At 71.5% G+C, this 110,114-nt stretch carries 90 protein-coding genes and 1 rRNA gene (1 of these 91 only partly in view); 40 read left to right on the top strand and 51 right to left on the bottom strand.

The features are described from left to right. The 4 genes from ACZ46W_RS10970 to thyX all read right to left on the bottom strand — a co-directional run. A 16S ribosomal RNA gene (locus tag ACZ46W_RS10970) occupies positions 1–75 on the bottom strand; the annotation flags it as partial. A 492-nt stretch (positions 76–567) separates the two neighbouring features. Further along, positions 568–2,253: a ribonuclease J gene (locus ACZ46W_RS10965; protein ID WP_468334646.1), complete on the bottom strand. Its 1,686-nt coding sequence runs from the start codon at positions 2,251–2,253 to the stop codon at positions 568–570. Positions 2,254–2,365: 112 nt separating this feature from the next. Continuing rightward, positions 2,366–3,265, bottom strand: coding sequence for a 4-hydroxy-tetrahydrodipicolinate synthase (dapA, locus tag ACZ46W_RS10960; protein WP_366131834.1), 900 nt, complete (start codon positions 3,263–3,265; stop codon positions 2,366–2,368). A gap of 199 nt (positions 3,266–3,464) precedes the next feature. Further along, positions 3,465–4,205: an FAD-dependent thymidylate synthase gene (thyX, locus tag ACZ46W_RS10955; RefSeq protein ID WP_468334642.1), complete on the bottom strand. Its 741-nt coding sequence runs from the start codon at positions 4,203–4,205 to the stop codon at positions 3,465–3,467. A 168-nt stretch (positions 4,206–4,373) separates the two neighbouring features. Here thyX and ACZ46W_RS10950 point away from each other — a divergent pair, with 168 nt between their 5' ends. Together ACZ46W_RS10950 and ACZ46W_RS10945 are read left to right on the top strand one after the other, a co-directional pair. After that, the gene (locus ACZ46W_RS10950) at positions 4,374–4,616 is read left to right on the top strand and encodes a hypothetical protein (RefSeq protein WP_468334639.1); all 243 of its coding nucleotides are present in this window, start codon (positions 4,374–4,376) and stop codon (positions 4,614–4,616) included. Between the two features lie 107 nt (positions 4,617–4,723). Beyond that, on the top strand, positions 4,724–5,275 hold the full coding sequence (locus ACZ46W_RS10945; RefSeq protein WP_468334636.1) for a hypothetical protein: 552 nt from the start codon (positions 4,724–4,726) through the stop codon (positions 5,273–5,275). Here the strand turns inward: ACZ46W_RS10945 and ACZ46W_RS10940 are convergent. The 6 genes from ACZ46W_RS10940 to eccD all read right to left on the bottom strand — a co-directional run bounded on the left by ACZ46W_RS10940 (position 5,265) and on the right by eccD (position 12,380). Further along, complete coding sequence (locus tag ACZ46W_RS10940; RefSeq protein WP_468334633.1) at positions 5,265–5,720, bottom strand: hypothetical protein; 456 nt, start codon at positions 5,718–5,720, stop codon at positions 5,265–5,267. The genes ACZ46W_RS10945 and ACZ46W_RS10940 overlap by 11 nt on opposite strands. 7 nt (positions 5,721–5,727) lie before the next feature. Further along, positions 5,728–6,483 carry a 4-hydroxy-tetrahydrodipicolinate reductase gene (gene dapB, locus ACZ46W_RS10935; RefSeq protein ID WP_468334630.1) on the bottom strand — a complete coding sequence of 252 codons (756 nt, stop codon included), beginning with the start codon at positions 6,481–6,483 and terminating at the stop codon, positions 5,728–5,730. Positions 6,484–6,522: 39 nt separating this feature from the next. Further along, the gene (locus tag ACZ46W_RS10930) at positions 6,523–7,902 is read right to left on the bottom strand and encodes a M16 family metallopeptidase (protein WP_468334627.1); all 1,380 of its coding nucleotides are present in this window, start codon (positions 7,900–7,902) and stop codon (positions 6,523–6,525) included. Next, positions 7,899–10,121 (bottom strand): polyribonucleotide nucleotidyltransferase, encoded by a 2,223-nt coding sequence (locus ACZ46W_RS10925; protein WP_468334765.1) that lies wholly within the window; start codon positions 10,119–10,121, stop codon positions 7,899–7,901. Before ACZ46W_RS10925 ends, ACZ46W_RS10930 begins: the two co-directional genes overlap by 4 nt. Before the next feature lie 295 nt (positions 10,122–10,416). Continuing rightward, positions 10,417–10,707, bottom strand: a complete 291-nt coding sequence (rpsO, locus tag ACZ46W_RS10920; protein ID WP_023586232.1) for a 30S ribosomal protein S15 — start codon at positions 10,705–10,707, stop codon at positions 10,417–10,419. 188 nt (positions 10,708–10,895) lie between these two features. After that, positions 10,896–12,380: a type VII secretion integral membrane protein EccD gene (eccD, locus tag ACZ46W_RS10915; protein WP_468334622.1), complete on the bottom strand. Its 1,485-nt coding sequence runs from the start codon at positions 12,378–12,380 to the stop codon at positions 10,896–10,898. Positions 12,381–12,696: 316 nt separating this feature from the next. Here eccD and eccCa point away from each other — a divergent pair, with 316 nt between their 5' ends. From eccCa to ACZ46W_RS10875, 8 genes are all read left to right on the top strand, one after another. Continuing rightward, positions 12,697–16,665, top strand: a complete 3,969-nt coding sequence (gene eccCa, locus ACZ46W_RS10910) for a type VII secretion protein EccCa (RefSeq protein WP_468334619.1) — start codon at positions 12,697–12,699, stop codon at positions 16,663–16,665. Then, positions 16,662–17,306, top strand: coding sequence for a hypothetical protein (locus ACZ46W_RS10905; protein WP_468334616.1), 645 nt, complete (start codon positions 16,662–16,664; stop codon positions 17,304–17,306). The genes eccCa and ACZ46W_RS10905 overlap by 4 nt, the downstream gene beginning before the upstream one ends. Positions 17,307–17,375: 69 nt before the next feature. Continuing rightward, entirely contained in the window at positions 17,376–17,873 is a 498-nt protein-coding gene (locus ACZ46W_RS10900) for a hypothetical protein (RefSeq protein WP_468334613.1), read from the top strand. Between the two features lie 5 nt (positions 17,874–17,878). After that, complete coding sequence (locus ACZ46W_RS10895; protein ID WP_468334610.1) at positions 17,879–20,182, top strand: hypothetical protein; 2,304 nt, start codon at positions 17,879–17,881, stop codon at positions 20,180–20,182. Between the two features lie 13 nt (positions 20,183–20,195). Next, positions 20,196–20,759 (top strand): hypothetical protein, encoded by a 564-nt coding sequence (locus ACZ46W_RS10890; RefSeq protein WP_468334607.1) that lies wholly within the window; start codon positions 20,196–20,198, stop codon positions 20,757–20,759. A 202-nt stretch (positions 20,760–20,961) separates the two neighbouring features. Then, the gene (locus ACZ46W_RS10885; RefSeq protein ID WP_468334604.1) at positions 20,962–21,885 is read left to right on the top strand and encodes a protein kinase family protein; all 924 of its coding nucleotides are present in this window, start codon (positions 20,962–20,964) and stop codon (positions 21,883–21,885) included. A 17-nt stretch (positions 21,886–21,902) separates the two neighbouring features. Continuing rightward, complete coding sequence (locus ACZ46W_RS10880) at positions 21,903–24,107, top strand: protein kinase domain-containing protein (RefSeq protein WP_468334601.1); 2,205 nt, start codon at positions 21,903–21,905, stop codon at positions 24,105–24,107. A 14-nt stretch (positions 24,108–24,121) separates the two neighbouring features. Next, the gene (locus ACZ46W_RS10875) at positions 24,122–26,164 is read left to right on the top strand and encodes a serine/threonine-protein kinase (RefSeq protein WP_468334598.1); all 2,043 of its coding nucleotides are present in this window, start codon (positions 24,122–24,124) and stop codon (positions 26,162–26,164) included. 134 nt (positions 26,165–26,298) lie between these two features. Here ACZ46W_RS10875 and ACZ46W_RS10870 read toward each other — a convergent pair whose 3' ends face one another. The 7 genes from ACZ46W_RS10870 to eccB form a co-directional block, all read right to left on the bottom strand. Then, entirely contained in the window at positions 26,299–26,598 is a 300-nt protein-coding gene (locus ACZ46W_RS10870; RefSeq protein WP_468334594.1) for a WXG100 family type VII secretion target, read from the bottom strand. A 64-nt stretch (positions 26,599–26,662) separates the two neighbouring features. Further along, positions 26,663–27,010, bottom strand: coding sequence for a WXG100 family type VII secretion target (locus ACZ46W_RS10865; RefSeq protein ID WP_468334591.1), 348 nt, complete (start codon positions 27,008–27,010; stop codon positions 26,663–26,665). A gap of 91 nt (positions 27,011–27,101) precedes the next feature. Then, the gene (locus ACZ46W_RS10860) at positions 27,102–28,379 is read right to left on the bottom strand and encodes a S8 family serine peptidase (protein WP_468334588.1); all 1,278 of its coding nucleotides are present in this window, start codon (positions 28,377–28,379) and stop codon (positions 27,102–27,104) included. Between the two features lie 25 nt (positions 28,380–28,404). After that, positions 28,405–30,162, bottom strand: a complete 1,758-nt coding sequence (locus tag ACZ46W_RS10855; protein ID WP_468334585.1) for a hypothetical protein — start codon at positions 30,160–30,162, stop codon at positions 28,405–28,407. Positions 30,163–30,173: 11 nt separating this feature from the next. Beyond that, entirely contained in the window at positions 30,174–30,632 is a 459-nt protein-coding gene (locus tag ACZ46W_RS10850) for a hypothetical protein (RefSeq protein ID WP_468334582.1), read from the bottom strand. Between the two features lie 145 nt (positions 30,633–30,777). After that, positions 30,778–32,019: a type VII secretion-associated serine protease mycosin gene (mycP, locus tag ACZ46W_RS10845; protein WP_468334579.1), complete on the bottom strand. Its 1,242-nt coding sequence runs from the start codon at positions 32,017–32,019 to the stop codon at positions 30,778–30,780. 14 nt (positions 32,020–32,033) lie between these two features. Next, complete coding sequence (eccB, locus tag ACZ46W_RS10840; RefSeq protein ID WP_468334576.1) at positions 32,034–33,560, bottom strand: type VII secretion protein EccB; 1,527 nt, start codon at positions 33,558–33,560, stop codon at positions 32,034–32,036. A gap of 180 nt (positions 33,561–33,740) precedes the next feature. Between eccB and eccE the strand changes: the two genes are divergently transcribed. The 9 genes from eccE (at position 33,741) to ACZ46W_RS10795 (ending at position 45,092) form a co-directional block, all read left to right on the top strand. Next, entirely contained in the window at positions 33,741–35,075 is a 1,335-nt protein-coding gene (gene eccE / locus ACZ46W_RS10835) for a type VII secretion protein EccE (protein ID WP_468334573.1), read from the top strand. After that, the gene (locus tag ACZ46W_RS10830) at positions 35,075–35,791 is read left to right on the top strand and encodes a hypothetical protein (protein ID WP_468334570.1); all 717 of its coding nucleotides are present in this window, start codon (positions 35,075–35,077) and stop codon (positions 35,789–35,791) included. Before eccE ends, ACZ46W_RS10830 begins: the two co-directional genes overlap by 1 nt. Positions 35,792–36,004: 213 nt before the next feature. Continuing rightward, on the top strand, positions 36,005–36,238 hold the full coding sequence (locus ACZ46W_RS10825; RefSeq protein WP_468334567.1) for a DUF397 domain-containing protein: 234 nt from the start codon (positions 36,005–36,007) through the stop codon (positions 36,236–36,238). A 341-nt stretch (positions 36,239–36,579) separates the two neighbouring features. Further along, a complete protein-coding gene (locus ACZ46W_RS10820) occupies positions 36,580–39,237 on the top strand; it encodes an SCO5717 family growth-regulating ATPase (RefSeq protein WP_468334564.1) in 2,658 nt (885 codons plus the stop codon). Positions 39,238–39,419: 182 nt separating this feature from the next. Next, entirely contained in the window at positions 39,420–41,240 is a 1,821-nt protein-coding gene (locus ACZ46W_RS10815) for an ABC transporter substrate-binding protein (protein WP_468334561.1), read from the top strand. Positions 41,241–41,243: 3 nt separating this feature from the next. Next, positions 41,244–42,275 carry an ABC transporter permease gene (locus ACZ46W_RS10810; protein ID WP_468334558.1) on the top strand — a complete coding sequence of 344 codons (1,032 nt, stop codon included), beginning with the start codon at positions 41,244–41,246 and terminating at the stop codon, positions 42,273–42,275. After that, positions 42,272–43,159: an ABC transporter permease gene (locus tag ACZ46W_RS10805; protein WP_468334555.1), complete on the top strand. Its 888-nt coding sequence runs from the start codon at positions 42,272–42,274 to the stop codon at positions 43,157–43,159. Before ACZ46W_RS10810 ends, ACZ46W_RS10805 begins: the two co-directional genes overlap by 4 nt. Further along, on the top strand, positions 43,156–44,124 hold the full coding sequence (locus ACZ46W_RS10800) for an ABC transporter ATP-binding protein (RefSeq protein ID WP_468334552.1): 969 nt from the start codon (positions 43,156–43,158) through the stop codon (positions 44,122–44,124). The genes ACZ46W_RS10805 and ACZ46W_RS10800 overlap by 4 nt, the downstream gene beginning before the upstream one ends. After that, positions 44,121–45,092 carry an ABC transporter ATP-binding protein gene (locus ACZ46W_RS10795; RefSeq protein ID WP_468334549.1) on the top strand — a complete coding sequence of 324 codons (972 nt, stop codon included), beginning with the start codon at positions 44,121–44,123 and terminating at the stop codon, positions 45,090–45,092. Before ACZ46W_RS10800 ends, ACZ46W_RS10795 begins: the two co-directional genes overlap by 4 nt. A 389-nt stretch (positions 45,093–45,481) precedes the next feature. Here the strand turns inward: ACZ46W_RS10795 and ACZ46W_RS10790 are convergent, their stop codons facing one another. The 9 genes from ACZ46W_RS10790 to rimP form a co-directional block, all read right to left on the bottom strand. Then, complete coding sequence (locus tag ACZ46W_RS10790; protein WP_468334546.1) at positions 45,482–46,426, bottom strand: bifunctional riboflavin kinase/FAD synthetase; 945 nt, start codon at positions 46,424–46,426, stop codon at positions 45,482–45,484. A 42-nt stretch (positions 46,427–46,468) separates the two neighbouring features. After that, positions 46,469–50,017 (bottom strand): trypsin-like peptidase domain-containing protein, encoded by a 3,549-nt coding sequence (locus ACZ46W_RS10785; RefSeq protein ID WP_468334543.1) that lies wholly within the window; start codon positions 50,015–50,017, stop codon positions 46,469–46,471. A gap of 188 nt (positions 50,018–50,205) precedes the next feature. Continuing rightward, complete coding sequence (gene truB, locus ACZ46W_RS10780; RefSeq protein ID WP_468334540.1) at positions 50,206–51,105, bottom strand: tRNA pseudouridine(55) synthase TruB; 900 nt, start codon at positions 51,103–51,105, stop codon at positions 50,206–50,208. Continuing rightward, entirely contained in the window at positions 51,102–51,548 is a 447-nt protein-coding gene (gene rbfA / locus ACZ46W_RS10775; RefSeq protein WP_366131801.1) for a 30S ribosome-binding factor RbfA, read from the bottom strand. Before rbfA ends, truB begins: the two co-directional genes overlap by 4 nt. Positions 51,549–51,607: 59 nt before the next feature. Beyond that, complete coding sequence (locus ACZ46W_RS10770) at positions 51,608–51,901, bottom strand: DUF503 domain-containing protein (protein ID WP_468334537.1); 294 nt, start codon at positions 51,899–51,901, stop codon at positions 51,608–51,610. Positions 51,902–52,039: 138 nt separating this feature from the next. Next, complete coding sequence (infB, locus tag ACZ46W_RS10765) at positions 52,040–55,096, bottom strand: translation initiation factor IF-2 (RefSeq protein WP_468334534.1); 3,057 nt, start codon at positions 55,094–55,096, stop codon at positions 52,040–52,042. Positions 55,097–55,244: 148 nt separating this feature from the next. Beyond that, positions 55,245–55,523, bottom strand: coding sequence for a YlxR family protein (locus ACZ46W_RS10760; protein WP_468334531.1), 279 nt, complete (start codon positions 55,521–55,523; stop codon positions 55,245–55,247). Between the two features lie 117 nt (positions 55,524–55,640). Next, positions 55,641–56,636: a transcription termination factor NusA gene (gene nusA / locus ACZ46W_RS10755; RefSeq protein ID WP_468334528.1), complete on the bottom strand. Its 996-nt coding sequence runs from the start codon at positions 56,634–56,636 to the stop codon at positions 55,641–55,643. Positions 56,637–56,638: 2 nt separating this feature from the next. Continuing rightward, the gene (rimP, locus tag ACZ46W_RS10750; protein WP_468334525.1) at positions 56,639–57,151 is read right to left on the bottom strand and encodes a ribosome maturation factor RimP; all 513 of its coding nucleotides are present in this window, start codon (positions 57,149–57,151) and stop codon (positions 56,639–56,641) included. Positions 57,152–57,304: 153 nt separating this feature from the next. On the opposite strand from rimP, the gene ACZ46W_RS10745 reads away from it, so the two are divergent. From ACZ46W_RS10745 to ACZ46W_RS10730, 4 genes are all read left to right on the top strand, one after another. Next, positions 57,305–58,132 (top strand): hypothetical protein, encoded by an 828-nt coding sequence (locus ACZ46W_RS10745; RefSeq protein ID WP_468334522.1) that lies wholly within the window; start codon positions 57,305–57,307, stop codon positions 58,130–58,132. Further along, positions 58,129–58,569: a DUF4439 domain-containing protein gene (locus ACZ46W_RS10740; RefSeq protein WP_468334519.1), complete on the top strand. Its 441-nt coding sequence runs from the start codon at positions 58,129–58,131 to the stop codon at positions 58,567–58,569. The genes ACZ46W_RS10745 and ACZ46W_RS10740 overlap by 4 nt, the downstream gene beginning before the upstream one ends. Before the next feature lie 123 nt (positions 58,570–58,692). After that, complete coding sequence (locus ACZ46W_RS10735) at positions 58,693–59,586, top strand: aminoglycoside phosphotransferase family protein (RefSeq protein ID WP_468334516.1); 894 nt, start codon at positions 58,693–58,695, stop codon at positions 59,584–59,586. Positions 59,587–59,676: 90 nt separating this feature from the next. Further along, on the top strand, positions 59,677–60,627 hold the full coding sequence (locus ACZ46W_RS10730; RefSeq protein WP_468334513.1) for a slipin family protein: 951 nt from the start codon (positions 59,677–59,679) through the stop codon (positions 60,625–60,627). 39 nt (positions 60,628–60,666) lie between these two features. Here the strand turns inward: ACZ46W_RS10730 and ACZ46W_RS10725 are convergent, their stop codons facing one another. From ACZ46W_RS10725 to ACZ46W_RS10670, 12 genes are all read right to left on the bottom strand, one after another. Beyond that, on the bottom strand, positions 60,667–62,361 hold the full coding sequence (locus ACZ46W_RS10725) for a proline--tRNA ligase (protein WP_468334510.1): 1,695 nt from the start codon (positions 62,359–62,361) through the stop codon (positions 60,667–60,669). 68 nt (positions 62,362–62,429) lie between these two features. Further along, positions 62,430–62,969: a GNAT family N-acetyltransferase gene (locus ACZ46W_RS10720; RefSeq protein WP_468334507.1), complete on the bottom strand. Its 540-nt coding sequence runs from the start codon at positions 62,967–62,969 to the stop codon at positions 62,430–62,432. Between the two features lie 20 nt (positions 62,970–62,989). After that, the gene (locus ACZ46W_RS10715; RefSeq protein WP_468334504.1) at positions 62,990–63,835 is read right to left on the bottom strand and encodes a GNAT family N-acetyltransferase; all 846 of its coding nucleotides are present in this window, start codon (positions 63,833–63,835) and stop codon (positions 62,990–62,992) included. 538 nt (positions 63,836–64,373) lie between these two features. Then, entirely contained in the window at positions 64,374–65,528 is a 1,155-nt protein-coding gene (ispG, locus tag ACZ46W_RS10710) for a flavodoxin-dependent (E)-4-hydroxy-3-methylbut-2-enyl-diphosphate synthase (protein ID WP_468334501.1), read from the bottom strand. 112 nt (positions 65,529–65,640) lie between these two features. Continuing rightward, the gene (locus tag ACZ46W_RS10705) at positions 65,641–66,942 is read right to left on the bottom strand and encodes a M50 family metallopeptidase (protein ID WP_468334498.1); all 1,302 of its coding nucleotides are present in this window, start codon (positions 66,940–66,942) and stop codon (positions 65,641–65,643) included. Then, a complete protein-coding gene (dxr, locus tag ACZ46W_RS10700; RefSeq protein WP_468334495.1) occupies positions 66,939–68,189 on the bottom strand; it encodes a 1-deoxy-D-xylulose-5-phosphate reductoisomerase in 1,251 nt (416 codons plus the stop codon). The genes ACZ46W_RS10705 and dxr overlap by 4 nt, the downstream gene beginning before the upstream one ends. A gap of 47 nt (positions 68,190–68,236) precedes the next feature. Beyond that, on the bottom strand, positions 68,237–69,466 hold the full coding sequence (gene aroA / locus ACZ46W_RS10695; RefSeq protein WP_468334492.1) for a 3-phosphoshikimate 1-carboxyvinyltransferase: 1,230 nt from the start codon (positions 69,464–69,466) through the stop codon (positions 68,237–68,239). Between the two features lie 54 nt (positions 69,467–69,520). After that, entirely contained in the window at positions 69,521–71,458 is a 1,938-nt protein-coding gene (locus ACZ46W_RS10690; protein ID WP_468334489.1) for an acyl-CoA dehydrogenase family protein, read from the bottom strand. 164 nt (positions 71,459–71,622) lie between these two features. Beyond that, positions 71,623–73,065 (bottom strand): aldehyde dehydrogenase family protein, encoded by a 1,443-nt coding sequence (locus ACZ46W_RS10685; protein ID WP_468334486.1) that lies wholly within the window; start codon positions 73,063–73,065, stop codon positions 71,623–71,625. 110 nt (positions 73,066–73,175) lie between these two features. After that, complete coding sequence (locus ACZ46W_RS10680) at positions 73,176–74,126, bottom strand: EamA family transporter (protein ID WP_468334483.1); 951 nt, start codon at positions 74,124–74,126, stop codon at positions 73,176–73,178. Positions 74,127–74,526: 400 nt separating this feature from the next. Further along, positions 74,527–76,089, bottom strand: a complete 1,563-nt coding sequence (locus tag ACZ46W_RS10675; RefSeq protein WP_468334480.1) for a PucR family transcriptional regulator — start codon at positions 76,087–76,089, stop codon at positions 74,527–74,529. 90 nt (positions 76,090–76,179) lie between these two features. Continuing rightward, complete coding sequence (locus tag ACZ46W_RS10670; protein ID WP_468334477.1) at positions 76,180–78,222, bottom strand: type IV secretory system conjugative DNA transfer family protein; 2,043 nt, start codon at positions 78,220–78,222, stop codon at positions 76,180–76,182. Between the two features lie 251 nt (positions 78,223–78,473). Between ACZ46W_RS10670 and gabT the strand changes: the two genes are divergently transcribed. Together gabT and ACZ46W_RS10660 are read left to right on the top strand one after the other, a co-directional pair. Further along, positions 78,474–79,808, top strand: a complete 1,335-nt coding sequence (gene gabT / locus ACZ46W_RS10665; RefSeq protein ID WP_468334474.1) for a 4-aminobutyrate--2-oxoglutarate transaminase — start codon at positions 78,474–78,476, stop codon at positions 79,806–79,808. Positions 79,809–79,944: 136 nt separating this feature from the next. Then, positions 79,945–80,694: a phosphatase PAP2 family protein gene (locus ACZ46W_RS10660; RefSeq protein ID WP_468334471.1), complete on the top strand. Its 750-nt coding sequence runs from the start codon at positions 79,945–79,947 to the stop codon at positions 80,692–80,694. On the opposite strand, the gene ACZ46W_RS10655 is transcribed toward ACZ46W_RS10660, so the two are convergent. The 7 genes from ACZ46W_RS10655 to ACZ46W_RS10625 all read right to left on the bottom strand — a co-directional run bounded on the left by ACZ46W_RS10655 (position 80,682) and on the right by ACZ46W_RS10625 (position 88,454). Next, entirely contained in the window at positions 80,682–81,140 is a 459-nt protein-coding gene (locus ACZ46W_RS10655; protein ID WP_468334468.1) for a hypothetical protein, read from the bottom strand. The two genes, ACZ46W_RS10660 and ACZ46W_RS10655, sit on opposite strands and share 13 nt — an antisense overlap. A gap of 183 nt (positions 81,141–81,323) precedes the next feature. Further along, positions 81,324–82,742 carry an NAD(P)/FAD-dependent oxidoreductase gene (locus ACZ46W_RS10650; protein ID WP_468334465.1) on the bottom strand — a complete coding sequence of 473 codons (1,419 nt, stop codon included), beginning with the start codon at positions 82,740–82,742 and terminating at the stop codon, positions 81,324–81,326. 22 nt (positions 82,743–82,764) lie between these two features. Further along, the gene (locus tag ACZ46W_RS10645) at positions 82,765–83,559 is read right to left on the bottom strand and encodes an ABC transporter permease (protein WP_468334462.1); all 795 of its coding nucleotides are present in this window, start codon (positions 83,557–83,559) and stop codon (positions 82,765–82,767) included. Continuing rightward, a complete protein-coding gene (locus ACZ46W_RS10640; protein WP_468334459.1) occupies positions 83,559–84,485 on the bottom strand; it encodes an ABC transporter permease in 927 nt (308 codons plus the stop codon). The genes ACZ46W_RS10645 and ACZ46W_RS10640 overlap by 1 nt, the downstream gene beginning before the upstream one ends. Continuing rightward, positions 84,482–85,630, bottom strand: a complete 1,149-nt coding sequence (locus tag ACZ46W_RS10635; protein WP_468334456.1) for an ABC transporter ATP-binding protein — start codon at positions 85,628–85,630, stop codon at positions 84,482–84,484. Before ACZ46W_RS10635 ends, ACZ46W_RS10640 begins: the two co-directional genes overlap by 4 nt. Positions 85,631–85,671: 41 nt before the next feature. Then, on the bottom strand, positions 85,672–86,916 hold the full coding sequence (locus ACZ46W_RS10630) for a polyamine ABC transporter substrate-binding protein (protein WP_468334453.1): 1,245 nt from the start codon (positions 86,914–86,916) through the stop codon (positions 85,672–85,674). Positions 86,917–86,948: 32 nt separating this feature from the next. Next, a complete protein-coding gene (locus ACZ46W_RS10625) occupies positions 86,949–88,454 on the bottom strand; it encodes a gamma-aminobutyraldehyde dehydrogenase (RefSeq protein ID WP_468334450.1) in 1,506 nt (501 codons plus the stop codon). 175 nt (positions 88,455–88,629) lie between these two features. On the opposite strand from ACZ46W_RS10625, the gene ACZ46W_RS10620 reads away from it, so the two are divergent. Further along, positions 88,630–89,184: an NADAR family protein gene (locus ACZ46W_RS10620; protein ID WP_468334447.1), complete on the top strand. Its 555-nt coding sequence runs from the start codon at positions 88,630–88,632 to the stop codon at positions 89,182–89,184. A gap of 172 nt (positions 89,185–89,356) precedes the next feature. On the opposite strand, the gene ACZ46W_RS10615 is transcribed toward ACZ46W_RS10620, so the two are convergent. After that, positions 89,357–89,983, bottom strand: a complete 627-nt coding sequence (locus ACZ46W_RS10615; RefSeq protein ID WP_468334444.1) for a DUF4190 domain-containing protein — start codon at positions 89,981–89,983, stop codon at positions 89,357–89,359. A 94-nt stretch (positions 89,984–90,077) separates the two neighbouring features. Here ACZ46W_RS10615 and ACZ46W_RS10610 point away from each other — a divergent pair, with 94 nt between their 5' ends. The 6 genes from ACZ46W_RS10610 to ACZ46W_RS10585 all read left to right on the top strand — a co-directional run bounded on the left by ACZ46W_RS10610 (position 90,078) and on the right by ACZ46W_RS10585 (position 95,645). Then, the gene (locus tag ACZ46W_RS10610) at positions 90,078–91,103 is read left to right on the top strand and encodes an adenosine deaminase (protein ID WP_468334441.1); all 1,026 of its coding nucleotides are present in this window, start codon (positions 90,078–90,080) and stop codon (positions 91,101–91,103) included. A 5-nt stretch (positions 91,104–91,108) separates the two neighbouring features. Further along, positions 91,109–91,801 carry a glycerophosphodiester phosphodiesterase gene (locus ACZ46W_RS10605; protein WP_468334438.1) on the top strand — a complete coding sequence of 231 codons (693 nt, stop codon included), beginning with the start codon at positions 91,109–91,111 and terminating at the stop codon, positions 91,799–91,801. Next, positions 91,798–92,583 carry an SAM-dependent methyltransferase gene (locus ACZ46W_RS10600; RefSeq protein ID WP_468334435.1) on the top strand — a complete coding sequence of 262 codons (786 nt, stop codon included), beginning with the start codon at positions 91,798–91,800 and terminating at the stop codon, positions 92,581–92,583. Before ACZ46W_RS10605 ends, ACZ46W_RS10600 begins: the two co-directional genes overlap by 4 nt. After that, a complete protein-coding gene (locus ACZ46W_RS10595; RefSeq protein WP_468334432.1) occupies positions 92,580–93,710 on the top strand; it encodes a sensor histidine kinase in 1,131 nt (376 codons plus the stop codon). The genes ACZ46W_RS10600 and ACZ46W_RS10595 overlap by 4 nt, the downstream gene beginning before the upstream one ends. Before the next feature lie 50 nt (positions 93,711–93,760). Beyond that, a complete protein-coding gene (locus ACZ46W_RS10590) occupies positions 93,761–94,387 on the top strand; it encodes a response regulator (protein ID WP_468334762.1) in 627 nt (208 codons plus the stop codon). 85 nt (positions 94,388–94,472) lie between these two features. After that, on the top strand, positions 94,473–95,645 hold the full coding sequence (locus ACZ46W_RS10585) for a serine hydrolase domain-containing protein (protein ID WP_468334429.1): 1,173 nt from the start codon (positions 94,473–94,475) through the stop codon (positions 95,643–95,645). Here the strand turns inward: ACZ46W_RS10585 and ACZ46W_RS10580 are convergent. Continuing rightward, the gene (locus ACZ46W_RS10580) at positions 95,620–96,153 is read right to left on the bottom strand and encodes a hypothetical protein (RefSeq protein WP_468334426.1); all 534 of its coding nucleotides are present in this window, start codon (positions 96,151–96,153) and stop codon (positions 95,620–95,622) included. The two genes, ACZ46W_RS10585 and ACZ46W_RS10580, sit on opposite strands and share 26 nt — an antisense overlap. A 110-nt stretch (positions 96,154–96,263) precedes the next feature. Further along, the gene (locus ACZ46W_RS10575; RefSeq protein ID WP_468334423.1) at positions 96,264–96,482 is read right to left on the bottom strand and encodes a hypothetical protein; all 219 of its coding nucleotides are present in this window, start codon (positions 96,480–96,482) and stop codon (positions 96,264–96,266) included. A 118-nt stretch (positions 96,483–96,600) separates the two neighbouring features. Here ACZ46W_RS10575 and ACZ46W_RS10570 point away from each other — a divergent pair, with 118 nt between their 5' ends. Beyond that, complete coding sequence (locus ACZ46W_RS10570; RefSeq protein WP_468334420.1) at positions 96,601–98,544, top strand: serine/threonine-protein kinase; 1,944 nt, start codon at positions 96,601–96,603, stop codon at positions 98,542–98,544. Positions 98,545–98,633: 89 nt separating this feature from the next. On the opposite strand, the gene ACZ46W_RS10565 is transcribed toward ACZ46W_RS10570, so the two are convergent. After that, positions 98,634–100,070, bottom strand: coding sequence for a gamma-aminobutyraldehyde dehydrogenase (locus tag ACZ46W_RS10565; RefSeq protein ID WP_468334417.1), 1,437 nt, complete (start codon positions 100,068–100,070; stop codon positions 98,634–98,636). Positions 100,071–100,248: 178 nt separating this feature from the next. Here ACZ46W_RS10565 and ACZ46W_RS10560 point away from each other — a divergent pair, with 178 nt between their 5' ends. The 6 genes from ACZ46W_RS10560 (at position 100,249) to ACZ46W_RS10535 (ending at position 106,656) form a co-directional block, all read left to right on the top strand. After that, positions 100,249–100,755: an Lrp/AsnC family transcriptional regulator gene (locus tag ACZ46W_RS10560; protein ID WP_189551667.1), complete on the top strand. Its 507-nt coding sequence runs from the start codon at positions 100,249–100,251 to the stop codon at positions 100,753–100,755. Further along, complete coding sequence (locus ACZ46W_RS10555) at positions 100,740–102,119, top strand: aspartate aminotransferase family protein (RefSeq protein WP_468334412.1); 1,380 nt, start codon at positions 100,740–100,742, stop codon at positions 102,117–102,119. The genes ACZ46W_RS10560 and ACZ46W_RS10555 overlap by 16 nt, the downstream gene beginning before the upstream one ends. Positions 102,120–102,330: 211 nt before the next feature. Then, the gene (locus ACZ46W_RS10550) at positions 102,331–103,059 is read left to right on the top strand and encodes an ABC transporter ATP-binding protein (protein WP_468334409.1); all 729 of its coding nucleotides are present in this window, start codon (positions 102,331–102,333) and stop codon (positions 103,057–103,059) included. Further along, entirely contained in the window at positions 103,041–104,207 is a 1,167-nt protein-coding gene (locus tag ACZ46W_RS10545; protein ID WP_468334406.1) for a hypothetical protein, read from the top strand. The genes ACZ46W_RS10550 and ACZ46W_RS10545 overlap by 19 nt, the downstream gene beginning before the upstream one ends. A gap of 60 nt (positions 104,208–104,267) precedes the next feature. After that, positions 104,268–105,383 carry an LOG family protein gene (locus tag ACZ46W_RS10540; protein WP_468334403.1) on the top strand — a complete coding sequence of 372 codons (1,116 nt, stop codon included), beginning with the start codon at positions 104,268–104,270 and terminating at the stop codon, positions 105,381–105,383. Positions 105,384–105,489: 106 nt separating this feature from the next. Continuing rightward, positions 105,490–106,656 carry a serine hydrolase domain-containing protein gene (locus tag ACZ46W_RS10535; protein ID WP_468334400.1) on the top strand — a complete coding sequence of 389 codons (1,167 nt, stop codon included), beginning with the start codon at positions 105,490–105,492 and terminating at the stop codon, positions 106,654–106,656. On the opposite strand, the gene ACZ46W_RS10530 is transcribed toward ACZ46W_RS10535, so the two are convergent. Then, positions 106,650–107,717 (bottom strand): glycosyltransferase family 4 protein, encoded by a 1,068-nt coding sequence (locus tag ACZ46W_RS10530; RefSeq protein ID WP_468334759.1) that lies wholly within the window; start codon positions 107,715–107,717, stop codon positions 106,650–106,652. The genes ACZ46W_RS10535 and ACZ46W_RS10530 overlap by 7 nt on opposite strands. Then, positions 107,617–109,083: a hypothetical protein gene (locus ACZ46W_RS10525; RefSeq protein WP_468334397.1), complete on the bottom strand. Its 1,467-nt coding sequence runs from the start codon at positions 109,081–109,083 to the stop codon at positions 107,617–107,619. The genes ACZ46W_RS10530 and ACZ46W_RS10525 overlap by 101 nt, the downstream gene beginning before the upstream one ends. A 142-nt stretch (positions 109,084–109,225) precedes the next feature. Here ACZ46W_RS10525 and ACZ46W_RS10520 point away from each other — a divergent pair, with 142 nt between their 5' ends. Then, a protein-coding gene (locus ACZ46W_RS10520; RefSeq protein ID WP_468334394.1) for a sensor histidine kinase crosses the window boundary here: on the top strand, positions 109,226–110,114 show its 5' portion. It continues 278 nt past the right edge of the window; only the first 889 of its 1,167 coding nucleotides appear in the window; its start codon is at positions 109,226–109,228; its stop codon lies beyond the right edge, outside the window.

The raw sequence follows: 110,114 nt of genomic DNA, 5'->3' as shown, positions 1-110,114 counted from the left end.
GGTTCATCGTTCGACTTGCATGTGTTAAGCACGCCGCCAGCGTTCGTCCTGAGCCAGGATCAAACTCTCCGTGAATGTTTACCGGTTATCCGGTGACACTCGCGTTGAGCGGAACCGGAGGGGAGGAATAATCCCCTCGGTTCACAGCGTCCTCGCTGTGCTTTCTTCAAAGGAACCTCGACCATCCGAAGATGGACGGGGTATCAACATATCTGGCGTTGACTTTTGGCACGCTGTTGAGTTCTCAAGGAACGGACGCTTCCTTCGTACTCACCCTCTCGGGCTTTCCTCCGGGCGCTTCCCTTCGTTGTTTCCAACCTTACCAGATTCTTTTTCCGTTCCGTTTCCGGTTCGGATTCAGTTTCCGGTGGCCGTTGGAGGGCCTTTGCCTTTCGGCTGATCCGACTTTATCAGAGATTCTGAGTCGGAATTTCCGGCCCGTCCTGGGCACCCTGCGAGGCACACAGGTGTGCCGGGTTCCCGATCTGGCGGAGCCGTAAACGTACTGGAGCGGGGCGCCCCGATGCAAATCGAGGCGCCCCGCTCCGCAAGCGAGCTGGTGGGGCGTCAGACCTCGACGACCACCGGCAGGATCATCGGGCGGCGGCGGTAGGTGTCCGAGACCCACTTGCCGATCGTGCGCCGGATGAGCTGCTGGAGTTGGTGCGGCTCGGCGACGCCGTCGGCGGCCGAGCGGGCCAGGGCCTCCTCCACCTTCGGGATGACCGCGTCGAACGCGGCGTCCTCGATGCCCGAGCCGCGGGCGTGGATGTTCGGGCCGCCGGTGATCTTGCCGGTCGTGGAGTCGACGACCACGAAGACCGAGATGATGCCTTCCTCGCCGAGGATGCGGCGGTCCTTCAGGTGCACCTCGGTGACGTCGCCGACCGAGAGGCCGTCCACGTACACGTACCCCGCCTGGACCTTGCCGACGATCTTGGCCTTGCCGTCGACCAGGTCGACGACGACGCCGTCCTCGGCGATGACGATGCGGTCCTTGGGGACGCCCGTCAGGGCGCCGAGCTCGGCGTTGGCGCGGAGGTGGCGCCATTCGCCGTGGACCGGCATCAGGTTCTTCGGCTTGCAGATGTTGTAGAAGTACAGCAGCTCGCCGGCCGAGGCGTGGCCCGAGACGTGGACCTTGGCGTTGCCCTTGTGGACGACGTTGGCGCCCCAGCGGGTGAGGCCGTTGATCACGCGGTAGACCGCGTTCTCGTTGCCCGGGATCAGGGAGGACGCCAGGATCACGGTGTCGCCCTGGACGATGCGGATCTGGTGGTCCCGGTTGGCCATGCGGGACAGGGCCGCCATCGGCTCGCCCTGCGAGCCCGTACAGACGAGCACGACCTCGTGGTCGGGGAGGTCGTCGAGGGTCTTGACGTCGACGACCAGGCCGGCCGGAACGCGGAGGTAGCCCAGGTCCCGGGCGATACCCATGTTCCGGACCATGGAACGCCCGACGAAGGCAACCCGCCTGCCGTACTCGTGGGCCGCGTCCAGGATCTGCTGGATGCGGTGCACGTGGCTGGCGAAGCTGGCGACGATGATGCGCTTCTGGGCTCCCGCGAAGACCGAGCGCATGACGTTGGAGATGTCTCGCTCGTGCGCGGTGAAGCCCGGCACCTCGGCGTTCGTGGAGTCCGAGAGGAGGAGGTCGATGCCCTCCTCGCTGAGGCGCGCGAAGGCGTGCAGGTCGGTGAGACGGTTGTCCAGCGGGAGCTGGTCCATCTTGAAGTCACCGGTGTGGACGACCATGCCGGCCGGGGTGCGGATGGCGACGGCCAGGGCGTCCGGGATGGAGTGGTTGACCGCCACGAATTCGCAGTCGAAGGCGCCGAGCTGCTCGCGCTGCCCTTCGGCGACCTCGAGGGTGTACGGGCGGATGCGGTGCTCCTGGAGCTTGGCCTCGATCAGGGCGAGGGTCAGCTTGGAGCCGATGAGCGGGATGTCGGGCTTCAGCCGGAGCAGGTACGGGACGCCACCGATGTGGTCCTCGTGGCCGTGCGTGAGGACGATGCCCTCGACGTCGTCGAGGCGGTCCCGGATGGTGGTGAAGTCCGGAAGGATCAGGTCGATGCCGGGCTGCTCCTCCTCGGGGAAGAGCACGCCGCAGTCGACGATCAGCAGGCGGCCGTCGTACTCGAACACGGTCATGTTCCGGCCGATCTCGCCGAGACCACCGAGCGGGGTGACGCGCAGGCCGCCCTTGGGCAGCTTCGGGGGCGCGCCCAGTTCAGGATGCGGATGACTCAAAAGACTCTCCTCACCACACGCGCCACGTACCAGTGAGGCACGTGGCGCGTGTGACATTCGTGCACTTGCTGTTGTCGGATGTTGCTTTCGTATTCAGTTGTGAAGTCTGTGGCTAAAGCTCTACCCCGCCGGCGGCGAGGTCGATCTTGAGCTGAGCGGTTTCCTCCGGGGAGAGCTCCACCAGCGGCAGTCGCAGCGGGCCTGCGGGGAGGCCCTGGAGGGCGAGGGCGGCCTTGGTGGTGATCACGCCCTGCGTGCGGAACATGCCGGTGAAGACCGGGAGGAGCTGCTGGTGGATCTCGGTGGCCTTCTGGACGTCGCCGGTGAGGTGGGCGTCGAGGAGGGCGCGGAGCTCCGGGGTGACGACGTGGCCGACGACGGAGACGAAGCCGCAGGCGCCGACGGAGAGCAGCGGCAGGTTGAGCATGTCGTCGCCGGAGTACCAGGCGAGGCCGCTGCGGGCGATGGCCCAGCTCGCGCGGCCGAGGTCGCCCTTGGCGTCCTTGTTGGCGACGATGCGCGGGTGGGCGGCGAGGCGGACGATCGTCTCGGTGTCGATCGGGACGCCGCTGCGGCCGGGGATGTCGTACAGCATCACCGGCAGGCCGGTGGCGTCCGCGATGGCGGTGAAGTGCCGGAAGAGGCCCTCTTGCGGGGGCTTGTTGTAGTACGGCGTGACGGCGAGCAGGCCGTGTGCGCCGGCGCGCTCGGCGGCGCGGGCGAGCTCGACCGAGTGGTGGGTGTCGTTGGTTCCGATACCGGCGACGACGTGGGCTCGGTCGCCCACGGCCTCCAGGACCGCCCGTACGAGCTGGTCTTTCTCCGCGTCGCTGGTGGTCGGGGACTCGCCGGTGGTGCCGTTGATGACCAGGCCGTCGTTGCCTGCGTCGACCAGGTGGGCGGCGAGCCGCTGAGCGCCGTCGAGGTCGAGTGCGCCGTCCGCCGTGAAGGGCGTGACCATGGCGGTGAGGACCCGCCCGAAGGGGGTCTGCGGAGTGGAGATCGGAGCCATGGGTAACACGCTACTCGCTGCTCTGCCCGCTGGGTCCCCTCGGGTGACGTGAGGGAGGTGGAGCCCGGCACTGCCTGCTCGGGGGTTCAAGCAGTGCCGGGTCCGTTTGATCAGCCTAGATGAACTTCTCGAAACGCCGCAATACGGACACTTCGGGCGGATGATCCGTACATCTGTACCGCGCTGTGACCTGGGACGACTACGGAGCGACCCGGCCGTTGGCGTTGAAGGCGGCGTATGTGAGCGGCATCAGCCGCGCCCACTCCTGCTCCATCTTCTCGCCGACCATCTCGATCTCACGCTGTGGGAAGGACGGCACCTTGGCCAGCTCGTGCTGCGTGCGCAGACCGAGGAAGTGCATCAGCGAGCGCGCGTTGCACGTGGCGTACATCGAGGAGAACAGGCCCACCGGAAGGACCGAGCGGGCGACCTCGCGGGCCACACCGGCGGCGAGCATCTCCTGGTACGCCTCGTACGCCTGGACGTAGGAGGCCTCCATCGTCCGCTCCACGAGCGCCTGCTGCTCCTCGGTGCCCTCGACGAAGACGTACTTGCCGGGGCGGCCCTCCTGGACCAGCTTGCGGGAGGCGTCCGGGACGTAGAAGACCGGCTGGAGCTCCCGGTAGCGGCCGGACTCCTCGTTGTACGACCAGCCCACGCGGTGCCGCATGAACTCGCGGAAGACGAAGATCGGGGCGCTGATGAAGAACGTCATCGAGTTGTGCTCGAAGGGGCTGCCGTGCCGGTCCCGCATCAGGAAGTTGATCAGGCCCTTCGAGCGCTCCGGGTCCTTCTGGAGCTCCTCCAGGGACTGCTCGCCCACCGTGGAGACACGGGCGGCGAACAGGACGTCGGAGTCGGCCGCGCTGTGCTTGACCAGCTCGACGGTCACATCGCTGCGGAAGCTGGGCTTGAGCTCTTCGGCGGGGGTGTCGGTCACCGGCGGGGTCCTTCCAATTGCGTCGCTCGGGCGGCGCCCACTCTACGGCCCGGCACTGACAGCACATGAATCCCTTGAATTCGGGCACCGAGAGGGGCACCAATCCGCTGCTTCACGCGTCTGTCCCAGTAGCAGCGTCCATCACGAGATTTCAAGGAGGGTTCTCACATGTTCCGCCGGCGTGAGGCAGTCCCGTTCGCGTTCGTCGCCGAGGCCGACCGCTTCCGCAGTAACGTCACTCCCCCGGCTCGGCAGCGTCCGAGTATTTCCGAGGTCGCCGGTCGTACGCTGATCGGGCTGACCGTCGTGGCCGGTCTGGTCGGGTCGCTGCTCTTCGGCCTTCCGGCGATGGAGTCGGGGCCCGCCACCACCGGTCACGGTCAGCAGTCCGAGGCATCCAACGGGCGTTGAGGCGGGCACTGCCCCGTACGGCCACCCTGGGGTGGCCGGTCGTCGAACCGCTGGGTAGCCTCACCCGGCACAGCCCCATCGAGCGTGCGTATGAGTGAGGATCAGCCGTGCCCCTGCCCTTTCTGACGGCCGACCGTGGTTTCGACACCGACGAGGACGTCGCTCTGCCGTTCGACGACGACCACGACCAGTGGCGCCGCCCGTACCGCCCGGGGCCCTGGCGGGTCGCCGCGGCGGCGGTGGCGCTGCTGCTCGCCTCGTTCATGCTGCTGGCCACCATGATCATCGCCTTTGCCGGGGCGCTGTCGGGCGCGGCCGTGTGCCTGGGGCTGGCGGCACTGGTGATCGTCGCCGCGCTGCGCATGCTGCGGGTGGGGGCGTGGGTGAGCCGACACGGTGTGCGGCGCGTCGCGTTCTTCCGGACCGCGACCGTGCCGTGGGAGCGGGTGTCGGCCGTACGCACGGTGCAGCAGCCCGTGCGGTGGATGGGGCTGCCGCGGACCGTGCAGGGGCAGGCCCTCGTCGCCGTACGCCAGGGTGGTGAGCAGCTCGCGCTGCTCACCGACCACAACGCGGACTTCCTGGCGCGGGTCGAGGCGTTCGACCGGGCGGCCGACACGGTCGAGGCGTGGAGCGCGGAGTACGCGGTCAGCCGCTGACCGGCTGCCGGCCCTCGTGGAGGGCGATCGCGCGCTGCATGGCCTTGCGGGCGCGCGGGGTGTCCCGGGCGTCGTGGTAGGCGACCGCGAGCCGGAACCAGCAGCGCCAGTCGTCCGGCGAGTCCTCGGTCTCCTCGCGCCGCTTGGCGAAGACGGCGTCGGCCGAGTCGCGGTCGATGCGGCCGCCGGGCGTGCGCTTCAACTCGTCGGCAGGCAGGCCGCCTTCGGCCTCCAGTTCGGCGGCCAGGCGGTTGGCCTTGGTGACGAACAGGGTGTTCTTCCACAGGAACCAGACGCCGATGACCGGCAGGACGAGCACCGCGCAGCCGAAGGTGACGGTGAGCGCGGTGCCCTGCTGGATCAGCATCACGCCACGGCTGCCGACCAGGACGAAGTAGACGACCAGGACGGCTGCCGTGACGAAATACGTGAGCTTCGCTCGCATGACGTGATCAGCCCAGGTCCAGGAAGTGTTCCAGGCCGAAGGTGAGGCCGGGCGTCGTCACCACGCGGCGCGCGCCGAGCAGGATGCCCGGCATGAAGCTGCTGTGGTGCAGCGAGTCGTGGCGGACGGTCAGGGTCTCGCCCTCCCCGCCGAGCAGCACCTCCTGGTGGGCCAGCAGGCCCCGCAGGCGTACGGCGTGGACCGGGACGCCGTCCACGTTCGCACCGCGCGCGCCGTCCAGGGCCGTCGTCGTGGCGTCGGGCTGCGGGGCGCAGCCGGCCTCGGCGCGGGCGGCGGCGATGAGCTGGGCGGTGCGGGTGGCGGTGCCGGAGGGGGCGTCCACCTTGTTGGGGTGGTGGAGCTCGACGACCTCGACGGACTCGAAGTACGGCGCCGCGATCTGCGCGAACTTCATGGTGAGGACCGCGCCGATGGAGAAGTTCGGCGCGATCAGGACACCGGTGTCCGGAGAGGCCTCCAGCCAGCCGCTCAACTGGGTGAGGCGCTCCTCGGTCCAGCCGGTGGTGCCGACGACGGCGTGGATGCCGTGGCGTACGCAGAAGTCGAGGTTGCCCATGACGGAGGCGGGTGTGGTGAGCTCCACCGCGACCTGGGCGCCCTTTTCGGCGAGCGTCTCCAGCTTGTCGCCCCGGCCGAGGGCCGCGACCAGTTCCATGTCGTCGGCGGCCTCGATGGCGCGTACGGCTTCGGAGCCGATGCGTCCCTTGGCGCCGATGACCGCGACCCGCAGTTGGCTGCTCATGCTCGTGCTTCTTCCTTCGGTTCCGACACGGATGTGGCGTTACGCGACCGCTTCGTGGAGGCGGTCGGCCTGCTTGTCCTTCAGGGGGCCGATGACCGACAGCGACGGGCGCTGTCCCAGCAGCTCGGCGGCCACGTCCCGGACGTCGTCGGGGGTGACGGCCGCCATGTGGGCGAGCATGTCGTCCACGGACATCTGGTCGCCCCAGCACAGCTCACTCTTGCCGATGCGGTTCATCAGCGCGCCGGTGTCCTCCAGTCCGAGGACCGTGGAGCCCTTGAGCTGCCCGATCGCCCGCTCGACCTCGTCGTCGGTCAGGCCTTCGTGCGCGACCCGGTCGAGCTCGTCCCGGCAGATCTTCAGCACGTCGTGGACCTGGCTGGGGCGGCAGCCCGCGTACACGCCGAACAGGCCGCAGTCGGCGAAGCCGGACGTGTACGAGTAGACGCTGTAGGCCAGGCCGCGCTTCTCGCGGACCTCCTGGAAGAGGCGCGAGGACATGCCGCCGCCGAGGGCGGTGTTCAGCACGCCCAGGGCCCAGCGGCGGTCGTCGGTGCGGGCGAAGCCCGGCACGCCGAGGACCACGTGGGCCTGCTCGGTGCGGCGGCTGAGCACCTCGACGCGGCCGGCCGTGCGGATGGTGCGCCGGCCGTCACGCGGAGCGACCGGGACGGCGTCCGTACGGGTGAGCGCGCCGGCCTTCTCGAAGGCGCGGCGGACCTGGCGTACGACCGTGGCGTGGTCGACGTTGCCCGCGGCGGCGACGACCAGGTGGGTGGGGTCGTAGTGCTTCTTGTAGAAGCGGCGGATCCGGTCCGCGGACAGGGCCTCGACGGTCTCGACGCTGCCGAGGACGGGGCGGCCCAGCGGGGTGTCGCCGAACATCGTCTTCGCGAACAGGTCGTGGACGACGTCGCCCGGGTCGTCCTCGGTCATCGCGATCTCTTCGAGGATCACGCCGCGCTCGGCGTCGACGTCCTCCTGGAGGATCAGCGAGCCGGTGAGCATGTCGCACACGACGTCGATGGCGAGCGGCAGGTCGGTGTCCAGCACGCGCGCGTAGTAGCAGGTGTACTCCTTCGCCGTGAAGGCGTTCATCTCGCCGCCGACCGCGTCGATGGCGGAGGAGATGTCCAGGGCGCTGCGCGTGTGCGTGCCCTTGAAGAGGAGGTGCTCCAGGTAGTGCGTGGCGCCGTTGAGGGCGGGCGTCTCGTCGCGGGAGCCGACGTGCGCCCAGATGCCGAAGGTGGCGGAGCGTACGGAGGGCAGCGTCTCGGTGACGACCCGGAGGCCGCCGGGCAGGGTGGTGCGGCGGACGGTGCCGATGCCGTCCTTGCCCTTGAGAAGCGTTTGGGTACGGGCGACGGCCCGCGCCTCCGAGGAGGTGCGGGCCGTCGCCTTCGAACTACGGGACGTCACTGGTCGGTGTCGTCCTTGTCGCCCTCAGCGGCAGCGTCCTCGTCCGCGATCACGGGGATCAGGGAGAGCTTGCCGCGCTGGTCGATCTCGGCGATCTCGACCTGGACCTTGGAGCCGACCGCGAGCACGTCCTCGACGTTCTCCACGCGCTTACCACCGGCGAGCTTGCGGATCTGCGAGATGTGCAGCAGGCCGTCCTTGCCCGGGAGCAGGGACACGAACGCACCGAAGGTGGTGGTCTTGACGACCGTACCCAGGTAGCGCTCGCCGACCTCCGGCATGGTCGGGTTGGCGATGCCGTTGATCGTGGCGCGGGCGGCCTCGGCGGCCGGGCCGTCGGCGGCACCGATGTAGATGGTGCCGTCGTCCTCGATCGTGATCTCGGCGCCGGTGTCCTCCTGGATCTGGTTGATCATCTTGCCCTTGGGGCCGATGACCTCGCCGATCTTGTCCACGGGGATCTTGACGGTGATGATCCGCGGGGCGTTCGGGGACATCTCGTCCGGCGTGTCGATCGCTTCCATCATCACGTCGAGGATGTGGAGGCGGGCGTCACGGGCCTGCTTGAGGGCCGCGGCCAGGACGGAGGCCGGGATGCCGTCCAGCTTGGTGTCGAGCTGGAGGGCGGTGACGAACTCCTTCGTACCGGCGACCTTGAAGTCCATGTCGCCGAAGGCGTCCTCCGCACCGAGGATGTCGGTGAGCGCGACGTAGTGCGTCTTGCCGTCGACCTCCTCGGAGATCAGGCCCATGGCGATACCGGCGACGGGGGCCTTCAGCGGCACACCGGCGTTCAGCAGCGACATGGTGGAGGCGCAGACGGAGCCCATGGACGTCGAGCCGTTGGAGCCGAGGGCCTCGGACACCTGGCGGATCGCGTAGGGGAACTCCTCGCGCGTCGGCAGCACCGGCACGATGGCGCGCTCGGCGAGCGCGCCGTGGCCGATCTCGCGGCGCTTGGGCGAGCCCACGCGGCCGGTCTCACCGACGGAGTACGGCGGGAAGTTGTAGTTGTGCATGTAGCGCTTGCGCGTCACCGGGGAGAGGGTGTCGAGCTGCTGCTCCATGCGGAGCATGTTCAGGGTGGTGACGCCCAGGATCTGGGTCTCGCCACGCTCGAACAGGGCGGAGCCGTGCACGCGCGGGATGGCCTCGACCTCGGCGGCGAGCGTACGGATGTCCGTCAGGCCACGGCCGTCGATGCGGACCTTGTCCTTGATGACGCGCTCGCGGACCAGCTTCTTGGTCAGCGCGCGGTACGCGGCGGAGATCTCCTTCTCGCGGCCCTCGAACTGCGGGAGCAGCTTCTCGGCGGCGATCTCCTTGACGCGGTCCAGCTCGTTCTCGCGCTCCTGCTTGCCGGCGATGGTGAGCGCCTGGGCCAGCTCGGTCTTGACCGCGGCGGTCAGCGCCTCCAGGACGTCGTCCTGGTAGTCGAGGAACACCGGGAACTCGCCGACCGGCTTGGCGGCCTTGGCCGCGAGGTCCGACTGGGCCTTGCAGAGGACCTTGATGAAGGGCTTCGCGGCCTCGAGACCGGCGGCGACGACCTCCTCGGTGGGGGCCTCGGCGCCGCCCTTGACGAGCTGGATGGTCTTCTCGGTGGCCTCGGCCTCGACCATCATGATCGCGACGTCGCCGTCCTCCAGGACGCGACCGGCGACGACCATGTCGAAGACGGCGTCCTCGAGCTCGGTGTGCGTCGGGAACGCGACCCACTGGCCGTTGATCAGGGCGACACGGGTGCCGCCGATCGGGCCGGAGAAGGGCAGGCCGGCGAGCTGTGTGGAGCAGGAGGCGGCGTTGATGGCGACCACGTCGTACAGGTGGTCGGGGTTGAGCGCCATGATCGTCTCGACGATCTGGATCTCGTTGCGCAGGCCCTTCTTGAAGGAGGGGCGCAGCGGCCGGTCGATCAGGCGGCAGGTGAGGACGGCGTCCTCGGAGGGGCGGCCCTCCCGGCGGAAGAAGGAGCCGGGGATCTTGCCGGCCGCGTACATCCGCTCCTCGACGTCCACCGTCAGGGGGAAGAAGTCGAGCTGGTCCTTGGGCTTCTTGGAAGCGGTGGTGGCCGACAGCACCATGGTGTCGTCGTCCAGGTACGCCACGGCGGAGCCGGCGGCCTGCTTGGCCAGGCGGCCCGTCTCGAAGCGGATGGTGCGGGTGCCGAAGGAGCCGTTGTCGATGACGGCCTCGGCGTAGTGGGTCTCGTTCTCCACTAGCGGTTTCTCCATTACTTGTCGTCTTTGGTCCCGGCCGCCCGTGTGGCGGAGGGACGGGGGCGGAGAAGCGCGCCTTGTGTGCGGGCCGGTCTTCGATCGAAGCACCCGGGGTGTGTCTCCCGGGGGCCACTACCGAGGACCGGCGGCGGCGAGGGCGCCTCTCCTGTGCGTTCTTATGGACTTTTCGTTATGGCGTTGTGCGACCAGCCTACAAAGGGGTGGTGACACTCCGCACGTACAGCAAAGGGAGCGGCTCCCCATCAGCGTGGGAAACCGCTCCCTTCACGGCGTCTTACTTGGCACCGCCGGCCGCACCACGGCGGATGCCGAGGCGGTCGACCAGCGCACGGAAGCGCTGGATGTCCTTCTTGGCCAGGTACTGCAGCAGACGGCGGCGCTGGCCGACCAGGATCAGCAGACCACGACGGGAGTGGTGGTCGTGCTTGTGGGTCTTGAGGTGCTCGGTCAGGTCCGAGATGCGGCGGGAGAGCAGCGCGACCTGGACCTCGGGGGAGCCGGTGTCGCCCTCCTTGGTGCCGAACTCGGCCATGATCTGCTTCTTCGTAGCGGCGTCGAGAGACACTCGGTACTCCTCTTGGTGTTCGATGCGCCCGCGAGTGCCCCTGGTCTTGGTCTCAGGGGAGCTTCCGTGACTCGGAGGCGAAGGTCCGATGAGCGCTGCTTCCAGATGCTCCGGGAGCGCGTACACAAACGGCCGTCACACAGCGTACCAGCCCGGTGGGGCCAGGCTCACACCGCGGTGGGGCGCGTTCAGGAGGTCATCGCACGGATCGAGTGGTAGACGCCGAAGACGGCGAGGCACAGAGGGATGAGCGTCAGGAGTACGAACGTCTCCGCGATCTCCAGGAAACGCCCCCAGAAGGGGGTGACGCCCTTGCGCGGCACGATCAGGCCGATGGCGATGATCAGTGCGGCGACGCCGGCGACCGCGGCGGCCAGCCACACCGTACGGATGTCGAGCGCCGTGGCATCGCGCCACAGGTCCGTGGGCGGATTGAGGCAGAGGCCGAGGCCCAGCAGGACGAGGGCGCCGAGGCCCGCGGCGAGGGCGCAGCCGACCTGTGCGGTGTAGCGGAAGAGGTGGGCGCGCATCAGCATGGCGACGCCGGTGGCGAGTGCCAGGAGCTGGGCCCAGACGCCGTCGGAGAACCCGAGCACCGCGGCGGAGCCCACGGCGACCAGGGCGCAGCCGCCGACGAGGCCGACCAGCAGCTCGTGGCCGCGGCGGACCTGGGCGGCGATGCGCTCGGCGTCGACGGGCCCCTGGGGCTCCGGGTCGCCCCCGTAGCCGCCGACCGTGGTGCGGGGCGGCTCGAAGCCGATGGGGAGCCGGGCGAAACGGGTGGACAGGCCGGGGAGGAAGGCCAGCGCTCCCACGGCGAGCGGCGCGCACACGGCGGCGGTCTCGGCCGGGGTCATGGTGGTGAGGATGGCGACGAAGGTCACCAGGACGCCGATGCCGGAGGCGAAGACGAACGCGACGAAGGGGCCGTCCCCGCTGGGGGCGACGAGCGTCAGGATGACGGAGACGACGAGCACGGCGGCGCAGGCGAGCAGGAACTGGAGCTTGCCGTTGCCCTGCCCGGCGGCGGGCGCCAGGAGCCCGGCACCGGCGACGGCGGCGTTCACCATCGCGCCGATGCCCAGTGCCACGGAGGATCCACGGTCGTCGTACACCCGGGCGCGCACTCCCGCGAGCGCGAGCAGCAGCACACCGCTGACGGCGGCCAGGATGCCCGGCAGGCCGTGCATGTCGTGCCTCGGGGCGGCCGTCCACAGGACGAAGGCGAGCAGGACCAACAGGACCGAACCGCCGAAGAGGCCGGCGGCGCGCATCAGGTCGTCGGTCCACAGGGTGCGGTCGCGGGCGACGGCGGAGGCGACGGCGTCGGAGACGTCGTCGAAGACCGCGGGGGGCAGCGACTCGGCGAAGGGCCGCAGGGACAGCAGCTCGCCGTCGAGGATGCGCTGGGCGGTGAGGGAGCGTGCGCCGTCGAGCACGGTGCCGTCACGGCGTACCAGGTGGTAGCCGACCGGGGCGCCGGGGGCGGGGCTCTGCCCGGACAGCCGGAGGATCTCCGGGTACAGGTCGGCGATGGGGATGTCTTCGGGCAGTGCGACGTCGATGCGGCCGTCCGGTGCGACGACAGTGACGCGGCAGAAGCCCGTTCCGCCGCCGGACGGAGTCGCGGGAGCCGGGTGACCAGTTCCGGTGGCCGCGGCTGAGGCCGTCATACTCACCTGCTGCTTCCCCTCGTGGTTTTCGTGGATCGTCGGCCTGGCGAAGTCGAGAGACCCGTAAGTCGAGAGACCGTAGGTCGGGAGACCGTAAGTCGGGAGACCGTAAGTCGAGCGCCTGCGTAGTGCGTTGGTGCGAGACCCGTTATTTGCGTTGGCTCATGCACGGGTTCGGGCGCGAGCCAACACGTCGCGCCACCCTACCGCCCACCCGTCACCCCCTACGCCAGTAGGATCCCCCACTGCGGATGGGGCCCGTCGCCACGGGGGCGCCGATAGGAACATTTCCGTCCGGCAAGGGAATTGGTGAGCAGTGAGTCAGATCGTCGTCAAGCGCCCACCACGGGCCCTGCCCTCCGAAGTGCCGGCCGATCCGGTGCACCTGCAACCGCCGCCCGAGCTGCCCAGGGGGCAGCAGGAGGGCGTTCTGATGCAGTTGCTGCCGACGCTCGGCATGGGCGGTTCGGTCGTCTTCTTCTTCATGACCCCGAACCCCGTCATGCGCATCATGGGCATGGTGATGATCGCGTCCACCGTGGCGATGGCCATCGCGATGATGGTGCGCTACCGGCGGGGGACGCAGGGACAACTCGCCGACTTGCGGCGCGACTACCTCAAGTACTTGACCCAGACCCGGCGCGCGGTGCTGCGAACCGCACGCCTCCAGCGCGATGCGCAGTTCTATCTCCACCCGTCCCCCGAGCAGTTGTGGGCGCTGGTCGCGGAGGGAAGCCGCGTCTGGGAACGGCGCATCGGTGACGACGACTTCGGCCAGGTACGCGTCGGCCTGGGCAGCCAGCAGCTCGCCACACCGCTGGTAGCCCCCGAAACCGCTCCCGTCGACGAGCTGGAGCCGCTCACCGCCGGGGCGATGCAGCAGTTCCTCTCGGCTCACGGCACGCTCGAAGGCCTGCCCATGGCCGTGTCCCTGCGGGCGTTCTACCACCTGACCGTGAGCGGTGAGGCGGACGCCGCCCGTTCCGCGACCCGGGCGATGGTCGGTTCGCTGGCCGCGCTGCACTCCCCGGAGGACCTGGTCATCGCGGTGGCCGCGGATTCCGCCGGGGCTCCGCACTGGGAGTGGGCCAAGTGGCTTCCGCACGTCCAGGCACCGGGCCCCGGTGACGGCGCGGGCAGCCGGCGCCTGATCACCACCGACGCGCGGGACCTCCAGGACATGCTCGCCGCACGCCTCGAAGGGCGGCCCCGCTTCGGCGGGCAACCGCTCCTGGACCAGCCGCACATCGTGGTCGTACTCGACGGCCAGTCCGTTCCCCCGATGTCGCCGTTCGCCGCCGCCGAGGGGCTGCAAGGCGTGACGATCATCGAACTCGTGCCCGGGGACACGCACGGGGCACGCGGCGGCCTGTCCGTGACCGTGCACCGCGACAGCCTGCGTCTCGAGTCGAGCCACGGCCTGGTCTACGACGGAGTACCGGACCGGCTGAGCCTGGAGGCCGCCGAGGCGCTCGCCCGCCAACTCGCGCCGCTGCGGGCCGGGTCGGGCGCGGACGACGACCAGCCGCTGCTCGCGAACCTGGACTTCACCGACCTGCTCAACCTGGGCGACGCGGCCTCCGTCGACGTCAGCCGCACGTGGCGGCCCCGCTCCCAGTCGGAACGGCTCCGCGTCCCCATCGGTGTCGGGGAGGACGGCACCCCCGTCATGCTGGACCTCAAGGAGGCGGCACAGGAGGGCATGGGCCCGCACGGCCTGTGCGTGGGCGCCACCGGTTCCGGCAAGTCCGAGCTGCTGCGCACACTGGTGCTGGGCCTCGCGGTCACCCACTCTTCGGAGACCCTCAACTTCGTCCTCGCCGACTTCAAGGGTGGCGCCACCTTCGCGGGCATGTCCCAGATGCCGCACGTCGCAGCGGTGATCACCAACCTCGCGGACGACCTGACGCTGGTCGACCGCATGGGCGACTCCATCCGAGGTGAGCTGAACCGGCGTCAGGAGATGCTTCGCGACGCGGGCAACTACGCCAACATCCACGACTACGAGAAGGCGCGCGCCGCGGGCGCCCCGCTCCAGCCGATCCCCTCGCTCGTGCTCGTCATCGACGAGTTCAGCGAACTCCTCACCGCCATGCCGGACTTCATCGAGATGTTCGTGCAGATCGGCCGTATCGGCCGGTCGCTCGGCGTGCACCTGCTGCTGGCCTCCCAGCGCCTGGAGGAGGGCCGCCTGCGCGGTCTGGAGACGTACCTGTCGTACCGGATCGGTCTGCGCACCTTCTCCGCGGCCGAGTCCCGCGCGGCGATCGGTGTGCCCGACGCGTACCAGCTCCCCAATGTGCCCGGCTCCGGCTACCTGAAGTTCGGTACGGACGAGATGGTCCGCTTCAAGGCGGCGTACGTCTCCGGTGTCTACCGCTCGAACCAGCACGCCGCGCTTCCGGGAGGGCCCCTTCCGGTGGACCGGCGGCCGGTGCCGTTCACCGCCGCGCCCGTGCCGGTGCGCTACGCCGAGCCGGCCGCTCAGGCGCGGGTCCCGGAGGCGCGCGCCGCCGAGGACGACGCACTGGCCGACTCGGTGCTCGACGTGATCGTGCGACGGCTCGAAGGGCGCGGCGCGGAGGCGCACCAGGTGTGGCTGCCGCCGCTGGACAACCCGCCGTCCCTCGACGAGCTGCTGCCCGGCCTCGCCGGTGTGCAGGGCCGTGGGCTGACGCAGCCGGGGTTCGAGGGCGCCGGCCGGCTCGTCGTACCCCTGGGCGTGGTGGACAAGCCGTTCGAGCAGCGGCGCGACACGTTGTACCGGGACTTCTCCGGGGCGGCGGGCCACATGCAGATCATCGGTGGCCCGCAGTCCGGCAAGTCGACCCTGCTGCGCACGATCATCTCCGCGTTCGCGTTGACGCACACACCGCAGGAGGTGCAGTTCTACGGACTGGACTTCGGTGGTGGCGGCATGTCGTCGGTCGCCGGCCTGCCCCATGTCGGCGGGGTCGCTTCGCGGCTGGACCCGGAGCGGGTCCGCCGTACGGTCGCCGAGGTGTACGGCATTCTGGCGCGGCGGGAGGAGTTCTTCCGCGGTGCGGGCATCGACTCCATCGCCACGTACCGCAAGCTGCGCGCGCGGGGCGAGATCTCGGTGTCGGACCAGCCGTGGGGTGACGTTTTCCTGGTCATCGACGGCTGGGGCAACTTCCGTACGGAGTACGAGGGCCTGGAGCCCGCCGTCCTCGACATCGCGGCGCGCGGGCTCGGGTACGGCATCCACGTCATCCTCACCGCCTCACGTTCGATGGAGGTCCGCTCCAACCTCAAGGACCACCTGATGAACCGGCTGGAGCTGCGGCTCGGTGACACCATGGACTCCGAGGTGGACCGCAAGCTGGCCGCGAACGTCCCGGCGAGTGTGCCGGGCCGTGGTCTGACGCCGGAGAAGCTGCACTTCATGGCGGCGGTGCCGCGGATCGACGGCATCCACTCGGACAGCGACCTGTCGGAGGCCACCGCCGCGATGGCCCAGGAGGTCGGCCGCCACTGGACGGCACCGGGAGCACCCGCGGTCCGGCTGCTGCCGCGCGAGCTCCCGGCGCAGAACCTGCCGGCGGGGTACGTGGAGCCGAAGCGCGGTGTCGCCTTCGCCATCGACGAGAACAGCCTGGAGCCGGTCTTCGTCAACTTCGACCGCGACCCCTTCTTCCTTGTCTTCGGCGAGAGCGAATCCGGCAAGACGAACCTGCTGCGGCTTCTGATCAAGCAGGTGTGCGAGCGGTACGACGGGGACTCCGCCAAGTTCTTCGTGATCGACAACCGGCGCGGGCTGCTCGACGTCACCCCGGCGTCGCACCTCGCGGAGTACGTCCCGATGTCCAACAACATGGACCACCACGTGGACGCCCTGGCCGATCTGATGCAGCGCCGCACCCCGTCCGCCGATGTCACGGCCCAGCAGCTCCGGGACCGTAGCTGGTGGCGCGGCCCCCAGGTGTACGTCGTGGTCGACGACTACGACCTGGTGTCGACCTCGTCCGGCAACCCGCTGGCCAAGCTCACGGAACACCTGCCGTTCGCCCGCGACGTCGGCGTACGCTTCATCATCGCCCGCAGCGCGGCGGGCGCGAGCCGGGCCGCGTACGAGTCCTTCATGCAGCGCATGATGGAACTCGGTGCCCAGGGCGTACTCCTTTCCGGTGACCCTCAGGAGGGCGACGTCCTCGGCGGCGTCCGGATGCGCCCGATGCCGGCGGGGCGGGGCGTCTTCGTCTCCCGCCAGCGCGGGAATCCGCTGGTGCAGACGGGTCTCATGCCTCCGGAGAGCTCCGCGTGATCGGCGCCGCCGTCTTCACGGGCGCGTTCGCGGTGGCGTTCCTCGCGTTCGCCCTGTTCGTCGACCCGCGCAAGCTCTGGTGGCGCTTCCGGGCACGGCACTTCGACAACCCGGAGGCGCATGAGCCGTCTGCCGCCTCGTTCATGTGGCGGCGTGTGGCACTGGTCGGCTGCGCCGTGTTCCTGGGGTGGCAGACGGTCGGCATCCTGCGGCTCGCGGGTGTCTTCGAGACGGGCCCGGATCACGCTGAGGTTCTGGACCGGGTGGAGAACGCGGCGCTGAACCTGGAGACGGAGGAGGGCGAAGGGCGCCACAAGTGGCCCGGCGGCGGTGAGGGCGCGTGGGACGAGTTCATCAATCCGAGGCTCAAGGGCCCGGAGCGTGAGGACCCGGTGGTGTCGCTGGTGGAGGACGAGGGCCCGGCCGCCTGGGACCCGGAGACCAGCGGGGCAGGCGGTTCCGGGCCGGGCTCCGGCACCGAATCGGACACGAAGGGCTCGTTCGTCGAGCGCTACGGGGTCGACGGCATCTGCCTGACGGTGACGGCGACCCCGCTGCCGGGGCAGTCCAAGATGGAGCACGCGATCGACAACCTGCGGTACAGCGTGGCGACGGAGGTGGTGGACAGCCCTTGCGAGTAGTCGCGGTGCATCACATAGGTTGAGGCGGAATTGAAGCGTCCACCGGCGTGCGGGGGAGGAGCTCTGCTGATGGCTTGGGACGAGTGGGAGCAGTTGAAGGCATCGGCGGCCGAGAAGGGATCGGCCCGTATGCATCTGAACGGGCTGCCGCCGGAGGACAGACCCAACGCCGGCAACCCGCAGGGCGACCTCCAGGTGCACCAGAAGGACCTGGCGGCGATCGGTGACCATGCCTTCAAGCTGTACAACCGGCTGTGGAAGGAGGCCCGCGTCACCACGACGGACTCCGCGGGCACCGATCTCGACTCGCAGGGGTTCGCGCTCGGCAAGGCGCTGCAGCACGTGTCGACGCGATGGGACAAGCAGCTCGGTTCGGTGATGGACGCGTGTGCGCTGATCTCGAATCACATGGACTTCACGAAGAACGCGCATGCCGGTGACGAGATCTTCATCGAGCGGCATGTGAGCAGCATCCACACGCTGGACGCGGGCTTCGACGACGACTGGGCCATGCAGGGCAAGAAGAACGAAATCTACGGGCCGAAGACTGAGAAGGAAAAGGACTGACCCCCATGGATTTCGAAGCCCTGCACTCGGCCAACTTCAAACTGCTCGACGACACGGTCAGCGACTGGACGAGCATGCTGACCAAGCTGAAAGAACTGAAAAAGGACGCCGAAGAGGGCCTGCACGGGCAGGCCAAGAGGGCCAACTGGGCCGGCTACAACGCCACCGTGTCGCGTGAGTTCATCGGTAAGACCGCTGGTGAGTTCGGTGACGCGGTGACCCAGGCGACGTCCATCCGCAACATCATGCGGGACACCCGGGATGAGCTGAAGACGCAGCAGCGGCTGCTCAAGGAGGCCATCGAGCGCGGGCGGGGAATCAACCTCACGGTGTCCGCCAACGGCGGCGGCTTCACGGTCCGGGAGAACCCGGAGAAGAAGGCTCCCAACGGGCAGAAGGACGTCGACGCCCTGCGTGACGAGTTGCAAGCCATCCTCAGCAAGGCGACCGAGATCGACAGCACGGCGTCGACCTCCCTCAAGGCACTGGTGGACCTCACGGACCACGGCTTCTCGGACGCGTCGTACAAGAACCGCGACGAGGCGGCCAACGCGGTGAAGGAGGCGGAGCGGCTCGCAGCTCTGGCCAAGAAGAAGCCGGAGGACCTGACGCCGCAGGACTTCGACGCTCTGAAGTCGGGGCTCGAGAAATACTCAGGCGATGAGATTTTCGCCGAGCGCTTCGCCACGACCCTGGAGGCCCAGGGCACCCTCAACTTCTGGGATGGGATCAACGAGCGTCATGCCGCGTACAAGCTGGGCCCCGAGCGTCTGGATCAGTACGACGACCTCCAGAAGCACCTGAGTCTCACTCTCGCTACGGCCTCCCAGGCGGACACGCCCGAGATGTCCCGGTGGAAGTCGGAAATGGTCACCCTCGGCGACCAGCCGGTCTCCAAGAGCAGCACCGCCATGGGCTTCCAGGTCATGAGCAACCTGATGCGCTGGGGGAACTACGACGACCGCTTCTTGACCGACTACGGCAGCAAACTGATCGAAACCGAGAAAAGGCTGTCCGACAACGGCCGCCACGTGCCGATGGCTTGGCAGCACATGGGCATGGACACACTCCTGAACCGAACGGGCAGCGACTCGGGCTCGGACCCGATGACGGGCTTCATGAAGGCCCTCGCCAACAGCCCGGACGCCGCCACGGAATTCTTCAACGCGGACTTCGTCACCAAGGACGAGGACCACGACTTCGAGCGGGACACGGACGGCAACGGCAAGAACGGCAAGGTGGGCCTGAGTAACTTCCAATATCTCTTCGAGGAGCGCGACTGGCCCCAGGAGGTGACCAACAAGGGCGAGGACAGCATCGAGGGCCGCAACAATCTTGCGATGGCGCTCGAGGCGGCTACCACCGGTCACCCGGCGGGAGAACTGCCGACGGTGGACACACCTCCGCACAACAGCCAGCAGGCCACACTCATGGAGAGCCTGGTGCAATCCATTTCGGACAACAACAAGCGGCTGACAGACCACGGCTACATGTCCGACAGCATTGGGCAGATCGCTTCCGAGTATCTGCCGGACATCAACAGGGCAACGACAGAGACCAATCCCAGCCCAGACGCCACCCCTTCCGAGAAGGCGGCCCGCAACAGGATCGAGAAGCTGTTCCCCGTTGCTGGTAGCGAAGCCGTCATGGACCACCGAGCCGTTACGCGATTCCTGCTCACGGTGGGGCAGGATCCGGAAGGATACGCAGCCGTCGAAGTTGGCCAGAAAGCCTACATGGCCAACTTGATGGACTATCACCTGAATCCAAACCTCCCTGATTCCCAGCGTTTCTCCAATGATCAGCAGCTTGTGGTGCGGGAGATTGCCCACGCTTCCGGGGAAGTCGCCGCAACTCTTAACGTCGGGCGCCAAGAGGCAACTGCAGGGGACGCAGCGGAAGCCGACAAGAAATACGAGCAGTCCGTGGCTCAGTGGAAGAATGGAATTTCGGGTGGGCTCGGAACCGGTATCGGTGTCGGCGTTGCTTTCATGGCCAGCCCCGTTGTCGGTGCTGCAGTGGGAGGCGCTGCGACAACCGTGAGCAGCTTGATCCTCGAGGAGGTATTCCAGGACGCCCAAGGCAACGCGAAGGACGCCGCCGGCGGCCAGATGGGCAAGGACTGGGAGAACGGACTCCAGACAAACATCAAGCACACCGGTGGGGCTGCCGACGCAGCCGCGCAGGTTCACAATCTCCCCAACCGGGGTGACATTGCGGAATATGCCCGGGCAGGAGTCCGTGACGGCTACGACTTTGGCGGCAACTTCTCCGACCGGGTGGCTCCGGAGCTTCAAACCGACATCTGACCGGGAGACCTCGGTGAAAGATACATCACCAATGCACGGTTCGCGCTTCTTGAAAGCCGCACCGGTTGCCTTCGCAGCCTTCGTGGCGACCGGCATGCTGACCGGATGCTCACAGGAGCCGGGTGGAGAAGCGAGGGAATACACAGTTCCGTCCTCGCTGTGCGGCGTTCCCGTACCTGCTGACCTGCTTTCTCCGTTCCTGCCACCAGGCTCGGCTGTATCAGCCAAGGAGGAAGGCTCCGTCGAAGCGACCAAACGCTGCGAGATCACCGTCGACGGCGAACCGGCAGTGACGGCGAGCATGGAGTGGCGAGAGAAGAACGAGAGACTCTCGGAAGTGGCACTCGACCACGAGCGAGTGGACCTGGCCACGTATGAATCAAGCGGCGCGTACCTGTACTCAGGCACCGGTGCCGTCGGCAGGGTCGACGGATGCAGGAACCCGAAGTTCACGGGCGACATGTTTGCCGTCGTGGAGGCCCACGGGGCCGACCACAACGACAAGGAAGCGATGAGAAAATTGATCGTCGCCTATACGGGTTCAGTGCAGAAGGGCGACGAATGCCATCGTTCCTGAGGAGCAACGCCGTTGCTGAGTGTCTGCTGCGGCACTGAGCAGACGAGCCACCCGAGTGCAGGCATCGCTCCCCGTGTGGTTGCACAGGGCAGGAGACAGGGCGGCGCCTCCCCTGCGTGCCCACCTTGTCCACCCACTCCATGCCGCCCTATGACCTCCCGATAGGCTCCACTGGTCGCTGCTTGCTAAGGGGGATTCGCAGATGGAACGCGGGCGCACGGTACGCCCCTCCGGCAACGGCCCGCGCCACATCGGCCCGTACCACCTCATCACCCGGCTCGACCCGGCCGGCCCCGGCTTTCCGCCCGTGCCCGAGCGCCGGTTCGTCGCGCGCAGCGGGGACGGTGAACGTACGGTCCTGGTCAGCGCGCCGCTCGGCGGCATTGATCGTGGCCGCTTCCTCGTCGAGGCCCAGGCGGCACGCGCGTGCGCCGGGCCGTGGGTGCTGCCCGTGACCGAGGTGTCGCCCACCCCGGCCGAGCCCTGGTACGCCACGCCCTACCTCCCCGTGCTGCCCCTCCCCGTGGCCCTCACCGTGCATGGCGGGCCGTTGCCCGAGCACACCGTACGGGCGCTGGGCACGGCCCTCGCCGACACGCTCGCGGCCGCGCACGCGGCGGGCATCACCCACGCGGGCCTCTCCCCCGCCGCGGTGCTGCTCGCGTGGGACGGTCCGCGGCTCACCTGCTACGGCTCCGTGCGCGCAGCCGCGCCGGACGGCGAGCAGCGCAGCGGCCGTCCCGGGCTGGAGCCGGGCAGTCTTGCCCCCGAGGCGGCGGCCGGCGGGCGCCCGCGCCCCGCGGGCGACGTTTACGGGCTCGGCGCCGTGCTCGCGTACGCCGCCACGGGCCACACGGTCCCGGACCGCTCCGAACTCCCCGACTCACTTCGCCCCTTGATATCCCACTGCCTGTCCCGGGACGCGGCCGCCCGCCCGACGGCGTCCGAGCTGCTGCTCGCCCTCCCACCGGCCTCTTCGGCGCCCTCGGCGACGGTCCTGGATTCCTCGGCGTCCCTGCTGTCCCCCGGCTGGCTGCCGGGCCGTGTGATCGCGGCACTCGCCCGCCAGTCGGCCCAGATCCTGGCAGCCGAAATCCGTGTCCCTCAGACCACCGCCAGGACCTGACGACGATGCTCGCGCCTTTGACTCACGACGACCCGGGCGAGATCGGCGGCCACCGTCTGCTGGCCCGCCTCGGCCACGGCGGCATGGGCACGGTCTACCTCGCCCGCTCGGCCGGAGGACGCACCGTCGCCCTCAAGACCATGCATGCCCGCATCGCCGCCGACACGGCCGCACGCACCCGCTTCCACTTGGAGACCGACGCCGCACGCATCATCGGCGGCCACCACGGTGCCACCGTCGTCGACGCCGACCCCGGCGCCCAAACCCCCTGGCTTGCCACGGAGTACGTTCTCGGCCCGCCCCTCGACGACGCCGTGGCCCTCTGCGGCCCCCTGCCCGAGGCGTCCGTCCGTGCCCTGGGCGCGGCCCTCGCCGGTGCCCTGGCCCAGCTCCACGCATCCGACGTGGTCCACCGCGACCTCAAGCCCTCGAACGTCATGATCACGGCGTACGGACCCAAGATCATCGACTTCGGCATCGCCCGCGCCGCCGGGGACGACCGGCTCACCCGCACCGGCACCGCCGCGGGCACGCCCGCCTTCATGTCCCCGGAGCAGGCCACGGGCCAGGAACACACACCTGCGGGCGACGTGTTCGCCCTCGCCGGGGTCCTCGTCTTCGCCGCCACCGGCCACGGCCCCTTCGGCACGGGCCAGGCGGCAGACCTCCTCTACCGCGTCCGCTACGCCGACCCGGACCTCACCGGAGTTCCGGCCGCTCTGGCCCCGGTCCTCGCCCGCTGCCTGGCCAAGGACCCTGGTCAGCGCCCCACCACTCGGGAGCTCATCGCCGAACTTCACGACGGCCGCGGCGAGTTCGCCGACCACCTGCCGACTCCGCTGCTCACCGACATCGCCCGCCGCGCGACGGAGGTCTGGCAGCACCAGCCGTACCGGCTGCCGGCCCCTGTAGAGGGCTCGTACGCCGTGCCGCCCTCGGGCCGTCCGGGCATGTCCCGGCGCAGGCTGCTTTCGGTGGCCGGGGGCTCGCTGGTGGCCGTGAGCGCGGCAGGGGCGGGAGCGTGGGTGTGGTCCGGCAGGCAGAGGACGGGCGACAACGCCGAGGGCGCCAAGTCCACGGAAGACGGTGGGCCGCAGGAGCTGTGGCGGGCCTCCATCGACACACCACCCTGTCTCCTGCCCATCGGCGATGCGATCGCGACATGGCAGGACGGGGCCTTCCAGGCCTTCGGTGCGAAGAACGGCCAGAAGCTGTGGTCGTCGCACGGTGTGGTGATCGAACCCCATCAGGTCGTTTGGGACGGGACAAAGCTGTACGGCGTCTATTTTCCGGACGACGACGGCGGCAAGGCACTGTCCGTGCACGCCTTCACCCCCTCCGATGGGACACCGCACCACCGCATCGCCCGCCTCGCTGATTTCCGCGCCTCCTATCAGGACGTGGCGGCCCTCATCGCGGCAGAGGACGTGTTCTGCATGGCGGCCAAGAAGAACGTCCCGGGCCACGACACCAGCCTCGAACAGATCGAAGACTGGTACGTGCTGGCAATCGATCTCCGGTCGGGCAAGAAGCTCTGGGAGAACAAGGTGCGCCAGGTCAGCGCCTCGGACCCGGGTATCGCCGTCCGGACCGCCGGTAACCGGTTGCTCTTCTTCCGCTACGAGAGGGAGGACCCGGACCCCAACGCCGTGGGCAGCAACATGCACATCTCCTGCGTGGACCTCCGCACCGGTGAGCAAGCATGGAGCACGTACCTGCCCTGGAGCCTCGACTACAAGAGCCACGTCGTCCCCGATCCTCTGGCGATCGACGAACGGCACGTCTATGTCGCAGGCGCTCACGTGTGGGCGCTCCGGCTCACCGATGGAGAAGTTGCCTGGCAGTTCGGCGACGGCCGTGGCACCGGCCAGGCCCCGGACCGCGCCCGGCCCTATGGCGCCCCCACCGTGAAGAACGATGTCGTCTACGCGGCCGAGGGCGTCCGTGGCCTTGTCGCCCTGAACGCGGCAACCGGTGAGCTCCTCTGGGAGGAACAGGAGGACCTGACCAAGGACGAGGCTCCCGACCTCGATCACCCACCGGTCGTCGGAACGAAGTACATCTACGTCAAGGTCAATACCGGTATCAGCGCCGTCGACCTCCGCAGCCACACGTCGGCCTGGACCTACCGGAGTTCGCCCGTCAGGTTCGCGGCCCACGAAGGCGCTGGGCGTCTCATCTGCGTCGACAGGGTGGCCATGACTGCTCTGCCCCTCGAATGAGAAAGCGCGTACAGATGCTCCCCCTCAGCACCGGCGATCCCCTGCGCCTCGGCCCGTACCGGCTCCTCGGCATCCTGGGTGAGGGCGGTATGGGAAAGGTCTACTTCGGGCGGGACAACACGGGCCGCACCGCAGCGGTCAAGACCCTGCGCCCCGAGCTCTCCCAGGACCTGCATCTGGCCCAGCGCTTCGTACGGGAGGCCGTCACCGCGCAGGCCGTGACCAGCCACGGCGTGGCAAGGGTCCTCGGCGCGCAGATGGAGAGCGGCCGGCCCTGGATCGCCGTGGAGTTCCTGGCGGGCCCGACACTCGAAGAGGCAGTCGCGGCGTACGGGCCGCTGGACGAGACCGGGCTGCGCGCGCTCGCGGCGTCTGTCGCCCGCACGCTCCAGGACATCCACGCGGCCGGCCTGGTCCACCGCGACCTCAAGCCGTCCAACATCGTCCTTACCTCGGCCGGTCCCCGCGTCATCGACTTCGGCATCGCCCGCCCCGAGCACGGATTGACCCTCACCACGACTGGCCAGATCCCGGTCACCCCTGGCTACGGTGCGCCAGAGCAAGTGCTCGGGCAGCGTGTCGGACCGGCCGCCGACGTCTTCTCGCTGGGCGCCCTGCTCGCATACGCGGCGAGCGGGGTGCGGGCCTATGACGGTCCGCACGTGGCAGGTGTGCAGTACCAGGTCGTGCACGGCGAACCGGACCTGCGGTACGTCCCCGAGGGAATCCGGGCCCTGCTGCTCCCGTGCCTGGCCAAGGACCCGGCCCAGCGCCCCCTTCCCGCGCAGATGGTGCAGGCCTTCGCGCCTCCTCGAGGCGCGGACAGGGCCTGGCGCCAGGGCCCTCTGGCCGAGGAGATCGGACGGCGTGAAGAGGCTGCCAAGTCCGTTGCCTCGGCCGTGTCACGAACCGACGGCACCACACCCACCCGTCGGCGTCTGCTGGCCTCCATGGCTGGTTCGGGTGCTGCGCTCGGCATCGCCGGTGCAGGTGCCTGGTGGTGGCTGCGCGATCCCGCGCCTCCGAAGAGGCCGGTCATCCCAGCAGCCGCAGCACGGCCTGTGGCCGCCATGCTCAAGCCCGATGAGGAGCTGGCCCCGTTGTGGGAACCCATCAGTGGAGCAGACTTCAGGACACCGGCTCCCCTCCCCGTCCGGGACGTCGTGGTCTTCGGCTCGGCCGACGGCGGCCTGGCCGCCCACCGGGTCACCGACGGCAAGCGGAAGTGGACGGCCTCGGATGTGACGGCATCCGCGGGCGTCCTCACGGCTGCCGATCGGCTCGTCCTGGCAGCGGGAGCGGCGGGAGCCCTGTGCGCGTTGATCGCCTCGACCGGTGAACAAGTGTGGTCGGTCCCGCTCTCCGTCAGCAAGCTCCTGGCCTCGGACGGCAACGCGGTGTATGTGATGACCGAGGAGCGGCAGTTGCAGGCCGTCCGCGTCACCACCGGCAAGGTGCTCTGGTCGGTGCCCACGCCCGTGCGGACGTCCGTAGCCGAGCCGCCGGCAGCGGCAGCCTCAGAGGGGCGACTGGTCCTCTTCCCGTCGGACGGCAATGTGACGGCTCTGGACACGGCCACCGGCAAGGCCGTCTGGGATGTCGACGACCAGGGAACCTCAACGGTCATGCCTGCCGTGGTCGGCGACAAGGTCTTCCTCGGTGGCACCACGCTCACCTGCCGGTCACTCGCCGACGGAACGGAGTTGTGGAGTGTTCCTGGCGGGTCCCGGCCATGGGGTCCTCCAGCCGTCCGCGGCAACGAGGTGTACGCCGCCAACCACTACCTCCACCGGCTCCGAGCGGGCGACGGTAAGGAGGAATGGAACCTCTACGAGTCGGGCGGACACAAGGTCGACCGGCCACCCGTCGTCCAGGGGGGCACGGTATGGATCGCCAACGCCAATGAGAGCGGGGTGATCGCCGCGGACACCCGCTCCGGCGAGCAGATTTTCCTGTACTCTCCCGAAGGCTTCGGCCTGTACACCTGCGCCGGTGACGGCAATCGCGTCTTCGTCGCGCACGCCGGCTCCGTTGCCTCCTTTCCCGTCAGACCTTGAGTTCGGTCTGAAGCTGCCGGTTGCCACACGCGAGTGGAAGCGGTGGCCTGTGCCCAAAGCGGCGGAATTGAAGGAACAGGGTGGGCACCCCTCGTGCGTGCCCACCCCTGGTGTTCGTGTACGGCTGCCGGAGCCTACAGGAAGTAGCCGGCGGCCTTCTTGTCGCCGCCCATGTAGTCGCCGCCCGCCCTCGCGACGACCTGTCCGATCTGCATGAGGGCCTGGTGGATGTCCGAAGCTTCCTTGTCCCACTTCGTCTGTTCCTGGACGTAAGCCTCGTGTGCCTCGCCTTCCCAGCCGGCAGCGACGGTGGCCATGGCCGTCTTGATGGAACGCAGATCCTCTTCAAGCCGCTTGGCCTGGTTACCGAGCACGGTGGCCGTCGCGTCGAGAGCGCCGTACTTGACGACAAGCCCGTCGTAGTTCGTACTCATGTTTCCTCATCTCACTTGGTTGTGAATCGGCCTTGGATGCCGAAATCGGGTCGCGCCAGGAGCTCTACAGGCCGCTGAGGTTCGACTTCGCCTGGGTACCGACACCGAGGTCGACATTGATGCTCTGCACAGCGGCGAGAACTTCGTCCTCAGTGCCGTCCTTGATCTTCCTGGAGGCGCTCAGCCCCTCGAGGAACTTCGCAAGAATGTTGCCGAGACGCACCATCGAGGTGTTGATCTCTTCCTGCTTCTTGTTGAAGGCGCCTGCGCCGATACCCTTCCACTGGCCCTCAAGGCTGTCGATCGTGCCCTGAATCGCCTGGAGCTGGCCCTTGATGGAGTTGAACTTCTCGAGGAGATGCCTCTCGAGCTTGATTACTTCGCTGTCTGAAAGCCGCTGGCCCTGTGACACGGTTGCGTTTCCCTTCTGAACTGCTGTGTCGGCTTGCTGAGTTGTGCTTCACCAGGTGGTGAAAGGTGAAGTCTGAAGCACCTTGGCCCGGTCAGGCACTGCGCCGTCGGCGTGCGATCGCGTAGACGGCCCCCGCGAGGACGGCCACGAGGGCGGCTCCGCCGATGATGAGACCCAACTTGCTTCCGCCGTCTGCCTTCTGGGCCCCCTCACTGGAGCCTGCCACGACTGCGTCGGACCCCGGCTTACCCTTCGGGGCCTGTGACGAAGCTGGTGCGGAAGGTGCGGCCGAGGCGGACGAACCGGACGAGCCGCCCCCGACCCTCTCGTTGGTGAGGGGACTGATGTCCGGGTCACCAGGCTTGCCCAGCCCTCGGTTGATGTGGGCGCCGGGGCGGACGATGCCGTGGCCGAGGTAGTTGCTGACGGTGCCGGGCTTCCAATCCTTGCCCCGCCCGGCGGACTCGAACATCACACGCAGGACCTGGTTCCCCGTCCACTCCGGGTGCTTGGACCAGATCAGGGCGGCGGAGGCGGAGGCGATGGCGGAGGCGGAGCTGGTGCCCCCGTCGCCGTCGCAGTAAGCGTCGAATTTCGCGTCACACCAGCCCGGGATGCCGTCGGCCGGAGCGGCGATGTCCACGAAGTCGCCGTGTTGAGAGTAGTCGGCCACCTTGCCGTCAGGGCCGGACCCGGCGACGGCGACGGCTTCGGGATAGCTGGCAGGGTACTGCGGCTTGTTTCCCTTCTTCGCGCTATTGCCGACGCCGGCGAAAAGCAGTTTCCCCTTGCTCTGGGCGTATTCCACAGCATCGCGCACCTCGGAGCTGTAGAACTCGTTACCCATGGAGATATTGATGATCTGTGCCTCACCCTCCGCAGCAGCGCGGATGGCCTCTTGCATGTCGAAGGCGTTCACCTTCTCCTTGTTCTGCAGTTCGGTATTGGACACTCGGTAGGGAATCACCTTCGCTCCGGGTGCCAAGCCTTTTAGACCGCCACCTTTCCCAGTGCCAGCGATGAGCTCGGCCATCGAGGTTCCGTGCCCGTCGAAGTCGTCCGTCGCCTCTCCCGCTACCCCAGTGAAGTCGTACCCCTTGAGAACCTGCCCCTTCAGTGACGGGGTGGAAGGCCTGACGCCCGTGTCGATCACTGCGACTTTGACGCCTTCACCAGTTGTGGTCTTCCAAATTTCGTCGGCGTTCATGGCGTCGAGGTACCACTGTTTCGACTGCGGGTCCGTGATAGTCGCTGCCGCGGCCGTGCCTCCGGTGCCCACCGTTGATACAACGGCCACCACGCAAAGCAGGCCCGCTCGCCAACTAGACGGAGAGCTGAGCTTCGGGACCTGACTCATCACTGGCCTCATTCTGACTTCCGAACCTTTCGAGTGCCTACCCGATCACTGGCGGCACAGAGCCGCGCCGCCTGGTTGCCCACGTCTCTTCGTCTTCCGTCAGCGGCTGCGGTCGGGGTGAAGCGGGCGGCTTTTGTTCCCCGTCCCGGGACCGCTGCTGCCCGCTACCGCTGGGGGCGCTGAGCCGTGCACCTGTGTCGGCACCACGGGGCGCACCGAGCACACCGTTCTTGCTGGGAGTACCGCGATTGGTGGGACGGGGACCACCGCTCGTCTGGTTCGCACCAATGACGCCCGCCTGGCTGGGCCTCGCCGCGGGTGAACGTCCTGCAGTGGATCCCTCTGCACCAATGACCGTGCCCTTGGGTACGCGGGGCCCTGGAAGGCCGTTGACGGCCCGCTGAGGTGTGCCGCCGACGACCCCGTTCGGGTGCCCCCCACGGGTTACGTTCGCGGAACCAGAACGCCCTGCCGTTGGTTGTCCCGCTGTGCCCGGCCGGCCTACCACAGGCGACTGACCGGCACTCCCGCCTGTGCGGCCCGCTGGGCTGGGCCCAGTGCCCATGGCTCCTGGCCGACCGACGGTTCCGGCGCGCCCGCCCGTCTGAGCCTGAGGTCCACCGACGCCCGGGATTCCAGGCCGTCCCACGGCTCCGGAGGTGCGTCCCGCGTTTGTAGAGCCGCTGCCTCCAGGACCACCCACTCGGCCCACGGTGCTGGTGCCGTGACTGCTTCCACGGGGCGCATCTGTCGCTCCCACCGCGCGCGTTGTGGCACGTACGGGAGTCCCGAAGCCCGGCGCTGGAGGAGTGATGCCATTCCCTGGGCCGGTCGTGCTGGGGGCCGAAGGGGCCTGCTGGGGACCGGATGGGGCCGCGGGTGGAGCCGTAGGCGTCACAACGCTGTCGATTTCCATCGACGGGTTGGAGCCGATCGCCTGCACCGGCTTAGTGTCTACTTCTGTCCCAGGCGTGCCCGCACCAATGCTCGCTCCTGCACGACCCACGCTGGACGGCATCGACGGCGACTCCGACCACCCCGTTGCCGCGCCCGCATCTGCTACACGGCTGCGCCCGGGGTCGAACTCCCCTGTCGGCGGCGGCACCGCCGCCTTGTACGCCGCCGGCGGCGGCGGCATGTCCTGACCGGCGAGGGTCGACTGGGAGACCACGTAGTACGACGCCAGACGGTTCATCTGGTTGATGGCCTCCTGCCGGTCCTTCTCGACCTGCAGCGCCTTCTGGTACTCGGGGTTGTCCTGCCTGGCTTCCGCGGGCTTGAACTGGCGCGGTTCCTTCTGGTCCGTGCCGGCACGGGTGTCGCGGGGCGGCATCGCGTTGCGCACGGAGGCCAGGCCGGTGCTGGCCACCTTCATCTGGGCGCCGACCGCATTGGCGACCTTGGCGATTTTCCAGGCGTAATCGACGACACCGAGGCCGTACGTCTGGAAGGCGGTGGCTCCCTCGCCCTCCCACTCGGTGTTCTTGACGAAGTCGTTCAGGTCCTTGGCCGCGCTGTTGATGGCGACGGTCGCCTTCTCCAGAGCCTCGCCGGCGTGCTCGAGGTCGGCCGGATTGGCCTTCTCCACAAGGCCGATCAACTCGTTGAGCATCATGCCGTCGAAGGCGGTCTTGCCCAGAGCGATGTAGCCAGCGCCGGGGCCGAAGACGTCGACGAGGTCCGACACGGCCCCCGTCATGTCGACGAAGGCGGAGGCCCCCCGGATCTGAGCCTCGTCCGCCTGCTGCTGCTCCAGTGGAGTCAGTGGCCGCTTCGGCTGCTTCTCTTCACTCATCACGCATCACCTCAGGTCAGGTCCGTCGTGCCGCTGGCGGCCTCATTGCGAGGCGGCGGAGGCGTGGCAGGCTTGTCGCCCTGCTCCTTCTCACGCTGCTTCGCCTCCGCACGCTCGAGCGCCTCGGCCCGCTCCTCGTCCAGACGAGCCCTGATCTCGTGGAAGCGGCGACGCTGCTCCTCGTCCACGTTGTCGTAGCCGACGTCGGCGGCATGCACGCCGATGGTCAGCAGCTCGATCTGGTCGCCGAGGGACTTCGACAGCGACACGAGGGCCTGGTGGACGCGGCCGTACTCCTCGTAGAAGGCTTTCGCCTCCGTGAACTCGCCGCCGAACGACGCACGCGTCACCCGCTCCGCCGCGACCTTGGCCGCGCCCCCGTCTCCGCCTTCCAGTTCCCTGAGCACCGCGTCGACGCGCGACCGGAACTTCTTCAGCGCGCCCACTCCGCGCTCGAGGTCACCTGCCATGGCCGCCCCCGTAACCGACTACCTCGAGCACAGTGCTCAGTCCTCCCCGTTTGCTTTAGCTGACACTCAGTGTCGTGGTCACTCTAGTCACTGGCTCTGACAGCCCCAAGCGCCTTACCTGTCACGCGGTTTCACCGCCTCGCGGTCACAACCTCGCGACCCGTCTCGCCCGCCGACGGGAGTCGCGGAGCGCCACCGCGCTGCCCGCGATGGCGGCGATGAGGACGCCGCCGCCCAGCACGACGTACGTCGCGAGGCGGGCGTTGCGTTCGTCCGGGGTTTCGCCGAGGTGGAGCTTTGCCGGGGTGGGGGCCTCGGCGCGGGTGACGCCCTCGTGGGCGACCGGGGCTTCGATGGGTTTGTCGTCCTCCGTCAGGGCGCGGACCGGGTCGACGACGCCCCAGCCGACGAGACGGTCGTGACCGGCGACGGACCGTTCGGCGGTCTGCTGGATCTGGGCGACGATCTGCTTCCGCGTCCAGTCCTTGTGCTTGCTCTTGATGAGAGCGGCGAGACCGGCGACGTACGGGGCGGAGAAGCTGGTGCCGTTGTCCGCGCAGTGGCCGCCGCCGGGGACGGTGGAGACCATGTCGACGCCCGGTGCCGCGATGCCGACGAAGTCGCCGGACTGGGAGAACGGCGCGCGTTCGTTGTTGCGGTCCGAGGAGGCCACCGCCAGGACGCCTTCGTACGAGGCGGGGTAGGTCCTCTTGACGTTGCCGCCCAGGCCGTCGTTGCCCGCCGACGCGACGACCACGATCCCCTGGGCCAGGGCTTCGTCCACCGCCTGCTTCAGCGCGGGGGCGGGTTCCACCGCCTTGGCCGTGTCCTGCGAGATGTTGATGACGTCGGCTTCCTCGGCGATGGCGTGTTTGATGGCCGTCGCCAGGGTCTCGGCGGTGCCGTGTCCTTCGGCGTCGTTCTGCTGGATCGGGATGATCGTGGCCTCGGGGGCGAGACCGACGAAGCCGGTGCCCTTGGCCGGGCGGGCGGCGATGATGCCGGCGACCTTGGTGCCGTGGCCCACCACGTCCGTGGTGCCGTCCTCCTTGCCGCGCTCGATCTTGTTGCCGTTCTCGTCCTTGAGGTCCTTGGGCAGCAGGTTGACGCCGCTCTTGGTGTCCACGGCCTTCTTCAGTTGCGGGTTCTTGACGTCGACACCGGTGTCGATGACGGCGACCCGCACGCCCTTGCCGGTGGACTGCTTCCACAACTCGTCCAGCAGGACGCGCTGAAGGGACCAGGGACGGCCCTCGTACATCTTCCCGGGGAAGGTGCACTGGGTGCTGGTGCTGTCATCCGCGACCGCGGGAGCCGCGGGCAGGGATACGAAGGTGATCACGCTGGCGGCCGCGGCCGCCAGCAGGCGTCGGTACGTGTGGCTCATGTGCGCCTCGGCTCTCAGGAGCCCTGCGGCTGACTCGCCGCCCCGGTGGACAGGCGTGGACCGGTCGGCAGGAAGGTGGACCATTCGGCGGGGACGGGCACGGGGTCCACGTTCTTGTAGCCGAGCCGGTTCTGGGCCTGCTGTGCCTCCTGCTGCCGCGCCCGCTTCTCCTCCTTCGACCCGGAGGAGCCGATGCCGGAGTCGCCCGTCGCGCTGTCGCCGTTGGACTGCATGGCGTAACGCAGCCCGGTGTCGGTGACCAGGAAGAGGAAGCCGGTGTCGGTCTTCGCGCCCTTGAACTGCCGGAAGAGCTGGCCGGATCCCGGGGTGACGTAGGCGCTACTCGAACCGGTCGGCAGCGGGGCGGGGAAGTCGCTGCCCGCCCACGTGCTGAGTGTGGTGGAGCCGTTGTCGCCGTCCACCTCGCGCAGCACGTTGCACACGGTGTTACGGCTGCCCTCGGCGACGGCCGCCTCGTTGACGGGCTTCGGTGCGAACTCCGGCCACTTCTTGTCCTTCCCGAAGGCCTCGCCCGGCTCGAAGGCTCCGGCGCTGACGGACTTCGCCCGCCCGGCCTGTCCCAGGTCGATCAGCTCCCTGCTGTTGAGCAGCAGCTTCGCCACGAAGTCGGAGACGGGGGCCACCCGTCCCTTGAGGACGACGTACTGCTGCTCCTTCGTCCCGTCGGTCGCGGTGAGGACCATGCCCACCTTGTTGTCCTCGGGCTTGAGCAGCCCCGGGACGCCGGCGGGCTCACCCGGCTGCCCGGGGACGGCCGGGAACGTGATGGTGTCGCCCTTGTGGAGGGTGTCCAGCCACGCGGCGGACACCCGCTGCGCGGCACGGCCCTGGCCGACCAACTGGCGCAGGAGCAGCTCGTCCTCCTTCACCGGGTACGCGGTGCCGTCGGCGTCCACCACGTAACGGGTCTTGTCGGGCCCCTCGACGTAGATGAGCTCCCCGCCGCGCAGCCGGTTGGCGCCCTCCGTCCTGCCGTGCTCGCGCTCGGCGAAGACGAACGCGGCCTTCTGGATGGCCCTGCCGCCCTCTCCTGGCCGCTCGCAGACGGCCCAGCGCTTGGCGGCACCCGCCTCCTTGGGGTCGGGCAGCCGGTCGGGGGCGTAGGGGATGCCGAGGGTCGCGCCGTGCGGGATCTTGCCGCTGTCGAGCACCGACTCGTCGACGTTGATGACTTTGCCCTTGTCGGGGTTGAGCAGGAGCTTCGCCGACGACATGTTGAGCACCGGATGGAGCTGCACCTTGCTGCCGGTCTTCAACACCACATAGCGCGTGGTGGACTTGCTGGCGATGATGACGTTCTCGCCGGGGGTGTCCCAATTCTTCGGCGCGACCGGCTTGAACATCCCCCAGGCACCGAAGACCGCCAGGACCACCACACCGACGATGGCTCCAGGCACCACGGCGCGAAGCGGGCGGGGTGCGCCTTCCTCGGAGCCGGTGGTGTTCGGCTGCACGAACTGCGCAATCAGCCTCCGCTTTGCGAAGGTGTAGGCGTTGAGTTCGTCCCGTCGTGATGCCATTTGTCCGCTGCCCCTCATCCCCTCTGGGCGCCCAGGTTCCCACACGCATCGAAACGCTTGCCGTCGCGCCGCCCACTACTATGCCTGCTGGCGCCTGCATCCCCCCGCTCAGGTAGGGTGATCGCCCGGTCAACGCCCATAAGGATTTGGCTTTTGCGGACACGAGGGGGCAACGCGGCGATGGGTACGGCGACGCGCGCGCGGAGTGGGCGGGCACCCGGACGAGCCCCCGACACTTCCCAACGGCAACGCAGTAACGACCGGTCGACACCGCCGGTTCAGGGAACGCCCGCAACGACCACCCTGCGCCCCCTCTCCCGTACCGGCCGCCTCGGCCCCTTCCAGCTCCGGCAGTTGGTGCTGGTGGAGATGGCGTTGGCCCTGGCCGCCGTAGGCGTCGCACTCGGCGGTCTCTGGCTCATCCCCACGTGCGCCGTGGCATGCCTGCTGTTGCTGCTCGCCGTCATCCGCCGCCGTGGCCAGGCACTTCAGGACTGGCTCTCCACGGCACTCGCGCTCCGCGCCCGCAGGCGCAACGCCACGACTCCGGGCCCGGACGCCGACCCGTCGCTGGCCACCGTCACGGAGAGCGTGCCGGGCTTCCGCCCCTTTCCCCACGTCGACCGGAACCGCCGCACGGTGGGGATGCTCGGCGACGGCACCTTCCTGACCGCGGTCGTACGCGTGGAGTCCCAGGGGTCCGCCCTGCGCCCCGCGTCCGGCGCCCGCGCGCTGCCGCTGTCGGTCCTGGGCGACGCCCTCAAGGTCGACGACATCGTCGTGGAGTCGGTCCAACTCGTCCAGCAGGTACGCCCCGCCCCCGCGCCGCACCTGCCTCAGCAGGCCGTGGCGCGGCTCTCGTACGCCCCCTTGCACGAGCGGACCGGGGCTCCGGCGCTGCGCATGACGTGGGTGGCCGTGAAGCTCGATCCGGAGCTCTGCGCCGAAGCCGTCGAGGCACGCGGCGGAGGGATCGAAGGGGCGCAGCGCTGCCTGGTGCGCGTGGCGGACCACGTGGCGAGCCGCCTGACCGGCGTCGGCTTCCAGGCCGTCGTCCTGGACCAGGAGGAACTCAACTCCACGGTCGCGACCGCCGCCTGTGCCAGCCCCCGTCTGGCGGCCCGGGCCTCGCAGCCCGGTAGCGCACCGCAGCGCCGCACGGCCGAGACCTCACGGGTGTGGCGGTGCGACGACCGCTGGCACACCACGTACGCGGTCGGCCGCTGGCCGGAGCTGGGCCGGGGGGCGTCACCGCTGCCCAAGCTGGTGTCCCTGCTCACCTCCGTCCCCGCGTACGCCACCACCGTCAGCTTCACGCTGCGCCGCGGAACGCGGCAGGGGACGATGAACGTACTCAGTCACATCCGTATCACCGGCGGCTCCGACACCGAACTCGTCGGCGTACGCCGGGCGCTGGAACAGGCCGCCCGATCGGCGAAGGTGGGCCTGCTGAGGCTGGACCGCGAGCAGTTGCCCGGCGTGCTGGCGACGCTGCCGCTGGGAGGTGCGCGGTGATGACCCGTACCGCTTCCGTACGCGGCCTGCGTGGGCTTTTCGGCCCGAGTCACCCCGGCCACAGTGTGGTGACCGACCACTTGGGTGCCCTTTCCCTGCCCGTCGGGGACGACGGCGTGGTGATCGGCGACGACGCGGAGGGCCGCCCGCAGTTGGTCGGCTTCCACCGCTCGACGCCCTACGACGTTCTCCTGATCGGCGGCCTGTGGACGGCGCAGGTGCTGGCGCTGCGCGCGGCGGGTACGGGAGCGCGCGTCGCGGTGGAGACGGGACGCGCACAGGAGTGGAGCGTCCTGGCGCAGTCCGCCGGTGCCGGCCTGGAGTGCATCACCCTGCACGACGTGGGCCGCGTCCCGCCCATGGGCGCGACCGTGGGCAGTCCGGTCGTCGTGGTCAGGGACTGCGGCATGCGACCGCCCCGCGGCCGCGTGGTGTCGTCGCCGTGGCAGTCCGTACTGACACTGCTGCCCTACCTGAGCCCTGTGGCACCCCGGCTGATGCGGACGTCCACGCTCGTGGGCATCCAACGCGTCTCGCCTCAGGAAGCCCAGCAGATCGGCCGGATACTGGGGCTGCACCGGACCGAGACGGACGCGCTGCCGACCCTCGCGGACGGCGTGACCCTCTGGTGCGCCGGGAGCGACCGGCACTGGGTGATGACCAGCGCCACGGACGCGGAGGCCGGTCTCCTGGGCATGCCCCGCCGCATGGACTGAACCTCGCCTCGCCTCACTCTCCCGAGTGAGGTACGTGGACGGTGACAGGGGTACGCCCGCGGAACCGCGTACCGATCCGCCCAAGCGCTCGGGCCACCCGGCTCCGGCTGGCCTAGGATGCCCGTGACGGCGCTTGAGCCACCGTCCAACTACGCGCCGTCACCGGGCGTTTGTCCACGCCCGCACAGCCGGCCGTCATCGAAGGGAACCGTGATGGGGAGCGCAGAGGAGAAGGACGCGCTGTACGCGCTCGACATTTCCGATGTCGAGTGGCACGGCGCCCCGGGTACGAGCGCCGACGAGGAGCGCGTGGAGATCGCATACCTTCCGGGCGGAGCCGTGGCCATGCGCTCGTCCCTGGACCCGGACACCGTCCTGCGGTACACGGAGGCCGAATGGCGTGCGTTCGTGCTCGGGGCGCGTGACGGGGAGTTCGACCTGCGCTGAGGGGCCGAGCGGCCGATTGAGGTCGAGACCTGATCGTTGGGGAACGCCCACCGGAGGGACAGGGCGCCCTTCTTCCGCCTGATTGTGCCGATTTGCACAGCCGGATTCCTCACGCTCCGCCGTACCGGAGTGACGTGAGGGCAGGGCGTGGGATACGGGACAGCGGGAGACCACCGGGCGGGCCTGCCGGGCGGGTGGTGTTGGCGATTAGGGTGGGTGAGGGCGCGGCGCCGAACGTGCGGACATGTCGCCACGTCCCCGGGGGAGAGCCGGGCCGATCGGAACAACGGTGGCCCCCACCCACGACGGCACAAGGGTGCTCGACCACACCAGGAGGCAAAGTGAACGGCGATCGGGACGACATCCACGGGAGCTGGAACATTCCCGTCGAGGAGTCCGACGCGGATCCCGCCGAGATGACGGGTGAGTTCACCATCGATTACACACCGCCTGCCTGGTACACGCAGAACGCGGGCGACACGTCCTCGGCCGGCGAGGCGTCGGCCCCACCGCCGGCCGCGCCGCCGGTTACGCCTCCGGCCGCCCCGCCGGTCACCCCGCCGGTCACCCCGTCGGCCACGCCTCCGGTTACGCCTCCCGTTACGCCGCCTCCGCCGCCGAGCGGGGCGACGCCGGTGGCCGTGCCGGGGGTGCCGCAGGCTGGCGGTTTCCAGCCGGACTGGGCGCCGGGGGCGGCGCCTTCGGCCCCGGCTCCGTCGGCCCCTCCGGCTGATGCGGCACCCGCGCCTTCGGCGCCGGAGGCTCCGGCTCCCGCGGCTGCCCCGGCTCCGGTTCCGGCTGAGGCCACGCCTGCCGAGCAGGGGCAGGACGAGGGGGCGCAGCCGTTCGGGGGCGGTGACGTCGAGAGTGGGGCCACCATGCGCTTCTCTCCGGCCGCGTTGAAGCGTGAGATGGCCGAGATCGCGGAGCGGGAGGCGGCGAAGTCGACAGAGGCTGCCGAGGGTTCCTCCGGGGACACGGAGGCGGAAGCGGTCAAGGCCGCAGACGAGGCCCCTCAGGCGGACGCCGGTGACGAGGGCGCCGAGGCGGAAGCGCCTGAAGAGGCAGTCGCGGAGGCCGCGCCGTCCCAGGACACGCCGCCGCAGGACGCCCCGCCCCAGGACGCCGCGCCGCAGCACGCCACGCCGCAGGACACCGCCCCGCCCGCGCCCGAGGCGGCGCAGCCGTGGGCGCCCGCGCCGGGGCAGCAGGGCGCCGGGCTGCCGCCGTTGCCGCCCGCGTTCCAGCCGGCCACGCCGACGGGGGCGCCGACCGGTGCGCCACAGTGGCCCGCGCAGCCCGCGCCGGCCCAGGAGCCGTCGGCTCCGCCCGCGCCCGTTCCGGCCCAGGCGCCGGCGCCCGCCGCCGCACCGCTGCCGCCGCAGGCTGCCCCCCAGGGCGGCTACGGCTTCCCCCAGCCCGGCCAGCCCCAGGGCGGGTACGGCTTCCCGCACCCCGGCCAGCCCCAGCCCCAGCCCGGCCAGCCCCAGCAGCCCCAAGGTGGCTACGGCTTCCCGCATCCCGGCCAGCCCCAGCCGCAGGCGCAGCCCCAGCCCGCCCCCCAGGGCGGCTACGGCTTCCCCCAGCCGGGACAACCCCAGCCAGGACAGGCCCAGCCGGGACAGCCGCAGCCCCAGCAGCCGCCCGTCGATCCGCGGACCGGTCAGGCGTGGCCCTCGTCCGTCACGCACGACCAGCGCGAGCGGTCCGTGCCGGGCGCGCCGCTCGGTTACACGGCGGCCGTCGAGCTGTCCTCCGACCGCCTGCTGCGCAACAACAAGCAGAAGGCCAAGTCCAGCCGCAATCCCTCCGCCGCCGCCCGGTTCAAGCTCGGCGGCAAGAAGGAGGAGGCGGAGCGGCAGCGGAAGCTGGAGCTGATCCGTACGCCGGTGCTGTCCTGCTACCGGATCGCGGTCATCTCCCTCAAGGGCGGCGTCGGCAAGACCACGACGACCACCGCCCTCGGCGCCACCCTGGCGACCGAGCGGCAGGACAAGATCCTGGCGATCGACGCCAACCCGGACGCCGGTACGCTCGGCCGGCGCGTCCGCCGCGAGACCGGGGCCACCATCCGTGACCTCGTCCAGGCGATCCCGTACCTCAACTCGTACATGGACATCCGCCGCTTCACCTCGCAGGCGCCCTCCGGTCTGGAGATCATCGCCAATGACGTGGACCCGGCCGTGTCGACGACGTTCAACGACGAGGACTACCGGCGGGCGATCGACGTCCTGGGCAAGCAGTACCCGATCATCCTCACCGACTCCGGCACCGGTCTGCTCTACAGCGCCATGCGCGGCGTGCTGGACCTCGCCGACCAACTGATCATCATCTCCACCCCGTCCGTCGACGGCGCGTCCAGCGCGTCCACCACGCTCGACTGGCTGTCCGCGCACGGATACGCCGACCTGGTGCAGCGGTCGATCACGGTCATCTCGGGTGTCCGCGAGACCGGCAAGATGATCAAGGTCGATGACATCGTGCAGCACTTCGAGACGCGCTGCCGCGGGGTCGTCGTGGTGCCGTTCGACGAGCACCTGGCGGCGGGCGCAGAGGTGGACCTCGACATGATGCGGCCGAAGACGCGGGAGGCGTACTTCAACCTCTCCGCGATGGTCGCCGAGGACTTCGTACGGGCGCAGCAGGCGCAGGGGCTGTGGACCGGCGACGGTCACGGCTCCATGCCGCCCCAGATGGCCCCGCCGGTCCCGGGCCAGCCGCTGCCGGGGCAGCCCGCCCCCGGCCAGCCCGTGCCCGGCCAGCAGCCCTACCCGCCCCAGCAGCCCGGCGTACCCCCGCAGGGCTGGCAGCCGTACCAGCAGCCCGGTCAGCCCGGCCAGCCCGGCCAGCCCGCGCAGCCCGGCCAGCCCATGCCCCCGGCACAGCACCCGCAGCAGCCGCCGCAGCAACCCCATCCGCAGCACCAGCAGCCGCAGCAACCGCACCCCGGCTGGCCGCAGCAGCAGCCTCCGCAGGCGCCGCCAGCCCCTCAGCAGTAGGGCGGCAGAGGACTGGACCAATGAGGGCCCGCACCGTGACCACGGTGCGGGCCCTCGCCATGCCCCCCGCCGTATTCCCGCAGTCCACAAGCGGTTTGACGCCTCGTTGACTGGGCTACATCCCCGCTGATAGACCTTCGCTTCACTAGCTGGCGCCCCAAGATCGACGCGAGGTCAACCTCATGGTCACCATGGCTCCACATCGCTCCCTCCGCCTGCTTCTCGCCTCAGCCATCGCCGCCACCACCCCACTCACCGTCGGCCAGCCGGCACGGGCGGACGACAGCAGCGAGGACGGCGGAAAGTCCGTCCTCACCGTCGCCGTCTCGCAGAGTGTGGACTCCCTGAGCCCCTTCCTCGCCCAGCGGCTGGTGTCGACCAGCATCCACCGGCTCACCTACGAGTACCTGACCAACTACGACGCCAAGGACGCGCGGACCATCCCCGGTCTCGCCACCGCCTGGAAGTCCTCGCCGGACAAGCTGACGTGGACGTACACCATCCGCGACAACTCCAAGTGGTCGGACGGCAAGCAGGCCACGGCCGAGGACGCGGCCTGGACGTTCAACAAGATGATGACGGACGAGAACGCCGCCACCGCCAACGGCAGCTTCACGGCCAACTTCGCGAAGGTCACCGCGCCGGACCCGAAAACGCTGGTCATCACGTTGAAGAAGCCGCAGGCCACCATGACGGCCCTGGACGTGCCGATCGTGCCCAAGCACGTCTGGGAGAAGGTCGGGGACTTCTCGAAGTTCAACAACGACAAGCAGTTCCCGATCATCGGCAACGGCCCGTTCGTCATCACCGACTACAAGGTCGACCAGTACGTGAAGCTCAAGCCGAACAAGGACTTCTGGCGCGGGGCGCCGAAGTTCGACGAGCTGGTGCTGCGCTACTACAAGGACGGTGACGCCGCGGTCGCCGCCCTCCGCAAGGGCGAGGTGTCCTTCGTACCGAACCTCACCCCGGCCCAGGCCGCGTCCCTGAAGTCCGCCGAAAACATCAAGGTGAACGACGCGCCCGGCCGCCGCTTCTTCGCCCTGGCCACCAACCCGGGGGCGCGCTCCAAGGACGGCAAGAAGTTCGGCAACGGCCATCCGGCCCTGCTCGACCCGGCGGTTCGCAAGGCGCTGTTCCACGCCGTCGACCGCGAGACGATCGTCGACAAGGTCTTCCAGGGCCACGCCGTGGAAGGCGAGGGATACATCCCGCCCCGCTTCGACACCTACTTCTGGAAGCCGGAGGGCACACAGAAGATCGCCTACGACCCCGCCAAGGCCGAGCAGACCCTCGAACAGGCCGGGTACCGCAAGAACAGCAGTGGCAAGCGCGTCGGCAAGGACGGCAGGCCGCTCGACTTCCGCATCCTGTGCCACGCCACCGACCCGAACGACAAGGCGGTCGGCAAGTACCTCCAGGAGTGGTGGGGCCGCCTGGGCATCGGACTGAAGGTCGAGTGCCTCGACAACGTCTCCGACCCGTGGCTCAAGGGCGACTACGACCTCGCCTTCGACGGCTGGTCGGTCAACCCCGACCCCGACTTCGTCCTGTCCATCCACACCTGCGCCGCGCTCCCCGCCACCCCCAAGGACACCGGCGCCACGGACAACTTCATCTGCGACAAGCGGTACGACGAGCTGTACGCCAAGCAGGCCGTCGAGTACGACACCGCCAAGCGGGCCGATCTGGTCAAGCGGTTGCAGTCGCGGCTGTACGACACCGGGTACATGAACGTCATGGCGTACCCCAACGCGGTCGAGGCCTACCGCACCGACCACATCAAGTCGATCACCACCATGCCGGCCGGCGGCGGCAACATCTACGGCCAGGACGGCTACTGGAGCTGGTGGTCCGCCGAGCCGGCCACGGACGGCGGGAGCGGCGACTCCGGCTCGTCGACCGGCATGTGGATCGGCATCGGCTCGGCCGCGGTCGTCCTCCTCGCCGTGGGCGTCTGGACCGCCGCACGCCGCCGCTCCACCGCCGACGACCGCGAGTAGCCGATGACGACAGCCGGCACGACCGCCGGGGCGGTGGCCAAGCGCCCCGGCGGGGTCACCACCGCCTATCCGCGCTACCTGGCGGGCAAGCTGGGCGGCGCGGTCGTCTCCCTCTTCGCCGTGCTCGTCACCAGCTTCTTCCTCTTCCGCATCATCCCCGGCGACCCGGTCAGGGCCATGACGCACGGCGTACCGACGTCCGCCGAGCAAATGGCCACACTCCGCCGCCAGTTCGGGCTCGACCTGCCCTTGTGGCAGCAGTTCACGGACTACTGCGCCAAGGCGCTGACCGGTGATCTCGGCATGTCGTACCAGTTCCGCGCGCCGGTCGGCGAGCTGATCGTGAACAAGCTCCCCGCCACCCTCCTCCTCACCGGCGTCGCCGTCGTCGTCTACTCGGTGATCGGGCTGTGGCTCGGCACCCGTTCCGCCTGGCGCCACGGCGGCCTCGGCGACCGGGTCAACACGGGCATCGCGCTGACGCTGTGGTCGGTGCCGTCGTTCTGGCTCGGGCTGCTGCTCATCATCGTCTTCTCGGTGGGCATCGGGCCGATCCCGGGCATGTTCCCGACGGGCGGCATGGAATCCGGTGACGAGACGGGCTTCGCGTACGTCCTCGACGTCGCCCACCACATGGTGCTGCCGGTCCTCACGCTGGTCGCCGTCGGGTACGCGCAGACGCTGCTGGTGATGCGTGCCTCGCTGCTCGACGAGATGGGCGGCGACTACCTGACGACCGCGCGGGCGAAGGGGCTGCGGGACGACGTCGTACGCCGCCGGCACGCCGTACCGAACGCCCTGCTGCCGACCGTCACCATGATCTTCATCAACCTGGGGCACGTGGCCGCCGGGTCGATCCTCGTCGAGACGGTGTTCTCGTGGCCGGGGCTCGGCGGCCTGTTCTACCAGGCGCTGTCCGTGCCCGATCTGCCGCTCGTCCAAGGCCTGTTCGTGGTCTTCGCGGGCGCGATGATCCTGATGAACCTCCTCGCGGACCTCCTGTACCCGCTCCTCGATCCCCGGGTGGGCCGATGACAAGGTCGCTGCTCTGGTCCCGCCGCCGCGCTTCCGCGGCGCGCTTCTGGAACCGGTACCGCAAGCAGCGGGCCGGGCTGTACGGGCTCGGTGCCCTCGCCCTGATCGCGCTCGTCGCGCTCGCGGCGCCGTGGCTCGTCGGCGGTGACGTGCAGAGCGTGACCAACGCCCCCGGGACGGCACTGGAGTCGCCGAGCGCCCGGTTCCCGCTCGGCACCGACCAGTTCGGGCGGTCACTGCTGGGCCTCCTCGTCTGGGGCGCCCGCGTGTCGCTGGCCGTGGGACTGCTGGCGGCGGCGCTCTCCGTCGCCATCGGCACGCTCGTCGGCATCCTCGCCGGCCACTTCGGCGGCTGGTTCTCGACGGTCGTCATGCGGATCACCGACTGGTTCCTGGTGATGCCGTCGCTGGTGCTGGCGATCGTGCTGGCCACGGTGATGTCCCGGAGCATGTGGACGGTGGTCCTGGCGATCGGGGTGGCGAGCTGGCCCACCACCGCCCGCCTCGTCCGCGCCCAGACCATCGCGGTGGAGTCCCGCCCCTACATCGAACGCGCGCGGGCGCTCGGCGGCGGCCACGGGCACGTCATGGGCCGCCACGTCCTGCCCAACGTCATGCCGCTGGTGCTGGCCCAGACCACCCTGTGCATCTCCACCGCCATCCTCACCGAGGCCACGCTCGCCTTCCTGGGCCTGGGCGACCCGACGGTCGTCTCCTGGGGCGGCATGCTCCAGGACGCGCGCGAGGCGGGCGCGGTCTCGTCCGGGCACTGGTGGTACCTCGCACCGCCCGGCATCGCCATCGCGGTCGTCGCGCTCGCGTTCACGCTGTGCGGGCGGGCGATCGAGTCGGTACTCAACCCGAAGCTGGGGGTGGGCCGTTGAGCCTCCTCACGATCAGGAACCTGCACGTCACCTACGGATCAGGACCGTCCGCCGTGCCCGCCGTGCGCGGTGTCGACCTGACCGTGGAAGCGGGGCAGAAACTCGGCATCGCGGGCGAGTCGGGGTGCGGCAAGTCGACACTGGCGCTGGCACTGCTGCGGCTGCTGCCCGCCTCCGCCCGCCTCACCGGCGAGATCCTGCTGGCCGGGGAGGACGTCCTGACCATGAGATGGGGGCGGCTGCGGGCCGTACGGTGGGCGGGCGCGTCGATCGTGTTCCAGGGCGCCATGCACTCGCTCAACGCCGTGCACCGCATCGGCGACCAGATCGCCGAGCCCCTCCTCGTCCACCGCCGCGCCACCCCGACCGCGGCCCGCAAGCGCGTGGGCGACCTGCTGGAACAGGTAGGACTGCCCCCTGCCCGGGCCACCGCCTACCCCCACGAGCTGTCCGGTGGCCAGCGCCAGCGCGTGATGATCGCCATGGCCCTCGCCTGCGACCCGCGCCTGATCGTCGCCGACGAGCCGACGACCGCGCTCGACGTGATGATCCAGGCACAGATCCTCCGGCTGCTGGAGCAGTTGGTCACCGAGCAGGACATCAGCCTCGTCATGATCAGCCACGACCTGGCCGTCCTGGCCGACACGTGCGACCGGCTGGCGGTCATGTACGCGGGCCGGGTCGTCGAGGAGGGCCCGGCACGAGCGGTGTACGACGCGGCCCGCCACCCCTACGGGCGCGCCCTGTCCGCCGCCTTCCCGCGCATCGGCGACCCGGCGTCCCGGCTGGCCCCGCGCGGTCTGCCCGGCGACCCACCAGACCCGGCCGCGCTGCCCTCGGGCTGTACGTTCCACCCGCGCTGCCCGGTCGCGCTGGACGTGTGCGCGTCCCAGGACCCACCCCTCGCCCAGGCGGCACCCGGACACCGCTCGGCCTGCGTCCTGACGACCGGGAGCCCCGCATGAACCCCCTGCTGTCCGCCACCGGCCTCCACGTCACCTTCCCCGGCCGGCGCGGTGGCCCCTCCGCCCGCGCCGTGGACGGCGTCGACCTGGACATCGGCGCCGGCGAGATCGTCGCGCTCGTCGGCGAGTCGGGCTGCGGCAAAACGACCCTGGCGCGCTCGCTGCTGGGCCTGGTCCGCCCCACGTCCGGCTCCATCACGTTCGCCGGAGCACCGCTCTCGTACCGGAGCGCCGACCTCAAGGCGTACCGGCGGCGCGTCCAGCTCGTGCTCCAGGACCCGAGCGGCTCGCTCAACCCCCGGCACACCGTGTACGACGCGGTCGCGGAGGGCCTCCGCATCCACGGCGCCCCGGGGGACGAGCAGGCCGCCGTCGCCTCCGCCCTCTCTCGCGCCGGGCTGCGCCCCCCGGAACGCTTTTTCCTCCGCTACCCGCACGAACTGTCGGGCGGTCAGCGGCAGCGGGTCGTCATCGCGGGCGCGCTCGTCCTCGAACCCGAGCTCATCGTCGCGGACGAGCCGGTCGCCTCCCTGGACGCCTCGGTACGCGGCGAGATCCTCGCCCTCCTGCTGCGGCTCCGCTCCGAACTGGGCCTGTCCGCGCTGGTCGTGACGCACGACCTGGGCCTGGCGTGGAACATCGCCGACCGGGTGGCCGTGATGTACCTGGGCCGCATCGTCGAGACGGGCACGGTCGAGGAGGTCCTCTCGGCTCCTCGTCACCCGTACACCCGGGCGCTCCTCTCGGTCCTCCCCGAGTCCCCCACCGAGCCGGTCGTCCTCACGGGCGAACCACCCGACCCCTCCCGCGTCCCACCCGGCTGCCGCTTCCACGCGCGGTGCCAGGTACTGGCATCGGGCGAAGCGGACCGAGCGGGCCTGGCGGGTGCCTGCCGCACGCGGGACCTACCGGTCCTGTCGGGCCGCGGCCGCGCGGCGGCGTGCCACGTCCACGGTGGAGCGCCCTGACCACCGGCGCGGGCGGGGCCGTGCAGGGTCGCCCCCGCAGAGGTTGGCGGCGAAGCCGGGGCTCCCTTGCCTGGCACCCAAGGCCGCCGACCTCGAGGAGGCGAGCCCGGAGGGGCCCCGCCCCCACCCACCGGCGGTGGCCGCCCAACCCACCGACCCGCACCGGTGTCACCGGGAACAGGCACCGCCCCAGTCCGTTGTGCCCACCCTCCCCCAAGCTCTCGGCTTCGCTCGAGCAGGGGGGACCCCCATCGCCCTGCGGGACGACTGCCCACAACGGGCGGGAGGGGGTGCCCCAGCGGCACGACTGCCCACAACGGAGGAGCCGCGCCCCAGCGGGCCGAACCGCCCGCAACGAGGCCGCGGGCAACGCCACCCGGAGGGTGGGCCTACCGGCCGGAGGTGAGGTCGCGGCAGCGTTTGACGTCGTCCGCGATCGCTTCCAGGAGCGCTTCGATGGACGCGAACTTCTGCTGCCCCCGCACGTACGCCAGGAAGTCGACCGCCACGTGCAGCCCGTACAGGTCGAGGCCGACGCGGTCGATCGCGTACGCCTCGACCGTGCGTTCCGTGCCGTTGAACTGGGGGTTCGTGCCGACCGAGATCGCCGCCGGCATCCGCTCCCCCGCCGCGGTGAGCCAGCCGGCGTAGACGCCGTCGGCGGGGATGGCGGTGTGCGGCAGGGTCTCGACGTTCGCCGTCGGGTAGCCCAGCTCGCGGCCGCGCTGGGCGCCGCGTACGACGACGCCCTCCACACGGTGCGGCCGGCCCAGGATCTCGGCGGCGCCCTCGACGTCGCCCTCGGCGACCAGGCGGCGCACCAGAGTCGAGGAGAACGGCTCGCCGCCGCCCGCCTCACCGCGCACGTAGAGGTCGACGACCTCGACCTCGTAGTCGTACGTCGCGCCCATCTCCCGCAGGAAGTCCACGTTCCCGGCCGCCTTGTGGCCGAAGCGGAAGTTCGGGCCCTCGATGACGGCGCGGGCGTGCAGCTTGTCGACGAGGACCTTCACGATGAAGTCGGCCGGCGAGAGCTGCGAGAACTCGGCCGTGAAGGGCAGCACGAGGACGGCGTCGACGCCGAGGTCCGCCATCAGTTCGGCGCGCCGGTGGTGCGGGGCGAGCAGCGGCGGGTGGCTGCCGGGGCGGACGACCTCGGAGGGGTGCGGGTCGAAGGTGACGACGACCGCCGGGACGCCCAGCTCCCGGGCGCGGGAGACCGCCCGCCCGATGATGAGCTGGTGCCCGCGGTGCACCCCGTCGTAGGAGCCGATGGTGACGACGCTGCGCCCCCAGTCCTGGGGGATGTCCTCCAAGCCACGCCAGCGCTGCACTGTGACCGCTCCTCGCCCGAACCCGTGTACGTCATTGACCGCTTACGCAGGTCTAAGACTGCCATGCCCACGGCTTTCGGCCCGCATCGGCATCGGATGGACCGGACCGGCCGGGGCGCCGCCCAGGCGCTCGACGGTCCGGCGGGCGCTGGGTCCGACGACGAACGCCCAGTCCCCGGGGGCCTCCCGGAGCCACCCGACGACCAGGGAGGCGAACCCCGGCACCTCCCGGGCGAGCTCGACGAGCCGCCGGTCGAAGCAGGTCGCGCCCTCGGGGGTACGGATGAGGAGCAGACCGGCGCGGTGGACCAGCTCCCGGGTGCGCCCCTCCGGCCGCTGCCCGGCGCCGAGCGCGGCGGCCCGCAGCAGCGCGTCGAGCACGGCGAGGTCGCGGCCGTCGTGGCTCTCGTACCGCTCGTGCTCCAGGAGTACGTCGAGGAGCTCGTCGCGCAGCGGCCGCGACGCGGGCGTCCCGGGCGCCGCGAGGACGGGGGCCAGCGCGCCGCGCACCTGGACGGGGCAGCCCCGCAGCAGGCCGCTGACCAGTGGGAAGAGCACGGCACGGGCGGCCGGTCCCTGTTCCAGGCGCCGGTCGACGTACGCGGCCGCGTGCACGGCGCCCTCGGGGTGGCGGTGGACGTAGGCGCGGACCAGCTCGGCGGCGCGGCGGGCGAGCGCGGGCGTGCGGAGGCCGGCGAGGGCGTCCAGCACGGCGGCGGCGCCCGGCCCGGGCCCGCCGTCCAGGAGCCGTGCCCGGAACGCGGCGAGCACCGGCTCGGGGTGGGTGTTCAGGGCGGCGGTGAACGCGTTCGCGGGCAGCCCGGGGGCGCCGGCCTTGAAGGCGGCCAGGGCCCGGCCCAGGTGCTGGTTGCGGCTGTGCGGGTCGCGTACGAGAAGGTCGAGCGCCGGTCCGTGCAGGGCGGCGTCCCCGGGGCGGGCGAGGAGCGCGGCGGCGGCGTACCGGAGCAGCTCGCGCTCCGCGTCGGTGGTGACGTGCGCGGCGAGCAGTTGCCCGTACGCGGCGGCGGCCACGCGCCGGCCGGGCCGTGTGTCGTCGTGCGCCCAGCGGTCGACGGCCCGGCACAGCGCGGCCGGCTCGTCCTCGGCGAGGGCGGCGAGCAGCTCGTCGGCGCGCGGGTGCGCCGTGGCGACGAGCGCCTCGCACAGGTCGTCGGCCGCCAGGTCGCGGTGGGCGTACAGCAGGGCCTGCGCCGCCCCGGCGACGGTGGGCCTCACCTGGGTGCCGGGCTGCGCGGGCAGCGGCCGCTCGTCGGTGAACCAGCGGCACAGCAGCGGCTGTACGCCCCGGGGGTCGGCGGCCAGCCGTACGGCGACGGCGTCGAGGTAGCGCGGAACGTCCCGCGCCCCCGGCGCGCCGTCGGCGGGCACGAGGCGCCGCAGCAGGTCGACTCGGTCGTCCTCGCCGATGCGCAGCCGCTCCCAGAACCACGGCCCGAACTCGTCGGAACCGGGGGCCGGTCCGCTGCCCGACGCGATGCGCTCGGCGAGCATCCGCAGCACGCCCAGGTACGGCCGCACGTCCGTCACCCGCAGCAGCGTTTCGCCCAGCAGCCGGGCGGCCCACCAGGTGGCGTCCTCGGTGTCCGGCGCGTCCAGGGCGTCGATCAGGGCCTCCAGCCGCCGGGACAGGGCGGCCGGGCCCTGGAGGCGGTCCAGCAGCAGGAGCGCCTGGACGACCGGGCCGATCCGGTGGCGCGGGACGGGGAGGCCGGGCGGCTCCTCCGGGGCGCCGGCGTCCTGGTGGACCAGCGCGTCCAGCGCCGCGTCCAGGTCCAGGTGGGCGCCCTGGAGCCAGTCGCCGACCTCCTCGTGGGCGAACCGGTAGCCGGTGCCCGCCGGAACCAGCAGGCCCTCCGTCAGGACGGCGGCCGCCCAGCCGGTCGACCAGGGGAACAGCTCCTCGAACTCCGCCCGGGTCAGTTCCCCTTGCCCCGGCCCCAGGCAGCGCCGCGCCGCCTCGTGCACGCGGCCCGCGACCCCCACGGCGAGGCGCCGCACCGCGCTGCCGCGAGGCGTCGGCCAGGACCCGGCCGCGATCCGTTCGGCGACCCGCAGGCACACCAGGTCCAGGTGCGCGGCGAAGATCTCGTGCCGCCCGGGCCGCCCGGGCATGTCGGCGGACACGTGCCCGGGCACGCCCCCCGGCACGTCCCCGGGCACGCCGTCCCGCCCGGCCTCCCCCACGGCGTCCCGCACAGCGGCCCGGACCTCCGCGAGGAGCCGCAGCGCCAGCGGGTGCCGGGCGTCGTCCGCCGCGATGGCCTCGCCGGGCAGCCCGTACCGGTCCCGTGCCCGTTTCGCCTCCCGCCCGGCGAGGTCGCCGATGCGCAGCGCGTCCGGCAGCCGCCAGGCGGGCCGCCCGGGCCGGTACAGCGCGCCGGATGGGTACAGCGCGCCCGCCTGTTCCCAGTACTCCGGCCGGCAGGCGACGACGAGCCGGGCGCGGTGGGCGCGGAGCCAGGCGGCCGTCGCGGCGGTCCACCCGGCGGGCCGGTGGGCCAGGGCGGCCGGCATCTCCTCCGGGGCGTCGAGCAGGACGTGCAGGGGGCGTCCCCAGTCCCGGGCGAGCCGGGCCGCCCGCTCGGGCGTGGCGGTGCCCAGGTCGCCGAGCCCTTCCGAGCAGGCCACGACCCGGCCGGCGAGCCGCAGCGCCCGCGCGACCGCGTCGGCGAGGGACGTGTCGTCGGCGCGCAGGTCGGCGCCGCGCAGCCAGAGGGTGGGCGCGGGGGCGTCGCCGAGGGCGCGGCGGGCGGCGTGGGCGCGCAGTTCGGTGGTGCGGCCGGTGCCGGGGTCGCCGACGAGGGCGAACACCACGGCGTCGGACGCCTCGAAGGCCTCCAGCTCACGGGTGACGGCGCGCCGTTCCACGGGGCCGGGCTCGCCGGCGGGGCCGACCGTCGTCGCGGTCAGCCGCAGCACGCCCGCCAGGTTGAGGTCGGCGTCGTACGCCGGGACGGTGGCGGCGTTGCGCCGCAGCAGCGCGGCCAGCGGACCGTCGGGCGCCGCGGCGGCGACGCGGGTGAGCGGCACGGCGAGCCCGGCCGCCCGGTGCCCGGCGTGCAGCGCGGTGCCCAGCACGCCCAGCACCGCGCCGGTGGTGGCGTCCAGGACGGGCCCGCCCGCGGCCTCGCCGCCCAGCCGGAGCGCCTCGCGCCCTTCCGTGCCGATGGCCAGCTCGATGGCGTCCCCGAGCAGGTGGAACCGGTCGGCCGCCGTGTAGGTCACCCGGGCGGTGCCGAGCACCCGCGCCTCGCGCCAGCCGCGCGCGGCGATCCGTACGTACGTACCCGCGTCGACCCGCCCGCGGGCCGCCACCGGCAGGGGACTCACCCCGAGCCCCTCGGTGCGCACGAGCGCCAGGTCGGCCTCGGGCAGCGGCGTGATGGCCCCGGCCTCGGCGACGTGGCTCCGGTCGTCGCCGGGCGCGTGCACCACCACCCGTACGAGCCCGTCCACGGCCTCGTGGCTGGTCACGACCGTTCCCTCGTCGTCGGCGACGAAGCCGACACCCCGGGTGCGGCCCGCCGGATCACTGATCCGTACCAGCCTGGCCCGATCCCCGCGTTCCATGGTTCGACGGTAGGGCGGTGTTGATCACCGGGAGAAGGACGCGATTCGAAAGCGCCCCCGTGTGCCCCCACCATTCACTCCGAGCGCCTGGCCAACCGGGTGAATCCTGCGTGCGGGGCGGATAGACCGTGTGAGAGGGGGATCGTGGAGCGGGCGCCCGGGCTCCGCCCGCTCCACGATGGGGGTCGTCAGCCGAAGACGGCCAGGCTCTTCGCCTTGCCGTTCTTCTCCTCGACCAGCGCCAGGAACCGCCCCTGGGGTCCGAAGACCGCCACGGGCGCCCTGTCGTACGCCGGCATGTCCAGCCGTACGCCGTTGAGCAGGAGCTTCGCCCGCCGCTCGTCCACGTCCCAGCGGGGGAACGCGGCCGCCGCGGCTTCCGCGATCGGCATGACGGTGAGCTCCTCCTGGAGCTGGTCCAGCGTCCGGGCCGCGTCCAGCTTGTACGGGCCCACCCGGGTACGGCGCAGGGCCGTGAGGTGGCCGCCGACGCCGAGCCCGGCGCCCAGGTCGCGGGCGAGGGCGCGGATGTACGTACCGGAGGAGCAGACCACCGAGACGACCAGGTCGACGACGGGCGTGCCGTCCTCGGCGACGGCGTCGCGCATGTCGTACACCTGGAAGGACGAGACGGTCACCGGGCGGGCCGGGATGTCGAACTCCTCGCCACCCCGCACGCGGGCGTACGACCGCTTGCCGTCGATCTTGATGGCGCTGACCTTGGACGGCACCTGCATGATGTCGCCGGTCAGTTTGGCGACCTCCCCGTCGACGGCCTCGCGGGTGACCCCGGAGGCGTCGGTGGACGAGGTGATCTCGCCCTCCGCGTCGTCGGTGATGGTGTTCTGCCCGAGCCGGATGGTGCCCAGGTACTCCTTTTCGGTCAGCGCGAGGTGACCGAGGAGCTTGGTGGCCTTCTCGACGCCGAGGACCAGTACGCCGGTCGCCATCGGGTCGAGCGTCCCCGCGTGTCCGACGCGCCGGGTCCTGGCGATCCCGCGCATCTTGGCGACGACGTCGTGCGAAGTGAAGCCCGACGGCTTGTCGACGATGACAAGCCCGTCGGGCGTCCTGTTGTGCTGTGTCATTCGGAGGCTTCGCCCTCGTCCTCGTCCTCCGGCTTGCGGTACGGGTCGGCCTCGCCGGCGTACGTCTTGCCGGTCGACACCTCGCGCACCTCGGCGTCCTTGGCCCGCGCCTTGTGGAGGAGGTCCTCGATGGTGCGGGCGTTGTCCGGCAGGGCGTCCGGTACGAAGGTCAGGGTCGGCGTGAAGCGAACGCCGGTCTGCTTGCCCACCTCGGAGCGCAGGATGCCCTTGGCGGACTCCAGCGCCGCCGCGGACGCCGCCCGCTCCTCCTCGTCCCCGTAGACCGTGTAGAAGACCGTGGCCTCCCGCAGGTCACCGGTGACCCGGGCGTCCGTGATGGTCACGAAGCCCAGCCGCGGATCCTTGATACGCCGGTCCAGGGTCTCCGCGACCACGACCTGGATGCGATCGGCCAGCTTGCGGGCCCGCGCGTTGTCGGCCACCGGTCCTTCTCCTCTTTCGTCCTACGTTCGTATCTCATGCCGCAGTGCGGCACGCACGTTCAGTCTTCATCGGTGTGCATCCGCCGTCGTACCGACAGCAGCTCCACCTCGGGCCGGCCCGCGACCATGCGTTCGCACCGGTCCAGCACCTCCGTCAGGTGCCCGACGTCCCCGGACACCATCGCCAGGCCGATCTGGGTCCTGCGATGGAGGTTCTGGGAGCCGGTCTCCGCCACGCTCACCGCGAATTTCCGCTGGAGCTCGGCGACGATCGGCCGGACGACGGAGCGCTTCTCCTTCAACGACCGTACGTCGCCAAGAAGCAGGTCGAAGGACAGAGTCCCCACATACATGTGTGCCCGGATGTCCCGCCGGTTCGGGTTCAGGGCCCCGCCAACCACTTGGCAGGGACACCAAGAACCGTACACGCAACGGCCGGGGCCGATCGACGGAATTCCTCCGCCGACCGGCCCCGGCTGCCGTGGCTGGGATCAGCCGCGCGGCTTCTCGCGCATCTCGTACGTCGCGATGACGTCGTCGACCTTGATGTCGTTGAAGTTTCCGAGGTTGATACCACCCTCGAAGCCTTCGCGGATCTCGGTGACGTCGTCCTTGAAGCGACGCAGACCCTCGATGTTGAGGTTCTCCGCGATGACCTTGCCGTCGCGGATGAGGCGCGCCTTGGTGTTGCGCTTGACCTCGCCGGAGCGGATGAGGACACCCGCGATGTTGCCCAGCTTGGACGAGCGGAAGACCTCGCGGATCTCCGCCGTACCGAGCTCGACCTCTTCGTACTCCGGCTTGAGCATGCCCTTGAGGGCCGCCTCGATCTCCTCGATGGCCTGGTAGATCACCGAGTAGTACCGGACGTCGACGCCCTCGCGCTCCGCCATCTGCGCGGCACGGCCGGCCGCGCGGACGTTGAAGCCGATGACGATGGCGTCGGAGCCCATCGCCAGGTCGATGTCCGACTCCGTGACCGCACCGACACCGCGGTGCAGGACCCGGATGTCGACCTCTTCGCCGACGTCGAGCTGGAGCAGCGACGACTCGAGCGCCTCGACGGAACCGGAAGCGTCACCCTTGATGATGAGGTTGAGCTGCTGGATCTCGCCGGCCTTGAGCACCTTGTCCAGGTCCTCGAGGGAGACGCGGCGCACGCGCTTGGCGAACGCGGCGTTGCGCTCACGGGCGGCACGCTTCTCGGCGATCTGACGGGCCGTACGGTCCTCGTCGACCACCAGGAAGTTGTCGCCGGCGCCCGGGACGTTGGTGAGACCGAGGACGAGGACCGGGGTCGAGGGACCCGCCTCTTCCACGTTCTCGCCCTTGTCGTCGAGCATGGCGCGGACGCGGCCGTAGGCGTCGCCCGCGACCATCGTGTCGCCGACCCGCAGCGTGCCTCGCTGGACCAGGACGGTCGCGACGGCGCCGCGGCCCTTGTCCAGGTGGGCCTCGATGGCAATACCCTGCGCGTCCTGCTCCGGGTTGGCCCGGAGGTCGAGCGAGGCGTCGGCCGTGAGGATCACGGCCTCCAGCAGCTCGTCGATGTGCAGGCCCTGCTTGGCGGAGATGTCGACGAACATGGTGTCGCCGCCGTACTCCTCGGCCACCAGGCCGTACTCGGTGAGCTGACCGCGCACCTTGACCGGGTCCGCGCCCTCGACGTCGATCTTGTTGACCGCGACCACGATCGGCACGTCGGCCGCCTTGGCGTGGTTCAGCGCCTCGATCGTCTGGGGCATCACACCGTCATTGGCCGCGACCACGAGGATCGCGATGTCGGTGGACTTCGCACCACGGGCACGCATGGCGGTGAACGCCTCGTGACCCGGGGTGTCGATGAAGGTGATCTTGCGGTCCTCGCCGTTGACCTCGGTGGCGACCTGGTACGCACCGATGTGCTGCGTAATACCGCCGGCCTCGCCCGCGACGACGTTCGTCTTGCGGATCGCGTCCAGCAGTCGGGTCTTACCGTGGTCGACGTGACCCATGACGGTCACGACCGGCGGACGCGGCGCGAGGTACTCCTCGCCGCCCTCGTCCTCGCCCCATTCGAGGTCGAAGGACTCGAGCAGCTCGCGGTCCTCCTCCTCGGGGCTGACGATCTGAACCTGGTAGTTCATCTCGTCACCGAGAAGCTGCAGCGTCTCGTCGGAGACGGACTGCGTGGCGGTGACCATCTCGCCGAGGTTCATCATGACCGCGACGAGCGACGCCGGGTTGGCGTTGATCTTCTCCGCGAAGTCGGTGAGGGACGCACCGCGCGACAGGCGAACGGTCTCGCCGTTGCCGCGAGGCAGCATCACGCCGCCGACCGACGGGGCCTGCATGGCCTCGTACTCCTGGCGCCTCTGCCGCTTCGACTTACGGCCACGACGCGCCGGACCGCCGGGACGGCCGAACGCACCCTGCGTGCCACCACGGCCACCGGGGCCGCCGGGACGGCCACCGAAGCCGGGACGACCGCCGAAGCCGCCGCCACCGCCACCGGGACCACCGGGACGACCGCCGCCACCGCCACCGGGACGGCCGGCGAAACCGCCGCCACCGCCGCCGGGACCGGCCGGACGGCCGGCGAAGCCGGGACGACCGCCGCCACCGGCACCGCCGGGACGACCGCCACCACCGGGACCGCGGCCGCCACCGGGGCCGCCGCCGGGGCGGGGACCGGCAGCCGGACGCTGCGGCATCATGCCCGGGTTCGGGCGGTTACCGGCGGGGCCGCCACCCGGGCGCGGGGCCTGGGGACGCGGCATGCCGCCGGGAGTGGGACGCGGGCCACCGGGACCGGCCTGCGGACGGGGACCGCCCTGACCGGCGCCCTGCGGACGCGGACCGCCCGGGGCACCGGGGCCACCGGGACGCGGGGCACCGCCCGGACGGGGCGCCTGCGGGCGCGCCATGCCGGTGGAGCCACCAGAGGTGAACGGGTTGTTGCCCGGACGCGGACCCGCGGGACGCGGGGCACCCGGACGGGGCGCCTGACGCTCGCCACCGGGGCGCGGGGCACCGGGACGGGCACCGCCGCGCTCGCCGCCCTGACCGCGCTCGCCCTGCGGGCGGCCGGCGGGACGGGGACCGGGGGTGGCACCGGGCCGGGGACCGGCGGCCGGGGCCGACGGGGGCGCGGTGAACTCCGGGTTCGCCGGAGCCGGCGAGGCGGGCGCCGGCTTGGGCGCCGCCGCGGGCTTCGGACCCGGGGTGGGACGCGGGCCGGGGGCCGGCGTCGCGGGCTTCTCGGCCGCCGCGGGCTTCGGCGCGGGGGCGCCGGGCTTCGGGGCAGCGGGGCGGGCCGCCTGCGCCGGGGAGGGCGCGGGGGCGGACGGCTTGGCAGGCGCGGCCTTGCGGGGCGCGCCGGGCTTCGCTGCGGACTTGCCGGCGGTGCCGGGCCCCTGCAGCGCGTCAGTCAACTTGCGTACAACCGGCGCTTCGATCGTCGAAGACGCCGAACGGACGAATTCACCGAGTTCCTGGAGCTTGGCCATGACGACCTTGCTCTCCACACCGAACTCCTTGGCGAGTTCGTATACCCGGACCTTAGCCACTTCGCTCCTTTTAGGTCCGGGTTACCGCCGGACCGTCGCTACTTCATGGGCGTACTCATCGCGTACTCATCGAGTGCTCATCGCAATCTCGACCTACTTCCAACTCGCGAGGTACCTGACCGCACGGGGTTCCGTGCCGTACTTCTTCTTACGGTGCCGACTGCTCGACGTACCGGCGGACGTCCGCGGTGTCGAGCGGCCCCGGGACCCTGAAGGCCCTCGGGAACGCCCGGCGGCGGACCGCCAGGTCGAGACAGACCAAGGCGGGATGCACATAAGCACCCCGGCCGGGCAGCGTACCGCGTGGATCGGGGGCGCAGTCGCCCTTGATCAACACGATGCGCAGCAGATCGCGCTTGGCCGCTCGCTCCCGGCATCCCACACAGGTTCGCTCAGGGCAGGCGCGGGCGTGCGTCCGGCCAGACACGGTTAAGTCTACCTCCCCGCACCGACCTCACCCCTTTGGGGCAAGAATCGAACGGTTGTTGTCGTGATCTCGCCACTGCAGAACGTGACCCTGGCGAGTTCTATTCCACGGAGCGGCTCAGGCCTGCTCGGAGGTCTGCTCCGTGTCCGGGCGGATGTCGATGCGCCAGCCGGTGAGGCGGGCGGCCAGGCGGGCGTTCTGGCCCTCCTTGCCGATCGCCAGCGAGAGCTGGTAGTCCGGCACGGTGACGCGGGCGGACCGGGCGGCGAGGTCGACGACCTCCACCTTGGAGACGCGGGCCGGGGACAGGGCGTTCGCCACCATCTCGGCCGGGTCGTCCGACCAGTCCACGATGTCGATCTTCTCGCCGTGCAGCTCGGCCATGACGTTGCGCACCCGGCTGCCCATGGGGCCGATGCAGGCGCCCTTGGCGTTCAGGCCCGAACGGGTGGACCGGACCGCGATCTTGGTGCGGTGACCGGCCTCACGGGCGATCGCGGCGATCTCGACGGACCCGTCGGCGATCTCCGGGACCTCCAGCGCGAAGAGCTTCTTCACGAGATTGGGGTGGGTGCGCGAAAGGGTGACGGACGGGCCGCGCACGCCCTTGGCGACGCGGACGACGTACGTCCGCAGCCGCAGCCCGTGCGTGTACTCCTCGCCCGGCACCTGCTCCTGCACCGGAAGGATCGCTTCCAGCTTGTCGTCCAGCTTGACCAGGACGTTCTTGGGGTCCTTGCCCTGCTGCACCATGCCGGCGACGATGTCGCCCTCGCGGCGGGCGTACTCGCCGAAGGTGACGTCGTTCTCGGCGTCCCGCAGCCGCTGCTGGATGACCTGGCGGGCGGTGCTCGCCGCGATGCGGCCGAAGTCCGACGGCGTGTCGTCGAACTCCTTGGGCTCCTGCCCCTCCTCCAGGTCGGCCGGGTCCTCCTTCGCCCACACCGTCACGTGACCGGTCTGCCGGTCCAGCACGACACGGGCGTGGCGGCGGGCTCCCTCGGTGCGGTGGTAGGCGATGAGGAGGGCCGACTCGATCGCCTCGACCAGCAGGTCGAAGGGAATCTCCTTCTCCTGTGCCAAGCCCCTCAGGAGCTTCACGTCGATGTCCACGGCTACGCCTCCTCTTCCTTCTTGTCCTTGCGGTTGAACTCGATCTCCACGCGCGCCTTCGCGATGTCCCCGAACGTCACGCGGCGGGCGGTGGGCTTGCGCCCCTTCACGCCCGGCACCTCGAGATCGAGGCCCTCGTCGTCCACGGAGAGGATGCGGGCCACCAGGTCGCCGGCGCCTTCCGCCCCCTGGGCGGTCAGCTGGAACTTCACCAGGCGGCCGGTGGCGCGTACGTAGTGGCGGTGCTCGGTCAGCGGGCGGTCGGCGCCCGGCGAGCTGACTTCGAGGACGTACTCCTCGTCGCCCATCGCGTCCGTCTCGTCGAGCTTGTCGGAGATGGCGCGGCTCAGCTCGGCACAGGCGTCGAGTTCCACGCCCTCGTCCGAGTCGACGATGATCCTCAGCATCCGCCGCCGGCCCGCCCGGGACACCTCGATCTCCTCGAGGTCCAGGTCCTTGGCGCTGACCAGCGGTTCCAGCAGCCCGCGCAGCCTTTCGCTCTGGGTGGTGCTCATCCGGGTGACTCCTCGGCCGCGTGTGCTGTTGTGGGATCGTCGCGTGTCAGATCAAAGGGTATCCGGTCGCGGGGGGTGTTGCCGTCCACCTCGCGCCGAGCCGCAGGTACTCTCGCCTGCGGTGATCTTGGGGTCGGGTGGAGGGAGTGACGCGTGGGGCGTACGGGAACGACACGCAGACGCGCGCTCATCGCCACGGGCGCGGTGGCCGCGGCCGGTGTGCTCGGGGCGTGCACGTCGGACGGCCCGGGCGGTACGCCGCCGGTGTCGGCGGCCGAACGCGCGGCCCGCGCGGAGGCGGCGCTGCGGCGCCGGTCGGCCGCGACCAGCGCGGCGCTTCTGGCCCGGTACGACGAGGTCCTCGCCGCCCACCCGTCGCTGACCGCCCGGCTGGCCCCCCTCCGCGCGGCGGTCGCCGCCCACGTGGCGGCCCTGGCCCCGCCGGGCGCCTCGCCCACCCCGACCGCCTCGCCCACCCCGACCGCATCGGCCACCTCACCCGCCTCGCCCACCCCGACGGCATCGGCCACCCCGGCCCCGCCCGGCACACCTGAGCCCCCGGCCCGCGCCGGCGCGCCGGTCGCCCCGGGCCGCCCGGCCACGCCCGGCACACCGACCGTCCCGGACGCCCGGGCCCGCGCGGGAGCGCTGGCTGCCGCGGCGCCGGGCGTCCCCGGCCCCGGGGTGCCGCCGGCCCCGGTCGGCCCTGCCACGCCCGGCGGGCCGACCACACCGGAGCCCCCGGCCCCCGCCGGCGCGCCGGTCGCCGGAAGCCCGACTGCCGGTACGGCCACCGATCCCGTGCCCGCCGACCCCGTCGTCGCGGTCGGCGAGCTGGCGGCGGCCACGCGGCGGGCCGCCGACGTACACGCCGCCGCCCTGCTGACCGCCCCGCCCGAGTACGCGCGGCTGCTGGCGTCCGTGGCGGCCGCGGGGGCGGCGCACGCGTACCTGCTGACCAGCGAAGGGACCCGGTCATGAGCGGAGCCGCCCTGGAGGCCGCGCAGGCGGCGCTCGCCGCCGAGCACGCGGCGGTCTACGGCTACGGGGTCGTCGGCGGCCGGGTCGGCGACGCGCGGGTGGCGGAGGCGACCGCCGCGCACGCCGCGCACCGGGCCCGGCGTGACGCGCTGGCGCGGGCCGTGCGCGACCTGGGCGGGAAGCCCGCCGCGTCCGCCGCCGCCTACGCACTGCCGTTCCCGGTGCCGGACGCGGCCGCGGCCGTACGGCTCGCCGCCGAGCTGGAGGACCGGGTCGCGGGCGTGTACTCCGACCTCGTACGGGCCGCCGAGGGCCCGCTGCGGAGGGAGGCGGCGAGCGCGCTGCGGGAGGCCGCGGTGCGGGCCGTGCGGTGGCGGGGCAGCGGCGTAGCCTTTCCTGGGCTCGCCGAGCGATCGAGTGGCCGAGCCGAGCTGTAGCGGAGGGCAGGGCCGCCACGAAGGCGGCACCCGCCCGCGGCGGTGGCGAAGCGGACCGCGACCACAAGAACTGTGAGCCCGGGCTACTGTGAGCCCCGGCTTTCGAGAGGGAACAACGCACGCATGGGTTTTGAACCGCCGCAGCGACTGGTGCGGGCTCTCGGCGAGACGTACGGGGACGCGGCCGCGGGCGACTGGCTCGCCCGGCTTCCGGAGCTCGCCCGGCAGGCGGTGGACCACCGGCACCTGGACGTCGAGCGGGTGATCGCGCCGGGCGGCCGCAGCAGCCTGGTCGCGCTCGTACGGCTGCCCGACGGCGCCCCGGCCGCGCTGAAGGTCGCGCCGCCGTTCGCCGCGCCGGACCTGGAGCGGGCGGCCCTCGCGCACTGGAACGGCTTCGGCGCGGTGCGGCTGCTCGACCCGGACGGGCCGGACCTGCTGCTGGAGCGGCTGCACGCGGAGGTGAGCCTGCGCTCCCTGCCGGAGGCCAAGGCGCTGCTGGAGGCCGCCGGCACGGTGCGGCGGCTGTGGGTGGCCCCGCCGGAGGGCCACGCCTTCGAGTCGGTCGCCGTGCGGACCGCGCGGCAGGCGGAGGCGATGCGGGCGGTGAAGGACGCGCAGACGGCCAAGCTGGTGTCGGCGGCGCTCGGCGCCCGGGACGAGCTGGTCGCGGACGCCCCCGAGGAGCTGCTGCTGCACGGCAACTTCCGCCAGGGCAAGGTACTGGCCGGGGACCGGGCGCCCTGGCTGGCGGTCGGCCCGGACCCGCTCGTCGGCGAGCGCGCGTACGACCTGGCCCGGCTGGTCCGCGACCGGGTCGAGGACCTGGTGGCGGCGGCCTCGGGCCCGGCGTCCGGTCGGCGCAGGGTGAACAAGCTGGCCGACTCCCTCGACGTGGACCAGGAGCGGCTGCGCGGCTGGACGCTGTTCCGGGCCGTGGAGTCGGGCACGCGCGCCCTGGCGGCGGGGAGGCGGCAGGACGGCGAGCTGCTGCTGGAATTCGCGAGCTGGCTCTAGAAGCTCCTCCAGAGCTCCCCAGACGGCCCCGCAGGTGCGATATTGGGCATATCGCACCCACACACCCGGCTACTACGGCAGGGGGTTGTCATGGTCGAGGAACTGCTCACGGTCGCCGCGGCGACGGGTTCCGCGGGCGCGCTGTACCTGTCGGCCGCCGCCAGGGTCATCAAGCAGTACGAGAGGGGTGTGGTGCTCCGGTTCGGCCGGCTCCGGCACGGCATCCGGCCACCCGGCTTCACCCTGGTGGTCCCGTTCGTCGACCGGCTGCACAAGGTCAACATGCAGATCGTGACCCTGCCGGTGCCCGCGCAGGAGGGCATCACCCGGGACAACGTCACGGTGCGCGTCGACGCGGTCGTGTACTTCAAGGTGGTGGACCCGGCCGCGGCGATCATCCGCGTCGAGGACTACCGGTTCGCCGTCTCCCAGATCGCGCAGACCTCGCTGCGCTCGATCATCGGCAAGAGCGACCTGGACGACCTGCTCTCCAACCGGGAGAAGCTCAACCAGGGCCTTGAGCTGATGATCGACAACCCGGCCGTCGAGTGGGGTGTGACCATCGACCGGGTCGAGATCAAGGACGTCTCGCTGCCGGAGACGATGAAGCGCTCGATGGCCCGCCAGGCCGAGGCCGACCGCGAGCGGCGGGCCCGGGTCATCAACGCCGACGCGGAGCTCCAGGCATCCAAGAAGCTGGCCGAGGCGGCGGGCGTGATGTCGCAGACCCCGGCCGCGCTCCAGTTGCGGCTGTTGCAGACCGTGGTGGCCGTCGCCGCCGAGAAGAACTCCACGCTGGTGCTGCCCTTCCCGGTGGAGCTGCTGCGCTTCCTGGAGCGGGCCGCGCAGAACCCGCCGCCGCTGGGCCAGCAGCCCTCACCCGTCCCCCAGCCGACGGCACTGCACGTCCACGACCCGCACCTGCACGATCCGCTGGACACGTTCCGCGCGTCCCGGGCGACGCCGGACCCGCCGGTGCACGAACCGGCGCCGTCGCCCCATGCGCGGGACGACGACACCGGTACGGCGGGCTGCATCTGACACCCCTGGCCCCCTGGCCCCCCGCGAGGGGCCGGGGGGTCAGGCGCTGAGGCGGGCGATGGCCTCGTCGACCGTCAGCTCCTCGCGCTCGCCCGTGCGGCGGTCCTTGAGCTCGACGACGCCCTCGCCGGAGCGACGGCCCGCCACGAGGATCTTCGGTACGCCGATGAGCTCCGCGTCCGTGAACTTCACGCCCGGCGACACGCCGGCCCGGTCGTCGACCAGGACCCGGAGGCCGGCCGCCTTCAGCTTCTCCGAGACCTCCAGCGCCAGCTCCGTCTGGAGCGCCTTGCCGGCCGCGACGACGTGGACGTCGGCCGGGGCGATCTCGCGGGGCCAGCACAGGCCCTGCTCGTCGGCGTGCTGCTCGGCGAGGGCCGCGACCGCGCGGGAGACACCGATGCCGTACGAGCCCATGGTGACGCGGACGGGCTTGCCGTTCTGGCCGAGGACGTCGAGCTGGAAGGCGTCGGCGTACTTGCGGCCGAGCTGGAAGATGTGGCCGATCTCGATGGCACGGTCGATCTTCAGGTCGGAGCCGCAGTTCGGGCAGGGGTCGCCCTCTTCCACGACGACGACGTCCAGGTACTGGTCGACCTCGAAGTCGCGCCCGGCGACGACGTTCTTCGCGTGGGTGTCGGGCTTGTTGGCGCCGGTGATCCAGGCCGTGCCGGGCGAGACGCGCGGGTCGGCGATGTAACGGACCTTGTCCAGGCCCTGCGGGCCGACGTAGCCGCGTACGAGGTCGTCGCGGCCCTCGAAGTCCTCGGCGGTGACCAGCTCGACGGTGGCCGGGGCGAGGTGGTCCTCCAGCTTGCCCATGTCGACCTCGCGGTCGCCCGGCACGCCGACGGCGACGATCTCGCCGTCGACCTTGACCAGGAGGTTCTTCAGCGTGCGGGACGCCGGGACGTCCAGGTGCGCGGCGAGGGTCTCGATGGTCGGCGTGTCGGGGGTGTCCAGCTCCTCGACCGGGCCGTGCGCGGTGGGGTCCTCCGGCTGCTGCTTGAACGTGACGGCCTCGGTGTTGGCGGCGTAGTCGCAGTTCGGGCAGTAGACGAAGGTGTCCTCGCCGGCGGCGGCCGGGGCCAGGAACTCCTCCGACGCGGAGCCGCCCATGGCGCCCGAGACGGCGGAGACGATCTTGTGCTTGAGGCCGAGCCGGTCGAAGATCTTGATGTACGCCTGGCGGTGCAGCGCGTACGACTCGGCCAGGCCCTCGTCCGTGGTGTCGAACGAGTACGAGTCCTTCATCTGGAACTCGCGGCCGCGCAGGATGCCGGAGCGGGGACGCGCCTCGTCGCGGTACTTCGTCTGGATCTGGTACAGGATCACCGGCAGGTCCTTGTAGGACGTGCACTGGTCCTTGACGAGCTGGGTGAAGATCTCCTCGTGGGTGGGACCGAGGAGGTAGTCGCCGCCCTTGCGGTCCTTCAGGCGGAACAGCTCGGCGCCGTACTCCTCCCAGCGGCCCGTCGCCTCGTACGGCTCCTTGGGCAGCAGCGCGGGCAGCAGGACCTCCTGCGCGCCGATGGCGTCCATCTCCTCGCGCACGACGCGCGAGACGTTCTCCAGGACCTTCATGCCCAGCGGCAGCCACGACCAGATGCCCGCGGCGTTGCGGCGTACGTAACCGGCGCGGACGAGCAGTTTGTGGCTGAGCGTCTCGGCGTCCGCCGGGTCGTCGCGCAGTGTCTTGACCATCAACCGGGACATGCGCTGGACCTGGGCCATGGGGAACTCTCCTGCGGTGAAAAGTGTGATGGCTAGGAGGTTAGCTCCGGGGCGGGTGCCGAAGGAAATCAGTTCGGCCGCGGCAGGGGCAGTGGCGCGCCCATCACGGCGTAGGGCTTCGCCGCGCTCGGGAAGTGGACCTGGCGGGCGAGGTCCTGGTACCCGAGGGCGCGGTAGAGGACGCGGGCCGGGTTCTCGACGTCGATGGCGGAGAGGATGGAGCGCGGCTGGTCGGCGGCGTCCGTGATGGTGGTGATCAGCTCACGGCCGATGCCCCGGCCCTGGAAGCCTGGGTGGACGTGGAGCTCGGTGATGACGAAGGAGTCGTCGAGCCAGGAGTCGTTGCCCTCGCGGACGAGGTAGGGCTGGACGACGGTCGACCACCAGTGGGTGCGGTCGTTGGGCATCCCGTACACGAACCCGACGAGCCGCCCGCTCGGTGTCGTCGCCCCGTACGCGCACGCGCCCGGGTTGAGCAGGTGGCGCAGCACGATGTGGCGACGTACCGCGACCTCGTCCTCAGTCAGCCCGAAGGCGAGGGCCTGTACGGCGAGGGCGTCGTCCACGCGCGCGGCGAGGTCGACCGGTCGGACCACGACGTCATCCATACGACCGAACCCTACAAGCGTCAGAACAGCACGCTCATGAAAGCGCCGACTTCCCTGAACCCGACGCGGCGGTACGCGGCCCTGGCCGGGAGGTTGTAGTCGTTGACGTAGAGGGAGACGACCGGCGCGACGTCGGCGAGGGCGTAGCGCAGCACGGCGGCCATGCCCGTCTCGGACAGCCCGCGCCCCCGGTACTCGGGGGCGACCCAGACGCCCTGGATCTGGCAGGCCTGTGGGGTGGCGGCGCCGATCTCCGCCTTGAAGACGACCTTGCCGTCCTCGATGCGGGCGAAGGAGCGGCCGGCGCCGACGAGTTCGGCGACGCGGGCCTGGTAGAGCAGGCCGCCGTCGCCGGCCATCGGCGAGACGCCGACCTCCTCGGTGAACATGGCCACGCACGCCGGCATGATCACGTCCATCTCGTTCTTGCCGATGCGGCGTACGTGCGGGTCGGGCTCGACGTCCGGGGACGGCCGGTCGGTGACCATCAGCGGCTGGTGGGCGCGGACGTCGCGGGCGGGGCCCCAGCTCGGTTCGAGGAGCCGCCAGAGCTGGGCGGTGGGCTCGGCGGGGCCGACGATCGACGAGCAGCGGCGGCCGGCCCGGCGGGCGCGGTCGGCGAAGGCGCGGACGGCCTCAGGGGTGGCGCAGATGGGGACGAGGTTGGCGCCGGAGTAGCAGAGTGACCGCAGCCGCCCGTCCGCGTACCAGCCCCACATCTCGCCGCCGAGGCGCCAGGGGTCGAGTCCCGCGACCTGCACGCGGGAGGTGACGAACGCGTTGGCGACGGGCTCGCTCTCCAGGACGGCGAGCGCGGCGCCGAGGTCGCTGGGTTCGAGGACCCGGGTGGTGGTCTGCGTCAACACGAGGGGGCCTCACCATGCGTTCCATACGGGTCCTGGCACTGTACCTGCCGACGCGGCCGTAACGTCAGGCCGGCGAACCCCGGGGGGAGGTGGGCGCGGTGCCCTGCCGGACGCGGGGTGCGGGTGCCTCACCCGTTGTGGGCATTCGTTCCGCAGGGCGGAACGGGTGGGCACAACGGGACGGGGCGGTGCCTCTGCTCGGTTCCCCCGAGGGCGGTGACTATTCCCGGTGCGCCCGGGTGCGGCGCATGTCCGGGGGGTGGGGGGCGGGGCCCCTCCGGGCTCGCCTCCTCGAGGCCGGCGGCCTTGGGCGCCGGTAAAGGGAGCCGTTACGCCGCCGCCGACCTCTGCGGGGGCGACCCTGCACGGCCCCGCCCCGGTCGTACACCGGGTGCGGGGCAGCGGTGGGTGGGGGCACGGCCCCGCCCCGGTCGTACACCGGGTGCGGGGCAGCGGTGGGTGGGGGCACGGCCCCGCCCCGGTCGTACGCCGGGTGCGGGGCAGCGGTGGGTGGGGGCACGGGCCCGCGCCCGGGGGGTCAGCTCACGGAGACTTCCGGTTCGCCCGACATGACGCCGTCCTTCTCCATCTGCTCGGCGATCTTCATCGCCTCCTCGATGAGCGTCTCGACGATCTTGGACTCGGGGACGGTCTTGATGACCTCGCCCTTCACGAAGATCTGCCCCTTGCCGTTGCCGGACGCGACGCCGAGGTCCGCCTCGCGCGCCTCGCCGGGGCCGTTGACGACGCAGCCCATGACCGCGACGCGCAGCGGGACCTCCAGGCCGTCGAGGCCGGCGCTGACCTGGTCGGCCAGCTTGTAGACGTCGACCTGGGCGCGGCCGCACGAGGGGCAGGAGACGATCTCCAGGCGGCGCTGGCGGAGGTTGAGCGCCTCCAGGATCTGGATGCCGACCTTGACCTCCTCCGCCGGCGGGGCGGAGAGGGAGACGCGGATGGTGTCGCCGATGCCCTCGGAGAGCAGCGCGCCGAAGGCGACGGCCGACTTGATGGTGCCCTGGAACGCCGGGCCCGCCTCGGTGACGCCCAGGTGCAGCGGGTAGTCGCACTGGGCGGCGAGCTGGCGGTAGGCGTTGACCATGACGACCGGGTCGTTGTGCTTGACCGAGATCTTGATGTCGCGGAAGCCGTGCTCCTCGAAGAGGGAGGCCTCCCACAGCGCGGACTCCACCAGCGCCTCGGGGGTCGCCTTGCCGTACTTCTCCAGGAGGCGGCGGTCGAGGGAGCCCGCGTTCACGCCGATGCGGATCGGCGTGCCCGCCTCCCCGGCGGCCTTGGCGATCTCCTTGACCTTGTCGTCGAACTGCTTGATGTTGCCGGGGTTCACCCGTACCGCCGCGCAGCCCGCCTCGATGGCGGCGAAGACGTACTTCGGCTGGAAGTGGATGTCGGCGATGACCGGGATCTGCGACTTGCGGGCGATCGTGGCGAGGGCGTCCGCGTCGTCCTGCGTGGGGCAGGCCACGCGCACGATCTGACAGCCGGACGCCGTCAGCTCGGCGATCTGCTGGAGCGTCGCGCCGATGTCGGACGTCCGGGTCGTCGTCATCGACTGCACCGACACGGGGGCGTCGCCGCCGACCGGGACGTTCCCCACCATGATCTGCCGCGACTTCCTGCGGTCGGCGAGCTTGGTCGGAACGGACGGGATACCGAGAGAAATCGCGGTCATCTGCTGTGCAACCCCAAGGTGTGGATCGAGGTCCCGAGATCGGCGGGCTCCGCTTCGAGATTACAGCCCTGTGGTGACGCGGCCGGACACCGCGGGGTGTCCGGCCGCGTGGCTACGAGATCTTCACCGGATTGACGATGTCCGCGACCAGCACGAGCAGGGTGAAGCAGATGAAGATCCCCGCCACCACATAGGCGACCGGCATCAGCTTGGCCACGTCGAACGGGCCCGGGTCGGGCCGCCGGAAGACCTTCGCCACGTTGCGGCGTACGGACTCCCACAGCGCGCCCGCGATGTGTCCGCCGTCCAGGGGCAGCAGCGGCAGCATGTTGAACAGGAAGAGGGAGAGGTTGAAGCCGGCCAGCAGGGTCAGGAACGTGGCGATGATGTTCTGCGTGGGGATGTCCAGGTTCATCACCTCGCCGCTGATCCGGGCCGCGCCGACGACGCCCACCGGGGAGTCCGCCTTGCGCTCGCCGTCGCCGAAGGCCGCGTTCCACAGGTCGGGGACCTTGGAGGGCAGGGCGACGATGGACTCCACGCCGTTCTCGATCATGTCGCCCATGCGGTCCACGGACTGGCCGAAGCTGAGCGGCAGGATCTCGGTCTTGGCCGCGAAGCCCAGGTAGCCGGCGGGTACGTACTTGCCCTCGACGACCTCGCCGTCCTCGTCCTTCTGGACCACCTGGTTCTCGATCAGGGTGGGGTGGAGGGTCAGCTCCTTGCCGTCGCGGACGACGGTGAGGTCGGCGGGGCCGATGGTGTCGCGGATGCGCTCGGAGAGGGTGGCCCAGTCGTCGACGGGCTTGCCGTCGAAGGCGACGATCTTGTCGCCCTCCTTGAGCCCGGCGGCGTGCGCGGGTGACACCGGGTCGCCCTTGGCGCACGTGTCGCGCTTCTCGCTCTGCTCGATGACGCACTTCTGTACGCCGGCGACCTCGGTGGTCTGGGTGGCGAACCCGAACGTCATGGCGACGCCGAGGAAGATCGCGACGGCCAGGACGAGGTTCATGAAGGGGCCGGCGAACATGACGATGACGCGCTTCCACGGCTTGCGCGTGTAGAACAGCCGCGTCTCGTCGCCCGGCTGGAGCTCCTCGTACGCCGCCGACCGGGCGTCCTCGATCATGCCGCGGAACGGGGAGGTGGAGCGGGCCTCTATGCGGCCGTCGTCGCCGGGCGGGAACATCCCGATCATGCGGATGTAGCCGCCGGCCGGGATGGCCTTGATGCCGTACTCCGTCTCGCCCTTCTTCCGCGACCAGAGGGTGGGGCCGAAGCCCACCATGTACTGCGGCACGCGGATGCCGAAGAGCTTGGCCGTGGACAGGTGGCCGAGCTCGTGCCAGGCGATGGAGAACAGCAGCCCGACCGCGAAGAGCGCGATGCCGAGGATCGTCAACAGAATCGTCATGCGCGAGCCTCCGCGGTTGCCTTCGCCGTCAGTTCACGGGCCCGGGCCCGTGCCCAGGTCTCCGCCTCCAGGACGTCCGGCATGGTCAGGGAAGTTCCCTGGGCCGGGGTGCCGTGTTCGGTGACGACCGCCGTGACCGTGTCCATGATGCCGTTGAAGGGCAGCCGGCCGTCGAGGAACGCCGCCACGCACTCCTCGTTGGCCGCGTTGAAGACGGCCGGGGCCGTGCCGCCCAGCTCGCCGACGTGGCGGGCGAGGCCGACGGACGGGAACGCCTCGGTGTCGAGGGGGAAGAACTCCCAGGTGGACGCCTTGGACCAGTCGAAGGCGGGGGCGGCGTCGGGGACGCGTTCGGGCCAGCCGATGCCGATGGCGATCGGCCCGCGCATGTCGGGCGGGGTGGCCTGGGCGAGGGTGGACCCGTCGGTGAACTCCACCATGGAGTGCACGTAGGACTGGGGGTGTACGACGACCTCGATGCGGTCGAAGGGGATGTCGTAGAGCAGGTGGGCCTCGATGACCTCCAGGCCCTTGTTGACGAGCGTGGCGCTGTTGACCGTGATCACCGGGCCCATGGCCCAGGTGGGGTGCGCCAGGGCGTCCTCACGGGTGACGTGGGCCAGCTCCTCCCTCGTACGGCCGCGGAAGGGGCCGCCGGAGGCCGTCACGACCAGTTTGCGGACGTCGGCGCGGGTGCCGGCGGCCAGGGCCTGGAACAGCGCGGCGTGCTCGGAGTCGACCGGGATGATCTGGCCCGGCTTGGCCAGGGCCTTCACCAGGGGGCCGCCGACGATCAGGGACTCCTTGTTGGCGAGCGCGAGGGTGCGGCCCGCTTCGAGGGCGGCGAGGGTCGGCCCGAGGCCGATGGAGCCGGTGATGCCGTTGAGCACGGTGTGGCAGTCGGAGGCCGCGACCTCGGTGGCGGCGTCCGGTCCGGCGAGGATCTCGGGGAGCGGCTCGGTGCCGTACTGCTCCTTCAGCGCCTCCCGCAGCGCGGGCACCGCCTCCTCGCGCGCCACGGCCACCGTGCGCACCCGCAGTTGGCGCGCCTGCTCGGCGAGGAGCGCGGCCCGGCCGCCGGCGGCGGACAGGGCGGTGACGCGGAAGCGGTCGGGGTTGCGCAGCACCAGGTCGATCGCCTGGGTGCCGATGGACCCGGTGGAGCCGAGGACGACGATGTCCCGGCGGCCTTCGGCCGGATCGAAGGCGATGTGCGGGTCTGCGAGGGGGGCTGGGCTGTCGCTCATGCCCCCCATTCTTGCCGCATCCGCGCCGTGCCCCGACCCGGCATCCCCTAAGCCAGGGATGTGAACTTCTCCCAATGGGCGTGGAAGTCCGGGAAGGTCTTGCGTACGCAGCCGGGGTCGTCGAAGGAAATGCCGGGGGTGCGCAGGCCCGTGACGGCGAACGACATGACGATGCGGTGGTCGCCGTGCGTGATGATCTCGGCGGGGGTGGGGGTGCCGGGGTGGATTTCGATCCAGTCGGGGCCGGTGGTGACCGTGATCCCGAGGCGCCGGAGGTTCTCCGCGCACGCCTCCAGCCGGTCGCACTCCTTGACGCGGGTGTTGGCGACGTCCTCGATGCGGACCGGGCCGTCGGCGTACGGGGCGAGGGCGGCGAGGGTCGGCATGGTGTCGGAGATGTCACGCATGTTGACGGTGAGGCCGCTGAGGCGGCCGGTGCCGCGCACGGTGGTGCCGTCGGCGGTGACCGTGACGTCGGCGCCCATGCGGCGGAGGACGTCCACGAAGGCGAGGTCGCCCTGGAGGGCGCCGGTGCCGAGGCCGGGGACGGTGACCTCGCGGCCGGTGAGCGCGGCGGCGGCGAAGAAGTAGCTGGAGGTGGAGGCGTCGGGCTCGATGGCGTAGGTGGTGGCGCGGTAGCCGGTGGGCGGGACGGTGAAGACGTTCTTGTCCCGGGTGGGCTCGGCGCCGAAGGCGCGCATCATGGCGAGGGTGATCTCGACGTACGGCTCCGAGACCAGGTCCGTGACGGTGATCGTGAGGCCCTCGGCGGTGAGCGGGCCGAGCATGAGGAGCGCGGTGAGGTACTGGGACGACTGCCCGGCATTCAGCGTGAGCGCGCCGCCCTTGATGCCGGAGGCGGCGATCCGCAGCGGGTGGTGGCCCTCGGCCGCCTCGTGGCGCAGGTCGACGCCGAGGGTGCGCAGCGCCCTTGTGAGCGGCGCGAGGGGGCGGCGGCGCATCTGCGCGGAGGCGTCGAACCGGAAGTCGCCGTGCCCGGCGGCGGCGAGGGCGGGCAGGAACCGTGCGGTGGTGGCGCCGTCGCGGCAGTAGACGTCGGCGGTTCCGGCGGCCGGACCGGCCGGGCGGCCCTGGACGCACCATTGATGGGCGCCGCGCTCCACCTCGTACCCGAGGGTCGTCAGCCCCTCGGCGAAGCCTTCGGTGTCGTCGGAGACGAGCGGGCGCACGAGCGTGGTGGTGCCGTCGGCCGCGGCGGCGAGGAACAGGGCGCGGGCGGTGACGGACTTGGAGCCGGGGATGTCGATGACGGTCACGGCGCCCATCCTGCCGTTTGGGGGCGGGTGGGCGCCGCGCGTCTCACGAACTGGTCAGCGGATGGGACGGTGGACGTTCTCGCGGGTGGAGGGGCCGGGGGTGGCGTCGGCGATCCAGGGGCCGTCGCCGCTGGGGTCGATGATGCCCTCCTCCAGCCAGGTGTACGTCCCGGCCAGGACGCCCTTGACGACCTTGCGGTCGAGGTCGTCGGTGTTGTTCCAGAGCCGGCCGAACAGCTCCTCCACCCGGATGCGGGCCTGGCGGCAGAAGGCGTCCGCGAGCTGGTACGCCTCGCGGCCGTGCGCCTCGGTGGTGCGCAGCAGCTCCGCCCGTACACAGGCGGCGCTCATGGCGAACAGCTCGGCGCCGATGTCGACGATCCGGCCGAGGAAGCCCTGCTTGGTCTCCATGCGGCCCTGCCAGCGGGACATGGCGTAGAAGGTGGAGCGGGCCAGCTTGCGGGAGGTGCGCTCGACGTAGCGGAGGTGGGTGGACAGGTCGGCGTGGCCGGCGGGGTGGAACTCCGCGTACGCGCGCGGCAGTTGGCCCGGGCCGGCGACCAGTTTGGGCAGCCAGCGGGCGTAGAACACGCCGGCCTGGGCGCCGGCCCTCGCCTTGTCGCCCAGCGACTTGTCGGGGTCGATGATGTCGCCGGCGACGGCGAGGTGGGCGTCGACGGCCTCGCGCGCGATCAGCAGGTGCATGATCTCCGTCGAGCCCTCGAAGATCCGGTTGATCCGCAGGTCGCGCAGGAGCTGTTCGGCGGGTACGGCCCGTTCGCCGCGGGCGGCGAGGGAGTCGGCGGTCTCGTAGCCGCGGCCGCCGCGGATCTGGACCAGCTCGTCGGCCATGAGCCAGGCCATCTCGGAGCCGTACAGCTTGGCGAGGGCGGCTTCGATGCGGATGTCGTTGCGGTCCTCGTCGGCCATCTGGCTGGACAGGTCCAGGACCGCTTCGAGGGCGAAGGTGGTGGCGGCGATGAAGGAGATCTTCGCGCCGACGGCCTCGTGGTGGGCGACGGGCTTGCCCCACTGTTCGCGTACGGCCGACCATTCCCGGGCGATCTTCAGGCACCACTTGCCGGCGCCCGCGCACATGGCGGGCAGGGAGAGCCGCCCGGTGTTGAGGGTGGTGAGCGCAATCTTCAGGCCGGCGCCCTCGGGGCCGATGCGGTTGGCGGCGGGGACGCGCACCTGGTGGAAGCGGGTGACGCCGTTCTCCAGGCCCCGCAGGCCCATGAAGGCGTTGCGGTTCTCCACGGTGACGCCGTCGGACCCGGCCTCGACGATGAAGGCGGTGATGCCGCCCTTGTGCCCCTCGGACTTCGGTACGCGGGCCATGACGACCATGAGGTCGGCGACGACGCCGTTGGTGGTCCACAGCTTCACGCCGTCGATGACGTAGTCGTCGCCGTCCGGGACGGCGGTGGTGGCCAGGCGGGCCGGGTCGGAGCCGACGTCGGGCTCGGTGAGGAGGAAGGCGGAGATGTCCGTGCGGGCGAGCCTTGGGAGGTAGGTCTCCTTCTGCTCGGGCGTGCCGAAGAGTTTGAGCGGCTGCGGTAGGCCGATCGACTGATGGGCGGAGAGCAGCGCGCCGACGGCGGGGCTCACGGAACCGGCCAGGGCCAGGGCCTTGTTGTAGTACACCTGGGTGAGGCCGAGGCCGCCGTACTTGGTGTCGATCTTCATCCCGAGGGCGCCGATCTCCTTGAGGCCGTCGATGACGGCGTCGGGGATGCGGGCCTCCCGCTCGATCAGGGCGCCGTCGAGCTTCGTCTCGCAGAAGTCGCGGAGCTTGGCGAGGAACTCCTCGCCGCGCTGGACGTGTTCGGTGGCGGGCAGCGGGTGCGGGTGGATCAGGTCGAGCCGGAAGCGCCCCAGGAACAGCTCCTTGGCGAAGCTGGGCTTGCGCCAGTCCTGTTCGCGGGCGGCCTCGGCGACCTGGCGGGCTTCGCGCTCGGAGACCTTGGGCTTGTGGTGGGGGCCGGACATGGTGGGCTCACCTCGCCGCTTCAGTCGGGGGCGGCCGGCCGGTGGTCCTACCGACCGGTGCTACTCGACCGTATTACCCGATTACGGCGGGTACGAAAAGGCGGCCCGAACCCCCGCACAGTGGGTTCGGGCCGCCGGTCTTGGGCCGTACGAGTGGCGTGCTGTTACAGGGCCAGGCCCGTGAGGACCAGCACGCGCTCGTAGGTGTAGTCGTCCATCGCGTAGCGGACGCCCTCGCGGCCGACGCCGGACTGCTTGGCGCCGCCGTACGGCATCTGGTCGGCGCGGTAGGAAGGGACGTCGCCGATGATCACGCCGCCGACCTCAAGGGCGCGGTGGGCGCGGAAGGCGGTCTGGAGGTCGTGGGTGAACACGCCCGCCTGGAGGCCGAACTTGGAGTCGTTGACCTTGGCGAACGCCTCGGCCTCGCCGTCGACCTTGTGCAGGGTCAGGACCGGGCCGAAGACCTCCTCGCAGGCGAGGGTGACGTCGGCGGGCAGGTTCTCCAGCACGGTCGGGGCGTAGGTGGCGCCGTCGCGCTTGCCGCCGGTGAGCAGCTTGGCGCCGGCGCCCACGGCCTCGTCGACCCAGGCCTCGACGCGCTTGGCGGCGTCCTCGCTGACCAGCGGGCCGACGTCGGTGGTGTCGTCGGACGGGTCGCCGGTGCCCTGGGCCTCGACGGCGGTGACGACCTTGGCGACCAGCCGGTCGTACACGGAGGCGTCGGCGATGACGCGCTGCACCGAGATGCAGGACTGGCCGCCCTGGTAGTTGGAGAAGGTGGCGATGCGGGTCGCCGCCCAGTCCAGGTCCTCCTCGGAGGACCAGTCGCCGAGGACGACGGCGGCGGCGTTGCCGCCCAGCTCCAGGGTGCAGTGCTTGTGCGGCACGGACTCCTGGATGGCGTAGCCGACCTTGTCGGAGCCGGTGAAGGAGATGACCGGCAGGCGCTCGTCCTTGACGAGGGCGGGCATGCGGTCGTTGGTGACCGGCAGGATCGACCAGGAGCCGGCCGGCAGGTCCGTCTCGGCGAGCAGGTCACCGAGGATGAGGCCGGACAGCGGGGTGGCCGGGGCGGGCTTGAGGATGATCGGCGCGCCGACGGCGATGGCCGGGGCGATCTTGTGGGCGCACAGGTTCAGCGGGAAGTTGAACGGCGCGATACCGAGGACGACGCCCTTGGGGAAGCGGCGCGTGAGGCCCAGGCGGCCGGTGCCGCCGGCGTCGGTGTCGAGGCGCTGGGCCTCGCCACCGTTGAAGCGGCGGGCCTCCTCGGCGGCGAAGCGGAACACCGAGACGGCGCGGCCGACCTCGCCACGGGCCCACTTGATGGGCTTGCCGTTCTCGGCGGAGATCAGCCGGGCGATCTCCTCGGTGCGCTCGGCGAGCCGCTTCGACACGTGGTCGAGGGCGGCGGCGCGGACGTGGGCCGGGGTCGCGGCGAACTCGTCGATCACCGCGTGCGCGGCGGCCACGGCCTCTTCGACCTGGGCCTCGGTGGGCACGCTCACCTGGCCGACGAGGCGGCCGTCCCAGGGGGAGGTGACGTCGAAGGCGGTCTCGCCGGTGGCCTGGCGGCCGGCGAGCCAGAAGGCGGTGGCAGTCATTCGCGAATCCCGGCCCTTTCGAAGCTGTGCGGAGTTGGGGCTGTCTCTGCTCACACGGTAGGGCCGGGAGGGCGCGCGGTCGCTTGTCCGGGATGGAGTGGTACTCGGGCTCAGTTTCGCCGTTCCGTACTGACGATGAGGCAGACCCCGGCCACCACGACCGCGCCACCGAGGGCGATCGGCCAGGTCAGCGCCTCGCCGAGGATCAGCGCGCCGAGGAGGACGGCGACGACGGGGTTGACGTAGGCATAGGTCGCGACGAGGGAGAGCGGGGCGGTCTGGAGGAGCCAGGCGTACGCGGTGAAGGCCAGCAGCGAACCGAAGAGGATGAGGTAGGCGAGGGCGGTCCAGGAGCGGGCGGAGAAGGCGCCCACGTCCAGGCCGCGCTGCTCGCCCCGGACGAGTCCGAGGAGCAGGCAGCCGAGGCCGCCGGCGATCATCTCGTAGGCGCTCGCGGTGAAGGGGTTGGCGGGCATGGGTATCCGGGACGAGGAGAAGGTCCCGACGGACCACAGCACGGTCGCCACGATCACGGTGAGCACGCCGCCGATCCGTACGTCGCCGCTCAGGCCGGGCAGGGTGAGGACGGCGAGCCCGGCGAGGCCGAGCAGGACGCCGGTGTACGCGCCCCGGCCCGGCCGCTCCCCGAAGAGGGTGCGCAGCAGTACGACCCAGGCGGGGACGACCGCGATGAGCAGCGCGGTGAGCCCGGAGGGCACGGAGGTCTCGGCGAGGACGACGAGCCCGTTGCCGCCGAGCAGCAGGCACAGCCCGACCACGGCGGCGGACGCGAGCTGCGCGCGGGTGACCTTCAGGACGCCGGGACCCTTCCGCCAGGCCAGCAGCGCGGCGAGGAGGAGGCCGGCGACGACGAACCTGACGCCGGCCGACAGGAAGGGCGGCATGGTCTCGACGACGACGGCGATGCCGAGGTAGGTGGACCCCCACACCACGTACACGATCGCCAGCGCGGCCCACACGGCGCCGGTGATACGGCGAGCGGGGCGGGCGTGACGGTCGGTCGGGGTGATTGAGGCCGGGGCTGCGGCGCGGCTTGTCATGCACCGGAGACTATGGATCTTACGACCGGAACGGCAAGGAATTTGCCCGCATCCGGGCAGGCTTTGGGCCTTGAGGCCCCACGGTCCGCACCTGGCGTGCACCGGGTGGGGCCGTGCAGGGTCGCCCCCGCAGAGGTTGGCGGCTCCGTAACGGCTTCCTTTGCCGGCACCCAAGGCCGCCGGCCTCGAGGAGGTGAGCCCGGAGGGGCCCCGCCCCCACCCCACCCGGGGTGACCGCCGACCCACCGGCCCGCACCCGGGGTCACCGAGAACAGGCACCGCCCCAGTGCGTTGTGCGCGGAGGCACCCCACAACGGGAAGCCCCCAGGGACGCCGGGAACGGGCACCGACCCGGCGGGCACCGCTACCGCCCCGGCGGGCACCGCCCCGGCCGGCACCGTTACGGCGTCGGGGCGCCGCCCGTGGCCTTCAGGGCCAGCCAGAGCTCCATCCGGACGTCCGGGTCGTCGAGTGAGCGGCCCAGGATCTCCTCGACGCGGCGCATCCGGTACCGCAGCGTGTGCCGGTGGACGCCCAGGTCCGCCGCGGCCGCGTCCCACTGGCCGTGGCGGGAGAGCCAGGCGCGCAGCGAGGCGACCAGGTCGCCACGGCCGGTCGCGTCGTGTTCGTACAGCGCGCGCAGCATGCCGTCCGCGAACGCCCGCACCGCGTCGTCGGCCAGCAGCGGCAGCACCGAGCCGGCCGCCAGCTCCTCGTGCTCGACCAGCGCGCGGCCGCGCCGGCGGGCCACCGACAGGGCCTGCTCGGCCTGCTTGTACGCGGCGCCCGCCGCGATCGGGCCGGTCGGAGCCGACAGGCCGATGACGACCCCGGCCTCCTCGGCCTCCTTCTCGGCGTACGCCTCGCACGCGGTGGCCACCGCGCCCCCGTCCCCGGCCAGCACGACCAGCCGCTCGTCGCCCTCCGGCACGGTCAGCACCGTCTCGCCGGTGCGGGCGGCCGCCGTTTCCAGGGTGTCGGCGAGGGCGGGCAGCGGCGCATCGGCGTTCGGGTCGCGCTCGGCCGAGGCGGGCTCGGCGATCAGCAGCCGGAACGGGGCGTCGAGCAGCCCGCCGTACAGGTCGCCCGCCACGGCCCGGGCGTGGTCCGGCTGCCCGGACAGCATCATGCGCAGCACCGCCGCGCCGAGCCGCTGCTCGGCCGCCTGGAGGGAGCGCGACCGCTCGGTGGTGAGCGTCAGCAGGGCGATGGCCGAGTGGACGGCGTACCGTTCCGCCGTCCCCAGCGGCGCGCCCGTGCCCACCGCCAGGGCGCCCCGGACCCGCCGCCCGCTGCCCAGCGACTGGAGCTCCACCCGGTCCTCGGTGCCGCCGACCACCGCGCTGGCGGGCGCCGACCGCTCCCGGAGCCGTTCCACGTCGGGGGTGAGCCGTGCGGCCCGGCGCGCCGCCCACTCGGGCGCCGCGGCCAGCACGGCGCCGGACGCGTCGTACAGCGCCGCCCAGCCGTCCACGTGGGCGGCGAGCCGCGTCACGACGGCGCCGGGGCCCTCGGCGAGGGCGGCCCGGGTCATCTCGCGCTGGGCTTCGAACCCGGCTGTCACCGCCCGGTACTGGTCGGCCGCGATGGCCGCCGACACCGCCTTGGAGATGGCGAGGAACGGGGTGCGGCGCGGCACCTCCAGCAGCGGCAGGCCCTGCTCGCGGGCCGCGTCGACCAGGGCCTGCGGGGTCTCGTCGTAGTTGACGCCGACGGCGAAGCCGAGGCCGACGACCCCGGCGTCGGCCAGCCGCTTGACGTAGCGGCGCATGGCCTCGGGGTTCTCGGCGTCCAGCTTCATGGCGGTGACCATGAGCAGCTCACCGCCCTCCATGTAGGGGACGGGGTCGGTGAGCTCGCTGACGTGTGCCCAGCGGACGGGTGTGTCGAGGCGGTCCTCCCCGGCGCGGACGGTGAGCTTCAGCGCCGAGTGCTGGACGAGCGAGGCGAGCGTGAGCGGCATGGCGGGACCGTCGGACTTTCGGCAGGGGGATCAGATTTCGCCGTCCCGTATGAACGACTCCCCTCAATTCTGCCAGGTTGTCACGTCACGTCACGTTCGCAGGTCGACCAGAAGCGGAGGGACATGTTCCCCTCGCACGCCTGTCAGGGACAGTACGGCATGCCCGGGAGGCACCGCGTGGGCGAGGTCCGAGGCGGACCAGCGCTGCCGTTCGACCTCCCGTACGGTCACCGCCTCGGCCGTCGCCGCCTTGCCGGTCACCAGGCGGCGCAGGAAGTGCAGGGCCTTGGTGAGCGGCTCGTCGGAGATGATCTGCCGGTTGGTGACGTCCCGGGTCTGCACCCACTCGGTGCCCCAGGTCTCCGCGAACCGCCCGCCGTCCCAGGGCGCGATGCCCGCGAACGCCATCCGGCACCCGACGGCGCCCAGCAGCGGCCCGCGCAGCGCCTCGGGCACGTCCTCCAGGGTGCGCAGCGCCAGGACGACACCCGCGTGCGCCGAGCGCAGGCGCTGGATGGCGCGTACGGAGTCGGCGGTGACCGTGTACGTGGCGTCGTCCAGGACCAGGCAGGCGAACAGCGACCGGTCGCCGCGCGCCAGGGCCGCCTCGGTGAACTGGGCCAGCAGCAGCCGGGCCACGATGCGGGACGCCTCGGCGTGCCCGCGCTCGGGCAGGTCGACGCGGACGCGCAGCGGGTGCTCGATGGCGCGCGGCGAGAACCGGCGCCCTTCGGTGTCGGTGCGGAAGAACCGGGCGAAGGCGGGCCGGTCGAGGAAGGCGATCCGCTCGGCCAGCAGCACTCCGACGTCGTCGCCGCGCTCGGCCTGCCGCTCCCGCGCGTCCAGCTCGCGGAGCTGGGCCGGGTCGTCGGCCACGGCCGCGCGCAGCTCGGCCAGTGCCTTGGGCGCCCCGCCGAGCAGCTCGCGCAGCTCCGGTACGGCGGGGAAGTGGCCGTGCGCGGCCCGGTAGGGGCCGATGAGCTGGGCCAGCGCGGTGGCGGCGCGGCGGCTGTCGGGGACGAGGTCGCCGACGAGGGCCTCGGCGAGCATCCGGGCGGCCTCGTCGGGGTCGTCGGCGCCGCCGTAGAGGTCGAGGTCGTGGGTGGAGTCGGGTCGGCCGACGGAGACGATCACGTCGAAGGCGGCGTCCGGGGCGAGGGCGGTGCCGTGGGCGGTCACGGCGACGACGGCGGCGCGGTTGGCGAGGGCCTGGAGGCACAGGGACTCCACGACCGGGCGCACCAGCCGGACCGTTTTGCCGGACCCGGCGGGCCCGACGGCCAGCAGCGAGGTGCCGAGCACGGCGGGCTCCAGGGCGACCCCGGTGGTGCGCCGGGCGTAGGGGTTGCGGGGGTGGTCGGCCGCGGTGCCGATCCGCACCTGGGCGGTAGCCAGGTCGTGGGCGGCCGTGCGGACGGGCAGGTCGCGCACGCCCGACGGGTGGGCGCACGCGGCGGGCCCGTGGGCGCGCACGGCGTCGGTGAACGCGGCGAGCCGGTCCGGATGGGTGCGCACGCCCTGCCAGGCCCGCCGGATGCGGGCGTAGTCCACGTCGCCGAGCGCCCCGGCCCGGGTGGCCTCGGCGAGCCTGGCCGCCGCGTCGGTGAGCCCGGCGTCCCGCAGCTCGGGCCAGTCGGCGGGGTCGGCGTCCGGGGGCGGCGGCGGGGGCGGGGTGTCCTTCTTCTTCGCGTACCGGCGCCAGATCTCGGGGATGTGGCCGATCCGGGCGAAGAAGACCAGCAGGCCGCCGCCGACGAGGGCGTAGTACACATAGCTGGCCGTGGCCCAGGTGCCCGGCTGGGTGCGCCACTCGTCGGGGGTGAACGCCAGGAGCGGCCAGAGCCAGTAGTAGCCCAGGTACCCGTTCCACAGCAGGGACCACAGGAGCCAGCCGCTGAGCAGGGCGATCACCGCGCCGGCGAACAGCCGGCGGGCGGGCACCGTCTCCGGCTCCTCCTCCGGGCGCGGCCGGTGCCCGAACCGCCACACCCCGGGCTCGGCCGCCGGCCGGGGCGTGCGCAGCCACTGCGCGGTACCCCCGCCGGCGGGCGCCGGGGCGTGCCGGGGCGGGGGCGGCACGGGCGGCTTGCCGACGTGGCTGCGCCGTGCCTCGTACGTACCGTCGGTGTCCATGAACCCCTGCCCCCTGACCAGCCAGGTCCCGCGCGTCTGTGCCTCCGTCAATCTAGCCGTCCGGCCGGGGCGGTTCACCGACCTGTGGACAACTCCGAAGCGGCGGGGCGGCGGGGGGCGGCTATGTCCGTCCCGGACAAGGACACGGCACCGACCACTCCCTAACGGAGCATGCCCACCCCCCTCCCCCAGCCCTAGCCTGCGGAAGAAAGAGAAGTAGCGTCCGAAAGACCCCACCCCAGGAGCCCCGCATGACCGAAATCCCGCAGGAGCGCCGCGTCGTCACCGCCATCCCCGGCCCGAAGTCGCAGGAGCTTCAGGCCCGCCGTCTGTCCGCGGTCGCGGGCGGCGTGGGGTCCGTGCTGCCGGTCTTCACGACCCGCGCCGGTGGCGGTGTGATCGAGGACGTCGACGGCAACCGCCTGATCGACTTCGGTTCCGGTATCGCCGTGACCTCGGTGGGCGCCTCCGCCGAGGCGGTCGTGCGCCGGGCGAGCGCCCAGCTCGAGCAGTTCACGCACACGTGCTTCATGGTCACGCCGTACGAGGGCTACGTCGAGGTCTGTGAGGCGCTCGCCGAGCTGACCCCGGGCGACCACGCCAAGAAGTCCGCGCTGTTCAACAGCGGTGCCGAGGCCGTCGAGAACGCGGTGAAGATCGCCCGCTCGTACACCAAGCGCCAGGCCGTCGTCGTCTTCGACCACGGCTACCACGGCCGTACGAACCTCACGATGGCGCTGACGGCCAAGAACATGCCGTACAAGCACGGCTTCGGTCCCTTCGCGCCCGAGGTCTACCGCGTCCCGGTCGCCTACGGCTACCGCTGGCCGACCGGCGCCGAGAACTGTGGCCCCGAGGCCGCCGCGCAGGCGATCGACCAGATCACCAAGCAGATCGGCGCCGAGAACGTCGCCGCGATCATCATCGAGCCGGTGCTCGGCGAGGGCGGCTTCATCGAGCCGGCCAAGGGCTTCCTGCCGGCGATCGTGAAGTTCGCCAACGACAACGGCATCGTCTTCGTCGCGGACGAGATCCAGTCCGGCTTCTGCCGCACCGGCCAGTGGTTCGCGTGCGAGGACGAGGGCGTCGTCCCGGACCTGATCACCACCGCCAAGGGCATCGCGGGCGGCCTGCCGCTCGCCGCCGTCACCGGCCGCGCCGAGATCATGGACGCCGTGCACGGCGGTGGCCTGGGCGGCACCTACGGCGGCAACCCGGTGGCCTGCGCCGGTGCGCTCGGTGCCATCGAGACGATGAAGGAGCTCGACCTCAACGGCAAGGCGAAGCGCATCGAGGAGGTCATGAAGGGCCGCCTCTCCGCCATGCAGGAGAAGTACGAGATCATCGGCGACATCCGTGGCCGCGGCGCCATGATCGCGATCGAGCTGGTGAAGGACCCGGCGACCAAGGAGCCGAACCCGGAGGCCGCCGGCGCGCTCGCCAAGGCCTGCCACGCGGAGGGCCTGCTGGTCCTGACCTGTGGCACCTACGGCAACGTGCTGCGCTTCCTGCCGCCGCTGGTCATCGGCGAGGACCTCCTCAACGAGGGCCTGGACATCATCGAGAACGCGTTCGCCGGCATCTGAGACCGGCAGCGGCACGGCGCGGCCCGAGCCCGGGCATGACGCTGTGCGACCGGTTGTGAAGAAGCAGTGGGGGGCCGATGGCGGGATGGAGATCCGGCTGTCGGTCCCCCCGTTCTCTGCCGTACGGTTTCTGCAGATGAGAGAAACACCCCGTCCGCAGGGGACTGCGGACGGCTCCGGGACGGAGCCTCCCCAGCCTCGTCCTGGTCGTGCCCTCGCGCACACCACCGGAGCTTCGGGCTCCGGATCTCCTCACCGATCGGACAGTCGCCCGCCCCACACCCCCCGGGGCGCGCGGCACACCGGTCTTGGCGGCCGCCTCGGAACCACCCCCCCTGTTCCGGGGCGGCCGGCTCTTCTTCTGGCGGTGTTCGCCGTCATCACCTGGCAGGTCGTCGTCCACGGCCCCCTCGCCCGGCTGGACGAGCGCGCGAGCCGCGCCCTGGCGGGCCGTGGCCCCGCCCCCCTGACCGAACTGCTCGCGGACCTGGGCAACATGCAGGTGGCCCTCCCCGTCCTGGCCGCCGCGGCGGCCTACGCGGTCCGGCGCGGCCGCCGCGCCCAGGCGCTGTACGCGGCCCTCGCCATGGCGCTCGTACCCCTCCTGGTCGTACCGCTGAAACTGCTCGTGGACCGGGTGGGCCCGCTCACCCCGGAGACCGGCTACTACCCCTCCGGGCACACCGCGACGGCCCTGGTGGCGTACTGCGGCGCGGCGCTCCTGGTGCACCGGCGCCTGCTGCCGGTCGCGGTCCTGCTGACGGTGGCGACGGGCATCGGGCTCGTACTGCGCGGCTACCACTGGCCGCTGGACGTGGTGGCGAGCGCGTGCCTGTTCGGCGCCGGCGCCGCCCATGTGCGCCGCGGACGGGGTCAAGGCTCCTGACGCCTCGCCAGGTGCGCCGCCGCCTCGTGCATCGCCAGCTCCAGCAGCGCCGGGTCGGTCAGCGTGCCCCTGCCGTCGGGCAGCACCAGCCAGCGCGCCGCGCCCGTCACCCGGCCCGGGTACGGCACGACGATCCAGGTGCCGCGGCCGGCGGCCCGCATCCCGGTGCCGACCCACCGCGCGGCGGTGCCCACGGGCACGAAGAAGCCCAGGCGCGCGTCGCCGAAGTCGGCGAGCACCGGGCCCGGGTGGTCGACGAGCCGGCACAGGACGTCGAGTGTGGCGTGGCCGAGCTCGGCCGGGGTGATCAGCACGTCCCAGCGCCGGCCGGCGGGCAGGAGCGCGACCCCGAGGGGGTTGCGCTCCCACTCCCACCGGCAGGCGTCGGGATCCGGCGCCACCGCCGCCAGCCACTCCACCGCGGCCTTGGCCCCCGAACCAGTCATCGCCCGCTGCCTCCATGTCCGTGTCTGTGACTGCCCCGGCGGGCAGTGCGTTCACACGGGGAGAGGGGGGTCCGCGTGGATCATTACGCGACTGGGGCACCGGCGTGGTGGTGAACCGGGTCGCCGGGGGCGCGCGACGGGCGCATTCTGCTCAACCGCCGGAGCCGGTCCCGATCGTCCGGCTCAACTGTCGAAACCGAGCCCCAGCCGGTCCATCGCCTTGAGCCAGAGGTTGCGGCGGCCCCCGTTGGCGTCGGCGCGGGCCAGGGACCACTTGGTCAGCCCGATGCCCGCCCAGGCGATCGGCTCCGGCGGGAACGGCAGCGGCTTGGTGCGCACCATCTCCAGCTCCGTACGCTCGGTCCGCTCGCCCGACAGCAGGTCGAGCATCACGTCCGCCCCGAAGCGGGTCGCGCCGACGCCCAGGCCCGTGAAGCCCGCCGCGTACGCGACCCGTCCCGCGTGCGCCGTGCCGAAGAACGCCGAGAAGCGGGAGCAGGTGTCGATGGCGCCGCCCCAGGCGTGGCTGAACCGGACACCCTCCAACTGCGGGAAGCAGCGGAAGAAGTGCTCGGCGAGCTTGAGGTAGGTCTCGGGACGGTGATCGTGTTCCGCGCGGACGCGCCCGCCGAACGGGTAGACGGCGTCGTAACCGCCCCACAGGACGCGGTTGTCGGCGGAGAGCCGGAAGTAGTGGAACTGGTTGGCGCTGTCCCCCAGGCCCTGGCGGTTCTTCCAGCCGATGGACCGGAGCTGTTCGTCCGTCAGGGGTTCGGTCATCAGCGCGTAGTCGTACACGGGAACCGTGTACGCCCGGACGCGCTTGACCAGCGAGGGGAAGACGTTGGTGCCGAGCGCGACCTGCCGGGCGAAGACCCTCCCGTAGGGTGTGCGTACGGCCATCCCGGCACCCGCGCGGGCCAGTTCCAGGCCCCGGGTGTTCTCGTAGACGCGCACGCCCAGCTCGACGCAGGCACGCTTGAGGCCCCACGCCAGCTTGGCCGGGTGCAGCATGGCGACGCCGCGCCGGTCCCACAGCCCGCCCAGGAAGGTGGGCGAGTCGACCTGGGCGCGCACGGCGTCCCGGTCGAGGAGCTCCAGGCCGCCGGCGAGACCGAGCCGGTCGGCCTCCTCGTACATCCCGGTCAGCTCGGTCACCTGGTGGGGCTCGGTGGCGACGTCGATCTCGCCGGTGCGCTCGAAGTCGCAGTCGATGCCGTACGCGGTGACGGCGGCCTCGATGGCGTCGAGGTTCTTCTCCCCCAGCTCTTCGAGGGTGGCGAGCTCGTCCGGCCAGCGGGCGAGGCCGTTGCCGAAGCCGTGGGTGAGGGAGGCGGCGCAGAAGCCGCCGTTGCGGCCGGAGGCGGCCCAGCCCGCCTCCCGGCCCTCGATGAGGACGACGTCCCGCGCGGGGTCCCGCTCCTTGGCGAGGAGCGCGGTCCACAGGCCGCTGTAGCCGCCTCCGACGACAAGCAGGTCGCAGTGCTCGGTACCGGTGAGGGCGGGCAGCGCGGCGGGCTTGCCGGGGTCTTCCAGCCAGAAGGGGACGGGCTGGGCGTCCGAGAGTGATTGTGCAGCAGTACGCATGGCAACTGGGGCCATGGTTTCCAACTCCCTCAGGAACTCATGGGGCTTCGGTGCGCTTGCGCCGGCCGGCCGCGACCTGTCCGGCGACGACCACCAGGACCGCGATGACGAACATCGCCGTGCCGATGACGTTGATCTGTACGGGCGTGCCGCGCTGTGCCGAGCCCCACACGAACATGGGGAAGGTCACGGTGGAGCCCGCGTTGAAGTTGGTGATGATGAAGTCGTCGAACGACAGCGCGAAGGCGAGCAGGGCGCCCGCCGCGATGCCGGGTGCGGCGATGGGCAGGGTGACCCGCAGGAAGGTCTGCACGGGTCCCGCGTACAGGTCCCTGGCGGCCTCCTCCAGGCGCGGGTCCATGGACATCACGCGCGCCTTGACGGCCACCACGACGAAGCTCAGGCAGAACATGATGTGCGCGATGAGGACCGTCCAGAAGCCCAGCTCGGCGCCCATGTTGAGGAACAGCGTGAGCAGCGAGGCGGCCATGACCACCTCGGGCATGGACATCGGCAGGAAGATCAGCGAGTTGATCGCGCCACGCGCCCGGAAGCGGTAGCGGACCAGCGCGAAGGCGATCATGGTGCCCAGGAGGGTGGCGCCGAGGGTCGCCCAGGCTGCGATCTGGAGCGACAGCGTGAGCGAGCCGCACAGGTCGGCGACGCCGCAGGGGTCCCGCCAGGCGTCGGTGGAGAACTCCCGCCAGGAGTAGTTGAAGCGCCCCGCCGGCTTGTTGAACGAGAACACCATCACGATGACGTTCGGCAGGATCAGGTACGCGAGGGTCAGCAGACCCGCGATGACGACGAGGTTCTTGCGGAGCCAGCGCATCAGACCAGGTCCTCCGTTCCGGCCCGGCGGATGTAGACGGTGACCATGATCAGCACGATGGCCATCAGGATGAAGGACAGCGCGGCCGCCGTCGGGTAGTCCAGCACCCGGAGGAACTGCGACTGGATGACGTTGCCGACCATCTTGGTGTCGGTCGAGCCGAGCAGTTCGGCGTTGACGTAGTCGCCGCTCGCCGGGATGAAGGTGAGCAGCGTCCCGGAGACCACGCCCGGCATGGACAGCGGGAAGGTCACCTTGCGGAAGGTGGTGGCGGGCGACGCGTACAGGTCCTTGGCCGCCTCGTGCAGCCGCCCGTCGATCCGCTCCAGCGAGGTGTAGAGCGGCAGGATCATGAACGGCAGGAAGTTGTACGTGAGGCCGCAGACCACCGCCATGGGCGTGGCCAGGACGCGGTCCCCCTGGGTCCAGCCCAGCCAGTTGGTGACCTCCAGGACGTGCAGGGCGTCCAGCGCGCCGACGACGGCGCCGCCGTCCGCCAGGATCGTCTTCCAGGCCAGCGTACGGATGAGGAAGCTGGTGAAGAACGGCGCGATGACCAGGACCAGGAGCAGGTTGCGCCAGCGGCCCGCCTTGAAGGCGATGAGGTACGCGAGCGGATAGCCGAGCAGCAGGCACAGGACGGTGGCGGTGCCCGCGTACAGCAGGGACCGGACGAACTGCGGCCAGTACTCGGTGAAGGCCTCCCAGTAGGTCTGGAAGTGCCAGGTGACCTCGAAGCCCCGCTCCAGGGAGCCGGTCTGCACGGAGGTGGACGCCTGGTAGACCATCGGCAGCGCGAAGAAGACGAGCAGCCAGAGGATGCCGGGCAGGAGCAGCCAGTAGGGGACGAGCCGTTTGCGCGTGGCCGTCTTGCGTACGACGGCGGGTGGCGCCTCGGGGGCGGCCGGTGCTTCGGTGATCGTCACGCCCCGTCCTCCACCTTTTCCATGCCCGCCTCGATGTCCTGGGCGGCGTCCAGGCCGAAGGTGTGCGCGGGGTTCCAGTGCAGGACGACCTCGGCGCCGGGGACCAGGCGGGAGTCGCGCTCGATGTTCTGCTCGTACACCTGGAGGCCGCCGCCGGCCGGGCTGTCCACGACGTACTGGGTGGAGACACCGATGAAGGAGGTGTCGACGATCCGGCCGGTGACCTTGTTGCGCCCGGTGGCGACCGCGCCCGCGTCGTCGGCGTGAGCGAGCGTGATCTTCTCCGGGCGGATGCCGACCAGCACCTTGCCGCCGGTCGTGGTGGGGGCGGAGCACCGGTCGGCGGGCAGCCGCAGTGTGCCGTCGCCGGCGGTCACCATGACGTCGGCACCCGCCTCAACGACCTCGGCCTCGATGAGGTTGGACGTACCCAGGAAGTTGGCGACGAACGTGGTGCGCGGGTTCTCGTAGAGGTCGGCGGGCGCGCCGAGCTGTTCCACGCGGCCGCCGTTCATCACCGCGACGGTGTCGGCCATGGTCATGGCCTCCTCCTGGTCGTGGGTGACGTGGACGAAGGTGATGCCGACCTCGGTCTGGATGCGCTTGAGTTCGAGCTGCATCTGGCGGCGCAGCTTGAGGTCGAGGGCGCCGAGCGGCTCGTCGAGGAGGAGCACCTGGGGGTGGTTGATGAGCGCGCGGGCGACGGCGACGCGCTGCTGCTGGCCGCCGGAGAGCTGGTGCGGCTTGTGCCGTGCCTTGTCGCCGAGCTGGACGAGGTCGAGCATCTCGTCGACCTGCTTCTTCACGGACTTGATGCCCCGGCGGCGCAGCCCGAAGGCGACGTTCTCGTAGATGCTCAGGTGCGGGAAGAGCGCGTAGCTCTGGAAGACGGTGTTGACGGGCCGCTTGTAGGGGGGCAGGTCGGTGACGTCCTGGTCGCCGAGGAAGACGGTGCCCGTGGTGGGCTCCTCCAGGCCGGCGATCATGCGCAGGGTGGTGGTCTTGCCGCAGCCCGAGGCGCCGAGGAGGGCGAAGAACGAGCCCTGCGGGACGGTCAGGTCGAGGGGGTGGACGGCGGTGAAGGAGCCGTACGTCTTGCTGATGCCGGACAGGCGGACGTCGCCACCGGTGTTCGTGTCAGTCATGGGTTGCGATCCCAGGGGGTGTCGAGGGGCGGGCGATGGGCTCAGGCGCCGATGAGCTTGGCGAACTTCTGCTCGTACGCCGTCTCTTCCGCGCTGCTGAGGGAGCGGAAGGCGCGGGACTTCGCGGCCATCGCCTTGTCCGGGAGGATCAGGGTGTTCGACGCCAGGGCGGGGTCGATCCTGGCCAGTTCCTCGCGTACGCCCTCGACGGGGCAGACGTAGTTGATGTACGCGGCGAGGCGGGCGGCGTTCGGAAGCTCGTAGTAGTAGTCGATGAGCTTCTCGGCGTTCGTCTTGTGCCGCGCCTTGGCCGGGACCAGGAGGTTGTCGCTGGAGGTGATGTAGCCGGCGTTCGGGATCGCGAACTGGATGTCGGGGTTGTCGGCCTGGAGCTGGATGACGTCACCGGCCCAGGCGAGGCAGGCGGCGATGTCGCCCTTGTTGAGGTCGCCGGTGTAGTCGTTGCCGGTGAAGCGGCGGATCTGCTGGGTGTCGACCCCCTTCTGGAGGCGGCCGAGGGCGGCGTCGAAGTCGGCGTCGGTGAACTTCCCCGGGTCCTTGCCCATGTCGATGAGCGTCATGCCGATCGAGTCGCGCATCTCTGACAGGAACGCCACCCGCCCCTTGAGCTTGGGGTCGTCCAGGAGCTGGGTGACGGAGTCGACCTTGCGGCCGCCGGTGGCCTTCTTGTTGTACGCGATGACGGTGGAGATGCCGGTCCACGGGTACGAGTAGGCGCGGCCCGGGTCCCAGTCGGGGCGGCGGAACTGCGAGGACAGGTTCGCGTACGCGTTCGGGAGGTTGGCCGGGTCCAGCTTCTGCGCCCAGCCGAGGCGGATGATGCGGGCGGCGAGCCAGTCGGTGACGCAGATCAGGTCACGGCCGGTGTCCTGGCCGGCGGCGAGCTGCGGCTTGATCTTGCCGAAGAACTCGACGTTGTCGTTGATGTCCTCGGTGTACTTGACCTTGATCCCGGTGCGCTTGGTGAACGCCTCCAGGGTGGGACGGTGCTTCTCGTCGTCGCTGATGTCGATGTACTGGGTCCAGTTGGAGAAGTTGAGCTGCTTCTCCTTGGCCGAGAAGTCGGTGGAGGCGGGGCCGTCGCCCTCCCGTTTGGCGGGCGGGATTCCACAGGCGCCCAGACCGGCGACGCCGCCGATCGTGAGCGCGCCGACGCCCGTGGCGCGCAGCAGGGAACGGCGGGTGAGGGCTCCCCTGCCGTTCGTGAGGCTGCGCCGCATCGCGGCGAGTTGTGCCGCGGAGAGGTCGGGCTCGTACTGCTCCATGCGCTGTGCCTTTCGGTGTGGGCCGTCGTGGGCTATCGGTCCCCGAAGATGGTCCGGTGCCAGTCCTTCCTGGCGACCGCCGTGTTGTCGTACATCACGTGCTTGACCTGCGTGTACTCCTCGAAGGAGTACGTTGACATGTCCTTTCCGAAGCCGGATGCCTTGTAGCCCCCGTGCGGCATCTCGCTGATGATCGGGATGTGGTCGTTGACCCAGACGCAGCCCGCCTTGATCTCACGGGTGGCGCGGCCGGCGCGGTACACGTCGCGGGTCCAGGCGGAGGCCGCGAGGCCGTACGGCGTGTCGTTGGCCAGGGCGAGGCCCTCGTCGTCGGTGTCGAAGGGCAGCACGACCAGTACCGGTCCGAAGATCTCCGCCTGGACGATCTCGCTGTCCTGGGCGGCGCCGGTGATGAGGGTGGGCCGGTAGTAGGCGCCGCCGTTGGTGGGCGCGACACCGCCGGTGACGACGGTGGCGTACGCACGGGCGCGGTCGACGAAGGCGGCGACGCGGTCGCGCTGGGCGTGGCTGATGAGCGGCCCGAGGTCGGTGCTCTCCTCGAAGGGGTCACCCACGCGTACGCTCGCCATCAGGTCGGCGACCTGCTCCACGAACGCGTCGTACAGCGGCCGTTGGACGTACGCGCGCGTGGCGGCGGTGCAGTCCTGGCCGGTGTTGATGAGCGCGCCGGCGACCGCGCCGTGGACGGCGGCCTCCAGGTCGGCGTCGTCGAAGACGACGAAGGGTGCCTTGCCACCGAGTTCGAGGTGGAGCCGCTTGACGGTGGCGGTGGCGATCTCGGCGACGCGCTTGCCGACGGCGGTGGAGCCGGTGAAGGACGTCATCGCCACGTCCGGGTGCCCGACGAGATGTTCCCCGGCTTCCCTGCCCGCCCCGGTGACGATGTTGACGACACCGTCCGGGATGCCCGCGTCGGTGGCCGCCTGCGCGAACATCAGGGAGGTGAGCGGGGTGAGTTCGGCGGGCTTCAGAACGATGGTGTTGCCTGCGGCGATGGCCGGCAGGACCTTCCAGGCGGCCATCTGCAACGGGTAGTTCCAGGGCGCGATCGACCCGACGACGCCGATCGGTTCGCGGCGGACGTACGAGGTGTGGTCACCGCTGTACTCGCCGGCCGACTGGCCCTGGAGGTGGCGGGCGGCGCCGGCGAAGAAGGCGGTGTTGTCGACCGTGCCGGGCACGTCGAACTCGCGCGTCAGCTTGATGGGCTTGCCGCACTGGAGGGACTCCGCCTGGGCGAACTCCTCGGCCTGCTCGGCCAGTCGGGCGGCGAACCGGTGCATCGCGTCGGACCGCTCGCCCGGTGTCGCGCCCGCCCAGCCGGGCAGCGCCTCGCGGGCGGCGGCGACGGCGGCGTCCACGTCGGCGGTGCCGGCGAGTTCGTAGTCGAGGACCTTCTCCCCGGTCGCGGGGTCGACGACGGTGTGTTCACGCCCCGAGGTTCCGGGCCGCAGCCGCCCGCCGATGTACTGCGCCCCGGCCGCGAAGCGGTCGAGTTCCTGGAAGCGGTTGCCCATGACGCTCTCCGTTGTCCCGGCTCGAATTGAGTGCCGATCCTGACAGAGGTATCCCTACCCAACAAGGGATTCCGTTGTTGCCTTTTGGTTACGCGACGGATTCGGTCGACCATGTGTCGGGCGGACGCGGGAATCTCCGTACGGAGTGTCAGTGGCGGCTGCCAGACTGGCGTGCATGGAGAAGATCCACGAGCTGATCGAGCAGGTCAGCAGGGGTGAGCGCGTCAAGTTCCTGCACTTTTGGGGGCACACGCCGAAGCGGGACGGGACGCTCGGGGCGAGCTGCCTGAGCCAGTGGTGGCCGTCGCCGTTCACGGTCGACGGCGTGGAGTACGCGACGGCCGAGCACTGGATGATGGCGTCGAAGGCCCGCCTCTTCGGCGACGCGGACGCCGAGCGCCAGGCCGTCGAGGCGCCGAACCCGGCGCTCGCGAAGAAGGCGGGCCGGCTGGTGCGCGGCTTCGACGAGGCGATATGGAAGCGGGAGCGGTTCGGCATCGTGGTCGCGGGCAGCGAGCACAAGTTCGCCGCGGACCCGGAGCTGCGGGCGTTCCTGCTGTCCACGGGCGACCGGGTGCTGGTCGAGGCGAGCCCCGTGGACCGCGTCTGGGGCATCGGCCTCGCCGCCGACGACGAGCGCGCCCACGACCCGGCCCGCTGGCGCGGCCTGAACCTCCTGGGCTTCGCGCTGATGGAGGCCCGCGGAAGGTTGCGGGCGGCCATGGGGTGACCGGCTCCCACCGGACGACGGCCGGGGCGGGCCGGGCAGGTGGACCCCATCGCCCTGCGGGACGATTGCCCACAACGGGAACCGCGGGGGGCGGGCCCCGCCCGACCGCCGCCCGCGACGGGGGCCGCCCGCCGGGCGACGGCCCACAACGGGCAGGCCCGCAGGGCACGCGTCAGCGGGACGTCGTGATGACCAGCGACGTGGCGAAGGGGTCCTCGCTGCTGTCGTCCTCGTGGACGTCACCCTGCCGGGTCACGACCGACCAGATCAGGAAGGCCAGGAACGCGCCGCTGATCACGATCCCCACCGCGCCGAGGATGATGCCGGCGAGCGCCATGCCGTGGTTGTTGGCCTCGCCCCGCTGGGCCTTCTTGCGGCCGATGATGCCGAAGATCAGGGCCAGGACGCCCAGGATGACGCCCAGGCCCCACATGCAGAAGACGACCACCGCGATGATGCCGAGGACGAGCGCCGTGATCCCCATGCCGTTGGCCGGGGCCGGCTGCCAGCCGGGCTGGCCGTAGGGGCCGTAGCCGGCGTGAGTGCCGTAACCCGGGTAGCCGGGGTAGCCGTACGCACCGGTGGCCGGCGTGGGGGCCGGGTAGCCGTACGGGCCCGGCGGGGGCTGGGCGGGGCCGCCCGGGGCTATCGGGGGCGGCGGGAGTTCGCCGGGTACGGACGTCATCGTCGGCTGGTCGTGCACTCCGGGAGGGGGCGTCGGTGACGGTTCGGCCCGGTCCCGGGGCGTCCTGCTCTCGGGCGGCGCCCACGGATCGGTCGGATCACTCTGCTCTGACATGGGCCTCCCCCATCGTGTCCGGTCATGCTAACGGCCGCCCTACGATGATCCCTGACCAGCCCGGCGAACCGCGAACCGCACACGGAGGACCCCGATGACCGATCTGCACCCCTTCATCGCGGGGCTGCCCAAGGCGGAGCTGCACGTCCACCACGTCGGCTCGGCCTCGCCCCGGATCGTCGCCGAGCTGGCCGCCCGCCACCCCGACTCGAAGGTCCCCACCGACCCCGAGGCGCTCGTCGACTACTTCGTCTTCACCGACTTCGCCCACTTCATCGAGGTGTACCTGTCGGTCGTCGACCTCATCCGCACCCCGGAGGACGTCCGGCTGCTGACCTACGAGGTCGCCCGGGACATGGCCCGGCAGAACATCCGGTACGCGGAGCTGACCGTCACGCCCTACAGCTCCACCCGGCGCGGCATCGACGAGAAGGCGTTCATGGCCGCCATCGAGGACGCCCGCACCGCCGCCGAGACCGAGCTCGGCGTCATCCTGCGCTGGTGCTTCGACATCCCCGGCGAGGCCGGTCTGGAGGCGGCCGAGGAGACGGCCCGGCTCGCGGTGGACCTGCGGCCCGAGGGCCTGGTGTCGTTCGGGCTCGGCGGCCCCGAGATCGGCGTACCGCGCCCGCAGTTCAAGCCGTACTTCGACCGGGCCATCGCCGCCGGGCTCCACTCCGTGCCGCACGCCGGCGAGACGACCGGCCCGCGGACCGTCTGGGACGCCCTGACCGAGCTGCGCGCCGAGCGCATCGGCCACGGCACCAGCTCCGTCCAGGACCCGAAGCTGCTGGCGCACCTCGCCGAGCACCGCATCGCGCTGGAGGTGTGCCCGACGTCCAACATCGCCACCCGCGCCGTCGCGGACATCGACGAGCACCCCATCAAGGAGATGGTCGCCGCCGGTGTGCTGGTCACCATCAACTCCGACGACCCGCCGATGTTCGGCACCGACCTCAACAACGAGTACGGGGTCGCGGCCCGGCTGCTGGGGCTGGACGAGCGGGGCGTCGCCGAGCTCGCCAAGAACGCCGTGGAGGCGTCGTTCCTCGACCCGGCCGGCAAGGCGAGGATCGCCGCCGAGATCGACAGCTACACCACCGAGTGGCTCGCGCGGTAGGCGTGATGCGTACCGTCACCGTCGTCGCGCACCGGGGTGACCCGTACCGCGTCCGGGAGAACACCCTCGCGTCGCTCCGCTCGGCGGTCGCGCGCGGGGCGGACGCGGTGGAGATCGACGTACGGCTCACCCGCGACGGCGTCCCGGTGCTCCTCCACGACGAGTCGCTCAAGCGCCTGTGGGGCGTGGACCGGCCGCTCGCGCACGTCACGCTGGCCGAGCTGCGCGGGCTGACCGGCGCGGAGGGCGTGCCCACGCTGGCCGAGGCGCTGGACGCGCTCGGTGGCCACCGGGTGATGGTCGACCTGCCGGGCGCCACGGAGCGGTCGGTGCGCACCATCGTGGGCACCGTCCACGAGTGCGGCGCGGCCGACCGCGCGTACTACTGCTCCAGTGCCGCCGCCATGCTGCTGGTCCGCGCGGCCGACCCGGGGGCCGAGATCGCCCTGACGTGGACGACGCTCGCCCCGCCGCGCCCGGTGCTGCTGGAGGCGGTGGCTCCGCGCTGGCTCAACTACCGTTTCGGGCTGGTCAGTCGGGCGCTGGCCGACCGGGTCCACCGGGACGGGCTGCTCGTTTCCGCCTGGACGGCCGACACGCGCCGCACCATGCGTAGGCTGATCGCCGACGGGGTGGACTCGATCACCACCAACCGCGTGGACACGCTGAGCGCCGTACTGAAGGGAAGCCGCACGTGACCCCGGACAGCACCGGCAGGATCCGCACCGACATCGCGCACAACGCCCGCGTCTGGAACTACTGGCTCGGCGGCAAGGACAACTACCCCGTCGACCGCGCGGTCGGCGACGAGATCGTCGCCATGTACCCGAGCATCGGCGAAGTCGCCCGCGCCGACCGGGCGTTCCTCGGCCGGGCGGTGACGTACCTGGCCGGTGAGGCGGGCGTCCGGCAGTTCCTGGACATCGGCACGGGCCTGCCGACCGCCGACAACACCCACGAGGTCGCCCAGCGCATCGCGCCCGACGCGCGGGTGGTGTACGTCGACAACGACCCGATCGTCCTCACCCACGCCCGCGCGCTGCTCACCGGTTCCCCCGAGGGCGTGACCGAGTACGTCGACGCGGACGCGCACCGGCCGGAGCGGATCCTTCAGGCGGTCCGGCCGGTCCTGGACCTGGACCGGCCGGTCGCGGTGATGATGCTCGGCATCCTGAACTTCGTCCTGGACACGGACGAGGCCCGTTCGATCGTCCGGACGCTGATGGCGGCGGTGCCGTCCGGCAGCCACCTGGTGCTGACCCACCCGACGCTGGAGCTGGGCGGCGAGGGCAACGCGGAGGCGATGGCGTTCTGGAACAAGAACGCCACCCCGCCGATCACCGCCCGCAGCCGCGCCGAGTTCGCGTCGTTCCTCGACGGTCTGGAGGTCCTGGAGCCGGGCATCGTGTCGTGCGCGAGCTGGCGGTTCGCGGCGGCGACGGAGGTGGCCCAGTTCGGCGCGGTCGCCCGCAAGCCGTGACGCGCCCGGCCCGCCGGGCCCGCCCCTGGGCCGCGATCCGCCCGGCCGGCCGGCTCCGCCCCTGGGCCGTGGACGCCGGTCTCGCACTGCTGGTACAGGCCGCGATGAGCATGCCGTTCGTCGTGCCGCGCGACCCGGCCCTGCCGCCGGCGACGTGGACGGCGTACGGGCTGACGACGCTGACCGTGCTGCCGCTGGTCTGGCGCCGCCGGGCACCGGCCCTGGTCCTGCTGGCGATCCTGGCGACGAGCGCGCTGTACGAGCTGGCGGTCGACGGGCCGGGCCAGCCGCTCCCGTACCCGGGGCTGGTGATCGTCTACACGATCGCCGCCCTGTCGCCGCCCCGCACCCGGGTGACCGTGGCGGCGATGCTGCCGTTGATCATCGCCGGGTCGGTGTGGCTCAACACCCGCTCGGCCAGGGAGCTGCTGTTCGCGCTGTTCGTGTTCGGCGCGGCGTACGTCCTCGGGCGGCTCACCGACACGCGCCAGCGGTACGCCGCCGCCCGCGAACGGACCCGGATCGCCCGGGAGATGCACGACATCCTGTCGCACGCGGTGAGCCTGATGGTGGTGCAGGCGGAGGCCGGGCCGGTCGCGGTGCGCGCGGCTCCGGAGCGGGCGGAGGCGGCGTTCGACGCGATCTCCGAGACGGGCCGGGAGGCGATGGCGCAACTGCGCGGCATGCTGGGCGTCCTGCGGGAGGACCCGGGCGGGGCCCCGCCCCGGGCGCCGCAGCCGGACACGGCCGGACTGCCGGCCCTGCTGGAGCGGGTGCGCCGCAGCGGCCTGGACGTCTCGTACGAGGTGACCGGCACCGCCCGCGCCCTGCCGCCGGCGATCGGGGCGACCGTGTACCGGGTGGTGCAGGAGGCGCTGACGAACACGGTGAAGCACGCGGCGGCCCGGGCGGTCACCGTGCGGCTGGCGTACGGGGAGGACGAGGTGGAGGTCACGGTGACGGACGACGGGCGCGGGCCCAGGGGCTCGGGCGGCGGCCACGGGCTGACCGGCGTGCGGGAGCGGGCGGCGGCGCACGGCGGGAGCGCGGTGTGCGGGCCTGGCCCGGGCGGGCGGGGCTTCCGGGTCGCGGTGTCGCTGCCGTTCGGCGAGGGGGCGCGGGCGTGATCCGGGTGGTGGTGGCCGACGACCAGGAGCTGGTGCGCGGCGGCTTCGCGATGATCCTGGACGCCCAGCCGGACATCGAGGTGGTCGCCGAGGCGGGCGACGGGGCGCGGGCGGTCGACGCGGTGCGGCGCCACGCCCCGGAGGTGGCGCTGCTGGACGTGCGGATGCCGGTCATGGACGGCATCGAGGCGTGCCGGGCGATCAGCGCGAGCAGCGCCTGCCGGACGGTGATGCTGACGACCTTCGACTCCGACGAGTACGTGTACGAGGCGCTGCACGCGGGGGCGAGCGGCTTCCTGCTGAAGGACGTGCGGCGCGACGACCTGGTGCACGCGGTACGGGTGGTGGCGCGGGGCGACTCGCTGCTCGCGCCGTCCGTGGCGCGCCGGCTCGTCGAGGAGTACACCGCCCGTGGCTCCCGGAGGACGGACGGCGCCCGGCTGGCGGCGCTGACCGCCCGGGAGCGCGAGACGCTGCTCCTGCTGGGGCGGGGGCTGTCGAACGCGGAGATCGCCGCCGAGTTCGTCGTCAGTGAGCACACGGTGAAGACGCACGTCGGCAACGTGCTGTCCAAGCTGGGACTGAGGGACCGCGTCCAGGCGGTCATCTGCGCGTACGAGACGGGCCTGATCACCGCCGGTTCTCCCCCGTCGGAGGGAGGCCGGGCCCGTCGATGATCCCCCGCTGCGGCGATCCGGCCGGAGCGCTCGGTCACCAGGATGGGAGCCGTCCGATCAACGGCTGTCGAACCTGGAGCCGACCATGAACACACGCACGCGTACCCTCCTCGCCACGGCGCTCGTCCTCGGTGTGGCGGCGGGTTCCCTGGCCGCCCCCGCCACGGCGCGGAGCCACCCCGCTCCGGCCACCGCCCCGGCCACCGCGCGAAGCCACCCCGCTCCGGACGCCGGTGCGCTGCGCGCCGCGCTCGCCGGGCTGCCGGACGCCGAGGCGACCGCCGCCCTGGTCCGGGTCGGCGGCACCGGCGGGAACTGGCGCGGCAGCGCGGGCGTCCACGACCTGGGGAGCGGCCGCCCGGCGGACCCGGAGGGCCGCTTCCGTGCCGGTTCGGTGACCAAGGTGTTCACGGCGGCGGTGGTGCTCCAGCTCGCGGGCGAGGGGGCGGTGGACCTCGACGGGTACGTCCGGGACTACCTGCCGGACCTGATCCCGGCCGCGTACGACAAGGTCACCGTGCGCCAGCTCCTCGACCACACGCACGGGCTGCCCGACGGCGACTTCCCCGGCGAGGACGTCCACGACTGGTACGCCCACCGCTTCGACGTGCACGACCCGCGCCGGATCGTCGCCTCCGCGACCGCCAAGGAGCGGGTCGCCCCGCCCGGGGAGGTCCAGCGCTACAGCAACATCGGGTACACGATCGCCGGGCTGCTGATCGAGCGCGTCACGGGCGGGACGTACGCGGACCAGGTCACCCGCCGCGTCCTGCGCCCGCTCGGCCTGCACGGCACCTACTTCCCGGGCACCTCGCCGCGCATCCGGGGCCCGCACAACCACGGCTACCAGGTCTTCCCGATGCCGGACGGCACACGTGAGCTGCGCGACGTGACGGTGTGGGGCGTCACGGACGGCTGGGCGGCCGGCGACATCGTCTCGACGACCGCCGACCTGGAGCGGTTCCTGCTGGCGCTGTTCCGGGGGCAGGTGGTGCGCGGCCCGCTGCTGAAGGAGATGTTCACCGTTCCGGCGGGTGTGCCCGGGGCGACCATGAGCGCGGGGTTGCAGCGGTACGAGGCGGAGGACGGCCGCGTGCTGTGGCTGAAGACCGGCGGCCGGTGGGGCTACAACACGGTGATCGCGGCCACCGAGGACCTCTCCCGCACCCTCGTGTACTCCGTGAACTCGACGGACGCGAAGGGCGAGGGCATGAACCCGGTGGCCGAGCGGATCATGCGGGCAGCGTTCGCGCGCTGAGCACCGGGGCGGTCAGCGCCTCCAGGCGCTTGATCATGCGGCGTACGACGAGCAGCGGGATCACTCCGAAGACGCCGAAGGACATGTCGATCACCGACCACCAGAAGGGGATACCCCGGATGGGGCCGCAGATCAGCGCGAGCGGGATGATCCCGGCGCAGGCGATCATCCCGAAGTCGATCACCCAGATGTTGCGGACGGGGTCGCGGTAGGGCCCGTAGAAGGCGACCGCGATGACGAGGTGCGCGAAGGCGAGCCAGTCGGTCCCGTACAGCAGGAACGGGTACTGCTCGTCGGCGGCGTCGAGGCCGGTGCGGACGCGCTCGATCCACTCCTGGAGGCCCGGGAAGGCGTCGGCGACGGGGGACGCCCAGCCGTTGAGGGCGTCCTCGGCGAGACGCAGTTCGGTGACGAGCGGGAAGGCCGTGGCTCCGCTCAGCACCAGACAGACGATGAAGACCACCAACCACACACGTATGCGCCGCAGTAGGGCGCGGGTCTCGCTCATGTCCGCAGCGTACGCCGGGGTTTACGCGCACTTTGCCGGGGCCCGGGCGCGTCCGGGCCGACCGGTGTGCGGCAGGATGGTGGCGTCCGCGCCCTGCGCCGGGGAGCGCCCTACTCGCCGGTGTCCTGCGTGTCCGTGTCCTTCTGTTCCGCCTCGACTCCCTTGAGCGGTTCGCCGCCCTCGGTGCCCTCGCCGGGGCGGTAGCCCTCCGCCGCGCTCGCCGTGCCGGGGACGGTGCGGCGGGTGGCCTGCTGCTCCGCGCCCGAGTGGGCTCCGGGTCCGCGCTCGTCGTGGGGCTCGCGGGTGCCACGGTCCTTCTCCTGGCTCATGCTTCCTCCCTGGTCGCGGGCCGTCCGGGTACCCGCCCCCGGCCGTCGCACGCTCCTGGGCCGGGCGGAAAGCGGCGGGCGGGCCGGTGACCGAGCGTCACTGTGCGAAGATCCGACAGTGCAACCGATCACCGCTGAAGACCCCACCTGGATAGGCCCGTACCGCCTCCTCGGACGCCTGGGCGAGGGCGGCATGGGCCGTGTCTATCTCGCGCGCAGCGAGGGCGGCCGGACCGTCGCCGTGAAGTTGATCCTCGGTCAGTTGGCCCAGGACGGCGAGTTCCGGCAGCGGTTCGCGCAGGAGGTGTCCGCGGCGCGGCGGGTCGGCGGGCGGTGGACGGCGCCGGTGCTGGACGCCGACACCGGGGCGGCGGTGCCCTGGGTGGCGACCGGTTACATTCCGGGTCCGTCCCTGTCGGAGGTCGTCGGCAGGGATCACGGACCCCTGCCCGACACGTCCGTACGCGCCCTGGCGAGCGGGCTCTCCCAGGCGCTGGAGGCCATCCACTCCGTGGGCCTGGTGCACCGCGACCTGAAGCCCTCCAACGTCCTGGTGACCGTGGACGGCCCCCGTGTGATCGACTTCGGCATCGCCCGCGCGCTGGACGCGCACAGCGCCGCCGGTGACGTCAGGACCCGTACCGGCGCGGTCGTCGGCTCGCCCGGTTTCATGTCGCCGGAGCAGGTGCGCGGCGAGAGCATCACGCCCGCGTCGGACGTGTTCTGCCTGGGCGCGGTGCTGGCGTACGCGGCGACGGGGCGGATGCCGTTCGGCAGCGCCGACAGCGGCGTCCACAGCCTGATGTACCGGATCGTGCAGGAGGAACCCGACCTGGTGGGCGTGCCGCAGCGGCTCACGGGCCTGGTCAGGGCCTGTCTGATCAAGGACCCGGCAGGCCGGCCGTCGGTGGCGGAGCTGATCGAGGCCACGCGGGACGCCGAACCCGCCGGGGCCTGGCTGCCGGGCGCGCTGCTCGCGGAGCTGGGCCAGCGGGCGGCGCGGCTGCTGGACGCGGAGCTGCCCGCGTCGGCCCACGGCCCGGTGGCACAGCCGGGCCCGGTCGGCCCGCCGCAGTCGCCGCAGCCGCCGCACCCGGGCCTGCCGTACGCGCCCACGGCGTTCCAGACGCCGCCTCCCGCGCCGCAGCCCCATCCGTATGTGCACCACGTCCCCGCGCAAGCCCTGTCGCCGCAGTACGTCACCCCTCAGCACCTGGCCCCGAGCCCTCCGCGCAACGGGTCCGGGAGCGGTGCGCGGCTGGCGGTGATCGTGCTGAGCATCGTGATCGGGGTGCCGGTGGTGGGCATCATCCTGCTCGCCGTCATCGGCGTGATCGTCGGCGACGACGACGAGACGCCCGAGATCCGCGAGCCCATCGGTGCCGTGCCGGACGCCTACGTCGGCGCGTGGGAGGGCGTGATGCGGGCGGGCACCGAGGGCGAGTTCCAGGGCCGCTTCGACATCGTGCAGGGCGAGAAGGGCCGGATGGTGGCCACCGTCACGTACACCCTGCCGCACGCGCTCTGCCAGGACCGCGCCCCGCTGGTCTCCGCCAGCGACGAGAAGATCGTCCTGGGCGGCGGCAGCAGGGCCAAGACCGTGCCCGCCGGGGCCAAGGCCTGCGCGAAGGCGTCGCAGAACCAGGTGCTCAAGGCGCAGCCGGACGGCACGCTGCTGTGGGAGACGATGGGCGCGTCCACGACGCTCAAGCCGGCGGAGACGAGCGATCTCGCCGTCCACCCGAAGTTCATCGGGACCTGGGACCTTCCGGTCGAGCCCGCCGCGAACAGCCTCAGGGTGACGATCAAGCAGGGTGCGGTCGGTGACGAGGTCGCGACGGCGACCGGCGCGGGCTCCTTCAAGGAGTGCAGGTGGAAGGCCGTGCTCTCGGGTGCGCACAGCGACCGGCTCGTTCTCGGGCCGCTCACCTCGGCCAAGAGCGCCTGCCCGGTGCGGGGTTCGATGGTGCTCACCCCGGCCGGTGAGGGGAAGCTCTACGCGAGCCGGGCGGACCGGCCGAAGGGCACGGTCCAGGAGGAGCTCAACCGCCGGGACCCCTGATCGCCCGGGCGATCACCCGGGCCGGAAAGGGCGCGGGCGGGCCCGGGGACCAAGCCCCTGGCCCGCCCGCCCATTGGCGTGACGGTGTGTCAGCCGAGCGAGGTCATCACGTGCTTGACGCGCGTGTAGTCCTCGAAGCCGTACGCCGAGAGGTCCTTGCCGTAGCCGGACTTCTTGAAGCCGCCGTGCGGCATCTCCGCGACCAGCGGGATGTGGGTGTTGATCCACACGCAGCCGAAGTCCAGCGCCTTGGACATGCGCATCGCGCGCGCGTGGTCCTTGGTCCAGACGGAGGAGGCGAGCGCGTACTCGACGCCGTTGGCGTACTCGACGGCCTGCTCCTCGTCGCGGAAGGACTGGACGGTGATGACGGGGCCGAAGACCTCGTTCTGCACGATCTCGTCGTCCTGCTTGAGGCCGGAGACGACGGTCGGGGCGTAGAAGTAGCCCTTGTCGCCGACCCGGTGGCCGCCCGCCTCGACCTTGGCGTGGGCGGGGAGGCGGTCGATGAAGCCGGTGACCTGCTTGAGCTGGTTGGCGTTGTTCAGCGGGCCGTAGAGCACGTCCGCGTCGTCCGGCTGACCGGTCTTGGTCTCGGACGCGGCCTTGGCGAGCGCGGAGACGAACTCGTCGTGGATGGACTCGTGGACGAGCACGCGGGTGGCGGCGGTGCAGTCCTGGCCGGCGTTGAAGAAGCCCGCGACGGAGATGTCCTCGACGGCCTTGGCGATGTCGGTGTCCTCGAAGACGACGACCGGCGCCTTGCCGCCCAGCTCCAGGTGGACGCGCTTGACGTCCTTGGCGGCGGACTCGGCGACCTGCATGCCGGCGCGTACGGAGCCGGTGATGGAGGCCATCGCGGGGGTGGGGTGCTCGACCATGGCGCGGCCGGTGTCGCGGTCGCCGCAGATGACGTTGAAGACGCCCTTGGGGACGATCGAGCCGATGATCTCGGCCATCAGCACGGTGGACGCCGGCGTGGTGTCCGACGGCTTGAGGACGACGGTGTTGCCCGCGGCGAGCGCCGGGGCGAACTTCCACACGGCCATCATCATCGGGTAGTTCCACGGCGCGACCTGCGCGCAGACGCCGACCGGCTCGCGCCGGATGATCGAGGTCATGCCCTCCATGTACTCACCGGCGGACTTGCCCTCCAGCAGCCGCGCGGCGCCCGCGAAGAAGCGGATCTGGTCCACCATCGGCGGGATCTCTTCGCTGCGAGTGAGCTCGATCGGCTTGCCGGTGTTCTCGCACTCGGCCGCGATGAGGTCCTCGGCGCGCTCCTCGAAGGCGTCGGCGATCTTCAGCAGCACCTTCTGGCGCTCGGCCGGCGTGGTGTCGCGCCAGGCCGGGAAGGCGGCCGCGGCGACCTCCATGGCGGCGTCCACGTCCGCCTGCCCGGAGAGCGGAGAAGTGGCGTACACCTCGCCGGTGGCCGGGTTGACCACGTCGATGGTCCGTCCGTCGGCGGCGTCCCGGAACTCCCCGTTGATGTAGTTGCGCAGACGACGCAGCTCGGTGGTCACTTGCCACCCCTCCTGTCGGTCTCGTGGTTCTCGGTGTCCAAGTGCTGGACAGCCCCACCCTAATCGCTGAACCCACGCTTTCGACAGGCCCGACGCTCTAGAACTTCGGATTCAGTCGGATTGGATCTCCAGAACAACGAATTTCCTAGATCTGGGGTTGCGCGAGTGACGAGACTCGGTGCACAGTGAAGACGTGGCCAGTCGAAGCGCAGACCCCAGGGCCGGGAACGGATCGTCACCGACGATCGACGCCGTATCCCTGGCGATCATCGAACAGCTCCAGGAGGACGGACGCCGTCCGTACGCCGCCATCGGCAAGGCCGTCGGCCTGTCCGAAGCGGCCGTGCGGCAGCGCGTCCAGAAGCTCCTCGATCAGGGCGTCATGCAGATCGTCGCCGTCACCGACCCGCTCACCGTCGGCTTCCGCCGGCAGGCGATGGTCGGCATCAATGTCGAGGGCGACGTGGAGCAGGTGGCGGACGCCGTGACGGCCATGGCCGAATGCGAGTACGTGGTGATGACCGCGGGCTCCTTCGACCTCATGGTGGAGATCGTCTGCGAGGACGACGACCACCTTCTGGATGTGATCAACAAGCGCATCCGCACTCTCCCCGGCGTGCGCTCCACCGAGAGCTTCGTCTACCTCAAGCTCAAGAAGCAGACCTATATGTGGGGAACCCGATAGCCGTGAGCAAGGACCTCTCCAAGACCGCCTACGACCACCTGTGGATGCACTTCACCCGCATGTCGTCGTACGAGAACAGCCCCGTCCCGACCATCGTCCGCGGCGAGGGCACCTACATCTTCGACGACAAGGGCAAGCGCTACCTCGACGGCCTCGCCGGCCTGTTCGTGGTCCAGGCCGGCCACGGCCGGACCGAGCTCGCCGAGACCGCCTACAAGCAGGCCCAGGAGCTCGCCTTTTTCCCGGTGTGGTCCTACGCCCACCCGAAGGCCGTCGAGCTGGCCGAGCGCATCGCGCACCACGCCCCCGGTGACCTCAACAAGGTCTTCTTCACCACCGGTGGCGGCGAGGCGGTCGAGACCGCCTGGAAGCTGGCCAAGCAGTACTTCAAGCTGGTCGGCAAGCCCACCAAGCACAAGGTCATCTCCCGCGCGGTCGCCTACCACGGCACCCCGCAGGGCGCGCTGTCCATCACCGGCCTGCCGGGCCTGAAGGCCCCCTTCGAGCCGCTGGTGCCGGGCGCGCACAAGGTGCCGAACACCAACATCTACCGCGCCCCGATCCACGGCGACGACCCCGAGGCCTTCGGCCGCTGGGCCGCCGACCAGATCGAGCAGCAGATCCTCTTCGAGGGCCCGGAGACCGTCGCCGCGGTCTTCCTGGAGCCGGTGCAGAACGCCGGTGGCTGCTTCCCGCCGCCGCCCGGCTACTTCCAGCGCGTGCGCGAGATCTGCGACCAGTACGACGTGCTGCTCGTCTCCGACGAGGTCATCTGCGCCTTCGGCCGCCTCGGCACGATGTTCGCGTGTGACAAGTTCGGCTACGTACCGGACATGATCACCTGCGCCAAGGGCATGACCTCGGGCTACTCCCCGATCGGCGCGTGCATCGTCTCCGACCGCCTGGCGGAGCCGTTCTACAAGGGTGACAACACCTTCCTGCACGGCTACACCTTCGGTGGCCACCCGGTCTCCGCGGCCGTCGGCCTCGCCAACCTCGACATCTTCGAGCGCGAGAACCTCAACCAGCACGTCCTGGACAACGAGGGCGCCTTCCGCGCCACGCTGGAGAAGCTGCACGACCTGCCGATCGTCGGCGACGTCCGCGGCAACGGCTACTTCTACGGCATCGAGCTCGTCAAGGACAAGGCGACCAAGGAGTCGTTCAACGAGGAGGAGACCGAGCGCGTCCTGTACGGGTTCCTCTCCAAGGCGCTGTACGACAACGGCCTGTACTGCCGTGCCGACGACCGCGGCGACCCGGTCGTCCAGCTCGCGCCGCCGCTGGTGGCCGACCAGTCCACGTTCGACGAGATCGAGCAGATCCTCCGGGCCACCCTCACCGAGGCCTGGACGAAGCTGTAACCCTCGACGTGATCGTCCGATCGTAGGCTGAACGCGGCCCGGGTCATGCCCCATCCGAGTGAGATGGCGTGACCCGGGCCGTGTGCTGTCCGGACACCCGGCTCGCCAATACCTACGGTTCCTGTGACCGATCCGCCCTGCCATCGTTCCCCCATACGGGGGAACAACGTACGGGGGACGACACATCAGAACCGATACCGAGGTGTTCGCCATGGTGGCCCCGCCGGACAACGACGTGCTCTGGGCACGCGCCCTGCACCACTCCCACAACGGCTCCCCCGCGCTTCAAGGTGTCTCCCTCGGCGTGCGCGAGGGCGAGATCCTCGCGGTCAGCGGGCCGCGCGGATGCGGCAAGACGACGCTCCTGCGCTGCCTGTCCGGCCGGCTCGTCCCCCGCGACGGCGAGGTCTGGTACAACAGCGCCCCCGTCCACACCATGACCCAGCTCCAGCGCGAGCGGCTCCGCCGCGACCGGTTCGGCTGGATCGGCCCCGAGCCGGGCCTCGTCCCCGAACTGACCGCCTGGGAGAACACCGCCCTGCCGCTGATGCTGCGCGGCACCTCCCGCCGCGCCGCCAAGGCCGCCGCCCTGGACTGGCTGGAGCGGCTCGACGCCGGCGACTGCGCGCGCAAGCGGCCGCACGCCCTCCCGCAGGCCCAGCGCCAGCGCGTCGCCATCGCCCGCGCCCTGGTCACCATGCCGTCGCTGCTGTTCGCCGACGAACCGACCGCGCCCCTGCACCGCGCCGACGGCGCCCAGGTGCTCCGCACCCTCACCGCGGCCGCCCGGTCACACCGCATCACCGTCCTGCTCGCCACCCACGACCCGGAGGTGGCGGCGCTCGCCGACCGCACGGTGCGCCTGCTCGACGGGCGGCGCGTCAACTCCGTACACCTCAACGGAGCGGAGGGCCGCGACGCGTGCTCGCTCTCCGTCTAGCCCGCGGCACCCACCCCCTGGTGCTCCTGCGGCGGCTGCTCGTCGCGGCCGCCTCGGCCGGGGTGGGGTTCCTGCTGCTGTGCACCCTGGGGTACGCGATCGGGCACCCCGGCGAGTCGCAGGCGGCCCTGATGCGGCTGGCCTGGTGCGCCCTGCCGCTCGCCGCGACCGTGCACTTCGCGGTCGCCGTCGCCCGTACCGACCCGGCGACCCGGCCGCGCCCCAGCCTGTCGGCCATCGGGCTGGGCCCGGCCCGGCTCGCCGCCATCGCCGCCGCGTCGACCGCCGTGTCCTGCACGCTCGGCTCGATGGTCGCCCTGCTGGTCTTCCTCCACCTGCGCGGCGACCTCACGGGCCTGCCGTTCGACGGGGCGTCCGCCGAGCTGCTGGGCGCCGGCCGGCCACTGCCGCTCGCCGCCGCGCTGACCCTGCTCGCGATCGTGCCGGTCACCGCGTCCGGGGCCGCCGCCCTGACGCTGCGCCCGAGCCGCAAGGCCGTCCTGGACGACGACCCGGACGCCGCCGAAACCGCCCCGCCGGTGGCACCGGCCGGGCTGCCGTGGGGCGTGGCGCTGATCGCGCTGGGCCTGGCGATCGAGACGTACGCCGCGCGCGGCACGGCCCTGGACGCGCTGCCGCCCGCGGGCGGTTTCGGCGGCGGCCCGGCGGGCGTGCTGGCGGGCTGGGCGCTCACCGCGCTGGGCCTCGCCGTCGCCGGGCCGGGGCTCACCTACGCGTCCGGGCAACTGCTCCAGACGTTCCGGCCGGGCGTGACCCGGCTGCTGGCGGGACGCGCCCTGATGGAGGAGGCCCGGCGGATCGGCCGCCCGCTGGGCGTGGCGGGCGCGGTGGCCGCGACGACGATCGGGGCGACGAGCCTGTACGGGGCGGCCGGCGCGCGCCCCTTCGGCCCGCTGACCGGGCTGGGCGCGGCACTGGTCATGGCGTGCACCACGGCGACGCTGCTGACCGCTGCGCTGGAGTCCCGGCAGACCCGCGTCACCACGAAGGACGCGCTGCTGCGGCTGGGCGCCTCGGGCGGGATGCTCCGGCTCGCGGTGGCGCTGCGCGCCCTGACGCTGCTGGCCGTGTTCGCGCCGCTGACGTGGGCGGTGGCGGAACTGGCGGCGCTGCCGCTGCGGCGCTGATCCCGGCCGCCTCCACCGGGCCTCGCATGGGGCGCATGCCGGTACGACTATCGTGTCGGCATGGCGCACTCCCCTCGGCACGGCCACGACCGCGAGATCGAAACGCTCCAGGAGTTCGACGAGGTGGCCGCGCGCGGCAGTCTCGTCGGCCACCGCCTCCAGTCGGTGGATCTGACGGAGCGTACGAGCGCGTTGCTCGCCCTTCCGGTGACGGGCGCCGTCTTCCTCGGCTGCCGCATGGAGCCGGACGCCGCCGCGAAGGTCCGGGCGGAGGGGGCGCTCGTCTTCCCGCCCGTGCCGGACGTGCCGTTCGACCCGTACCGGGGCCTGCTGTACTCCCCCGGCGAGCTGTTCGCCGGGCTCGCCGAGCGGGGTTACGAGCACACCCCGGACGCGCTGACCTACGCCTGGTTCCAGCGGACGAAGGCGGACGGCGACATCTTCGCGTCGATGCTGCGGGCCGTGCACGACGACGCGGTCTCCGACGCGCTCGACGAACACCTCGACGGCACGCGTGTGGTGGGCGTGATGGGCGGGCACGCCATGGCGCGCGGCACGGACGCGTACGCGGGTGCCGCCCGCCTCGGCCGCAGCCTCGCCCGCGCCGGGCTGACCGTCGCGACGGGTGGCGGACCCGGCGCCATGGAGGCGGCCAACCTGGGCGCGTACGCCGCGCCGTACGACGACGCGATGCTGGAGGAGGCGCTGCTGCTGCTCGGCAAGGAGCCGTCGTTCGCCCCGTCCGTGGGCGACTGGGCGCGGGCGGCCTTCGAGGTGCGGTCCCGGTGGCCGGAGGGCGGCGACTCGGTGGGCATCCCCACCTGGTTCTACGGCCACGAGCCGCCGAACGCCTTCGCCTCCCACACGGCCAAGTACTTCGCCAACGCCACCCGCGAGGACGGGCTGCTGGCCCGTTGCAACGCGGGGGTCGTCTTCCTCCCCGGGGCTGCCGGCACCGTCCAGGAGATCTTCGACAACGCCACCCCCAACTACTACGAGTCGCGCGGCGAACCCACCCCCATGGTCCTGGTCAACCGCACCCACTGGACCGAGCACCTGCCCGCCTGGCCCCTGCTGCGGGCCCTCGCCGCCGGCCGCTCCATGGAGCCGCGCATCGCCCTCGTCGACGGCGTGGAGGAGGCCCCGGAGGCGCTGCGGCGACTGGGCACCCGATAGCGCGGATGGCCCACCAGGCGGGCGCCGCCGGACGGGCCACCGGATGCTGGGCCCTGAGCGACACCCGGCACGCGCCGGGCGCCAACCGCCCAGGAGGTACACCGGTATGCCCGCAGCACCGACCCACACCCGCCTGCGACTCACCGCCGCCCTGCTCGCCGCCGGGGCGTGCGCCGCCGCCCTGGTCACCGCACCGGCGCACGCCGAGGGACAGCGACCCGACGACCGCGACCGCGCGCTGCACAAGGCGCTGGAGGAACTGGTGGGCCCCCCGGACGGGGCACCCGGGGCCATCGCCGTGCTCCAGCGGGGCCGGGACGTGAAGGTGTACCGGGCGGGCGTGGGCGATGTGAAGTCAGGCCGACCCCCGCAGAGGGGCGACCACATGCGGATCGCCAGTGTGTCCAAGGCCTACAGCGGCGCCGTGGCGCTCCAGCTCGTGGACCGCGACGAGCTGCGGCTCGGCGACACGATCGGCAAACGCCTGCCCTGGCTGCCCAAAGCCTGGCACAAGGTGACGCTCCGCCACCTGCTCCAGCACACCAGCGGGCTGCCGGACTACACCGAGGACCGCGACTTCCTGGAGCTGTTCGCGGCCGACCCCAGCCGCGAGTTCGACCCGCGCAGGCTGCTGGACTTCGTCGCCGACGAGCCCCTCATGTTCAAGCCGGGCTCGCGCTACCGGTACGACAACTCCGACAACATCGTGGTGGCCCTCATGGCGGAGGCGGCCACGGGCCGTCGGTACGAGGAGTTGCTGCACCGGCTCGTCTTCCGGCCGCTCGGCGTGCGCCACACCAGCCTGCCGCGGGGACACCGGCTCCCCCGGCCCTACCTCCACGGCTACGCCTTCGAGCCGTCAGGGCCGCTGGAGGACGTCAGCAACGCCGTCAGCGGGTCGGCCATCTGGGCCTCGGGCGGCATGGTCTCCACGCCGAACGACCTGAACGCCTTCATGCGCGCCTACGGGGGCGGCCGGCTCCTGTCCAAGGAGACCCGCAAGCAGCAGACGGCATGGGTGAAGGGCTCGTCGGTGAACCCCGGCCCGGGCCGCAACGAGGCCGGTCTGGCGCTGTTCAAGTACACCACCCGCTGCGGCGTCGTCCACGGCCACACGGGCAGCGTCCTGGGGTACACCCAGCTCGCCGTGGCCACACCCGACGGCAAGCGCTCGATGACGTTCACCCTCAACACCCAGGTGTCCCGGCCGGAGCTGGTGGCCAAGATGCGCAAGGTCCAGGAGGACTTCGTCTGCGCGCTCCTCCGTCACTGACCCCCACCGCCGTCGCCCAGGAGGCCGGCGAGCGTGTCGTACGTACGCTCCCAGCTCCACTCGGCGCGTACCCAGTCCCGCCCCTTCTCCCCCATCGCCCACGCCACCTGACGGTCCACCAGCAGCCGGACGAGCCCCTCGGCCACCGCCGCCGCGTCCCGCCCGTCGACGACATGGCCGGTCTCCCCGTCCCGTACGGCGTCGGGCGCGCCGCCCGAGTCGCCCGCGACGACCGGGAGCCCGGCCGCGGCGGCCTCCAGGTACACGATGCCGAGGCCCTCGACCTCCAGGCCGCGCTTGCGGCTTCTGCAGGGCATCGCGAACACGTCGGCGGCCGCGTAGAAGGGCGGCAGTTCGGCGTGCGCGTGGCCGCCCGCGAAGACGACCGCTCCCGTCACGCCGTGCTCGGCGGCCAGGTCACGCAGACGGCTCTCGTACGGACCGGACCCGACGAGCAGCAGGCGGGCGTCCGGCACGCGCGCGTGGACCCCCGGCAGGGCGCGGATCAGGGTGTCCTGGCCCTTGCGGGCGACCAGCCGGGCGGCGCACAGGATGACCGGGGCGGCGCCGAGGCCGTAACGGCGGCGTACGAGGCCCGCGTCGGCGCCGGGCCGGAACACATCGGCGTCCACGCCGGGCACGAGCCGCGCGAGCCTCGGCCCCGGCCCGATCGCGGCGGCGATGGGCGCCCGGGTACTCGCCCCCAGGTACGTGACGACGTCCACCCGCTCACCGATGCGCCGCAGCAGGGCCCGGGCGCCGGGCGTGCGGGCCCACCACACCTCGTGGCCGTGCGTCGTGGCGACCGACCGCCGCACCCCGGCCTCCCGCCGCAGCCGGCCGGCCATCAGCCCGAGCGGCGCGGCGGCCCCGAACCAGACGCTGTCACAGCCGTGCTCGCGGGCCAGCGCGACGGCCCGGGCGGTCACGCGCGGCGTGGGCAGCAGCATCCGGGCGCGGTCACGGACGACCGGGTACGGAAGCCCGGCGTCGTGCGCGGCGGCGCCCGCCTCCGCCGACGTGTACACCACCACCCGGCCGGGCGGGAACCGGTCCGTCACCGCCTTCACGAACGTCTCGATGCCGCCCTGCCGGGGCGGGAAGTCGTTGGTGACGACGAGCGTACGGTGCATGGGCCCTCCCTGAGAGGCACGCGAGCAGGACGAACGGGTGGACGAGGTAGCCGAACCGGGTCGCGGGCATGAACGCGATCGCGAGGGTCAGCCCGAGCGCGAGCCGCCCCGCCGCCGCACGTACGGTCCGGGGCGGGCGCACGACGAGCGAGACGGCGACGCACACGGCACTCGCCGCCAGCAGCACCGCCGCGACGACGGCGCCCCCGGGCACGTACGCGGCCAGCAGCCGCCCCGGGAAGGGGCTGGCGGCGGGCGACTCGGTGCCGGTGAGCCCGAGCGGGAAGGCGACGACGTGCGCGTAAAAGGCGCCCGGCCTGGCGCACGCGACCGGCACGGTGACCGCCCCGGCAAGACCCACCGCGGCCCCCGCACACCACAGGACGGCCCGCAGATGGCATCCGGCCGGGGTGGGGCCGTGCAGGGTCGCCCCCGCAGAGGTTGGCGGCTCCGTAACGGCTCCCTTTACCGGCGCCCCAGGCCGCCGGCCTTGAGGAGGCGAGCCCGGAGGGGCCCCGCCCCCCACGCACCCGGCGTGGCCGCACCGCCCCCGTCCGTTGTGCCCACCCTCCCCCAAGCTCTCGGCTCCGCTCGGGCAGGGGGGACCCCCATCGCCCGGCGGAACGACTGCCCGCCACGGAGGTGGGCGGCCCACCGCGCGGTCCCCCACCAGCAGCGCCAACGCCACCGGCAGCGCCGGCCAGGCCGTCCACTTGAGGGCGGCCGCCGCGCCGAGGGCGAGCCCGGCGAGCCCCGCACGGCCGCGCCCGGCGAGGGCGAGGCCCAGGGTCATGAGGCCGGCGACCGGCAGGTCGACGCCGCCCACGGCCAGCGGGAGGGCGACCAGCGGGCACGCGACCACCCAGGGCGAAGCCCGCACCGCGGCCAGGGACGCGACGAACACGCCGCCCATCCACCACCGCGCGTCCCCCGGCAGCGCCCCGAGGACCGCCATCCCCGGCAGGTACGGGTTGTAGTCGGCGAGTCCGCCCGGCTCCGGCGCGTACGGGACGCCGGTCGCCACCAGCAGCGCGCCCGACCGTTCGACGACGGCCACCTCCAACTGCCCCCGGCCGGTCGCCACGAGCAGCACCAGCGGCACCGCCACCGCCCCCAGCAGGGCGGCGCCCATCGCCACGCGGCGGTGGGCCGCGAGCAGCGCCGCCGCCCCGTAGCCGAGGGCCGCGGTGACGCCCCACATCCGGTGCGGGCCCAGGTCGGACACCGCGGCGAGGCCACCGGCGACGCCCGCACACCCCGCCCAGACGACCCGCGTTCCACTCCGCTCGATCATGCGGTCGAGGCTAGGAACGTCCCAACGCCCGCACGTCACCCGTGAATCCGGTCTTCGGAGCCCACCCGTGGCATGAGGGAGGGCCCACGGATCAACCCGTGCTCCGACGCGCGTCCCGCCCACCCCCGCGAGAATCGGGGCCATGAACGCGCTCGTCAGAAGTCCCGCCTACCCCTGGGTGACCGGGGCCGTCCTCACCGGCGGCACGGTCGTGGAGCTGGCGCTGGTGCCGGGCTCGCCATGGGTGGCGGGCTCGGTCCTCATCTCGTCCGCCTCACTGATGTGGCGCCGTACCCGTCCGGAGACGGCACTGCTCACCGTCGCCGCCGCGTTCATCGGCTTCGGCGCCGACACGAGCCTGTACCTGGTGACGGTGATCAGCGGTCTGATGGGCCTCTACACCCTGGGCCGCCACCGGGTGCAGCACCCGGCGGTGCTGGTCGGCGCGGGGGCGCTCGCGTCGCTGGGCGTGAACCTGGTGCACATCCCGAAGTGGGCGGCCATGGCCCCGGCGGTGCGGCCGTCCCTCGTCGAGGGCCACCGGCTGGACCCGGGCCTGTACGCGGAGACGTTCCTGCTGACCGTGGTGGTCCTGGGCGCGGTGTGCGCGGGCGACGCGGTACGCGCGCGTGAGGAGGCCCGCGACGAACGGGCCGCCGCGCAGGAACGGTTGCTCGCGATGGAGCGGCGGCAGGCGGCCGAGGCGGAGCGCGCCGCGATCGCGCGGGAGCTGCACGACGTCGTCGCGCACTCGGTGTCGATGATCGCCGTACAGGCGGAGAGCGCGACGTACACGACACCGGGCCTGTCTTCCGAGGCACGCGACGCGCTCCAGCAGATCGCCGGCACGGCCCGCTCGTCGATGACCGAACTGCGCCGCCTGCTGGGCGTGTTGCGCACCCGCCCCGGCGACCGGGCGGCGACGGCACCGCAGCCGACGCTCGCGGGGCTGGAGGAACTGGTGGAGCAGCACCGTGCCGTGGGCGGCAGCGCGGACCTCCGGGTGAGCGGCGAGCGGGTGGCGCTCCCGG

This window comes from Streptomyces sp. NPDC031064, from assembly GCF_055570965.1.
The sequence above is the reverse complement of the archived record's forward strand: the minus strand, read 5'-3'. Positions and strand labels throughout refer to the sequence as shown.

Coding starts and splice junctions, on each gene's coding strand:
- dapA (WP_366131834.1), bottom strand. CDS start 3,265: ATGGCTCCGATCTCCACTCCGCAGACCCCCTTCGGGCGGGTCCTCACC.
- ACZ46W_RS10950 (WP_468334639.1), top strand. CDS start 4,374: ATGTTCCGCCGGCGTGAGGCAGTCCCGTTCGCGTTCGTCGCCGAGGCC.
- ACZ46W_RS10940 (WP_468334633.1), bottom strand. CDS start 5,720: ATGCGAGCGAAGCTCACGTATTTCGTCACGGCAGCCGTCCTGGTCGTC.
- dapB (WP_468334630.1), bottom strand. CDS start 6,483: ATGAGCAGCCAACTGCGGGTCGCGGTCATCGGCGCCAAGGGACGCATC.
- eccD (WP_468334622.1), bottom strand. CDS start 12,380: ATGACGGCCTCAGCCGCGGCCACCGGAACTGGTCACCCGGCTCCCGCG.
- ACZ46W_RS10900 (WP_468334613.1), top strand. CDS start 17,376: ATGGCTTGGGACGAGTGGGAGCAGTTGAAGGCATCGGCGGCCGAGAAG.
- ACZ46W_RS10895 (WP_468334610.1), top strand. CDS start 17,879: ATGGATTTCGAAGCCCTGCACTCGGCCAACTTCAAACTGCTCGACGAC.
- ACZ46W_RS10885 (WP_468334604.1), top strand. CDS start 20,962: ATGGAACGCGGGCGCACGGTACGCCCCTCCGGCAACGGCCCGCGCCAC.
- ACZ46W_RS10875 (WP_468334598.1), top strand. CDS start 24,122: ATGCTCCCCCTCAGCACCGGCGATCCCCTGCGCCTCGGCCCGTACCGG.
- ACZ46W_RS10870 (WP_468334594.1), bottom strand. CDS start 26,598: ATGAGTACGAACTACGACGGGCTTGTCGTCAAGTACGGCGCTCTCGAC.
- ACZ46W_RS10860 (WP_468334588.1), bottom strand. CDS start 28,379: ATGAGGCCAGTGATGAGTCAGGTCCCGAAGCTCAGCTCTCCGTCTAGT.
- ACZ46W_RS10855 (WP_468334585.1), bottom strand. CDS start 30,162: ATGAGTGAAGAGAAGCAGCCGAAGCGGCCACTGACTCCACTGGAGCAG.
- ACZ46W_RS10850 (WP_468334582.1), bottom strand. CDS start 30,632: ATGGCAGGTGACCTCGAGCGCGGAGTGGGCGCGCTGAAGAAGTTCCGG.
- mycP (WP_468334579.1), bottom strand. CDS start 32,019: ATGAGCCACACGTACCGACGCCTGCTGGCGGCCGCGGCCGCCAGCGTG.
- eccB (WP_468334576.1), bottom strand. CDS start 33,560: ATGGCATCACGACGGGACGAACTCAACGCCTACACCTTCGCAAAGCGG.
- eccE (WP_468334573.1), top strand. CDS start 33,741: ATGGGTACGGCGACGCGCGCGCGGAGTGGGCGGGCACCCGGACGAGCC.
- ACZ46W_RS10830 (WP_468334570.1), top strand. CDS start 35,075: ATGACCCGTACCGCTTCCGTACGCGGCCTGCGTGGGCTTTTCGGCCCG.
- ACZ46W_RS10825 (WP_468334567.1), top strand. CDS start 36,005: ATGGGGAGCGCAGAGGAGAAGGACGCGCTGTACGCGCTCGACATTTCC.
- ACZ46W_RS10815 (WP_468334561.1), top strand. CDS start 39,420: ATGGTCACCATGGCTCCACATCGCTCCCTCCGCCTGCTTCTCGCCTCA.
- ACZ46W_RS10810 (WP_468334558.1), top strand. CDS start 41,244: ATGACGACAGCCGGCACGACCGCCGGGGCGGTGGCCAAGCGCCCCGGC.
- ACZ46W_RS10805 (WP_468334555.1), top strand. CDS start 42,272: ATGACAAGGTCGCTGCTCTGGTCCCGCCGCCGCGCTTCCGCGGCGCGC.
- ACZ46W_RS10795 (WP_468334549.1), top strand. CDS start 44,121: ATGAACCCCCTGCTGTCCGCCACCGGCCTCCACGTCACCTTCCCCGGC.
- ACZ46W_RS10785 (WP_468334543.1), bottom strand. CDS start 50,017: ATGGAACGCGGGGATCGGGCCAGGCTGGTACGGATCAGTGATCCGGCG.
- truB (WP_468334540.1), bottom strand. CDS start 51,105: ATGACACAGCACAACAGGACGCCCGACGGGCTTGTCATCGTCGACAAG.
- ACZ46W_RS10770 (WP_468334537.1), bottom strand. CDS start 51,901: ATGTATGTGGGGACTCTGTCCTTCGACCTGCTTCTTGGCGACGTACGG.
- rimP (WP_468334525.1), bottom strand. CDS start 57,151: ATGAGCACCACCCAGAGCGAAAGGCTGCGCGGGCTGCTGGAACCGCTG.
- ACZ46W_RS10740 (WP_468334519.1), top strand. CDS start 58,129: ATGAGCGGAGCCGCCCTGGAGGCCGCGCAGGCGGCGCTCGCCGCCGAG.
- ACZ46W_RS10735 (WP_468334516.1), top strand. CDS start 58,693: ATGGGTTTTGAACCGCCGCAGCGACTGGTGCGGGCTCTCGGCGAGACG.
- ACZ46W_RS10730 (WP_468334513.1), top strand. CDS start 59,677: ATGGTCGAGGAACTGCTCACGGTCGCCGCGGCGACGGGTTCCGCGGGC.
- ACZ46W_RS10725 (WP_468334510.1), bottom strand. CDS start 62,361: ATGGCCCAGGTCCAGCGCATGTCCCGGTTGATGGTCAAGACACTGCGC.
- ACZ46W_RS10720 (WP_468334507.1), bottom strand. CDS start 62,969: ATGGATGACGTCGTGGTCCGACCGGTCGACCTCGCCGCGCGCGTGGAC.
- ispG (WP_468334501.1), bottom strand. CDS start 65,528: ATGACCGCGATTTCTCTCGGTATCCCGTCCGTTCCGACCAAGCTCGCC.
- ACZ46W_RS10705 (WP_468334498.1), bottom strand. CDS start 66,942: ATGACGATTCTGTTGACGATCCTCGGCATCGCGCTCTTCGCGGTCGGG.
- dxr (WP_468334495.1), bottom strand. CDS start 68,189: ATGAGCGACAGCCCAGCCCCCCTCGCAGACCCGCACATCGCCTTCGAT.
- ACZ46W_RS10690 (WP_468334489.1), bottom strand. CDS start 71,458: ATGTCCGGCCCCCACCACAAGCCCAAGGTCTCCGAGCGCGAAGCCCGC.
- ACZ46W_RS10685 (WP_468334486.1), bottom strand. CDS start 73,065: ATGACTGCCACCGCCTTCTGGCTCGCCGGCCGCCAGGCCACCGGCGAG.
- ACZ46W_RS10680 (WP_468334483.1), bottom strand. CDS start 74,126: ATGACAAGCCGCGCCGCAGCCCCGGCCTCAATCACCCCGACCGACCGT.
- ACZ46W_RS10675 (WP_468334480.1), bottom strand. CDS start 76,089: ATGCCGCTCACGCTCGCCTCGCTCGTCCAGCACTCGGCGCTGAAGCTC.
- ACZ46W_RS10670 (WP_468334477.1), bottom strand. CDS start 78,222: ATGGACACCGACGGTACGTACGAGGCACGGCGCAGCCACGTCGGCAAG.
- gabT (WP_468334474.1), top strand. CDS start 78,474: ATGACCGAAATCCCGCAGGAGCGCCGCGTCGTCACCGCCATCCCCGGC.
- ACZ46W_RS10660 (WP_468334471.1), top strand. CDS start 79,945: ATGAGAGAAACACCCCGTCCGCAGGGGACTGCGGACGGCTCCGGGACG.
- ACZ46W_RS10655 (WP_468334468.1), bottom strand. CDS start 81,140: ATGACTGGTTCGGGGGCCAAGGCCGCGGTGGAGTGGCTGGCGGCGGTG.
- ACZ46W_RS10650 (WP_468334465.1), bottom strand. CDS start 82,742: ATGGCCCCAGTTGCCATGCGTACTGCTGCACAATCACTCTCGGACGCC.
- ACZ46W_RS10645 (WP_468334462.1), bottom strand. CDS start 83,559: ATGCGCTGGCTCCGCAAGAACCTCGTCGTCATCGCGGGTCTGCTGACC.
- ACZ46W_RS10635 (WP_468334456.1), bottom strand. CDS start 85,630: ATGACTGACACGAACACCGGTGGCGACGTCCGCCTGTCCGGCATCAGC.
- ACZ46W_RS10630 (WP_468334453.1), bottom strand. CDS start 86,916: ATGGAGCAGTACGAGCCCGACCTCTCCGCGGCACAACTCGCCGCGATG.
- ACZ46W_RS10625 (WP_468334450.1), bottom strand. CDS start 88,454: ATGGGCAACCGCTTCCAGGAACTCGACCGCTTCGCGGCCGGGGCGCAG.
- ACZ46W_RS10620 (WP_468334447.1), top strand. CDS start 88,630: ATGGAGAAGATCCACGAGCTGATCGAGCAGGTCAGCAGGGGTGAGCGC.
- ACZ46W_RS10615 (WP_468334444.1), bottom strand. CDS start 89,983: ATGTCAGAGCAGAGTGATCCGACCGATCCGTGGGCGCCGCCCGAGAGC.
- ACZ46W_RS10610 (WP_468334441.1), top strand. CDS start 90,078: ATGACCGATCTGCACCCCTTCATCGCGGGGCTGCCCAAGGCGGAGCTG.
- ACZ46W_RS10605 (WP_468334438.1), top strand. CDS start 91,109: ATGCGTACCGTCACCGTCGTCGCGCACCGGGGTGACCCGTACCGCGTC.
- ACZ46W_RS10590 (WP_468334762.1), top strand. CDS start 93,761: ATGATCCTGGACGCCCAGCCGGACATCGAGGTGGTCGCCGAGGCGGGC.
- ACZ46W_RS10585 (WP_468334429.1), top strand. CDS start 94,473: ATGAACACACGCACGCGTACCCTCCTCGCCACGGCGCTCGTCCTCGGT.
- ACZ46W_RS10580 (WP_468334426.1), bottom strand. CDS start 96,153: ATGAGCGAGACCCGCGCCCTACTGCGGCGCATACGTGTGTGGTTGGTG.
- ACZ46W_RS10575 (WP_468334423.1), bottom strand. CDS start 96,482: ATGAGCCAGGAGAAGGACCGTGGCACCCGCGAGCCCCACGACGAGCGC.
- ACZ46W_RS10550 (WP_468334409.1), top strand. CDS start 102,331: ATGGTGGCCCCGCCGGACAACGACGTGCTCTGGGCACGCGCCCTGCAC.
- ACZ46W_RS10540 (WP_468334403.1), top strand. CDS start 104,268: ATGGCGCACTCCCCTCGGCACGGCCACGACCGCGAGATCGAAACGCTC.
- ACZ46W_RS10535 (WP_468334400.1), top strand. CDS start 105,490: ATGCCCGCAGCACCGACCCACACCCGCCTGCGACTCACCGCCGCCCTG.
- ACZ46W_RS10525 (WP_468334397.1), bottom strand. CDS start 109,083: ATGATCGAGCGGAGTGGAACGCGGGTCGTCTGGGCGGGGTGTGCGGGC.